This is a genomic window from Xanthomonas sp. NCPPB 2586 (genome assembly GCF_041475775.2).
GTDB lineage: Bacteria > Pseudomonadota > Gammaproteobacteria > Xanthomonadales > Xanthomonadaceae > Xanthomonas > Xanthomonas campestris.
Genome location: NZ_CM192981.1, coordinates 4,874,523 through 4,989,865 on the forward strand (window position 1 = coordinate 4,874,523; position 115,343 = coordinate 4,989,865).

Consider the following 115,343-nt stretch of genomic DNA (forward strand, 5'->3'; position numbering starts at 1 on the left):
GCCCTCGCGCACGAACATGTCGATGGTCTGCTCGATGCGTTCGGCGAAGCGGTCCTCGCTCCACGGCAGGAATAACTCGGCCTGCAGGAACGGGTACACCGTGCGGCCCAGCCGCCACAATCCGGCGCGGCTCATGCGGCGGTTGTTCTGGAAGCAGCACGCCACCCACGAGGAGGCGGTGAACAGGTGCAGCACGTTGTTGCGGAAGTAGCTCAGCAACACCGCGGTATCGCCACTGACGCTCAGCACATCGCCCAGCGGGTGCGAGACGCGGGTGAGCACGTTGATCTCTTCGGCGTGGGTGATGATGCGCGCCGGCGTGTGCGGCGTGACCGTGACACGGTCCGAATACGGCATTTCGGCCAGCAGCTTCTTGCACAGTTCGATCTGCGCGATCAAATCGGCTTCGCCCATCGCATGCTTGGGCGTGGACAGCAGCGCCAGCGCGAGCAGGTTGATTGGATTGACGTCGGCGGCGCAGTTGATGCGGGTCTGGATCTGCGTGGCCAAGGTGTCCACCGCCGGTGCAAGCCAGGTCGGCTTTTCATCGTCGGGCAGTGGTTCGCCATTCCATTCCGGCGCGTGCTTGGCCAGCACGTCATTGAGCGCGATCGGCTCGCCGAAGTTCACCACCACCTGGCCGTAGTTCTGCTTGAGCACCTTGGGGATGGACCACAGCAGGCCCCAGATCGATTCCTTTTCCTTCGGGCGGCCGGTGAGTTCGTCGAGATAGCTGTTGCCTTCCATCAGCTTTTCGTAGCCGATGTACACCGGCTGGAACAGCACCGGTTTGCGCGGCTGGCGCAGATACGCGCGCAACGTCATTGCGATCATGCCGCCCTTGGGCTGCAACAAGCGCCCGGTGCGCGAGCGCCCGCCTTCGACGAAGTACTCGATCGAATAACCGCCAGCCACCAACTGCGCCACGTATTCGCTGAGCACCGCCGAATACAGCGCATTGCCACGGATGCTGCGGCGGATGAAGAACGCACCGCCCTTGCGCAGCAGCGTGCCCACCACCGGCAGGTTGAGATTGATGCCCGCCACGATGTGCGGCGGCACGATGCCGCGCTCATACAACAGATAGCTCAGCAGCAGGTAATCCATGTGGCTGCGGTGGCTGGGCACGTACACCACTTCATGCCCGGGCGCGGCCTGTTTGAGCTTGTCCAGGTGATGCACCAGCACGCCGGCGTAGATGCGGTTCCACACATGGGTGAGCAGGAAGCTGGCCGAACGCACCACCGGGCTGGAATAGTCCGCAGCGATTTCCCAGGCATAGGCGTGCGCCTTGCGCCAGGCATCGACCGGCTTGGAGTTGTCGCGCTTGGCCTGGGTGGCGATGGCTTCGCGCACCGAATCGGCGGCCAGCACCTGGTCTACCAGCAGACGGCGGGTGGACAGATCCGGGCCGATCACCGCCTCGCGGATGCGCCGGAAATGCGTGCGCAACACGCGCTGCAACTTGCGCAGCGTGCGCTCGGGCGGCAGCCCTTCGGCCATGGTCTGGCGCAGCGAGATGGGCGGCGCGAAACGCACGATGGTGGTGCGGCCATTGAGCAGCACCGAGAGCAGGCGGCGGAAGCGGCCGACCAGCGCCCAGTTTTCCGAAAACAGCACCGCAAACCAGCCGCTCTGCTTGTCCGGCGCACGGCCGACGAAGATCGACACCGGCACCAGATGCACGTCCAGGTCGGCGCGCACGCGGTGCGCCTGCAGCAACTTGGCCAGCGAATCGGAATGCGTCTTGCCGCCGCGTTGTTCGGGAATCAGCGAGTTGCTGCTGCTCCGCCGCGACAACGCCAGGTAGGCGCGCTTGCGCTCCAGCGGGTCGCCCGGCAGCGGCACCAGCGGCGACGGCAGGCCGGCCTCGCGGCAGGCCTTGTCCAGGATCAGGGCATTAGAGAGGCCGTAATCCTCGAGCACATACACCACCGGCTTGCCGTCGTCGTAGCGCCCGGGTTGTTCGGGTTCGATGGTCAGGCTCAGCCACGGGTCGGCCAGCCGGCCGAGCAGGCGCGCCCACCACGGGCGTTTGGCCACGCGTGCCGGGGCGAGCACTGGCGCGGCGGGCGCCGGTGCGTCCAGCGCCACGGGTGCGGCAGGCGGCAGCGCAGCGGCCGTTGCGCCGGTCTCGGCGCCGGCAGGGCTGGGCGGGGCGGATTGGCCGTCCGGGAACGGCAGGGGATTCTGTTCTGGCATCGCCGTCATTATCGCCCACCCGGGCCTTTGCCGGTGCTGGCAGGCGGGGCGGGCGTGGCCGCCGGCGTGTCGGGCGCCGCCGCAGCAGCGGGTGGGGACGCCGCCGGCACTGCGCGCAACACGGCCTGCACGTCGTCCTGGGTCTGCTGCTGATACCAGTGGCCCTCGCGCTTGATCAGGCTGACGCTGAGATCGATGTCGCGCGCGGCCAGCGGGTAGCGCAGGCGCACCTGGGCGCTGTCGCCCTGCTGCTTGACCAGGCCGGTGCGCAGCGCATCCAGGCTGCTGTCCAGCGACAGGTCGTAACGCTCCAACACCTTCTTGCAGGCCGCCCAGAACGGCCCGAGCCGGCGCAGGCTCTCTTCCATGCCCAGTTGCTGCAGGTCGGCATCGGACTGGATCCCGGTGGCACGCGCAGCGGCCACCAGCTCGGCGATGCTGGCCTTGGCGCGGGGGCGGTCGGCCAGCGGCGCAGTGGCGGCCCAGGCGCTCAGCGCATCCACCAGTTGCACGTAGTGGGCGCGCTGCTCGGGCTGGTAGTCGGTGCGGCTGCGCAGGTACTGCACGCCGAACTGGCCCAGCGACTGCGCGGCCTGGCGGATGCCCTGCGCCTGCCCGGCCAGTTGCTGGTCGAAGGCCTGCTGCAGGCGGCGTTCGGCATCCGGGGCCGACAGGTTGCCCAGCAAGCTGCCTACCTCGTTGGGCAGCGGCAGCTCGGTCAACGGCCAGCGGCTGGCACCACTGCGCCAGGCCGCTTCCAGTGCGGTGTATTGCGTGGGCGTTACCCGGATGCGCGCATAGGCGACCAGGTCGTTGCGGCGCAACGGCGTGGTCATGGCCTGCATCGCCGCCGCCGGTTCAGCATTGGCGCCTGGCAGCGCGGTGGCGTGGTCGCTGCGCTTGCAGCCGCCCATGCACAACAGCGCAAGCAGCAACCACCCGGCGGACTGGAACCGACCTGGGCGGACGGTGGATAGCGACATGCGCACGATGTTCCCCTGATCGATCGGCGCATCTTGCTGTCTGAATGCAGCCGCGGCAAGGCACCGGCCTTCCGTGCGGGCGCGTACGGTGCGCGGCGTGGTGACGCGCGGCGCGCTGCACGATGGCGCCGGATGTCAGGCGCTGACCGGTATTGTCTTCTCGGACAAAGTTGTCCATGCCCGCGCCCGGAGTCCTTGCCGGAGTAAGGATTCGCCCGATGCTGCAATGCATCATGTAAGCGCTTGCAGTTCCTGCTAGCGTGCGCGCCATCTCGCTCTGAGGTCGCCATCGGATGGGGCCGATGTCATTCATGCGCAAGTTCGTCACGAACGCTCTGCCCGTATGGACCGTCCGCCAGCCCCTGGCGCGCGTCGCCTGGCGCATGCTTTGGGGAAACACGCCATGAGCCGGCCACGTTCGGACAGCGGCAGCGTCACCATCAAGGATGTCGCGCGCGAGGCACAGGTGTCGGTGGCCACGGTGTCGCGCACCATGAACGGGCATCAGCATGTGGCCGAGTCGGTGCGCGAGCGCGTGCTGCAGGTGGCGCGCGCGCTGCACTACATCCCGCATCACGCCGCGCGCAGCCTGAGCAGCCGCCGCACCCACACCATCGGTGTGGTGTTGCCGGACCTGCACGGCGAATTCTTTTCCGAATTGATCCGCGGCATCGACCAGGTGGCGCGCGAGCAGGGCTATCACCTACTGGTCTCCAGCTCGCACGGCGACCCGCAGGCGCAGCGCAAGGCGCTGGAACGCCTGCCCGGCCGCGTCGACGGCGTGGTGGTGATGTCGCCGTCGCTGGGCGATTCGGGCGTGCACGAAGACGCGCTGCCCGGCGGGCTGCCGGCGGTGCTGCTCAATTGCGCCGGCACCGCCAGCCAGCGCCCGGTGCTCAACGTGGACAACTACGGCGGTGCGCGGGTGATGACCCGCCACCTGCGCGACAGCGGCCACCGCCGCATCGCCTTCATCGCCGGGCCGGACGACAACTTCGACGCGCACGAACGCCTGCGCGGCTACCGCGACGAACTGGCGCTGGATGCGCAGGCGCAGCCGTGGGTGCTGCCGGGCAACTTCGACGAAGAATCCGGCTACCGCGCCGGGCAGACGCTGGCGCAGCACGATCGCCCGGACGCGGTCTTCGCCGCCAACGACATGATGGCGCTGGGCTGCCTGTTCGCGCTGGGCCATGCCGGGTTGAAGGTGCCGCACGACATCGCACTGGCCGGTTTCGACGACGTGCCAATGGCCCGCTACGTGCTGCCGGCGCTGACCACCATGCGCGTGGACATCGCCGGCCTGGGCGCACGCGCGCTGCGGCTGTTGCTCGGCCAGCAGCTGGTGGACGCCCCGGCACCACCGGCCGATGCTGCACCGCCGGCGTTGTCGGAGATGGTCCCGGAGCTGATCGTGCGCGCATCCAGCGCGCCGCGGAGCACACCCGGTGGCTGAGGCGCGTGCGCCGCGTCGCATCTTCACGCGATCTTTGCAGTTTCTTATGGTTTTTTAACTTACGCCGTTTGCTTGATTTGGTTGCCGCTGTTCTTGAAACAACGCATTACACGCGCCACGCCAGCGACTGCCGGTAGGCGCCTGACCCCTGGGAGGGGGACGCCATGAAGACCTACCGTACTGTCTCGACCTTGCCGGCGCGCAGCCTGCTGGGCTGCGCGCTCGCCGTTTCGCTGCTGGCCACCACCCCGGCCATGGCGCAGTCCAGCAATGCCACGTTGCGTGGGCAGGTGTTGGCAGGCCAGGCCGGAACCACGGTCACCGCCACCAACGTCGCCAGCGGCGCAGTGCGGCGCGCGACCACCGGTGCCGACGGCAGCTACGCGCTGGTGGGTCTGCCACCGGGCACCTACAAGGTCGACGCCGGCCCCGGCACCGAACAGACCGTCACCTTGTCGGTGGCCTCGTCGGTGAGCCTGGATCTGGGCGGCAGTGGCGCCAGTGCCGCGGCGCCTGCCGGCGATGCCACCACGCTGGACGCGGTGCAGGTCACCGCCACCACGCTGCAGGAGGTCAAGACCTCCGAGGTGGGCACCAACATCTCGCTGAAGCAGATCAACACCGTGCCGCAGCTGACGCGCAACTTCCTGGAGTTTGCCGACACCGTGCCGGGCATGCAGTTCGAGACCGATGCCAACGGCAACAGCCGTATCCGCGGCGGCGCGCAGGCCAGCTCGGCGGTCAACGTCTATATCGACGGCGTGGGCCAGAAGAGCTATCTGTTCGGCGGCGTGTCCGGTCAGCAGCAGAGCGCCGGCAACCCGTTCCCGCAGTTGGCCATCGGCGAATACAAGGTCATTACCTCCAACTACAAGGCCGAGTTCGACCAGGTCGGGTCGGCGGCGATCGTGGCGTCCACCAAGTCCGGTGGCAACGAATTCCACGGCGAGATCTTCGGGCGCACCACCAACACCGATTTCCGCGCGCGCCAGGCCGACGAACGTGCCGGTGCGCCCAATGCCGATGGCAACAAGCGCCAGACCCACCAGGACGAGTACGGCATGGCCTTCAGCGGGCCGATCGTCAAGGACAAGGCGCACTTCTTCCTCAGCTACGAGGGCAAGGGCTTCGAGGTCTCGGCCAATCCGGTGTCGGTGCCCGACAACTTCAGCAGCCTGCGCGACGACTTGCCGGCCGGCGTGCAGAGCCGCCTGGGCTCGGTCACCCGTCCGTTCAACGAAGACCTGTACTTCGGCAAGATCGACTGGGACATCGGCGCCAACGATCGCCTGGAACTCACCGCCAAGTACCGCGATGAAGAAAGCCGCGACAGCGTGGGCGATCGCAACACCGCCATCGCCGCCAAGATCAACCTCAACACCGAAGAACGCTACGACCTGCGCTGGCAGCATTTCGGCGAGAACTACGTCAACGAAGCACGCGTGTCGTACGAAGACGTGCTGTTCAACCCGACGGCCTACACCATCGGCAGCCAGAGCGTGTACACCCGCGCCATTGCCGAAGACGACGTGCTGATCAACGACGACGCCACCAGCGGCCTGGCGATCCAGCGCAAGGGACAAAAAGGCCCGAGCTTCCAGAACGACCTCACCCTCAACAACATCGAGTGGCACGGCAACCACGTGATCAAGATGGGCGTGAAGTACAAGGAAGTGGAGCTGACCCAGAGCGAAAACTCCGCGGCCAACCCGTCGTTCTACTACGCCGTCAATGATGGCGCAGGCACCGCGCCCATTCCCTACCAGGTGCGCTTCAATCTGCCGTTTGCCGGCGCCACGCCGTCGGTGACCACCACCAGCAAGCAGCTGGGCCTGTACCTGCAGGACGATTGGGACGTCAACGACAAGTTGCAGTTGAACATCGGCGTGCGCTGGGACGGCGAAAAGATTCCGTCCTACCTGGACAACGTGACCCCGCCGGAAGTGATCGCCGCATTGAACGGCCCCGGCACCGACCCGGCGGTCAGCGCCACCTATGCCGAACAACTGGCCAAGGGTGGAGTGAACATCAACGACTACATCAGCAACGGCCGTAATCGCAAACAGGACAACAACAACTTCGCGCCGCGCCTGGGCTTCTCCTACGACTTCCGTGGTGACGAATCGCTGGTGCTGTTCGGCGGTGCCGGGCGCAGCTACGACCGCAACCTGTTCGACATCATGGGCCTGGAACAGGTCAAGTCGGCGCTGTCGCAGTACACCATCCGCTTTGTCGAATCCTCCGGCTGCACACCGGCGGCCGGTACCTGCACCAACTTCAATCCGGCCTTTCTCAGCAACCCGGACAGCCTGGGCGGGCTGGTCGATGCGCGCGTGCGCAACGGCGAGATCGACCTGCTCAACAACGATCTGAAAACACCGTATTCGGACCAGTATTCGATCGGCCTGCGCACCCGCGTGGGCGACTGGAGCAACTCGGCCACCGTGTCCTACATCCACAGCAAGGACGGTTTGATCCTCACGTTGGGTAATCGCTATCCCAATGGCGATTTCTTCCAGGCCGGTGCACAGCCGTGGACCCAGCCGCCGCCGGGATTCGGCAACCTGATCATCGGCAACAACGGTGTGGAGACCAAGACCGCGCAGTTGCTGCTGTCCACTGACAAGGCCTACACCAAGGAAAGCGGCTGGGGCCTGACAGCGGCCTATACGTTCTCGCGCGCACGCGGCAACCGCGGCAATGACGATCAATACGGCTTCGATGCCGCCACGATCGCCAACTACCCGTTCCTGGATCTGAATTCGGTGCCGCGCCACCGCCTGGTGGTCACCGGCATCTACGACTTGTTCTGGGGCATCAGTGCCTCGGCCAAGTTGACGCTGGCCACGGTGCCGCCGCGCAACCAGGCGGTGTCGTACGACCTCTACGGCGGCCCGCCATCGGACAACATCCGCATCGTGTCGGTGGACGCACCCGGCGGCAAGTTCCTGGCCGGAGGCGACATTTTCGGCACCCGCCAGCTGGACCTGTCGCTGTCCAAGGACATGCACATCACCGATACGGTGACGGTGCAGGTGCGCGGCGATCTGATCAATGCGCTGAACTTCCGCAACTACGATCAGTACAGCATCGATTGGGGAAACAACGGTGTATACAACCCACGCGCGAGCATCAACCAGTACGGCGCGATGACCACCCCGCCCCGCACCTTGTTCATGAGCGCCCGCATCATCTGGTAACTGCTTGAGCAGCCGTTCGACCACGCTGTCGAACGGCTGCTGCTATCGCTACCGGAGTTCCGCTCTTTATTCCCGTGCATGGTCAGCGCTTCGTTCCGGACTGGTAACGGTTACTGGTCCATCGCTGTCGGTGCACCGACGCGCTCGCTGTGCAGCACGCCTCGATTCCGGCGCTGCGTGCGCAGCCCGTTTTTAAGTGTTTTTGCCTTCTTTTATCTGCAATGCCTGTTGTTTGTTGCTGTTGCCGCTGTTCCCGTGTCACTCACATCAAAGTACCAACCTCGACGCGCCAGTCACTCCACTGGTTCGCGCTTTACCCCTGGGAGGGGGAAAGTCATGAAGACTCACCGCACCGTCTCCACCCTGCCGGCGCGCAGCCTGTTGTGCTGCGCCCTGGCCGCCTCGTTGTTTGCCACCACCCCGGCCATGGCCCAGTCCAGCAACGCCACGTTGCGCGGCCAGGTCGCCTCCGCGCAGAGCGGCAGCGAAGTCGTCGTCACCAATGTCGCCACCGGCTCGGTGCGACGCGCGCCGGTCAATGCGAACGGCAACTACACCATCGTCGGTTTGCAGCCGGGCACCTACAAGGTGGAATCCAACGGCATCAGCCGCACGGTGACCTTGTCGGTGGCCTCCAGTGCCACCGTCGATCTGGGTAACGAGACGGCGGCCGCGCCGGCCGGCGATGCGACCACACTAGACACGGTGACGGTCAGCGCGCCGATGATTCGTGACGTCAAGACCTCGGAAGTGGGTAATACGGTTTCGCTGCGGCAGATTCAGCAGTTGCCGCAGGCCACGCGCAACTTCCTGGAGTTCGCCGACACTGTGCCGGGCATGGTGTTCACCATCGACCAGGACGGCAACACCAAGTTGCGCGGCGGTGCTTCCAACGCCAGTTCCAGCAATTTGTATATCGACGGTGTGAGCCAGAAAAGCTACGTCTCCGGTGGCGGTATTGCCGGCCAGGACGAGACCCAGGGCAATCCGTTCCCGCAGCTCGCCATCGGCGAGTACAAGGTGATCACGTCGAACTACAAGGCCGAGTACGGCCAGATCAGTGGTGCGGCCATCACCGCAGCCACCAAGTCCGGCACCAATGAGTTCCATGGCGAGGCGTTCTATCGCTTCACCAATCAGGATCTACGTGAGAGGCGCCCGGACGAAGAAGACGCCAAGGTCGATTCACAGACCAAGGAATACGGCTTTGCCATCGGCGGCCCGTTGATCCAGGACCGGATGCATTTCTTCTTTGCCTACGAAGGCAAGGACAACGTGGCGCCCAAGAGCGTGCAGCCGAGTGCCGAGGCCTCGCCGTTCATTGGCCTGCTGCCGTCCAATCTTCGCGATCAGTACGGCGCGTCCAACATGCCGTTCACCGAAGACCTGTACTTCGGCAAGATCGACTTCGAGCCGACCGATAACGATCGCATCGAACTGGCAACGCAGTACCGTGACGAAACCCAGGTCAGTAATGTCGGCGGCCAGAACGCGCCGGACCGCGCGGTGGACAAGATCAACAAGGACAAGCGCACCAGCCTGCGCTGGCAGCACAGTGCCGACAGCTGGTTCAACGAAGCCATCCTCACCACCGAGGATTCGCGCAATGTGCCGACGCCGCGCGGTGTCGGCAACGGCTCGATCTACACCTACATTGATCGCACGCAGGCCGATCCGCGTCAGTGGGTATTCCTCAACACCGGTGCTGCCAGTGGCGAAGACTTCAAGCTGCGTAGCCAGAAGGGCTGGTCGTTCCAGAACGACCTAACCTTCAATGCGCTGGAGTGGCATGGCGAGCACACCATCAAGACCGGCGTGACCTATCGCGACATCAAGTTGACCTCGCGCGAGTCCAGTTCGCTCAACCCGCAGTTCAGCTATGAAGTCGGCCAGAACGGTGTTGCGCCGGTTCCCTTCCAAGTGCGCTATATCCGTGCATTCGACAATCCCGGTCAGGTGCCGGTGGTCGAGTCGCCGTCCAAGCAGTACGGCATCTACCTGCAGGACGACTGGGCGGTGAACGACAAGCTGATGCTCAACATCGGCGTGCGTTACGACTACGAAGACACCCCGGCTTACACCGACTTCGTGACCTCGCAGCCGTTCATCAACGCGCTGTATTCGGACGACCCCGACAACCCGGGTCAGCCGTGGGCCAACCGCCTGCTGCCCAGCGGCATCAACGTGGCCGATTACATCAGCACCGGCAACAACCGCAAGAACTTCAAGGACGCCTGGGCACCACGCTTCGGCTTCTCCTATGACTTCTTCGGCGATGAGAGCGCGGTGCTGCATGGCGGCGCCGGTCGCTCTTACGATCGCAACCTGTTCGAGCAGCTCGCACTGGAATCGGTCAAGGCTGCGCTGTCGCCGGTGGTGGTGTACTTCAGCGATGCTGCCAGCGGACAGGGCTGCTTCCGCGACGACCGTGCGTGCACGGCATGGAATCCGGCGTATTTCACCGGTATTGATCAGCTCAATACGATCGATGGCACCAGTGACAGCTCCGAGCTTTTCATGTTCAAGAACAAGCTCAAGACTCCGTACAGCGATCAGTACAGCATCGGTATCAGCAACCAGGTCGGCGACTGGTTGACCGACGTAACCTTCCAGCGCGTGCTGGCCTATGACGGTCTGGTGATGAGCCTGGTCAACCGCTACCCGAATGGTGCGTACTTCGACGCCACCGGCAGCGTGCCCTGGGGCGAGCCGGTGCCGGGCTACCGCAATACGATCCTGGGCTACAACGGCCTGGAGCAGCGCAGCAGCCAGGTGTTGCTGTCGGCCGAAAAGCCCTACACCAAGGAATCGGGTTGGGGCTTGAACCTGTCCTACACCCATACCAGCGCGCGCCAGAACCGCACGATCGACGAGCCATTTGCTTTCGACAAGGCGACCATTCGCGACTACCCGTTCGTGAAGTCGGATGCCGTGTCGGCGCATCGTTTCGTTGCGTCCGGCTCGATCGATGGCCCGTGGGGCGTCACCTTCGGTGCCAAGCTGGTGCTGGCCACGCCAGAACCGATCAACACGATCGCCTGCTATGGCTTTACCGATCCGGATGGCGGCACCTGCCAGGCCGTGGGCGTGACCCCGCCGGGCAATGGCAAGTTCCTGCTGGGTGGCAAGATCTGGGGATATCGCACCGTCGATCTGCAGGCGAACAAGGAGTTCACCGTCGTGGGCGACTTCAAGCTCAACGCACGTATCAACGTGCTGAATGCCTTCAACTTCAAAAACTTCACCCAATACCAGTACAACAGCTTCGGTAGCGACGGACGCTTGCAGCCTGATATCACCGTGGTCGACAACGGCGAGATCAGCTATGTGCCGCGCAGTGTCGTCCTGGAAGTGGGTGCAAAGTTCTGATGCAGTGCACATCCATGTGCACGCTGTCGGCGTGTGCATGATCCGAACGGGGCCGCTTGGCCCCGTTTGCCTATCCGCGGTTTCCTCTTTCGTGCAGGATCGAACGCATCATGATCCCCGCTCCACTGCGCAACATCGTCATCGTCGGCGGCGGAACCGCCGGCTGGATGGCGGCCGCCGCGTTCGCCCGCGTGCTTGGCCCCAGCTTCAATGTGCAGCTGATCGAATCCGAGCAGCTCGGCACCATTGGCGTCGGCGAAGCCACCGTGCCGCACATCAAGGCGTTCAATAATCTGCTCGGCATCGATGAAGCCGAGTTCGTGCGCCAGACCCAGGGCAGCTTCAAGCTCGGCATCGAGTTCGTCGACTGGCAACGGCCAGGCACCTCGTATATCCACGGCTTCGGCACCCAGATCGGCCATCCGCTCGGGCTGCTGCCGTTTCATCAGTACTGGATCAAGCAACAGCTGCGCGGCAAGGCGCAGCCACTGGGCGCCTACACGCTCAATACCGTTGCCGCCACACGCGGCAAGTTCATGACCTCCGCCGGCGATGTGCCAGCCAATTCGCCGCTGGCCAACATCGCCTACGCGTATCACTTCGATGCCAGCCAGTACGCGCGCTTTCTGCGCGGCTACGCCGAGCAGCGCGGGGTCACGCGTCTTGAGGGCTTGATCGAACAGGTGCAGCTGGATGCGCACACCGGCAACGTGCAATCGGTGCAACTGGCCTCCGGGCATGTGGTCAGTGGCGACTTGTTTATCGACTGCTCCGGCTTCCGCGGCCTGTTGATCGAAGAGGCGCTGCACACCGGCTACCACGACTTCACCCATTGGCTGCCGTGTGACCGCGCACTGGCCGTGCCCTGCGAAAAGGTCGGCCCGCCCACGCCCTACACGCGCTCCACCGCGCGCGCCGCCGGCTGGCAATGGCGCATTCCGTTGCAGCACCGCACCGGCAATGGCTACGTGTATTCGAGTGCACACGTCAGCGACGACGAAGCCGCCGCCACGCTGCTGGCCAATCTGGATGGCACACCGCTGGCCGACCCGCGCCCGCTGCGTTTCACCACCGGGCGACGCAAGCAGTTCTGGAACCGCAATGTCGTGGCGTTGGGCTTGGCCAGCGGCTTTCTGGAGCCGCTGGAATCGACCAGCATCCATCTGATCCAGTCCGGCATTTCCAAGCTGCTGGAGCTGTTCCCACGCGAGGGCATCAGCCCGGTGCTGGTGCAGCGCTACAACGACCGGCTGGCCTTCGAGTTCGACCGCATCCGCGATTTTCTGGTGCTGCACTACCACGCCACCGAACGCGACGACAGCGCGTTCTGGCGCCACTGCCGCACGATGCCGATCACCACGGAGCTGCAGACCACGCTGGACCTGTTCCGCGACAGCGGGCGCTTCTACCGCAATGCCGAAGAGATGTTTGCCGAAATCAGCTGGGTGCAGGTGATGGTGGGCCAGGGCATCCTGCCGCAAGGCTATCACCCGCTGGTGGACCAGGTGCCGGACACCGACGCCGAAGGCTTCCTGGCCAGCGTGGCGCAGACCATCAGCCATTGCGTGGACGTCATGCCGACCCACCAGCAGTTCATCGACCGCTATTGCCGCGCTGATCCAATGCGGTGAGTGCGCGGTGGCAAACCTGGCCCAGACAAGGCCAGCGTTGCCGCCGCGAGGGGGTTCACGCTGCGCCCGCCGCGGCGTGGAGCAAGGTAATGGGGATCACCGCGTGGTGCGGCCAACCGGCATGGGGCGGCTGGGCGTTGCCGCCCAGCGGCGCGCGGTGACGGGCGGTGGGCGGTGGGCGGTGGGCGGTGGGTCAGTGCGTGCCTTCCGGGTTGCGATGCCGTTACGCGCGCCGCCGATGTCGATGACACGGCGTGGTGCGCCCACAGCAGCTCCGGTCCGTGCGGGCTTGAGATCATCTCGAAGCTCCCGCGCCCGGCATGGCTTGCCGCCAGCGAGCAGCGCCGGCGTGGACGCGTCCCAAGCGCGATGACTTGGGCGGCAGTTCCCACGTGGCCTGGCTTGATCGCTGGCGGCCGCCCGGCCACCGGTCAAAAAAAAGGATCGGGCACAAGGCCCGATCCCTTCAAAAACCGGGACAAGCCCGGTGGACAATGCGTGGCACAACTTCCGACTGACATCGGACGCCGGCATCGTACGTCGACTTTAACGTTAAAGCAACACTTTAAAGATGGCCGCCTAACTAGTTGATTTTGTTGGGCATCGAATGTGCCGCGCGGCAGCCTCAATCCCGGTGCGGCACCACGGCCGCGTGGATTTCGGCCTGGATGGCGGCGGCGGCAGCGGCGGGGTCGTTGGCCAGGCGGATCGGGCGGCCGACCACGATCGCATCGGCGCCATCGGCGAAGGCCTGCGCCACGCCCACTGTGCGCTGCTGGTCGTCGCCGACCGGGCCGCCGGTGCGGATACCGGGGCAGACGATGGAAAAGGCCGGGCCGGTGGCACGGCGGATCATGCCCGCTTCCTGGCCGGAGGCGATGACGCCGTCGATGCCGGCGGCCTGGGCGGCCAGCGCGCGCTCCACCACCACGTCGACCGGCTCGCGGTCGATGCCCATCGCGGCCAGGTCCGGCCGGCCCATCGAGGTCAGCACGGTCACTGCCAGCAGGCGCATGTCGCCCTGGTTGGCCGCAGCGGCGGCTTCGAGCATGCCGGCGTGCCAGCCGTGCACGGTGCAATAGCTCACCGGCCATTGCGCCAGGCGGCGAATGGTGCCGGCGACGGTGGCGGGAATGTCGAAGAACTTCAGGTCGACGAACACGCGCTTGTTGCGCTTGGCCAGCGCATCGAGCACGTGGAAGTACTCGCCCGACGCCAGCAATTCCATGCCGATCTTGTAGAACGCCACCGACTCGCCCAAACGGTCCACCCAGGCGATGGCCTCGTCATGGCCGGGCACATCCAGCGCAAAAATCAGCCGCTCGTGCGCGGCCAGCGGTAACGGGGGACGGTTCATCGTGCGAGCTCCAGTGCGGCGCGCTTGGCGTCGTGGCGGGTCTGCCAGGGTTGCGAATAATCGTTGTTGAACTGGGCCGGCTCCCAGCCACCGTAGCTGGGGTTGGGCAGCATCCACCAGCGCTCGCCGAACCAGTCGTGGTACTGCTGCAACAGCGCGCCGCGGGCAGTGCCGGTGTTGGCGGTGACCTGCACGAAGTCGCCGAGCTGGTCGCCGAACTGCATCAGCACGCGGTACTTCTCGCCAGCCAGGCGGCGGCGGCAATTCTTCTCGCTGCCATTCTGCTCGCAGCCGGGCACCACCGTGCCCAGGCCCAGGAAGACGCTGTCATCGGCCACCGGCAGCCCGGCGCTGCGCAGGTTGGCCAGGGTGGCGTCCTTGAGGTGCACGGCGCGGTTGGAGATGTAGATCAGGGTGATGCCGCGGGCGTTGGCCGCCTTGGCGAAATCGACCACGCCCGGGATCGGCTTGGCCTTCTTTTCGGCCACCCACTGGTCCCAGCTCAGTTCGTCGTATTCCTTGCCATCGCGCACCAGGCGCGCCTGGTACGGCGAGTTGTCCAGCACGGTCTCGTCCACATCCAGCACCACCGCCGGCTTCAGTCCGGTGGCGGCATTGCCGCGTTCTTCGGGCACCAGCGCGTCCCAGTTGGACTGCTTGAGCGCAGCGTCGAGGGTCTCGGCTGCGGCGCGGTAGGTTTGCTCGGCCACGGCGCGGTATTCCTCCGAACGCTGCATCCACAGCACCGCATTGAGGTTGTCATCGCCGGCGGGCGCGCCGGCTGTTGCCGCCGGCTTGGCCGCAGCAGCGCTGGCGGCGGCATTGGCAGACACGGCAGCGGCTTGCGCGCGCTGCGCCGTCTCTTCATGAGTGGGCTTGCAGGCCGACAGCGCCAGCACGGCGCAGGCAAGCAGGGACATCGGTGCGTGAAGCGAGGGGCGCATGGCATCCACCAGGACAGGAACGGCAATGAAGCGCGCAATTTTAGCCGGTTCGCGTGGTGGCGCCCTGCTCCGCGGCTGCAGCGTGCGCGCCGCCCCTCATGTCTGGTGGGTCTTGCGGCGTGCACGCGGCGAGGCGGTTTCTCGCTTTCAACCACGGTGCGCCTGGTTGGCATGCGGCCCGCAGCGTGCGCAAGCCTTCTGCCGTCTCCTGCCATCCATCTGCACGTAGACGCTGCGGGCCGCACGGACAGCGGCGGCTGACGCAACCACGACGCACCGTACAGCCATGCAAGGCGGCAGCGTCGCGGCGAACGATGCGCAAAACGCCGGCACGGGATCGGCATATCCTTGCGGGCTGATCGCCCAGGAGTCGCCGCATGACAGAGACATTGCCCACGCCCGTTCTCGATACCGCCCAGGCCCGCGTGCTCGGCTGCCTGATCGAGAAGGAAGCGACCACACCGGACGCCTACCCGCTCACCGTCAACGCCGCCCAGGTGGCCGCCAACCAGAAGACCGCGCGCGAGCCGGTGCTCACCCTGCAGACTGGCGTGGTGCATCACGCGCTGCGCCAGCTGGAAACCCTGGGCCTGGTGCGCCAGCAGTTTTCCTCGCGGGCCGAGCGCTACGAACACAGGCTGGGCAGCGCACTGGACCTGACCCGGCAACAGGTCGCGGTCATCGGCCTGCTGCTGTTGCGTGGCCCGCAGACGCTGGGCGAACTGTTTGCGCGCAGCGAGCGGCTGGCCCGCTTCAACGACAGCGACGATGTGCGCCATCACCTGGAACGGCTGATCCAGCGGGGCCTGGCCGTGCAGCTGCCGCGCGCCAGTGGCCAGCGCGAAGACCGCTACGCGCATCTGCTCAGCGGCGAGCTGGACCTTGAGGCGCTGCAGGCCGCCGCCGCACGTGCGGCGCCGAGCGCCCGCAGCGGCGCCGACAGCAGCGAGCTGGAAGCCCGCGTGCTCAGCCTGGAAACCACCGTGGCCGAGCTGCAGGACGCGCTGAGCGCGCTACAGGCACGCCTGGATGCGGCTGGCGCCTGAGGAGAGTGCAGGTCGCGCGTGGCCGGTTTTGTGGCGGCCTCGGAGCGAGACGCCGCTTAGCCGGCAACAGATCGGCTGAAGTGCAGCCCTGGCCGTTTGCAGGCCCGCCTGCCACCTAAGGGTAACTGGCGGCTTTGGGCACATGCGCACCAGCCCGCAGCAGGGCAGCCAAACTGCTTGCCGCACTCCAGCCGGCACGCGCGATGGAGTACCAGCGGGGCGCTATGGCAGCGCCGTCACAAACCGCTACCCGCGGAACACGCCCTCAAGTCGGCGTATCCACCTCGTCCCAGGCTGCATCTTCGAAATGCAGCAGCCAGTTGAGCGCGTAGTGCCGCTCGTAGACCACGCCGGGCACGACGCCGGCCGGCACCGGCTGCTTGGACTGCCCGGCCTGGCGCACTGCCCAGTGCAGGCGCAGGTGCCGGTCCAGCGCATCCAGCAGCTCCGGCAGCGGGCGCAACGCCAGCGCCGGCGGCGTGTGCGCCTCGGCGTGCTCCAGCGCGCGCCGGGCCACGCCCGGCACATCGCACAGATCGGTTGGCAGCGGCAGCGTGTCGGTCATGCCCGCCGCCCATTGCAGCGTCGCCAGGCTTTCGTAGCGCCAGCCGAAGTTGGCCAGCTGCTGCGGATCCGGCTGCGCCTGCTCGAAAAATTCCAGTTCCTGCGGTGACAGCGCGGCCGCCAGGCCCGGCAGCCGCGCGCCCATTTCGGCAAGCGACGGCGGTGGATCGCCTGCGGCCAGGATCTCTGCACGCAGCGCCACCGCAAACAGCGCGCGCATGCGCTCGGCCACGGCTGTGGCATCGCGCACCCGGGCTTCGGCCTCGCCGGGCACCGGTGGCAGGCTGGGCGGCACGCGGATCCCCAGCACGGCCAACTGATCCTGCTGCCGCGCGCGGCGCTCCAGCGCGTCCGGCGGATACGGCACCTGCGCATCGTCATCGAGCGGCGGCTCGCCCTGGCTCAGCAGCACGTGCCCGTGCGGGTCGCGCACGCTGCCATCGGCCAGGAAGCACACCGCGTTGGCCTGCTCGGCCCACGTGGCCAACGCACCGAAGGCAGCATCGTCCACCTCGAAGGTGAACTGCTGGCGCACCCGCTGCACGTGGCGCATCAGGTGATAGCGCGCCTGCGTCATCTGGCCATCGCCGGCCTGGCTCACATAGCCGACAAACCCGTGCAGATGGTTGGTCAACTCCGGGTCGGTGTGGTCGCGGTGCTGCACCGCAGCCTGCGGCAGAAAATCCGGCCACACGGGATCGCGCAGCGTGGAATAGGCATTGACCAACAACGGCATGACGCGTCCTTTTGGCGGCAAGACAGGCCGGCAGCGTGCCGCAGGCCAGCTCAGCTGTCCACGCCAGGGCCAAGATCGATCACGTAATACAGCACTTCATCGGTGCCCAGACTCAGCACCCGCAGCCCCTGCCGCTGCAGCCCGAGTTGTTCCAGCGCACGAATCGAATCGCTGTTGTCGGGCGACACGATCGCGCACAGCTGCGGCAGCCGCAGCACATCGCGCGCATACCGCAGCACGGCATGCCCGGCCTCGCGCACATAGCCCTTGCCGCGATAATCCGGCAGCAGCGCAAAGCCGATATGCGGCACCGGCAAGGTGTCGCGGCACAACAACCCCAGCGTGCCTGCGAAGGCGCCTTCGTCACGCGTTTCAACCGCCCAGTGCGCGAACCCGTGGCGCTCCTGATGCGCCTGCGCCCACTCGCGCAGGTGCGCGCGCGCCTGCTCGCGGGTCCGCACACCACGATCGTTGATGCCGGCGATGAAGGCGGGGTCGTTGACCAACGCCAGCATCGCGTCGGCGTCGCGTTCGGCATCAAGCGTCCGCAAGCGCAGGCGCGGGGTTTCGATCACCACGGTCACGGTGTGCTCCGACATCAGGAACACCCAGCCTGCCGTGCAGATGCCTCACCGGCAAGCCTGTGCGGGCGCAGCGTGGTGGGTGGCAGGCGTTTGCATGCAAGGCAAAACCGGCTGGCGATAAGCATCAACAAATGCCACACGACAATTGCTGCACACCTCGGTCCACTCGTTGCAGTTGGCACGCATAGCACCGCGATCGCGTGCTATGCGCACGACCGAGAGTGCCTGCATCGTTGCCATGGTTGAGAACGCGTACGCCGCAGCACGCATGCGACCACATGCTGCGGGATTCCAGACGCCTGCAGCACGCGCAAACACCGCGCATCAGCTCGCTGATTGAAACCCTAGGGGCTCATCGTGCAAGCGATGCGCATCGGCGCCGACCAGCGCCTTACCGCCCCTCACACGCACGTGTTGTCAGCGTGCGTTAGTCGAACAACGCCTGGATCGCCGCCAGCCCCGCATTGGCGCGCTCCTTCTTGCGTTCGGCATCGGCCACCGGGTCGGCGCCGTCGCGTTGCAGTTCGGCCGCCGGAATCTCGTCGAAGAACCTGCTCGGCTTCAGTCGCACATGCTCGCCGAACTTGCGCGTCAACTTGCTGTAGCTCATCCACAACTGCTGCTTGGCGCGGGTGATGCCCACGTACAACAGGCGCCGCTCTTCCTGCAGGTTGCCTTCTTCCAGGCTGACCTCGTGCGGCAGCACGCCGTCCTCGCAGCCAACGATGAACACGTAGCGGAATTCCAGGCCCTTGGACGCATGCATGGTCATCATGCGCACCTGGTTGCCGCCGTCGTCCTTGTCGTTGCGCGACAGCAACGCCAACTGCGCCGCAAGATCGCTGGCGCTGGCGCCACGCGGGCCGCCTTCGAACCATTCGGCCAGCTCGTCGAGGTTGCGCTTGCGGCGCTGGAACCCGGCTTCGTCCTTGGACTGATTGCGCAGGTCGTTGAGCAGGCCGGACTTGTCGGCCAAGGTGCGCACCAATTCGCCGGCCGGCAGCGTGGCCGAATGCTCGCGCATATCGCGCAGGATGTCGGTAAATGCGCTCAGGCCGTTGGCCGCACGCGGCGGCAAGTGCTGCAGCGCGCCCATCGATTCGGCCGCGCGCGACATCGGCACCGACTTGGCACTGGCCAGTTCTGCCAGGCGCGCGAGCGAGGTCGCCCCCACTTCGCGCTTGGGCGACTGCACCGCACGCAGGAATGCCGCGTCATCGTCCGGGTTGACGATCAACCGCAGCCACGACAGCAGGTCCTTGACCTCCTGCCGCTCCAAGAATGCGGTGCCGCCGGTGAGGTGGTACGGCACACGCAGCAACTGCAGCGCCTTTTCCAGTGGCCGCGACTGGAAGTTGCCACGGAACAGGATGCAGAAATCGCTCCACGGCACCTGCTTGGCCGTGCCCAGGAACGAAATCTCGGCGGCGACCTTTTCTGCTTCGTGCTCGCTGTCGCGGCACTCCCACACGCGGATGCGCTCACCGTCCGCCTGGTCGCTCCACAGGGTCTTCAAATGCTCGTGCGGGTTGTGCGCGATCAAGGCATTGGCCGCACGCAGCACGCGGTTGGAGCAGCGGTAGTTCTGCTCCAGCTTGATGATTTCCAGCGCCGGGTAGTCGCGCCCCATCTGCTGCAGGTTTTCCGGGTTGGCGCCACGCCAGGCGTAGATGCTCTGGTCGTCGTCGCCCACGCAGGTAAAGTTGCCGCGCGGCCCGGCCAGCATCTTCAGGAGCCGGTACTGCGCATCGTTGGTGTCCTGGCACTCGTCGACCAGCAGATAGCCGATGCGTTCGCGCCAGCCCATCACGATCTCTTCGTTGGCCTCCAGGATCTGCACCGGCAGGCGGATCAGGTCGTCGAAGTCCACCGCGTTGAAGGTGGTCAGCCGCGCCTGGTAGCGCTCATACAGGCTGGCTGCTTCCTTCTCGCGGTTGCTGCGCGCCGCGGCCATCGCCTGCTCGGGCGACATGCCGGCGTTCTTGGCCCGCGAAATCAGGTTCTTGGCGTCCTCGATCGCATCGGGCTTGGCGCCATGCATCAGGTCCTTGATCTGCGCGGCCGCATCGTCGGAATCGAAGATCGAAAACCCGCGCTTCAGCCCGGCCACAGCATGCTCGATCTGCAGGAACTTCAACCCCAGCGCGTGGAAGGTGCAGATGGTCAGCCCGTCGGCCCCGTCGCCACGGATACGCTTGGCCACACGCTCTCGCATTTCCTTGGCCGACTTGTTGGTGAAGGTGATCGCGGCGATGCGCTTGGCCGGATAACGGCCGATGGCGATCAAATGCGCGATCTTCTCCACGATCACGCGCGTCTTGCCGCTGCCGGCACCGGCCAGCACCAACAGGGGACCTTCGCAGTGCAGGACGGCAGCGCTTTGCGGGGGATTGAGACCGTGCATAGGGACTTCCAACAGAGCGGGCCATTGTACCGACGCGGCTGCGGGCGGTCCGCCGCGGCCGGTTCATGCACCTGCACGGCGCCCTGCGCACCTGACCCGGCAGCCGCTGGCTTGGCCCGGTAAAATCCCCCGATGGCCAAGCTCTATTTCTACTACTCGGCAATGAATGCCGGGAAGACCACCACCTTGCTGCAGTCGGCGCACAACTACCGCGAGCGGGGCATGCGCACGTCCATCCTCACGCCCAAGCTCGATCACCGCGCCGGCAGCGGCGTGGTCGCCTCGCGCATCGGCTTGCGCGCCGATGGGCAGACCTTCGACCGCCAGACCGAGTTGCTGCAGTTGATCGAGCGCGACATTGCCGCGCACGGCCCGCTGCACTGCGTGCTGGTCGATGAGGCGCAGTTCCTCAGCCGGGCGCAGGTCTGGCAGCTGAGCGAGGTAGTCGACCGCCTGCGCATCCCGGTGCTCTGCTACGGGTTGCGGACCGATTTCCGCGGCGAGCTGTTCGAAGGCAGCCAGTTCCTGCTGGCCTGGGCCGATGAGCTGGAAGAGATCAAGACCATTTGCCACAGCGGCAGCAAGGCCACCATGACCGTGCGCGTGGACGCGCAGGGGCATGCGGTGCAGGACGGCCCGCAGGTGGAGATCGGCGGCAACGAGCGCTATGTCTCGGTCAGCCGCGCCGAGTTCAAGAAGATCATGCGTGGCGAAGGCCGGATCGACCCGCTGCAGATCGCATTGCCGTTGCCGCCGGCGTAAGTCGCGCTTCGCCACGACGCGCACGCCGGCGGGGTGCCGAGAGTCGTGGTGCGTTGTACAGGGACACGAGGTCTGCAACCTTGCTGGCGGCGATCGCCTTTCCACGCTGCCGCTGGCCGATGCAGGCGCGCGTGCAGGCTCCACACCGCAGCATCGGTAGCTGCCAACAGCAGGCGACATACCGCCGTCTCCGCGCGTTATACCAATCGTCAGACCACCACACGCGATTGCGCCGGCAACGCCGCGCCCTCACAACCGGACGCAACCGGGCTCCTGTAAACTGCGTGCATCACGGTCCGGGAAGAAACGCATGGGTCAGCTTCCTCCCGAATTGCACGCCGATGTCGCGCGTGTTGGCCGGCTGTCGTCGGTCCCCGATGTGCTGACCATCCTCACCCGCCTCACCGGCATGCGCTTTGCCGCGGTTGCCCGGGTCACCGATGCGCGCTGGGTCACCTGCCAGGTGCAGGACACGCTCGCCTTCGGTCTGCAGCCCGGCGACGAACTGCCGCTGGCCACCACGTTCTGCGATGGCGTGCGCCTGCGTAACCAGGCGGTGTCGTTTGGCCATGCCTCGCAGCACCCGGTCTACCGCGACCATCCCTCGCCCAAGTTGTATGGCTTCGAGAGCTATGTGTCGGTGCCGATCCGTCTCGACGACGGCAGCGTGTTCGGCACCTTGTGCGCGCTGGATCCGGAGCCGCGCGTGATGGATGCGCCGCTGGTGGAGAAGATCGAACTGCTCGCGCAATTGCTGGGCGCGCAGATCCAGGCCGAACTCCGCGCCGAACAGAGCGCGCTGGAATCGCGGCAAGCCCGCAGCGAACTCGGACGGGTCGGCGCCTCGGCGCGGCTGCGCGAAGAGTTCATCGGCATCCTCGGCCACGACCTGCGCAACCCGCTGCAATCGATGCATGCGGTGGTGGACATGCTGTCCATCGACCAACTCAGCCAGCGCCAGGGCGGCGCCATCCGCTCGCTACAGCGCAGCCTGCGGCGCATGGAAGAGTTGATCGACTTCGCCAGCGATTTCGCCCGCGGCATCGAACGCGACTGGCTGCAGCTGGACTATGGCAACGGCAGCGACCTGCTCGATGCGCTCTCGCAGGTGGTGGACGAAACCCGCGCCGCCTATCCCAACCAGGTGCTTTCCGCGCATGTGGCCATCGACGAACCGGTGCATGGCGATGCCATCCGGCTGGCGCAGATGTTCGGCAGCCTGATGATCAACGCAGTGGTGCAAGGCCAGCAGAGCTCGCTGATCAAGGCCATCGCAGTTACCGAACAGGGCCGGCTGCGCATCGAAGTCTGCAACCTGGACGGCATCGAACCACGCCGGCTGGACGTCCTGCACGCCTCCACGCATGTGCATACCGCCGGGCGTGCCCTGCCCGAGGTCGACCTGGGCCTGCACATGGCCGCACAGATCGCGCAGGCCCATCAGGGCGAGCTGCGCATCACCAGCGGCAAGGACGGCACCTGCTTCCACGTGGAGCTGGCCTGCCAGCGCCCACGTGCACGGATGCAGCTGGTCGACAACCGCTCGACCCCGGCCTAGGCACGGCCAGGTCCGGGCAACGCAGGTCAGTAGATCTTGCGTTCGCTCGCCGGCGGCGGCGTCCACTGGTACAGCCAGGTTTCGGTCAACGGCTTACCGTTGGCGCGCAGGAACAGACGGATGTCGATCTGCTGGGTGCCCTCATCCGGCGGCACCAGGTCGAACATCGCCCGGTAGCCCTTGAGCTCATGCAGCGGCCGCGCCGAGACGATCTCGGTGGTGCCGCGCGACACCTGCAGCACCGCTTCGACCTTGGCCTTGGGGTCCTTTGCAAGCGCAGCCAGTTCACCGCCAGCAAAATCCACCGCAAAGCGCCAGGAGAAATGGCTGCGTTTCTGGCCCACGATGCCGCCCAGCCCGGTGCGCGTGGCCACGCAATGCGCCAGCGGCGAACTGGCCGGCGGGTGCGCACCCCAGTACAAGCGGTACCCCATCAATAGTTCCTGCCCCGGCTGCGGCTTGGCCTGCGGGTTCCAGAACGCCACGATGTTGTCGAAGGTCTCGTCCACGGTGGGGATCTCCACCAACTGCACCGAGCCCTTGCCCCAGCCGCTCTTGGGCTCCACCCACAGGCACGGGCGCTTCTCGTAGAACACGCCGTCGTCCTGGTAATGATCGAAATTGCGATCGCGCTGCAGCAAGCCAAAGCCGCGCGGGTTCTCGTCCACGAACATGTTGAAACGCAGGTGCGGCGGATTGCATAGCGGCCGCCAGATCCACTCGCCGCCGCCGGTCCACATCGCCAGGCCATCGGTATCGTGGATTTCTGGGCGCCAGTCCCAGTCCATGCGGCGGTCGTTCTCGCCGGTCTGGTACATGCTCGTGCACGGGCCGATGCCCAGCCGCTCGATCGCCTTGCGCGGATACAACGCACTGTCGATATCCATCACCAGTACCTCGCCATTGGTGATGGCAAAGCGGTACGCGCCGGACACGCTGGGCGAATCCAGCAAGCCGTAGACCACCACCGTGTCCGAATCGTCGGCCGGCTGTTCCAGGTAATAGGCGATGAAATCGGGAAATTCTTCCGGCCCACCGGTGCCGGTATCGATCGCCAGCCCGCGCGCCGATTGCCCGTACTGGCCTTCCTTGCCTACCGCACGGAAGTAGCTCGCCCCCAGGAACGCGGAGAAATCGCGGTCGGTATCCTTGCGTGTGTTGAGCCGGAAGCCGGCAAACCCCAGGTCCTTGGGCAGCTGTTTGCCACCGAGGCCACTGCGGCCGTAATCGAACGCCGCCGGGTCGTACGCCAGCTGCTGCGCCTTGCCATCGACGATGTCGTAGATGTGCACCGGCGTGTGGAAGTACAGGCCGAGATGGAAGAACTTCGCCTGGAACTTGCCATTGCCGTCGGCCCACAATGCGTGATCTTGGCGGTAGCGGATCGACTGGTACTGATCCCAGTTCAAGGATTCCAGCGGGCCAGGCAGCACCTGCTTGTGGCTTTTGTAGGGCGCCTTGGCCAATGCACGCGCCTGGCCCTTGAGCCACGCATAGTCGAACGGCTGCGGCTGGCCCAGGCGACGCAGCCCCACTGCCTTGGCAGCCAGCGCCCACGGCGGCAGCGCCGGCAAACCGAGCGCAGCCAGGGCGGCGGCGGCATTCTTCAGGAAGTGGCGTCGTTGCATGCGCTGGATCTGATCGGTGGTGTGGGCTACATCATAGCCACACCAACGCCCGGCACAGACGTTATGCGCTACTCAGGGCACCGCAGGCGAACCGGCGCAGGCATTGGTCAACGCAAGCTCCTGCGCCTTGCTGCACAGGAATTGCCGCTGCGCCTGCCGCTCGTTGGGCCCGGTATAGCGCAGCAGCGTCCATTGCTCCTGCGCCTGCATGTCGGCACCGGGCGCGAGCGTGCGATACGGCGCGTGCACCTCCATTTCCAGCAGACCGTGTTCGGGGTGCTGCGGGGGCGCGTCCAGATACAGTTCCACCTGTCCTTGTTCGGGATGGATACGCGCCTTCGGCTGGTGCGCAAAGCGAATCACCAACACCTGCGTGCCGGCAAAACCAGCCATCCAGCCAGCGGACGGCTGCAGCAGCAGCTTGCCGCGCTGGATCAACGTGTCCGCGCGGGTGTCGGCACTCAAGACGAACAGGCCACCTTCAAGCTGATAACGCGGCGCGACGGTACCGGGATCGCTGGGTGGTTGCAGGCGTAGATCGGCCGCGTCCGCCACCGGCACGAACACCCGCGTATCTGCAGCCACACGTGTGTTGAACCACAGATCCCAGCTGAGCGGCTCGGTGCGGATGTTGCGGGCGGTGGCCTGCACGTCGATGGTGTCCGGGCGCGACGGCGACAGGGCCACACGCTTGCGCAGTTGCACGCCGGTCACCGGGCTGGGCACGCCGTCCATCACCAGCTGCGTCGCGTCGTGCGTTGTGGCCCGCGTCGTCGCCAGCGAGAGATACGGGTCCGGTGGCCACACCGCACCTGCTGCCTTGCGCTGCGGATTGACCTGTTGATGCAGCCACCAGTGGCTTTGCGGGCCAACCCAGACGTCATGCCCCAGGTAAGCGATATCGCCTGCAGTGTCCGATACCTGCGGTGCCGGCTGCTGTTCCACCGCCGCACCGAGCTTGAGCACGCTCGGCTGGCCCCGCAGCTGAAACGCCAGGATCCGCCCACCAAACGACGGCGTGGCCGTCACTTCGATCACCTCGTTGCCGAGCGTGAGGCGTTCGATGGCGGGGGGCATCTTACGCGCTGCAGTGTCTGCGCAGCTGCCCGCCGAGGGCAACACGAGCAGTCCCGCCACGACCGCCACCACAGGAAAGCGCACCAGCTTCGCCATGCCCAACTCCGCATCCATCGATCAGCCAATTGTGGCGCGCTGGTGCGCAGCACACCAGCAAGTGCGCTGCAGGAGCGAGTGCTGCCGATGTCTGCAGGTGCAACTGGCAAAGCACCGAATAATGCGAAACGTAGATGCGATGCCGACACGCATTAGATGGAAGCGTCGCTGCACATCTATGCAGCGGCTGACGGTTCTACAAAGTGATGCGATGGAATGCCTTGGCGAATGCCAGCAGGCCTCAGCTGGAGGCCGCTGTGTCTACGCTGCGGCTCGCGACTTACAACGTGCCAGTGGTGGACTTAGAGCAGCTATCAAAACGACTGCGCAGCCGCCAGGCGGGCGCGGCCGGTGCTCGGAATCGGCATGTACCCACGTACATTCCGGTTCCTCCGTGCCGTCCACACCCACCTGACGACTGCTCGCTACGTTTTGTCAGCCGCTCTTGGTCGCGTGATACAGACAGGCGTTAGCTGGAAGCCATGCTGCTCTGTCTATGCCGCAGGTAGCGGCTTACGAAGTGACATGGTGGATGCAGTTGATGATTCGACAGATTTCAGGAAGAGTCGAAGCGGCGATGTTTATGCAGCGATTAGCCGCTTACGAAGTGATGCTTGTCTCCGTCGCGTTACTGCTTGTATTTGAGCGGCAGCTAGCGCTGGCAAGCCGCGCACCACACCGTGGCGCGTTGGCCGATTGTGGCGTGCTTCAATTCGCGACCGCAGTGTTTGCAGGCTTCGCCTTCGCGGCCATACACCATCAGTTCCTGCTCGAAATAACCGGGCGCGCCGTCCGGGCTGATGAAATCGCGCAGCGTGGTTCCACCGCGCTGGATTGCATAGGCCAGGATTTCCTTCACCGCATCCGCCAGCCGCCGATAGCGCTCCCGCGACACCTTGCCAGCTTCCCGCAGCGGGCTGATTCCTGCGCGATGCAGGCTTTCTGCCGCATAGATATTGCCAACGCCAACCACCACCGCCTGGTCCATCAAGAAGGTCTTGACCGCCGCACGGCGACCGCGTGCCAATGCGTGCAGATAATCGCCCGTAAATGCGGGAGATAATGGTTCGGGCCCAAGGCTGGCCAGCAGCTCATGCGTTTCGCAATCGCGCTGCCATAACAGGCAACCGAAGCGGCGTGGGTCATTGAACCGCAGGACACGCCCGTTCTGCAGGCTGATATCCACATGGTCGTGCGCACGTGGTGGCGTATCGCCCGGCAGAACCCGCAGGCTGCCCGACATCCCCAAATGCAGCACGGCACTGCCGCCTGCATCGGTATCGATCAGCAGATACTTCGCCCGCCGACGCACATCGGTAATCGTGGCGCCTGGCAGCAACTGTTCGATCTGCTCTGCAATCGGCCACCGCAGGTCAGGCCGCCGCAGGATCACGCCATGGATGCGTTGCCCCACCAGGTGCGGGGCCAGTCCACGTAGGGTGGTTTCGACTTCGGGAAGCTCAGGCATGCAGATCGACTCGACTCACGGCAATAGACCGGAGCACACCACATGGTGGTGCAGGCAGGCAAACACAAATACTGTGGCCGGTATGAGCGGACCTGGGTCCCCGAATGCAGCAGCAGATTTCAGCCGCCTACCGGCCCTGCCAAGTGATCTAGGCACGTGGCGGCTACTGCAGAAATGTACTTAGACATCGCAGTTGCTAGGCGCACCACTCATCTGTGCAGCAGCGTCAGTAAATGCCTATTACCCCGTGCCGAAGAGGCCAATGTTTCACGCATAGCGCTTACGCATAACGCCAGGCTGAGCAGCAAAGCGGACTAAGAAACGGTCGATCCATGCGGCCTCACCACATGCATTCTGTCGCTGGACGCTGCGCACCAATACCAAGACCAACACCTAAAGCAAACGTGTCCAAGCCGAGTCAGCATTAAAGCGCTAGGACCGAGCGCGTCGCCTACGGCCATCTTCTCGCCCATGGATATGTCTTTGGTCAAATTGCAGGCAAAAAGAAACCCTCAGTCCTGTTGGACTGAGGGTTTCGGGTAAAGCCCCTGGCGATGACCTACTCTCGCATGGCTTGAGCCACACTACCATCGGCGCAGCTGCGTTTCACTTCCGAGTTCGGGATGGGATCGGGTGGTTCCACAGCGCTAATTTCACCAGGGAGACGGTTGGAGCGTCGCCATCCAAGAAACGGATTAAGGCGCCCAGTCTCGCATAGTTAACTTGTGACGTAGCTTGCGTTTGCGGATCTACCAACGTTCGTTGGGACCAAGGCAACTTGAGGTTATATGGTCAAGCCGCACGGATCATTAGTATCAGTTAGCTCAATACATTGCTGTACTTACACACCTGACCTATCAACCACATAGTCTATATGGTTCCTTTAGGGGGCTTGTGCCCCGGGAAGTCTCATCTTGAGGCGCGCTTCCCGCTTAGATGCTTTCAGCGGTTATCGCTTCCGAACATAGCTACCCGGCAATGCCACTGGCGTGACAACCGGAACACCAGAGGTTCGTCCACTCCGGTCCTCTCGTACTAGGAGCAGCCCCTCTCAAACTTCCAACGCCCATGGCAGATAGGGACCGAACTGTCTCACGACGTTCTGAACCCAGCTCGCGTACCACTTTAAATGGCGAACAGCCATACCCTTGGGACCGACTACAGCCCCAGGATGTGATGAGCCGACATCGAGGTGCCAAACACCGCCGTCGATATGAACTCTTGGGCGGTATCAGCCTGTTATCCCCGGAGTACCTTTTATCCGTTGAGCGATGGCCCTTCCATACAGAACCACCGGATCACTAAGACCTACTTTCGTACCTGCTTGATCCGTCGATCTTGCAGTCAAGCACGCTTATGCCTTTGCACACAGTGCGCGATGTCCGACCGCGCTGAGCGTACCTTCGTGCTCCTCCGTTACTCTTTAGGAGGAGACCGCCCCAGTCAAACTACCCACCATACACGGTCCCTGATCCGGATAACGGATCTAGGTTAGAACGTCAAGCACGACAGGGTGGTATTTCAAGGTTGGCTCCACTGCAGCTAGCGCCACAGTTTCATAGCCTCCCACCTATCCTACACAGACGAACTCAACGTTCAGTGTAAAGCTATAGTAAAGGTTCACGGGGTCTTTCCGTCTTGCCACGGGAACGCTGCATCTTCACAGCGATTTCAATTTCACTGAGTCTCGGGTGGAGACAGCGCCGCTGTCGTTACGCCATTCGTGCAGGTCGGAACTTACCCGACAAGGAATTTCGCTACCTTAGGACCGTTATAGTTACGGCCGCCGTTTACTGGGGCTTCGATCAAGAGCTTCGCCTTGCGGCTGACCCCATCAATTAACCTTCCAGCACCGGGCAGGCGTCACACCCTATACGTCCACTTTCGTGTTTGCAGAGTGCTGTGTTTTTGATAAACAGTCGCAGCGGCCTGGTTTCTGCGACCCTCTTCAGCTATAGCTCGCATGAGCCACCAAAAAGGGTGCACCTTCTCCCGAAGTTACGGTGCCATGTTGCCTAGTTCCTTCACCCGAGTTCTCTCAAGCGCCTGAGAATTCTCATCCTACCCACCTGTGTCGGTTTACGGTACGGTCTTCGTGAGCTGAAGCTTAGGAGCTTTTCCTGGAAGCGTGGTATCAGTGACTTCGCCATAAAGGCTCGTCTCGGTGCTCGGTCTTAAAGGATCCCGGATTTGCCAAAGATCCAAACCTACCGCCTTTCCCCGGGACAACCAACGCCCGGTACACCTAACCTTCTCCGTCCCTCCATCGCACTCACGCGAGGTGCAGGAATATTAACCTGCTTCCCATCGACTACGGCTTTCGCCCTCGCCTTAGGGACCGACTAACCCTGCGTCGATTAACGTTGCGCAAGGAAACCTTGGGCTTTCGGCGTGCGGGCTTTTCACCCGCATTATCGTTACTCATGTCAGCATTCGCACTTCCGATACCTCCAGCAGACTTCTCAATCCACCTTCGCAGGCTTACGGAACGCTCCTCTACCGCGCATAAAACCGAAGTTTTACGCACCCCAAGCTTCGGTTCACTGCTTAGCCCCGTTAAATCTTCCGCGCAGACCGACTCGACCAGTGAGCTATTACGCTTTCTTTAAAGGGTGGCTGCTTCTAAGCCAACCTCCTGGCTGTCTATGCCTTTCCACATCGTTTTCCACTTAGCAGTGAATTTGGGACCTTAGCTGTGGGTCTGGGTTGTTTCCCTTTTCACGACGGACGTTAGCACCCGCCGTGTGTCTCCCGGATAGTACTTACTGGTATTCGGAGTTTGCAATGGTTTGGTAAGTCGCGATGACCCCCTAGCCATAACAGTGCTCTACCCCCAGTAGTATTCGTCCGAGGCGCTACCTAAATAGCTTTCGAGGAGAACCAGCTATCTCCGGGTTCGATTAGCTTTTCACTCCTAATCACAGCTCATCCCCGTCTTTTGCAACAGACGTGGGTTCGGGCCTCCAGTACCTGTTACGGCACCTTCACCCTGGCCATGACTAGATCACCCGGTTTCGGGTCTACTGCCCGCGACTATGCGCCCTTATCAGACTCGGTTTCCCTTCGCCTCCCCTATACGGTTAAGCTTGCCACGAACAGTAAGTCGCTGACCCATTATACAAAAGGTACGCAGTCACTCTTGCGAGCTCCTACTGCTTGTACGCACACGGTTTCAGGATCTATTTCACTCCCCTCTCCGGGGTTCTTTTCGCCTTTCCCTCACGGTACTGGTTCACTATCGGTCGGTCAGGAGTATTTAGCCTTGGAGGATGGTCCCCCCATATTCAGACAGGGTTTCACGTGCCCCGCCCTACTCGTCTTCACTGGAGTGGCCCTTTTAAATACAGGGCTATCACCTTCTATGGCCAATCTTTCCAGATTGTTTTTCTAAAGCCATTCCAGCTTAAGGGCTGTTCCCCGTTCGCTCGTCACTACTCAGGGAATCTCGGTTGATTTCTTTTCCTCCGGTTACTTAGATATTTCAGTTCACCGGGTTCGCTTCAAGCAGCTATGAATTCACTGCAAGATACTGCCGAAGCAGTGGGTTTCCCCATTCGGATATTGCCGGATCAAAGCTTGTTGCCAGCTCCCCGACACTTTTCGCAGGCTACCACGTCCTTCATCGCCTCTGACCGCCTAGGCATCCACCGTGTGCGCTTATTCGCTTGACCATATAACCCCAAGTTGCCTCGGAGTTACATGCCGTGTTGTGTGGGGTACAAAGCCACCAACGCGAACATACGACTCAATTATTTAGGGACTCGAAGTCCCCGCCTTAGCCTCAACGACACGTTTAGATAGATATCTCAAACGCTCGCTACGTCACAAGTTATAAAAGAACATGTCTCAGCCTCAACGCTGATCCATATAAATTCTTAAGTGTGCACTACATTCAGAGTGGTGGGTCTGGGTAGACTCGAACTACCGACCTCACCCTTATCAGGGGTGCGCTCTAACCACCTGAGCTACAGACCCGAAGTCTTTTCACTCAATATGGTGGAGCCTGTCGGGATCGAACCGACGACCCCCTGCTTGCAAAGCAGGTGCTCTCCCAGCTGAGCTAAGGCCCCAAAAGGGACTTCGCATACCGACCTGTGCCGGTATGAATCTCTGAATGCAGGTAATTTGTGAGGACGCCCGACAGGACGAATGACGTCATGCTCAAAAGGAGGTGATCCAGCCGCACCTTCCGATACGGCTACCTTGTTACGACTTCACCCCAGTCATCGGCCACACCGTGGCAAGCGCCCTCCCGAAGGTTAAGCTACCTGCTTCTGGTGCAACAAACTCCCATGGTGTGACGGGCGGTGTGTACAAGGCCCGGGAACGTATTCACCGCAGCAATGCTGATCTGCGATTACTAGCGATTCCGACTTCATGGAGTCGAGTTGCAGACTCCAATCCGGACTGAGATAGGGTTTCTGGGATTGGCTTACCCTCGCGGGTTTGCAGCCCTCTGTCCCTACCATTGTAGTACGTGTGTAGCCCTGGTCGTAAGGGCCATGATGACTTGACGTCATCCCCACCTTCCTCCGGTTTGTCACCGGCGGTCTCCTTAGAGTTCCCACCATTACGTGCTGGCAACTAAGGACAAGGGTTGCGCTCGTTGCGGGACTTAACCCAACATCTCACGACACGAACTGACGACAGCCATGCAGCACCTGTCTCACGGTTCCCGAAGGCACCAATCCATCTCTGGAAAGTTCCGTGGATGTCAAGACCAGGTAAGGTTCTTCGCGTTGCATCGAATTAAACCACATACTCCACCGCTTGTGCGGGCCCCCGTCAATTCCTTTGAGTTTCAGTCTTGCGACCGTACTCCCCAGGCGGCGAACTTAACGCGTTAGCTTCGATACTGCGTGCCAAATTGCACCCAACATCCAGTTCGCATCGTTTAGGGCGTGGACTACCAGGGTATCTAATCCTGTTTGCTCCCCACGCTTTCGTGCCTCAGTGTCAGTGTTGGTCCAGGTAGCCGCCTTCGCCACGGATGTTCCTCCCGATCTCTACGCATTTCACTGCTACACCGGGAATTCCGCTACCCTCTACCACACTCTAGTGACCCAGTATCCACTGCAATTCCCAGGTTGAGCCCAGGGCTTTCACAACAGACTTAAACCACCACCTACGCACGCTTTACGCCCAGTAATTCCGAGTAACGCTTGCACCCTTCGTATTACCGCGGCTGCTGGCACGAAGTTAGCCGGTGCTTATTCTTTGGGTACCGTCAGAACAATCGGGTATTAACCGAATGCTTTTCTTTCCCAACAAAAGGGCTTTACAACCCGAAGGCCTTCTTCACCCACGCGGCATGGCTGGATCAGGCTTGCGCCCATTGTCCAATATTCCCCACTGCTGCCTCCCGTAGGAGTCTGGACCGTGTCTCAGTTCCAGTGTGGCTGATCATCCTCTCAGACCAGCTACGGATCGTCGCCTTGGTGGGCCTTTACCCCGCCAACTAGCTAATCCGACATCGGCTCATTCAATCGCGCGAAGCCCGAAGGTCCTCCGCTTTCACCCGTAGGTCGTATGCGGTATTAGCGTAAGTTTCCCTACGTTATCCCCCACGAAAGAGTAGATTCCGATGTATTCCTCACCCGTCCGCCACTCGCCACCCATAAGAGCAAGCTCTTACTGTGCTGCCGTTCGACTTGCATGTGTTAGGCCTGCCGCCAGCGTTCACTCTGAGCCAGGATCAAACTCTTCACTTAAAATTACATGTCCGAAGACAAATACTTTAGCTGCAGAAGTTCAACCACTGACAACTTATCGCTTGCAAAGCAATTAATATGTTGCTTTTTGATTAAACGTCTGCAAGATGGACAATCATCCTTCCTGCAGGCGTCCGCACAAATTACCTGCGCACACTGTCAAAGAACATTGGGAAGTGGCCTCAGCGCCGTTCCCGTCAGCTTCGTCGTTTCCGTCGAAGCGAGCCGCCCATTATAGCGGGCTTTTTCTTGCCGTCAACACCTTGTTTCCGAGGTGGTTGACGCTGCTTCGTTTCGACCCGTAGGTTTTCTGCGAAGCGAGCCGGCCATATTAGCAGGCTTTTCATCCTCGTCAACCCCTCGTGAAGAGGAAGTTGCCGCCGCTGCACCTCAATCCGCCGTAGCGTCTTTCCGTGTAGCGAGCCGCCCATCATAGCCGGCTTTTCCGTTTCGTCAACACCTTGTGGTGTCTCCGATTCGCCTCGTTCGTTGCTGCAGTGCTTCGAGAAGCGCCGCCGTCCTGAGCGAGGTCGCGCAGTTTATCGAGCCTGCGCAGAAGTGCAAGCATTTTTTGACGCCCTCTTGATCTGATAGGCCGCATGGCCGTCGATAGCGTGTTGCCACGCGCTGTACGAACTGGTGACTGCAGCTGGGCAGGTAACTGGCAGCGCCCTTCTGTCGTGCAACATTGTTCTTGGGAGTGCGCGCCATAGAGAGAGATGCACCCTCTAGAGAGATGCAAGACGCCGACGTGCTCGGTAAGAATGCACTGCCCTCCCGCAAGGATGACGATGTCCTCCGCACGCAGCCTGTTCCGCGATCTGTCCCTGCCTGCCATCGCGGCAGGGTTCGTCACTGTATTGGTGGGCTTCGCCAGCTCGGCGGTGATCGTGTTCGAAGCGGCCCGGCATCTGGGGGCCGATCAGGCCGAGATCGCCTCATGGATGTGGGCGCTGGGCATTGGGATGGGCGTGACCTGCATCGGCCTGTCGCTGCGGTACCGGGTGCCGGTGGTCACGGCGTGGTCCACGCCTGGTGCGGCAATGTTGATTGGCACTGCGGCCGGGGTGCCGCTGCGGGAGGCGATCGGTGCATTCGTGGTGGCCGCCGTGCTGGGTGCGGTCGCTGGGTTCACCGGATTGTTCGAAAGGGCAATCCGGCGGATTCCGCTCTCGCTGGCGTCGGGCATGCTGGCTGGGGTGCTGCTGCGCTTCGGGTTGGACCTGTTCGTGGCGATGCAGAGCCAGGCAGCCATGGCGTTGTCGATGCTGGCGACTTATCTGATCGGGCGGCGCTGGTTTGCGCGCTATGCGGTCATCGCGACCTTGTTGGTCGGGATCGCGATTGCCGCCGGTGGCGGGCTGATGCACTGGAACGCGGTGCGGCTGGAACTGGCCCGGCCGGTGCTGATGGTGCCTGGCCTCTCGTGGGCGGCCCTGTTCGGGCTGGCGATTCCACTATTTGTGGTGACGATGGCTTCGCAGAACGTGCCCGGCGTGGCGGTGATGCGGGCCTCCGGCTATACGGTGCCGATCTCGCCCACGATTGGGTGGATCGGTGTGGTCAATACCGTCCTGGCGCCGTTCGGTGGCTACGCCTTGAACCTGGCGGCGATCACCGCAGCGATCTGCATGGGCCGCGAGGCGCACGAGGACCCGGCGCGCCGTTATCCCGCCGCGGTGGCCGCAGGGGTGTTCTACATCGTGATCGGCCTGTTCGGGGCGACGGTGGCGGCGGTGTTTGCGGCCTTCCCGCGCGAACTGGTGATGGCGATCGCCGGCATTGCGCTGCTGGGCACGATCGGCAACAGCCTGGCGGCGGCGTTGCGCGAGGAGCCGGAGCGCGAGGCGGCGCTGATCACCTTCCTGGTGACCGCCTCCGGACTCACGTTGGGCGGGATCGGGGCCTCGTTCTGGGGCTTGCTGGCCGGTGCGATCACCTTGATCGCCTTGCGGCCGCGCCGACCGCAGCGCTGAGACAAGGCACCGGCGCAGCACCATGGACGCTGCGCCTGTGCCGCAAGGCCGCTGCCGCCACCGCATATGGCCGGCGGCGGTCCTGCGGCATCAAGCCGCCATGCTTGACGCCGCAAAGAGTGCGCGCTCATTCGACAGCGCGTTGCCTCGGGGCGCGCCCGCGCACGCTGCGCGATGGCTTAGAGCGGCTGATAACACGTAGCGAGCAGCCGTCAGGTGGGTGCGGACAGCGCGGAGGAACCGGAGTCATGCCGATCCCGAGCACCGGCCGCGCCCGCATGGTGGCTGCGCAGTCATTTTGATCGCTGCTCTTATTCCGGATCGCGCAGCTGTAACAACCAGTGCGCGGTCACCCCGCTGGGGCTGGGGAGAGGTTCAAGGTGGAACTGGCGATAGACCGGTGCGCCGTCGCTCACTTGCAACGGCAAGGTGACGTAGGCGGCCCGGCCGTTGCGCAGCGCATCCTGCAACAGTTCCACGTTGGCGCGTGGTGCATCGCTGGCGTACAGCGTCTGCAGCTCACGTCCGATCAGCTCGGCGACGTCGCTGCCGCAGACATCGGCAAAGGCGGTGTTGACGAACAGCAGGCGGTGCGCGGCATTGGCCGTGCCGCGCTCGATGATGGCCACGCCATCGCGCAGGCGTGAGAGCGAGGCTTCCAGCAGGGTGAAGTCCTGCTGGAAGCGCTTGCGCTCCATCAGTTCGATCAGCACGCGCAGGCTGCGGGCCGATTCCAGGTGCAGCGGCGACCAGCGCCGCGCACGGCCGCGCACCGTCTGCTGCCACAGGTCGAAACTCTTGCGTGGCGACAAGCGCGAGTTGGGGATGTCTTCCAGCTTGGCCAGCTGCGGATTGCCGGCCCATTTGATCTGCTGGATCTGCTCGCGGCGGGTCCATAGCAGGGCGCTGCGCGATTGCGGCATCAGCGGCACGAAGATGAAGCCGGCCGCCAATGGCGCCAGGTCGGCGAGCTCGGGGAAGACCTCGCCGATGGCGTCCACATGCAGCGCGCCGACCGCGTCTTCGCGCAGGGCATCGTGGTGTTCGGATTCGATGTGATCGCGGATGCGCCGCAGCGCCGCCACGTCCGGGGTGGTGCCGTGGCGGCTGATGTCGTTGCCGTGGAAGATCGCCACACCGTCGGCGTCCACCACATCCATCAGGTCCGGGGCCATGTCGTCGAGCAGTTCGACGGTCATGTGCTCGGCATCGTTGAAGTCGGTGATGAGTTTTTCGCGCACGGTGAGCAGCACCGATTCCAGGCGCGCACGGGCCACCGCCTGCAGCGCGCCGATCCGCCCGGCCAGGGTGCGCGCCACCGCATCGGTGACATCGCGCATGGCGTGGTTGGTGAAATGCGGGCTGTAGTGATGGCAGGAGATCAACCCCCACAGCGCATCGTTGACCACGATGGAGGCGACCAGCGTGGCGGTGACGCCCATGTTGGCCAGGTACTCCAGGTGCACCGGCGAGACGCTGCGCAGGCTCACATCGCTCAAATCCACCGGCGTGCCCAACTGCGGATGCACGGTGGGCTGGATCGGCGACGGCTGGTAGCCGACATCGGCAATCTGGCGGACCCGGTTGCGCAGGTACAGTGCGCGCGCCTGCGCCGGGATGTCGCTGGCGGGGTAATGCAGGCCGAGATAGGCCTCCAGTTCCGGCTTGCGCGCCTCGGCGATGATGTCGCCGTTCCACTCCTCATCGAAGCGGTAGATCATCACGCGGTCGAAGCCGATCAGGCTGCGCAGGCCCTTGGCCACGCGCACCGCTGCCTCGGCGATGCCGGGATCGCGTTCGACACTGCGCAGCAGCGGCATCGCCTCGCGCAGGGTGACATCGAGCAGGCGCGCATCGCGCGGCTCCATTTCCACCAGCCACTGCTGCGGATACAGATGCCAGGCCGCGACCCAGGCGCTGTCTGGTGGCGTGGCGCGTTGCGGGAACCGCACCTCGGCATGCATCAGGTGCTGTGGCTGGTCATCGACGGCGAACGGCTGTGCTTCGGGCAGCGTCAGCACCTGGGTGTAGGGCATGCCAAGCAGCGCGGCCATCGGCACGCCGAGCAGATCGGCGGCGGTGGTGCTGGCCTGCACGATGCGGCCGTCGGCGGGGTCGATCACCAGCAGCACGCCGTAAGGCTGGATCAGGCCGGGAATATGGATGGGTTCGCGCGCACAGACGTCCAGGTCCAACGGGTTGGTTGCAGTGCTCAAGGACGTGCCTCCGCTGCCAGGCAGGTGTGGAAATGGGCAAACATGGCCTGCGCGCCGGCGATGGCGTCGGCACGCGCCGCTGCGCTCTGCAGGCGTTGCTCAAGCACCGCCTGAAAGCGCCGCCAGCCGGCCGGGTCTTCGTCGGCCAGTTCGAAATAGTGCAATGCATGCGCCAGGCCCGGCTGACGTTTGCGCAGCATACGTGCGATCACCCGGCCACCGAGCTGAGAGCCTTCGATGACATACAGCATGCCCCAGCGCACCGCCTCGCTGCTGGCCGGCGGCGGCGGCACCGCGGCATCGACGGGTTGGCCGAGCACGCGCAGATCCTCCCGCAACGCCGGCACCCGGCGGCGGTACTGCCATCCGCTGCCCACCAGGGTCACCAGCCAGTCGCTCAGCTGTTCTTCGAAACCGGCCAGCAGCCGGTGATGCCGGCGCAGCACCTGCGCGTAAGTCTCGGCGTCGATGTGGCCCTGCCCCAGCGCCTGCATCAGCGGCACCGCCTCAACCCGGGTGTGCGCCTCCTGCGTGGCATGCCGCAGCGCGAGCGCAGCCGAAAGCGGGGCAACCGGGGTGTCAGAACGCATGCGTAGGAAGACAGTCAAAAGCCAAGCTGCTCAGCCTAGCAGGGCATGCGAGCCAGGCAAAAAGCGGGCGCGTCCGCTGCATGAACCGGTTGGTTTCAGCCCTGCGCCAGTGCCGGGCTGCGCCCTGCCCGCTTCCAGGCCATGAACCAGCCCGCGGCCAGCAGCAGGCCGGCCAGCAACCAGGGGGCGCCGGGCAGGTGCAGCGGCGCGCCACTGCCGATGAACCAGGCAAAGACATTGGCGAACAACAGCGGGCCGGCGATGCCGCCCAGGCTGACCAGGCTGGTGAGCGCGCCCTGCACGCGGCCCTGGGCGTCGGCACCGACTTCGCGGGTGATCAAGGCCTGCGCAGCCGGGGCGGCCACCGCCCAGAAGGCACTGATCGGCACGCCCAGCAGAAAGGTGCGGCCGCTGTCGGCCAGGCCGTAGATCACAAAGCCGATCACGCCGCAGCCCAGCCCGAGCAACAGCGCGCGCCGCTCACCCAGCCAGCGCACGATGCGGCCGACCAGCACGGCGTTGACGATGATGCTGCACACCCCGACACCGGCCAGCACCCAGCTCACCTCGCGCGGGCCCCAGTGGTACTGGTAGCCGGCAAACAGCACGAAGATGCTGGGGTAGACGTAATGGGCCAGGTTGGCCAGGAACACCACCGAGGCCAGGCCGAACACCTGCGGGTAGCGGCGCAGCAGCTTCAACGCACCGAACGGGTTGGCATGCGACCAGTCCAGCCGCGCGGTGCGGCGCTCCGGCGGCAGCGATTCGGGCAGCACGAACCAGCCGTAGAGCACGTTCAACAGCGCCAGACCGGCGGCGAACCAGAACGGCCAGCGCAGGCCGATGCTGCCCAGCCAGCCGCCGATCAACGGGCCGGCGACAAAGCCAATGCCGAATGCGGCGCCGAGCATGCCGAACGCGCCGGCGCGCTTGTCGGCCGGGGTGACATCGGCGATGTAGGCATTGGCGGTGGAAAAGCTGGCCGAGCACACGCCTGAAATCACCCGCGCCAGCAGCAGCATCGGCAGCGTGTGGGCGAGTGCCATCAGGATGAAGTCCAGACCCAGCCCCAGGCACGACAGCAGGATCACCGGGCGGCGGCCGTAGCGGTCGGACAAGGTGCCCTGCAGCGGCGAGCACACGAACTGGATGGCGGCGAACAGAAACCCGAACCAGCCGATCCAGCCAGCTGCGGCTGCATAGTCGCCGCCGGTGAATTGCCTGACCAGATCGGGCAGCACCGGGATGATGACGCCGAAGGACAGCACGTCGATCAGCACGGTGATGAAGATGAAGATCAGTGCGGCGCGGCGCCGGCCCGGAGCGGGAGCGGATGCGGAATCAGGAGAGATGGACATCGCGCGGCACGCAGGGGCGAAGCGGCGAGTGTAGCGGTGGAGTGGGTAGTGGGGTTATGGGGGATGGGCTGTCGCCTGATACGCCCCGTCCCCTCATCCGCCCCTGCGGTGCACCTTCTCCCGAAAGTAAAAGGGAAGCGCCTGGCCTGTGTCTGGCGCAAAATCAGCGTGATGGAGTTAAAGCCCTCTCCCGCCGGGAGAGGGGTTGGGGAGAGGGTACGGGGCGAAGCCAGACGTGCACTCAAACTTCACCAGGCTTCGCACGTCCCCTCATCCGCCCCTTCGAGGCACCTTCTCCCGATGGGAGAAGGGAAGCGCCTGGCCTGTGTCTGGCGCAAGATCAGCGTGATGGAGTTAGAGCCCTCTCCCGCCGGGAAAGGGGTTGGGGTGAGGGTACGGGGCGAAGCCACAGGTCCACTCAAACTTCACCAGGCTTAGCACGTACCCTCATCCGCCCTTCGGGCACCTTCTCCCGATGGGAGAAGGGAAGCGCCTGGCCTGTGCCTGGCACAAGATCAGCGTGATGGAGTTAAAGCCCTCTCCCGCCGGGAAAGGGGTTGGGGTGAGGGTACGGGGCGAAGCCAGACGTGCACTCAAACTTCACCAGGCTTCGCGCGTCCCCTCATCCGCCCCTGCGGGGCACCTTCTCCCGAGGGGAGAAGGGAGTCGTTGCTGCTTCTTTCCTGTCTTGGAAGCGGCGCGGGCGCTGGGCGAGCCTGGGGCAATTCTTGCGCTTACTCGACGCTGATGGTCTGGGTCAGCGTGTGGCTGGCGCCGGGGGCGAGTTCGATGACGTCCGGGCCGGCGTTGGCTGCTTCCAGGCAGACGTAGTCGCGCCAGCCGGTGCCCACGTCGGCCATCTTGCTGGCGGCGTCTTCGCCCGGGTTCCAGGCCACCAGCGAGCGGCTGCCTTCGGTGCGGATGTCGATGCGGCGGCCCAGCACCGGGTCGGTCAGGGTGTAGTGGCCGCCGGCGTTGGTGTAGATGCGGTCGCTGCGGCCGGGGTCGCGCGGATCGCGCAGGCTCCAGTCGCCCTGCTGGCGGTGCGCGGTGGCGTAGTTCTCGTACTTGTCGAGATAGTCCAGCCCATCCAGGCCCTGCACGCTCACCTTGAGCGCGTCGCCGACGCGGAAGTAGTTGTGCAGGGCCTGGGTGAAGCGCACCGGCGCCTTGCTGACGTTTTCGGTGACCAGGCGTTGTTCTAGCTTGCGGCCGATGCGCAGGGTCATGTGCAGGCGCAGCGCCAGGTCATCGAAGGTCGGCGGCGTCAGCGTGAGCACCAGCGTGCCGTCGTCTTCGCGGCGGCTCTCGGTGAGCTGCCACGGCACCGTGCGGACAAAGCCGTGCGCCGGCACGTCGCCGGTCTGATCCTGGCGGCCGAAATACGGCCAGCACACCGGCGCGCCGCCGCGGATGGGCGTGGGCGGCTGCTTGGCGGTGGGCGACAGCCACATCACGTCCTGCCCGCCCTTGGGCACGAACGACAGCAGTTGGCCGCCGAACAGGCTGATGGCCGCGGTGGAATACGGGGTATCGATCAGCAGCGAGGGAAAACCGTGGAAGTCGCCTGTGCGCAGGCCGGTGACGTCGGACATGGGAGATGCCTTCTGGACGATGGGAGATTGGACGAATGCGGGATAGGCCGCCGGCAGCGTGAACGCGGTGCCGCGAACGGCGGCGCCGGTCACCGGCGGGGCGGTGCGCAAGGCGGTGAGGATGCGTTGGCCGGCGCGACCATCGGCCGGCTGCAGGCCCAGGCGGGTCTGCTCGACCTGGATGGCGCGGCGGGTGGCGGTGCCGACCATGCCATCGGCTTCGCCGATCTGGTGGCCGCGCGCCAGCAGCAATTGCTGCAGTTGCCGGCGTTCGGGCCGGCCCAGGCCAGGGTCGTCGGTGGGCCAGGCGGCGACCAGGCCGGGGCCACTGCGCAGGCGATCGGCCAGCAGGGCGATCGAGAGCGCGTAGCTTTCGGCCGCGTTGTAGGCGTAGATCGCGTCGTAGTTGCGGAACACCAGGAACGCGGGGCCGGTGGGGCCGGCCGGCAGCAACAGGGCGGCGGCGGTCTCGGCCGGCAGCCCGGTCGGGGCAAGCGGCTTGCCATCGGTGCCGAGCAGGCCGGCAGCCTGCCAGGCCTGCAGCGGTTGGCGGCGGGTGCGGCCGGCCTTGTTGGCGTAGAAGCCGGCCGGCAGGCGCACTTCCATGCCCCAGGGGCGGGCGCGTTCCCAGCCGGCCTTGACCAGATAGTTGGCGGTGGAGGCCAGCGCGTCGGGAATGCTGGCGACCAGGTCGCGGCGGCCATCGCCATCGCCGTCGACGGCGATGCGCGCATAGGTGGACGGCATGAACTGGGTCTGCCCGAACGCGCCGGCCCAGGAGCCGGTCAACCCCTCGGGCGCCAGGTCGCCCTGCTGCAACAAGCCGAGCAGGGCCAGGAATTCGCCGCGGAAGAACGGTTGGCGGCGGCCGGCGCACGACAGCGTGGCCAGCGACACCAGCAACGGGCGCTTGCCGGTGATGCGGCCGTAATCGCTCTCCACGCCCCACACCGCCACGATGGTGGCCGGGTCCACGCCGGTTTGTTCGGACAGACGGGTGAGCAGCTCGCGGTGAGTCACCAACATGGCCTGGCCATCGCTCACGCGCTGGCTATCGACCAGGCTGGCCAGATAGTCCCAGATCGGGGTGGTGAATTCCGGTTGCGCGTCCAGCAGCGGCAACACGCTGGGATCGGCGGCCAGACCGGCGGTGAAGCGCTGGAAGCTGGCGGCATCCACCCCCTTGGCGGCGGCCTGGGTCTGCAGCCCGGCCAGGCAGCGGTCGAACGCGGGGTCGGCCCAGGCGGCGAACGGCGCCAGGCCCAGCAGCAGCGGCAACGCACGCCGCAGCGGCGTCATGGACTCAGGGCCGGCAGAAAAACGAACGGCATGCGATGAAGGCTCCTGCGCGGCGGGTTGAGCCGGGGAGCATAGCCAACCTGACGGCCGGGCCGCGTGCAGGGGCGCAGCAATCAGGCGGGCGTCTGGCGCGGTGCTGGGCTAGCGATGCTGGCTGCGCCGCCGTGATGGTGCGGCGGCGCTGGCTTAGCTGCCGTCGCCGGTGATGCCCGACAGCAGCGACAGCGCCGGGGTGGCGCCGGTGGCGTCGCCACTGCGACGGACGCTGCGTGGCAGGCGCGGGGTGTCGTGACGGGGGCCGAACCAGATCATCGCCGCGGCCACCAGCGTCGGCAGCACGATCGCGAACACCACCAGTGCCAGCAGCAGCCATTGCCAGAGATTGAAGGTTGCCATGATCCCGTCCCGCCCCGCGGCGCAGTCCGCCGGCGCGGCAAGCTTCCGGGATCGGCTGCGAACGTGGCGTCGACAAACCGGGCGGGATGGCGCCGTTCGTCGGGCGGTTTGGGCTGGCTGGCGCGGCACGTGGGCGCGACTGCCGGAATGACCGGCAACCCGGCGGACCGTGTGGCGCGCCGGCCTTGCACCGTGATCGCTGGTGCGGCGTTGGGCGATGACGTTGGTGCGTCAGCGCGACCTTACCGGGCGTCGAGGTAATACCAGTGGCCGTCCTCGCGCATGAACCGGCTGTGTTCGGTCATGCGTACTGCACTGCCGCCGCCGATGCGGTAACGGGCCAGGAACACCACCTCGGCGGTGTCCGCGCCGGTGGCGATGGCGCGCTGCACGTTCAAGCCCAGCCAGGTGGTGCGGCCGCCTTCGTCCAGCGCCAGCTCGGCCGGCCGCGTGGACGGATGCCAGCTCGCCAGCAGGTAATCGACGTTGCGGCGGACATAAGCGCTGTAGCGCGCGCGCATCAGCGTTTCCGCATCGGGCGCCGCAGCGCCGGCATGGTACTGGCCGCAGCACTGGGCGTAGCCGGCGGCGCGGCCGCAGGGACAGGGATCGGTGGGTGTGGACGGTGACATGGTGGGATTGTGCGGGGTTGGGGCTGCGGTTGGGAATTGGGAATTGGGAATTGGGAATTGGGAATTGGGAATTGGGGATGCGGGATGCGGGATGCGGGATGCGGGCTTCTACTTGGTAGTTGAAGTGTGCGGGAACGTAATTGGGCACTGATATGCACGTCGTAGTGATGCTCCTTGCTTGCGCGTCCTCGTCACTTCGTACGCGCAAAGTTGCGTAGTGGCTTTGGCAGTGGCTCGCAGCTTTGCGCGTGGACGTCAGCGAGGCTGCGCTCCTTACTTTCACCCCGACCCTCTTCCGCAGGCGGGCTTCAGCAAAGCCACCGCTTACGTCTTAATCCGGGCCGCGCTTGCTGCACAGCTGCGCAGGCGCGCAACACCAAAGCGCTGGTCGGCGTGCGCCCCTTGTCGACGGCACCGACGGCGCCGATGCCAACAGCGACGCGCGCTTCGAGATCACTCGCGTGAAGGCCGATGGCTAGCCGCAGCAGGCCAAGGGGCTCAAGGCTGCCCTGGTGCGCGAACACCGCGACTACTGGAACTGCATCGACGACCATTGGGATGAAGACGCAGGCTTGTGCCGAGTACGCCTTGGCCGGCTTAGAGCAGCTATCAAAACGACTGCGCAGCCATCAGGCGGGCGCGGCCGGTGCTCGGAATCGGCATGTACCCACGTACATTCCGGTTCCTCCGCGCCGTGCGCACCCACCTGGCGACTGCTCGCTACGTTTTGTTAGCCGCTCTTACAGCGCGCGTGCGCGCCGCCGCATTCTTGCGGTGGACAGCGGCCTGCGCCGTAATCGCTTCGCGGCAACCTCGCACGGCTTTTTTGAACCGCGACGGGGAGTCGCCAGCGTAGATCGCCGAGCACCGGCGTACGCAGCTGCGCGCCTACCTTGTTGCCACGCAGAACAGCGGCGGCGTTGTCCTTGCGATTGGCCGCGACCAGCGCGCGGAGAACACCGCGACATATCCGTGCAACCCGGCGTGGAGCGCCGTCAGTGCGGCGGCTATGCTGTCGCCCCCGTCGTGCGGAGCACCGCCTTGCTGGAACTGATTCCCACCGAGTTGCCGTGGCTGCTGTGCATCGCCTTCGTGGCCGGGCTGGTGGATGCCGCGGTGGGTGGCGGCGGGTTGATCCAGTTGCCGGGGTTGTTTGCGACGTTGCCGCAGCAGGCGCCGTCGCTGATTCTGGGCACCAACAAGTTCAGCGCGATGTTCGGCACCGGTGCATCGGCGTGGCGCTATGCGCGCAATGTGCGGTTTCCGTGGCGGCCGGTGCTCTACGCCACTGCGGCGGCGTTTACGTTTTCGTTTCTGGGTGCGACGGCGGTGAGCCTGCTGCCCAAGCAGGCAGTGCGGCCGCTGATCCTGGTGTTGCTGATCGCAATGCTGGGCTACACGCTGATCAAGAAGGACTTCGGCGCCCTGCACCGCCCGCGCGCCATCGGCCGCCGCGAGTTGGTCACCGCCTTGGCGATGGGCGCGGCAATCGGCTTCTACGATGGCTTCTTCGGCCCGGGCACGGGCAGCTTTCTGATCTTCCTGTTCATCCGCTTCTTCGGGCTGGATTTTTTGCGCGCCTCGGCTGCGGCCAAGGTGGTGAACCTGGCGACCAACCTCGCGGCACTGTCATTCTTCCTGCCCACCGGCCAGGTGATGCTGGCGGTTGGCGTGCCGATGGCGGCGGCCAACGTGGCCGGTGCGGTGGCCGGCACGCGGCTGGCATTGCGGGGCGGCACGCCGTTGATCCGGCAGTTGTTCCTGGTGCTGGTGGTGGTGTTGATCGGCAAGATGGGCTGGGACCTGCTGCACTGAGACGCACGCCGCGGCAGCGTGGCGCCGTTCGCCAATGCGATGCCTAGAATTCCATGCTCAGCGTTGCCGACAGCGTGCGGGGCGCGCCGGGGTAGTTGGTGGTTTGCGTCACCGGTTGTTCGATGTAGAAAAGCGGTTGCCGAGGTTGCGCAGCAGCAGCGCCAGTTGGTAGCGGCCGCCGAAGCGGTACGCCGCCGACGCATCGAAGCGCGTGTAGCCGGGGATGCGGTAGCTGTTGGTGAGATCGCCTTCGCGCTCGCCCACATGCACGGCGCCCGCGCCTAGCGTCAGCCCGTACAGCGGGCCGCTGGCGACGTGGTAGGTGTTCCACAGGCTGGCGCTGACGCGCGGCACGCCACGCAGGCGGTTGCCGGTGGCGATGACGGTGTCGCGGGTGACCTGCGCGTCCAGATAACCGGCGCCCAGGATCAGGCGCCAGTTCGGGGTGAGTTCGCCGGTGACATCCAGCTCCAGTCCGCGCACGCGCTGCTGGCCGGTGACCAACACGAAGCCGTCGTTGTTTGGGTCGGCGGTGGCGACATTGTCCTTGGTGATCTGGAACGCGGCGACGGTGGCGAGCACGCGGTTGTCGAGCAGCGCACTCTTCATGCCGAGTTCGTACTGGCGGCCGGTTTCCGGCGGCGCGCTGCCACCGGCAAACACGCTGGCGCTGCGCGGGCGAAACGAGGTGGAGGTATTGGCATACAGCGACAACTGCGGTGCGGCCTTCCACACCACGCCCAGGCGCGGTGAGGCGCGCCGGCCGTCTTCGCGGGTGCGGGAACCGTTGTCGAGAGTGGTCTGTTGCACATCGTCCCAGCGCACGCCGGCCAGCACATCCCAGCGCTCGCCCAGGCTGATCTGGTCCTGCACATACAGTGCGGCGTAGCGCGCATCGACTGCGATCTCGCGCGCTGGCACATAGGTGCCCGGCAAGGCGCCCTGCACCGGAGTGCGCACGCTGATGCGCGCCAGCGGCGCACGGGCCTCGTCGGTGTGGCGATGCGCATCGACATATTCGGCACCGGCCAGGACCTGATGGCGCAACGGGCCGGTGTCGAAACGCGCCAGCGCTTCGGTCTGCGAGGTGGTGGCGCGCACCTGCTGGTCCTGGCGCACGGCGCGGCGCTGCAGGAACGCGCGGTCGGCACTGAAGCCAGTGAAGTCGGCCACACCGCGGCCGCTGTCGCCGTCCTGATGATTGACGATCTGGCGCAGCGTGAGCCAATCGGTGGCGTCGACTTCGATACGCCCGCGGGCCGTGCGCGAGATGCCGCGATTGCGCGACCACGGCTCGCCGAAGCTGCGCTGCGCCGGGCCACGCACCACTCCGTCGATGGCCACCAGACCACGATCGCCCGGGCTGGTCTGGCGGGTGTATTCGATATCCAGATCCGCGCGCAGGCGCTCATTCGGCCGCCACGCCAGCGATGGCGACACGAACACGCGGTCGCCATCGGCCTGGGCATCACGGAAACTGCCGGTCTGCTGCACCGCCGCGCTCAGGCGCGCCGACAGCGTGGGGCTCAGCGGCCCGGTGATGCTGGACTGCACGCGGCGCAGACCGTGCTCGGCCACCTGCACCGAGGCGTTGCCGCCGAACACCGCATCCGGCCGCAGCGTGACCAGGTTGATCACCCCGCCCGGTTCGCCACGCCCATACAGCACTGCCGCCGGGCCTTTGAGCACTTCCACCTGCGCGACATTGGCCAGATCGCGCACGGTTTCGGTGAAGTTCTGCGCGGGATTGAGCAGGATGCCGTCGACCGCGTACGAGGACGCTTCGAAGCCACGGATCACGAAAGTCTCCGAGCGATTGCCCTGCGTGCCGCCGGGCTGCACGTTGGAGACATTGGCCACCACATCGACCAGACGGGTGAGCTGCTGCTCGTCGATCACCGAACGCGGCACCATCTGGATGGCCTGCGGAATGCGCTCCACCGGTGTCTGCGTGCGGGTGGCGCCGGCGGCTTTTTCGGGCCGATACAGGGCGCGCTTTTCGCTGACCACGATGGCGTCGAGCAAGCTGGCCTCCTGCGCGGCGGCCGGGAATGCAGCCACCAGGGACACGAACAACAGGTGGCGACGCGTGGGGAGTGGGGTCATCGGGCTCTTCTGCGGGGGCGATACGCCGCAGAGCGGACACATCCAGCCTTTAATGATAACGATTCTTATCCGCGCGTGCGGGGTATGGTTCGGATGGCGCTCGCGAATGACTTGATTCGGTGCGTTGATGTCTTCCGCGTGAGGCATCACGTGTGTGCGTGTCTGCAGCCTTCAAGACAGCATGCAGGTGTCGCTGCGGGCGTGGCCTGCCTGAAGCGGCGGCGGATCCGTGGGCTGGTTTTCGCCTGAAACCGGGGCGGCGAACGACGTGCGACACAGGCGTGCCATCCAGTCAGCGGGCGTCATTGGCAACGCTGCAAAGCCCGCGTGCGCGAGTTCGTCGCCGTTGCGGGCGCGGCGCGACTGCGGGCGTACGGCCGCATCGCGTAGACACCGTACCCCCGCGACCGCCCCGGTGGCGCGGTCGCGGGGGCCGCGCTCAGCGTTTGCTGCGCGCCTTGGGAGCAGAGCCGCGTGTGGACGCAGCGCGGCTCGTGGCGGAAGCCGCCGTCGCGGGCTTGGCCGTGGGCTTGGACCTCGATACCGGCTTGGCCACCTTCTGAGCTGATGCTGGCTTGCTAACGTCTTTCGGCGCTTTGCCCGTGCGCTTGGCCGCGACGGCCGGCGTGGCGTTGGAGGCCTTCGGCACGGCCGCGGCTTTCGCGGTGGTTGTGCGCTTGGCAGCGGGCTTGCCGGAGGACCCAGTTCGCGTGCTCGCCGGCTTGGTTGGCTTCGGTGGCGTGTCAGGGGTTGCAGCCTGTTTGCGCCGTGCGTTCGACGCGTCCGCCGTGCGCGTGGCTGGCGCGGCCGTCGCTGATGTTGCAGCTGCAGACGTGCTGCGCTTGCCAGCGGGCGCAGGCACTGGCGCCGCCGTCGACGCGGTGGCCGCCGCGCGTGTGCGCTTGCTGCCGCGCGACTGCCCGTCCGTGACTGCATCGCCCTGCGCAGGCACTGCCGTGCTCTCCGCTAGGTGCACGCTTGCCGGGTGACCAGACTCCACAGCGATCACCGGAGCACGTTCTGCGCGCTCGCCTGGTGCAACAGCGCCACCCTGTTCGGCCGGCACCGCCGCGTCTTCCCCACGCGAGCGCTCCGGCAGTTTCAAGCGCTGCGCCTGTTCGTCGTACTCGATCAACAACACGCCGGAATTGTGGCGGCCGCTGATTTCCACGAAACACGCACCGCCGATGAAAGGCTCCAGCGTCATCACCGACTTCAGCGGCGTGGCCACCACCATCTGGAAGCCGAAATTCTCGAAGATGTTCATCGCCAGCGCGGTGAATTCGTTGTCGGCCTTGTCAAAGGCTTCGTCCAGCACCACGGCGCAATAGCGCGGCAACTCGCCGTCTTCGCCACCCAGCTGATACCGCAGCGCGGCCGCCAGGCAGGTGGTGGCCAGCTTCTGGCGCTGGCCGCCGGACTTGCCGGCGCCACTGCGGTAGATCTCCACCTGCGCGCGGCTCTGTGCATCCAGCTCCACGCCGATAAATTCCACATGCAGGCGCACATCCAGCACCTGCTCGCGCCAGCGCCGCGCCTCCGGCTCCTGCGCGCCAAGCCGCGCCACCAGCGTGCGCAAGGTGGCGAACTGCGCTTCGGCCAGCGCGCGGTCTTCGGTCTGCTGATGCGACAACACGGCGCGTAGCTGCTGCTGGAATTCCTGCACCTCGGCCAGACGGCGGTCGCTGACCTCGATGGTCAGGATGGTGTCGCGATTGAACGGCACCTGCTCCAGGCTGGCGTTGACCTCGTCCATGCGCTGCTTGATGCCCTTGTGGGCCTCGGCGGTGTGGCGCTGCAAGGCGAGCAGATTGTTCTTGCTCTGGGTCTGCAGCAGGTCGAAGAAGCGGTGCTCGTGACGCGGCAAGCCATCGCTTTCCAGCCGGTCCAGCCGCGCGAGGAAATCGTCGGCGCTGGCCAGGCTCACGGTGAAGTCGCCGCTGTCTTCTGGCCATTGCTGGCAATACCGGCGGAAGCATTCGAGCAGCTGCGCGCTGAGCCGGCTGTCGCGGCCCTGGCTTTCGGCCAGCTGCTCGGCCAAGCCACGTTCGACCACGCGGAAATGCGCTTCCAGATTATCTAGCGACAGCGGTGCCAACGCGGCCAGGCGCTCCTGCAGGCCCTGCATCTGCGTGGGTGTAAGCGCAGCGGTGCCAGCACGGCCGGCGCAGGCGGCCTGCTGCTGTTCCAGCCGCACGCGCTCGCGTGCCAGCTGCGCGCGCTCAAGCCGTACGTCTTCATACGTGCGCTTGGCCTGATCGCGCAGCGTGCGCGCGGTGTCGATCGCCTGGCCCAGTGCACGCAGGCCGCTATCGCCTTCGCGTAGCTGTTGCAGTTGTTCGTCGATGTCGCTCAGGCGTTGCAGCTTGGGGCCGACGTCGATCTCGTCCCAGTCGCGCTCCACTAAGGTGTGCGCGGCCAGCTGTTTTTCCTGGTCCTGCTCGCGTTGCTTGCGCAGCGCGGCCACGTCGGCGTCGCAACTGGCAATGCGCTGGGCCAGCGCCTGCGCTTCGCGTTCGAAGACCTTGAGCTTGTCGCGGTTGTCGTGACCGAGCAGCCAGCGCTTGCGGTCGTTGACGGCGTGGCGGTCGTCCTTTTCGTAGCGGTCGCCGGGATGCTTGACTTGGCCCTCGCGGGTGATGGCGCGGTCGGCATTGCGCAGCGCTGCGGCGTTGTCCACGCAGGCGTAATCGAAGCGACGGGTGAGCTCGTTGCGCAGCCACTCGGTGAAGGCATGCTCGCGCAGTTGCAGCTTGCCGGGCAGCGCGTTGGGATCGACACGGCGCGAATGCAGCTCGTCATTGCGGCGCACGCGGAAGTACACCAGCCGCGTGCCGATGTGGGTGCGGTTGACCCATTCGCTGACCTGCGCGTAATGCCGCTCGTCCACCAGCAGCGACTGCGCAAAGCCGTGCAGCACGCGCTCGATCGCGCCACGCCAGGCCACCTGGTCCTCGCGCACCTGCAACAGCTCGCCGACGAAGGGCAGCGCGGATTCGGCAATGCCGGTGTCGTCGCACAGCCGCGCGCGCAGCGCCTGCATCGGTGCGGGCATGCTCGACGGCGCTTTCTTTAGCGCGTCCAGTTCTGCACGGATCTCGGCAAAGCGGCGCTCATCGTCGCGGCGTTCACCCATGCGCTCGGCGATGGCCTCGTCCAGTGTGCTGGCGTGCTGCTTGCCGCCATCGAGCACTCCCTGCGCATGCGCCACCTGGGCGGCGAACCCACTGGCGCCGGCCGCCAAGGCGGTGCCGAGCTGGCGGCAGGCCTGCTCGATCTGCGCACGGCGACGCAGGCGCTCATCGCGCTCGCGTTCCACCCGCACGCGCTCGCGTTCGAGTTCTTCGATCTGCTCACCGCCGGCGGCGCGCTGTTCGCGCTCCAGCCCGGCCAGTTTCTGTTCGTGGTTGTCCAACGACTCACGGCGCTGGCCTTCTTCGCCGGCCAGGCCGCGGTCCTGGCTGTCGACCTCCTGCAGGCGCGCCTCCAGCAAGGCCAGCCGTTGTTGCTCGCGGTAGCTGTCCACGCCCAGCTGCAATTCACGCAATTCGCCAACGCTGCGGCGCAAGGCCATCAGCGCGGCATGGTGCTCGCGCGCCGGGCTGAGCGTTTCCACCTGCCGTCGCGCGGTGACCACTGCATGGTGCGCACCATCGAGCTCGGCGAAGTCTTCGACCAGCCGGTCTGCCGCTTCGAAGGTGCGCGGCTCATCGAGCATGAAGCCACGCAGGAAGGCGTTGAGATCGCCGAGGTTCTTCGCTGACTGGGTCTTGTGCAGCAGCCGCAGTGCCATGTCGTTGCCGATGCCCAACGCATGCCGGAAGCGCTCTGCATAGCCGGCGAAACCGTCGAAATGCGCCACGTCCTCGCCCAGCCGCGCCTTGAGCTTGCGCAGATCCAGATCGAAACCCTCCAGCTCGCTGGCCACATCGAACGCGCGCGGCACCACCATGTAATGCCGCCGCACATCCGCCGCAGCATTGCCGCTGCCGGCGATCCAGAACAGCCGCACCAGGCTCACCGCCTCGCCTTGCGCGTTGCGGTACTCCAATACCAACGCCGTCCAGGTCGCGCCCTTGCGCAGGTACTGCGTGGCGATCTCACCGGACGCGCTGTCCTGCTGATCGGCCCAGGCACCGCGCACATACGACACCAGGCTACGGTCGCGCCCACTGCGCTCGGCCTCGCGCGCGGCTGCGTTGAAGTCCACGATGCTCGGTGGCGTCAGCAATGCCGACATCGCATCCAGCAACGTCGACTTGCCAGACCCGGACCGCCCCACGAACAGGAAGCCCTTCTCCGCGATCGGCACCTCGGTCAACCCGTTGAACGTGCCCCAGTTGTGTGCCTGCAAACGCCGCATACGAAACTGCTGCGCACGCTGCTCAGCCAGCGTCTCGGCAAACAAGGAAGCACCCGGCGACGCCGGCGACAGGTTGGACTGGGAATTCATTGCTCACTCACCAAAAACGGAACGACAGAGACACCAGGGACAGACCAATACGACCGGTGATGCATTTCTTGTGGTGCGGGGTTGCGTGTTGCGTGTTGCGTGTTGCGTGTTGCGTGTTGCGGGACGAGCGTGGCAGAACGACGGATGGGGTGCGTGGACGGCTTCGCGACCAAGGTCGCTCCTACAAGAGCGGGTGCCCTAGTCTTTCAGGCGACGGTAAGAAGACGCGCGGCAGCAGGTTTTTCTTCGAATGCCTGCACCATCAACACGCTTGGCATGAACCGACCACCACTGCTCCTTCTCGCCCACTGCACCGTCTTTCGTTACTACATCGCTATTTTTCGTTACTACATCGCTCTTTGCGACTGCATCGACGTCTTGCTGCGAACGCCACTGCGTTTCTTACAAAACCTCACGTGTTCTTCTTCTCGCCGCTGTTGCTGTTGTTGGCGTTGTTGCCGCTACTGCTACTGCTGCCGTTGCTGCTGTTCTTGCCATTGCCATTGCCGTTGCCGTTGCCGTTGCCGTTGCCGTTGCTTACGCAGTTTGCTTTCCGGGCCCCCATACCGCAGCGGCAAGGCCGGCAGATACAACCCGCAGGGCGGCGCGCAGGGATGCGCGACGTTTTTGTAAGGGACACGGATGTCCCTTACAAAAATTTCTGCCGGCCTTGCGCACCTGGAGCGCGCAGCGCGGAAGGCGCGAGGACGGGGTGTGCTTTCTTTTGGTTACTTTTCTTTGCACAAGCAAAGAAAAGTGACTCGCGCCCGTAGGGCGTGAAAGCTCTGCTCAACACTCCACCCAACCTCAAGCAAACCCACAACCCACAACAAACCAACCATCGCCCAACGCCGTACCCTCATCCGCCCTACGGGCACCTTCTCCCGGAGGGAGAAGGAAGATGCAGGCCCATGCGCAGAACAAATCCGCACAGCACGGCCCCCCCCCCTGATACCGCACCCTCATCCGCCCTTCGGGCACCTTCTCCCGGAGGGAGAGGGAAGATGCAGGCCCAGGCGCAGAACAAATCCGCACAGCACGGCACTCCCTGACACCGTACCCTCATCCGCCCTCCGGGCACCTTCTCCCGATGGGAGAAGGGAGATGCCGTCCCAGGCGCAGACGACATCAATCCGCAGCAACCTCCCCCTCGCGCAACTCCCGATACGCCTCCACCAACGCCTGCACATCCTCGGCCGAGAACAACAACTTCAACACCGGCGACACCTCGTAACGCTCCTCGCTGCTGCGCAGCCGCGACAGCAACTGGTTCTCGCGCATCTTGCCGATGGCCGTCATCACCCGCCGCGCAAACCCGGCCCTGTCGGTGGACACGTTCTTTTCGTACACCGACAACGCCTCCACCAACTGCGCCTCGTCTACCACCGCGCGCTCGCCGCGCGTATCGGCTTCGGCCAGTTGCTGACGCAGGAACAGCAGCAGCACCGACTCGATGAAGGTCAGCGGCGCGCTGCGCAGCAAGGTGGGCGATTCCAGCTCGGCGGTGTCGGCCTGGCGGGTGAACGCCACTCCGCCTTCGCGGTCCAGCACCAGCTCCAGGAACAGTTCGCACAGCACCTGGCGTACTGCCACCTCGTTGCGTAGCAGCGCAGGCCACAAACCGCCGTGCCGCTGCGCGTCGATGCTGGGGCCGGCCAACAGCTGGCACAGCGCGCGGCGCGCATCGAATGGCAGCGTACCGGTGTCGCCGAGGAACAACGCGCCGCCCTGCGCGGCGCTGGCGGCATCGCTGGCCGGCAGCCTCAGCGCGCTGGCGTGTGCGTCGGCGTCATCGTCGTCGTGCGCATCCAGCGCTGCCTGCTCAGACCAGTTCATTGCGTTTCTCCCGGGTAAACCACACCAAAGGAATGCGTGCGCGCCGCAACGTGCCGTCGCCGCCTTCCCATTGCACCGTTTCCATGTGGCCATCGATCACCAGGCCGTGGCGCGTGCCCAGCGACAGATAGCCGATCACACTGCCCAGCCCCTGCACCGCCGGCCGCTGCTGCAACGCATCGCCGATGGTGAGCCGCGGGCGCTCGCCGAGCAGCGCGTGCAGATCGCGGCGCAGGCTGCGCACGTCGATCTCCGATTGCGCGACCAAATCGCCCACGCTGTCCAGCGAGATCTCTGCCGCGTCGGCCGCGTACACGCGGCCATCGACCTGGGTGAGGCGCGGGTCGTGCAGGCGCCACTGCGACAACGAGCGCAGGCGGCTGCCGCTCAATGCCTGCGTGTAGCCGGTGGCGGTGGTGGCGTGCAGGCTCTCGCGCAGGTGCAAGGCTTCGCCCTGTGCCTGCTTGAGCAATTGGTTGAGCCGGCGCTGTTCCAGATACCCGCGGCTCTGCACGAACCCGCGCAGGCTACGTGCGAAGTGCTGCATCACCGTGTGCACTTCGCCGCCGCGCTCCAGCAGCGTGCCGGTCAACCCGCGCAGGAAGGCGCGTTCGCGGCGGTCGAGCTTGCGGGCGAAACCGCGTGCCAGCAGCGCATCCAGTGCCTGATCGAGCTGGCTGCTCTGCTGGGTGTCGTTGAGCAGGCTCCAGAACGCCTCGAAGGTGCGTCCGGCCTCGCTGTCGGCAATCACGTCCACGCCGTTGAACAACTGCTCCAGCACATCGCCGCGCGCGCCTTCGTCGTCGATGATGCGTTCGCGAAATTGCCGGTTGAGTTGTTCGAAGTCATCGCGCACGCGATGGAAATCTTCGGCCAGTTCATCGGAGAGATGGATCAGGTCGCGGGTGCGTTCCAGCGCGCGCTTGCCGTCCAGCGCACCGACGCGGCCGGCGGCCACCCGCTCGATCTCGGCATCGATGCGCTCGCGCTCTGCGCGTAGTGCTGCCAGGCGCGCGTCAGGGTCGGCTTCGGTCTGGCCGGCCAGTTGCACCAGCTGCTGGATCACCAGCGACAGCCGGCTTTCGGTGGCGCTGCTGCCGCTCTCGCGCAGGCCGGCGATGAAACGGATGGCCTGGGTGGCGGCACGCGAGAGTTCGTATTCTTCTTCGGCTGCGCCTTCGGGCAGCCGGCGTTCCAGCCAGCCCTGCGCCAGCCAGTGCGCCAGGTAGGCCTGCGCGGTGCGCGGCAGCTCGCGGGAAAGTTCGTCGCCGCGCAAGGCATCCAGCTGGCGCTGCAGGCGCGCATGCAGCACCGCCGATGGCAGCCGGCGTTCGCCGTCCATCAACAGGGTCTGCAGCAGGCCGATCAGCTCCGGTGCGTGATCGGCGGCGAGCAATTTCCACGCCGGCTGGTCGCGCAAGTGGCGGTAGCCGGCAATCCGTGCCTGATGCTTCATGACGCCTGCCGGAGCTGCCTCAACGCTTGCCGCCCACTTCGATGAACTGCAGGAATTCGGCGCGGGTGCGCGCGTCCTCGCGGAAGCTGCCGAGCATCTTGGAGGTCACCATGCTGACGCCGCGCTTGTGGATGCCGCGGGTGGTCATGCATTCGTGCGCGCCTTCCACCACCACGCCCACGCCGCGCGGTTGCAGCACGTCCTGGATGCACTGGGCGATCTGTGCGGTCATCTTTTCCTGCACCTGGAAGCGGCGCGCGTAGCTTTCCACCACGCGGGCCAGCTTGCTGATGCCCACCACCTTGCCGCGCGGCAGGTAGCCCACGTGCACCTTGCCGATGATCGGCGCCATGTGGTGCTCGCAATGGCTTTCATAGGAGATGTCGCGCAGCACGATCAATTCGTCGTAGCCGGCCACTTCTTCGAAGGTGCGCTCCAGGTAGGCGCGCGGTTCTTCGCGGTAGCCGCTGAACCAGTCGCCATAGGCTTCGGCCACCCGGCGCGGGGTGTCCAGCAGGCCTTCGCGGGCAGGATCCTCACCGGCCCAGCGCAGCAGGGTGCGCACGGCCTCTTCGGCCTGGGCCTGGGTAACGGATGAATCGGGCTGGTCGGACTGGCTCATGCGCATGCACCCAAAGGGGGCGTGCATGGTACCCGAGGACGGGGCGGCGGCCCCAGCAGTGGCCCGCGCTGCCTGCCGGGGGTTTAGTTGACAGTTGATTCATTGTTGAATTGATAGCATCCTATCTATTGTGATGACTACCTATCTTCCTCCCCGCGCCCAGCTCAGTGCCGGCCTGCTGGTTGCCAGCCGCCAATGGCAGCGCCTGGCCGACCAGGCATTTGGCGAGTTCGGCCTGTCCAGCGCCTGCACCGGGCCGTTGCTGATGATTGGCCGCTCCGGCGGCGGCATCCGCCAGGTGGCCCTGGCCCAGCAGCTGGGCATGGAAGGCCCTTCGCTGGTACGGCTGCTGGACAAGCTGTGCGCGCAGGCGCTGGTGCGCCGCGAAGCCGACAGCAGCGACCGCCGTGCCAACCAGTTGTGGCTGACCGAGGCCGGCCAGGCGTTGGTCGGGCAGATCGAGGCGCGCCTGGTGGCGCTGCGGGCCGAGGTGTTCGGCGCGCTCAGCGATGCCGAGGTGGAGGTGGTGTTGAAGCTGTGGGGCCTGATCGCCGAGGCGAACGCGCGCCTGCCCTAGTTGTGCCGACGACCCGCCGTGGTTGCCGCGTGGCCTGGCCGCGCCGGGCGTCGTTGTTCCCCTTCCCCAGGATATGTGGCCGATGTACGGAGAATTCAGTCTCTACGGTGTGTTCGTACCCACCCTGCTGGCGTTGATGACGCTGGCCTACCTGCTCAACAGCGCGGTTGGCGCGCTGCTGACGCGGGCCGGGGCGTATCGCCACATCTGGCACCCGGCGTTGTTCAACCTGGCGCTGTACATCGCCCTGCTGGGCGGCCTGTTTTCCCTCATGCGTTGGATGCAATCGTGAAGAAGCTGATCAAGACGGCGGGGCCGGCGCTGCTGACCCTGGCAATGGTGGTGGTGGCCGCATTGGTGCTGCAGCACCTGTGGCGGTACTACATGGATGCACCGTGGACGCGCGATGCGCACGTGGGCGCCGATGTGGTGCAGGTGGCGCCGGATGTGTCCGGGCTGGTGGAGCAGGTGGCGGTGGCCGATAACCAGGCGGTCACGCGCGGGCAGTTGCTGTTCGTGGTGGACCGCGCGCGCTATGCGATTGCGCTGGAACAGGCGCGCGCCGCGCTGGCCGAGCGCCAGGCTACCCTGACCCAGCTCCGCCGCGAGATCGCACGCGACCGCAGCCTGCAGGACCTGGTGGCCGCCGAAGATGCCGAAGTGCGCCGCTCCAACGTGCAGAAGGCGCAGGCGGCCGTGGCCACCGCGCAATCGGCGGTGGATCTGGCCCAGCTCAACCTGGACCGTACCGAAGTGCGCAGCCCGGCCGACGGCCATATCAGCGACCGCACCGTGCGCGTGGGCGACTACGTCAGCGCCGGGCGCCCGGTGGTGGCAGTGCTGGACACCGGCTCGTTCCGCGTCGATGGCTATTTCGAGGAAACCCGCCTGCAGGGCGTGCACCCGGGCCAGCGCGTGGACGTGCACCTGATGGGCGAGCCGGTGACGCTGCACGGCCACGTGCAGAGCATCGCCGCCGGCATCGAGGACCGCTACCGCACCGGCAGCGCCGGCGCCCTGCCCAACGTCACCCCCGCCTTCGACTGGGTGCGGCTGGCGCAGCGCATCCCGGTGCGCATTGCGCTGGATGCGGTACCGGCGCAGGTGCAGTTGATCGCCGGGCGCACCGCCACCGTCACCATCCTGCCGGATGCCGCGCGCCCGGCAGCGGCCAGTGCGCCTGCCCGCGTGCAGGCGAAGGCCACGCCATGAGCCGCGCCGCGTTGCGTCACCTGGGTCTGGCAACCGCGCTGACCGCACTGAGTGCCTGCAGCACCGTCGGCCCCGACTACGCGCTGCCGCACGAGGCGGTCTACAACCGGCCGGCCGCCAACGCGCAGTTCCTGGACACCGGCAACGCGCAGGTGCGCCCCGGGGCGCCACTCCCGGCACGCTGGTGGGCGCTGTATCAGGACCCGATGCTCGATGGCCTGGTCGAACAGGCGCTGCGCGACAACGTCGAGCTCAAGGTGGCCAGCGCCAACCTGCGCCGCGCCGCCGCCGTGTACGAGCAGGCGCTGGACGCCGGCGGGTTCGACTATGAAGTGGAAGCGGGCGTCAGCCGCGCGCAGATCTCGGCCGAAGCCTTCCTGCAGGAAGAAAAACTGCCCGTGTTCAACCTGGCCGACGGCAAGTTCGGCGTGTCCTACCAGTTCGATCTGTTCGGCAAGCTGCAACGCGGTGCCGAAGCCGCGCACGCCGACACCCAGGCCGCGCAGGCGGCGATCGACCTGGCCCGCGTCAGCGTGGCCGCACAGGTGGCCGGCAGCTATGTGGAGATCTGCAACGCCAACCACGAGCTGCATGTGGCCGAGCACTCGCTGCAACTGCAACAGCGCAGCCGCACGGTGACCCAGCGCCTGATCAGCGCTGGCCGCGGCACGCCGCCGGATCTAGCCCGCGCCACCGCGCAGGTGGCGATGCTGGAAGCCGCGTTGCCGCCGCTGCGTGCACGCCGCCAGGCCGCCGGCTACGCGCTGGCCGCGCTGCTGGGCAAGACCCCCGGCGAACTGCCGGCCGGGGTGGACAGCTGCGCGCACGCACCGGCGCTGCAACAGCCAATCCCGATCGGCGACGGCCGCACCCTGCTGGCCCGTCGCCCGGACGTCCGCCAGGCCGAACGCCGGCTGGCCGCGGCCACCGCGCGCATCGGCGTGGCCACCGCCGAGCTGTATCCGGACATCCGCTTGGGCGGCTCGATCGGCGCCACCGGCCTGCTGGCCGATATTGGCGAGCCGGCCACCCACGCCTGGTCGATCGGCCCGCTGATTTCCTGGACGCTGCCGTCCAGCGGCGCGCATGCCCGCGTGCGCGCCACCGAGGCGGGCGCCGACGCCGCAGTGGCGCAGTTCGACCACACCGTGCTGCAGGCGCTGCGCGAAGTGCAGACCACGCTCTCGCGCTATGCCCAGGACCTGGACCGGCTGCGCCTGCTCGAACAGGCGCAGCAGCAGGCCGAACTGGCCTCATCGCAGAACCGCCGGCTGTACCAGGGCGGGCGCACGCCCTACCTATCCAGCCTGGATGCCGAGCGCACCCTGGCCACCGCCGACATGACCCTGGCCGATGCGCAGGCGCAGGTGTCCAAGGACCAGATCCAGTTGTTCCTGGCCCTGGGCGGTGGCTGGGAACCGGCCACCGACGCGACCGCTGCGCGATGAACGCCTTGCTGCGCGACCGCCAGGCGTGGCTGTTTTCGGCCAAGACCTTCGCCGCGGCGATCGCGGCGTTGTACGTGGGCCTGGCCGGCAATCTGTCGCGCCCGTACTGGGCGATGGCCACGGTGTACATCGTCTCCCAGCCCCTGCTCGGCCCCACCCGCGCCAAGGGCGTATACCGCGTGCTAGGTACCCTGCTGGCCGGCGCGGCCACGCTGGTCATGCTGCCCAACCTGGTGGAAACGCCGCTGCTGCTCAGCGCGGCGATGGCGCTGTGGTTGTCGGCCTGCCTGTTCCTGGCGCTGCTCAATCGTGGCCCGCGCGGGTATGCCTTCCTGCTGGCCGGCTACACCACCGCCTTTATCGGCTTTCCGGCGGTGACCGCGCCGGAAGGCATTTTCGATACCGTGGTGGCGCGCAGCGAAGAGATCATTCTGGGCACGGTGATGGCGGTGCTGTTCGCCGCGCTGGTGTTCCCGGCCTCGGTGCGGCCGATGCTCACCGCACGCATCGGCAACTGGATGCAGGACGCGGCGCAATGGTGCCGGCAGGTGCTGCAGCGCGGCCCGGCACAGGCGCCGCGCAACCGGCTGGCCGCCGACCTGGTGCAGTTCGAGGCCTTGATCGCCTTCGTGCGGCATGACGACCCGCGCCACGCCGGGGCCGCCCCCGCGCTGGAACACTTGCGCGCGCGCATGTTGCTGCTGCTGCCGGTGCTGTCCTCGATCGCCGACCGGCTGGATGCCTTGCACGCAGCCTCACGCGCGCTGCCGGGCGAGCTGATCGCGCTGCTGGAGGACATCGGCGCCTGGGTGGAGCGCGCTGGGCCCGATGCCGCACAGACCGCGGCTGAGCAGCCCGAAATGATCTCTGCAGGCGACGCCGATGCCGACGCGGCGGTGGCCAGCCTGCGTGCCCGCATCGCTGCACTGCGCCCGGCGGTGGATGACGACCTGCAGCATCTGCTGCTGGCCAGCCTGCTGCTGCGCCTGGAGGAACTGCTGGATCTGTGGCAGGACTGCCGCGCGCTGGAATCCGCCTTGCTGCAGGGCACGGCGTTACCTGCGTTGCCGGCTGCAGCACGTGATCGCGCTGTACCGGAAACCGATGCCGGGGCCGGCGCCGAGGTGCGCCTGCGATCGACCGTGCCGCAACATGTGGGCAAGTCGGGCGGCGAGACATCGCCCGGTGCTCCCGCACACGCGGACACCGCGCCCAGCGCCGCGTCCAGCCAGCCCGCATCGCTGCTACAACGCCTCACCCGCTCTTCCAGCCGCCTTTCCACCGATGCACCGGCCACGGCAGGTGACGCACGGCATATCGACTACGGCATGGCGGCGTTTTCTGCGTTGAGCGCCGGCTTCGCGCTGATGGCGTACTGCGTGCTGTGGATCGGCATCGACTGGGAAGGCGGCGGCAATGGCGCGATGATGGCGGCGGTCACGGCCGCCTTCTTTGCCGCGCAGGACGACCCCGCGCCCAGCATGGTGTCCTTCCTTACCTGGGCGGTGGTCGCCAGCGTGGTGGCGGGCATCTACCTGTTCGGCATCTTCCCGGCCATCCATGATTTCCCGATGCTGGTGCTGGTACTGGCCGCGGTGTTTTTGCCGCTGGGCGCGTTGCTGCATCGGCCCAAGACCATGTTGATCGCGCTGCCGCTGGTGGTGAATCTCACCGCGCTGCTGAGCCTGCAGAACACCTACAACGCCAACATCCAGAGCTTCGTCAACGCTGCGGTAGCGATGGTGCTGGGCATTGGATTTGCCGTGGTGCTGACGCGGCTGTTCCGCTCGGTGGGTGCCGAATGGAGCGCACGCCGGCTGGTGCGGCAGGGCTGGCGCACGCTGGCCGCTGCCGCCGATGGCCGTGGTGCGCAGGACCGCCACCAGTTCGCCGCACGCATGCTCGATTTGCTCGGCCTGCTCGCGCCACGCCTGGCGGTGGCACCGCCCGGTAGCGACCTGGCGTCGGTGGACATGCTCACCGAAATCCGCGTGGGCTTGAACATCCTCCAGCTGCGCCGCGCCCGGCATGGCCTGCCGCCAGCGAGCATCGCCGCGGTGGACGCGATCCTTGCCGATGTGGCCACGCATTACCGGCAGCAGGTGGCGCACAAGCGCCCGCTGCCCGGCCCCGACACCTTGCGCACACGCCTGGACGCCTCGCTGGCGCGCGTTGGCCAGGTGCCGGCCGGCACGCACCGCGATGAAGCCCTGCTCGGCTTGATCGGCTTGCGTTCCAGCCTGTTCGTTGACGCAACCGTGCCGGACAACGCGACAGGGCATCCGCAGTTGGCGTGAGTCGCGCTTCTTTCAAAGCGATCAAGCAGTGTTTGCATGCCACTGGCGCGCGTTGCCTTGTGTGCCGGTGTTGCGACACGGAGCCGCGTGTGGCGAGTCATGAGTACGCAAGAGACAGCACCGACACGTGCGGTGCAGATCGTCATCAACCACCGCGCGGCTCGTGGACCGAGACAGCGCGCTCACCACCATCTCAAGACGCCATCTGACGCAGCAGGTGCCTCATCTTCAAAGACGTGTGGCGGCAAGGGAGTCCTCGCCGCCACCTGGCAGTGCGCTGAGCCGCACCCTCATCCGCCCTTCGAGCACCTTCTCCCGATGGGAGAAGGATCCCTAAAGCACGCCAGCGCACCTCAGCGCTTGCGCGTATGCATCACGTCTTCGTGGTCCAGCCAATTGCTGCCCTTGTTGGTCAGGAAGAAGATGTAGACCACCAAAGACACCGCGATCACCGCCGTGGCGTAGATCACGAACTCGCTCACGTGGCCGGTCTTCAACGAGGCCTGGTACAGCAGCGGCGCGGTGCCACCAAACGCGGAATTGGCCAGCGCATAGCCCAGGCCGACGCCCAGCGCGCGCACATGGGTGGGGAACAGCTCGGCCTTCACCACCGCGTTGATCGAGGTGTAGCCGGTCAGGATCACAAAGCCCACGGTGAGGATCGCGAACGCGGTCAGCCAGTCGGTCTGCTTGGGCAGTTCCATCACCAGGAACCAGGTGTAGAGCACGCCGCCGATGCCGAAGAACACCAACAGGCTCTTGCGGCCCACGATGTCCGACAACCAGCCACCCACCGGCTGCATCAGCATCAGCACCGTCAGCGCAACCAGATTGATGATGGTGCCGGCCATCACGTCGCCACCGGCGAACGCGGTCTGGATCATCTTCGGGCCGGTCACCGAGTAGGTGTAGAACGCGATCGTGCCGCCGGCGGTGATCAAGAAGCACAGCAGCAGCGGGCGCCACTGGTTGACGAACAACTCACGCATCGAACCGGAGGCCTTGGCCTTGCCGGTGCGCGAATCGGCAATCGATTCGGAGCTCAGCGACTCGTCCATGGTCTGGCGCAGCCAGAACACCACCAACGCGCCGATACCGCCCAGGCCGAACGCCACGCGCCAGCCCCACTCCGACACCTGCGGTGCATCGAAGAAATGCAGCATCACCAGCAACGTGGTCTGCGCCAGCACGTGGCCGCCCACCAGGGTGACGTAATGGAACGACGACAAAAATCCGCGTCGGCCGGGAATGGCCGCTTCGGACATGTAGGTGGCGCTGGTGCCGTATTCGCCACCGGTCGCAAAGCCCTGCAACAGGCGCGCCAGCAACAGGATGATCGGTGCGGCAATGCCAATGGTGGACACCGTCGGCGTGATCGCGATGACGAACGAGCACAGCGCCATCATCGACACCGAAATGGTCAGCGCCAACCGGCGGCCATAGCGGTCGGCGAAGCGGCCGAAGTACCACGCGCCGATCGGCCGCATCAGGAAGGTCATCGCGAAGATCGCCCACACGAACATGGTGGCGTTCTTGTCTTCCTTGGAGAAGAACTGCGATTCGAAATAGGTCGCGAACACCGAGTAGACGTAGACGTCATACCACTCGACGAGATTGCCGGCCGATCCCTTGAGCGTGTTGGACACCGAGCGGCGAAGGCTGCCGGGTGCTGCGCCAGAACCGGCGGCAATCGGAGACGATGGGGGTGCGCTCATGCGGTCAGAACCTCTTGGTGGGACAGCCCCGGAGTATAGGTGCGCGCTTGTGTGACGCATGTAAGCATTTCGGCGCATAGGCAGGCGCCGCGCAAGCGGCTAGTCCGCCGGTGTCTGTGGCTGGAAACCACTACGTTGCAGGCGCGCTGCGTGTGTTCCATCGCCAAATGCAGCTGCGTAAGGCGTGACGCTTCAGCTCGCTTTCGGCGTCGGCGCGCTCAGCGATTTGCTGTACATGCCCGAGCGATCGAAGCAACACGCGCGCCGCTTGCCGGAGCCCAGCATGTCGCAGGCGGTGGCAATGCGCTTGCTTCGCGTCTCGGCCTTTTTCCCCGAGGTGACCCAGAAAATCCAGTCGCGCCGCGCCACCGCAGTGATGTCGTTCCAGGTCGCCTGCGCGGCGGGGTGCGCGGCAAGTGCGGCGTGCAGATCGTCGGGCACCACCGGCTCGGGCTCCACTTCCACCGGTGCGATCTCCAGCGTCACCGTGTCGCCGGCGGCCACCCCGGCGGCGCGCTGCAGCGCGGCGTCCAGCTTCAGCCAATGCCCGCCCTGCCCGTCCGGTTGCAGCGTGGCCTGCAATGGATGCCCGGCCAGGCTGCCGCGCACGCTGACCATGCTGCGCGTCGGCAATGCGCCGCTTGCGTTGGCAGGCAGCACTAGAAACACCCACGTGGCATCGGCCGGCGTTGCCGGTTGCAGCAAGGTGGTGGTGAAGCGGATGGCGGCGGTGCCCATGGCGCGGACGATAGCACCGCAAATGGCTGGCATCTGCTGCCTGCGCGGTGCGGTGCTGGCGCGTGCGCAGGCATGCAAACCGCCACACGCTCGAGGCCGCATGCGCGCGCTCACGCCTCCTGCGGCAGCAGTTCCTTAAGCGTATCGATCAACGCGCGCAAGCCCGGCGGCAACTGGCGTCGCCCCGGGTAATACAGCACCAGCCCCGGAAACGCCGGGCACCACGCCTCCAACACCTGCACCAGCGTGCCGCGCTGCAGTGCTGCGCGCACCGCGTATTCGGGCACATAGGCAATGCCCAGCCCGCCTTCGGCGGCTTCGCACATCAGCGGGATCTGGTCCAGGGTGAGCCGCCCGGGCACATCGATCACCACGTCCTCGCCCCGCCGTTCGAACTCCCAGCGATACAGCTTGCCGCTGGGCATGCGGTGGCGGATGCAGGCGTGCCGCTGCAAGGCATCGGGCGTGTCGGGCGTCCCGGCGCGTGCGAGATAGTCCGGTGCGGCAACCGCCACGAAACGTGCCGGCCCACCGAACGGCACCGCCACCATGTCCTGCGGCACCGACTCGCTGAAGCGGATGCCGGCATCGAACCCGGCCGCCACGATATCCACCAGCCGGCCTTCGCTCACCAGATCCACCGACAGCGCCGGGTAGCGCGCCAGCACGTGCGGCACCACCTGCTGCAGCAGCAACTGCACCACCACTTCGGGCGCGTTGATCCGCACGGTGCCGGTGGGCCCGCCGCGGAAATCGTCCAGCTCCAGCAACGCCTGGTCCACGTCCTGCAGCGCCGGGACCAACTTTGCGTACAGGCGCGCGCCGGCTTCGGTGAGCGACACGCTGCGCGTGGTCCGGTGCAGCAGGCGCACGCCGAGGTTGCGCTCCAGCGCGCTGATCACATGGCTGAGCGACGACGGTGCCAACCCGACCTCGCTGGCCGCACGCCGGAAGCTGCGGTGCGTGGCCACGGCAGTGAACGCGGCAAGGTCGTTGAACGAGGGCTTGGGCATTGGTGGCAAAACCGCATCAACTCATTCGAACTCTATGCCATAGACCCAGCAATCCGCGGTTCCTAGAGTGGGGCTCCTCTCCGAACCACAGGCCACTCCCATGTCCACGACCTGGCTCATCACTGGCGCCTCTTCCGGCTTCGGCCGCGGCCTGACCCAGACCCTGCTGGCGCGCGGCGATCGCGTCGCCGCCACCGTGCGGCGGGCGGACGCCCTGGCCGACCTGCAGGCAGCGCACGGCAACGCATTGACCGTACTGCAGCTGGACGTGCGCGACACCGCCGCGGTGCAGGCGGTCGTGGCACAGGCATTCGCGGCGCTGGGCCGCATCGATGTGGTGATCAGCAACGCCGGCTACGGCACGCTGGGCGCGGCCGAGGCCGCCACCGACGCGCAGGTGCGCGCGCTGATCGACACCAACCTCATCGGCTCCATCAGCGTGATCCAGGCCGCGCTGCCGCACCTGCGCCGGCAAGGTGGCGGGCACGTGGTGCAGGTGTCCTCCGAGGGCGGGCAGATCGCCTACCCCGGCTTCAGCCTGTACCACGCCAGCAAGTGGGGGATCGAAGGCTATGTCGAAGCGGTGCGCCAGGAAGTGGCCGGCTTCGGCATCCAGTTCACCCTGGCCGAACCCGGCCCGGCGCGCACCAACTTCGGCGCCGCACTGGAACGCACCGCACTGCCGCCCGACTACGCCAACACCCCGGTCGACGCACTGCTCCGCGCGCTGGACGACGGCAGCTGGGTCATCACCGGCGACCCGCAGCGCATGGTGGACGCGATGATCGCCTGCACCGAACAGACCCCACCGCCGCTGCGCCTGGTCATGGGCACCGCGGCGTATCACGCCATCCACGCCGCCCTCAGCACGCGCCTGGCTGCGCTCGAAGCCCAACGCGCGATCGCGTTTTCCACTGATGCACCGGCGACGGCGCACTAGCGCAAGCCGCGGCGCTGATAACGGCCGCTCGCATCTCTCCGCCAGCGCGCAGTTGCCGCTCCCCTTCACAACCTCCACCGCGCCGGCTTGCCAGAATGCCGGCCGCTTGAGGCCGCGACGGCGCGGGAAACGGGAGTGGATGCATGACATGGATCATCGTGGCTTCGGTCATTGCCACGCTGGTGGGTGGGTTGCTGGCGCTGAACTTCGCCACGCCGGAAAAGAAGCTCCAGCACATTCCCAAGCATCTGTACGACGTGGCCGACCCGCAGTTCAAGCGCGAGATGTCGGTGTTGCTGGGCCCGGCGATCCTGCCCGGCAACAAGGTCGACGTGCTGCAGAACGGCCAGGAGATTTTCCCGGCGATGCTGGCCGCCATTCGCGCAGCAAAGCGCACCATCACCTTTGAAACCTACATCTATTGGTCGGGCGAGATCGGCCGCGAGTTCAGCGAAGCGCTGTCCGAGCGCGCGCGTGCCGGGGTGGAGGTGCGCGTCACCATCGACTGGGGCGGCAGCCTGAAGATGGATCACGCGCTGGTGGACACCATGACCGAGGCCGGCGTGGAAGTGCACCGCTACCGCCCGCTGGCCTGGTACAACCTGCACCGCATCAACAACCGCACCCATCGCAAGTTGCTGGTGATCGACGGCCGCATCGGCTTCACCGGCGGCGTGGGCGTGGCCGATCAGTGGATGGGCGATGCGCAGGACCCGGAGCACTGGCGCGATACGCATTACCGCATCGAAGGGCCGGTGGTGGCGCAGGTGCAGACCGCCTTCAACGACAACTGGATCAAGAGCACCGGCCGCGTGGTCAACGGCGCGGACTACTACCCGGCGCTCACACCTGCCGGCGACAGCGACGCGCAGCTGTTCGTGGCCTCGCCCTCCGGTGGCAGCGAGAGCATGCACCTGATGTACCTGGTGGCCATCGCCGCGGCGTCCACCTCCATCGACCTGGCGGCGGCGTATTTCGTGCCCGATGCCTTGATCACCCGCGCGCTGCTGGAAGCGCGCATGCGTGGCGTGCGCATCCGTGTGCTGCTGCCCGGCCCGCACATCGATGCGATTTCGGTGCGGCTGGCGTCCAAGGCCAGTTGGGAACCGCTGCTGCAGGCCGGTATCGAGATCCACGAGTACCAGACCACCATGCTGCACACCAAGTTGCTGATCGTGGACGGGCTGCTGGTGTCGGTGGGCTCGACCAACTTCGACATCCGCTCGTTCCGGCTCAACGACGAAGCCAGCCTCAACGTGTACGACCGCACGCTGGCCGCGCGCATGACCACGGTGTTCGAACGCGACCTGCAGCAGGCGCAGGCCTACAGCCTGGAACGCTGGCGTGCGCGCCCGCTGCGCGAGAAGCTGGCCGAGAAACTGGTGATTCCGATCCGCTCGCAGGTGTGAGCTGGCAGCGCGCCGACCAACGCCGGCTTTTTCAGTACGCCGAGGCCTGCAGCCGCAGCTGACGCAAGCGCCACCACACCCCGCCCACGTGCACCAGCGAGTACAGCACCAGCGCCGCGGCGATGCCGAGCGTGAGCGGGCTGGCCTGCGACCCGGCCACCGCCGCGCCGCCGCTGAAGGCGCCATCGGCCCAACGCCAGGCCAGGCGGCCAAGCAACACCAGCATCAGCGCGCCGCCAATCCACGGATTGGGCGTGTACCAGCCGCGGCCGTCCACCCATTCGGCATGCGTGTAACGCAACGACACCGCACCCAACCCGGCGCCGACCACCGCGCCCAACGCCACACCCGGCGCCGCCCCAGGCAACCCGTAGGCGGCGTAGCCCAACGCCGCGGTGGCCACTAGCAACAGGGCGGTGCGCAAGGTCGCGGCCACCGGCTTCCAGGGTTGGCGCCCGAAGCTGCGGCGGATGCGGCGGTAGTAGAAGAAGGCAACCGCAGCCATCGACAGATAGGGCGTCAGCGGGGCAATGGCGAAGGCGGGCATGCAACATCCTTTGCAGGTGAGGTGGTGAAGCGACAGCTGCAGGATGAAACCCGGCCCGGGCACGAACAAGGTGCCAAGTGTCACTTTTTGCAGCCATCCGCGCCGCTGTACCCCAGCTACCCGGCAACGCGCGGGGCGACTTCGCACACGCCGCGGCCGGCCGGTGAACGCAACGCCCGCCTGCGGCAGCCGTTGCCACACGCGGATCCAGGCGGCGGCGGTAGACTTGCCGCCAGTGTTCCCCCACCGCAGTGCCATGTCCCCCATCAAGCAACACGCGCACCAGCTGATCGACGCGCTGCCCGAGGCCGCCGGGTGGGACGACCTTGCGCGCGCGGTGGACGGCGCCCGCTTCGAGGCCGCGGTGCATGCAGGCATGGCCGCTGCCGACCAGGGCCAGATCGCCAGCCCGGCACAGGTGACGGCGATGTTCGCCAGATGGGGTGTTGATGTTGCGGCGTGACTGGACCGTCCCGGCCGCCACGCAGCTCGCCCACGCCCAGGATCACTACCACGCGCTCAACCCCACCGCGGCCGCGGCGATGGCCCGGCAGGTGCGCGAAGCCACCCGCACCCTGGCCGAGCAACCCGGCCGTGGCCGTGCCGGCCGGGTTGCAGGTACCCGCGAATGGACGGTGAAGCACACCCCGTACGTGCTGGTGTACCGCGTGCGCGACGACGCCCTGCAGCTGCTGCATGTGCGCCTGGAGACCCAGGACTGGCTGCCGCGCACCGAGCCGGTGATCGAGCGCATCGAACCGTGGATTGCCGCGCTGATCAGCGCGCTGCTGCATGTGCTGATGCTGCTGATCCTGTTGTCGGCCTCCACGCCCAGCATGACCCCGCCGCAGGGCTCGGCCAGCGGTGGCCGCACCAAGGTGGACTTCGTCGGCGACACCTCCCAGCCCGATCAACCGGTGCCCTCGCCCACCCCGGTGCCGCCATCGCCCACACCCACGCCCGTGCAACCGCCGCCGGCTGCCTCGCCGGTGCAGTCCACGCTGGTGCAGCAGGCCAAGAACCCGGTACCGCCGCAGGGCGACACCGCGCCCGGCAGCCTGGCCGAACGCCGCCGACAAACCCGGCGCCAGACCCGTCCCACTCCGCCGCAACCGCCGGCGCCGCCGGCCGCCTCCACCCAGCGCCGCCCGGAAACCTGGACCGGCCGCCCGCCCGGCATGCTGGAAGAAGAGGCCGACGGCGCCGAAGACGGCACCGCCAACACCTCCACCATCAGCCAGGGCCGCCGCAACGACCGCAACAACGCCCAGCCCAGCATGGATGTGGGCGGCTTCCAGGTGTATTACGAAGTGCGCAGCGAAACCCAGCTGCGCGCCTGGAAGGAGCAAGGCATGCAGGAGATCGCCATCATCCTGCCCGGCACCCAGCAACGCATGGTCTGCCCGCTGGACGTCGCGCTCAAACGCGGCTCCAGCAAATGCCGCCTGCTGCCGCCGGATTCGCCCGAGCTCAAGAGCATTGGCGACGCCCGCGAAGTCATCAACATGATGGAGGTCTACCGCCAGGGCGAACCGGTGTGGCGCGGGCCTGGACCGTATCGGTAAACGGTTGGACTAGGTGGGCCCGGATTCCCCTTACCTGCACGTGCCGGAATGGCTGCATCGATACCGGGCAGGTTGACGCTGCCTAGTGCTTGCACTTTTCTAAAGTGCAAGCAACCTGCCCGAGGGCCGCAAGCGGTCCACATTGCATTCGCGGTTGGAAAGCGAGGTGTTGCCCTTGTTCAAGGGGGCGCCTGCTGTCGTTCGATTTGCACGCCTCGCACGCATTTGCATCGCTTGCGTCGAACGCCCGAAACACCGCGCTGACCCTCGGCTACGCAGATGCTTACTTCGCTGCAACCGCAGCCTCGCAAGACGTGGCGGTGGCAACACGTGACACGGCGCCGTTCGCAGCGATGGGATTGGACGTGATCAACCCTTGGGGTTGATCGCCATTGCAGACCACGCGAGCAGCGCAGCGTTGCGCAGGTGCGTTCCGCCCGCGTGCCGGGTTCGCCCACGCGACGGCATCTCGCTGGAGGCAGGCCATGCCAGCGCAGGTCCGCACGAACGGCAAGTCGCCCCGAGCGACGTCCTCTCGCCCCGAGAGCACGTAAGCGGCAGGAAACTGGCTACAGTCTTGCGCAGGGCGGTGTCGCCCACGCCATCCACCCGCTACCAAAGGATCTCCATGCTCCTGCATCGTCTTGCCCCGCGTGTGGGCCTGGCCATTGGCTTGTTGTGTGCCTGTTGCGCGCACGCCGCCACGCCGGTGGCGGCCCATCGCTTGCTGCGCGTCACCCTGGGCGGCGCCAGCGACCAGGCCGCGTCTGGCCGCTTGCTGGTGTTCGCCACCCTGGCCAAGGACGCGCAGGCGGCGGCCAAGGAGCGCAACAAGGACGGCAAGGTGGAACAGGTGGACGCAAGCCCGTTCCGCCCCAGCGCGGTGGCAGTGGCGGCGCAGGAAGTCACCGGCCTGGCGCCCGGCGGCAGTGTCCAGATCGACCTGGATAACCTCGCCTTCCCCAGCGCGTTTTCCGCGCTGCCGGCTGGCGAGTACCTGCTGCAGGCGGTGCTGGATGCGGACCACAACTACGGCTACGGCGGCCGCAGTGGCGGTGACCTGCTGAGCGCGGTCACGCAGGCCACGCTGGGCAAGAACGCCGCTCTGCCCACGCTGACCCTGAGCACGCAGGTGCCGGTCTCCGACGACCCGTGGCAGGTATCGCCACGGGCGCCGCAGGCAGTGCGCGATGCCGTGCCCGAGGCCAAGTTGCACAGTGCCGATGCATCGATGGTGAGCCCGGCCCTGAGTGCGTTCTGGGGCCGGCCCACGTCCATCCGTGCGCGCGTGCTGACACCGCCCGGCTACGACGCCAAGGCCGCCACGCGCTATCCCACGGTGTATGTCACCCACGGCTTCGGCGGCGGCTATAACAGCTTTGCCGGCAGCATCGCCTCCACCTGGAGCGCGATGGCGGCCAAGCAGATGCCGCCGATGATCTGGGTGTTCCTGGACCAGGCCACGCCCACCGGCACCGACGAGTTCGCCGATTCGGTCAACAACGGGCCCTGGGGCACCGCGCTCACCGAGGAGCTGATTCCGGCGTTGGAAAAGCAGTACAAGATGGATGGCAAGGCCAGCGGCCGGTTCTTGAACGGGCATTCGTCCGGCGGCTGGGCCACGCTGTGGTTGCAGACGCGCTACCCCAAGCTATTTGGCGGCACCTGGTCCACCTCACCGGATTCCAGCGACTTCCACGACTTCACCGGCCCGGATCTGTACGCACCCAACGCCAACGTTTACCGGCGCGCTGATGGGAGCCAGTTCCCGCTGGTGCGCGACCAGGGCAAGGTGCTGGCCGACCTGGAAACCTTCGCCAAGCTCGAACGCGTGCTCGGCCCCTACGGCGGCCAGCTCACCTCGTTCGAGTGGGTGTTTTCACCGCGCGGCGCCGACGGGCGCCCGGTGCCGATGTTCGACCGCGACACCGGCAAAGTCGACCCGGCCGTGGTGGCCTACTGGCGCACCCACTACGACATTTCCGCGCGCGTGGCCGCGCAGTGGCCCATGCTCAAGCCCGACCTGGACGGCAAGATTCACCTGATCGTGGGCACCGCCGATACGTTCTACCTGGACGGCGCGGCGCGTAAATTCCAGGCAGTGCTGGACGGCCTGGGCGCCAAGAGCGACTTCCGCTATCTGGAAGGCCGCACCCACTTCGATCTGTACAAGGAAGGCGAGGACAGCAACGCCTTGATGAAAAAGATCGCCTGGGAGATGTACGCAGTGGCGCGACCGAAGCGCTGAGCGTGCCGCTGAATGGATGCCTGAGCGGTTGGGTGTACCGGCCGTGCGTGCGACATGCGGCCGGCGTGTCAGGGCATGGCGATGGCGATGGCGATCGCGGTGGCAGCGCACGTAGCAGATCGCCCGATCGCTGCACGCGCTGGCATCGGCAATGACAGCACGTAGCGCAGCCACACGCGGGACGATGCGTCATTGCGGCTTGCTGCACTGCGCACGGCCAAGCATCAACACCACTCACGGTGCAGCGCAGTTCTTCGTTAGCCAACACTCACTCGCGTGCAGGGGTGACAACGCGCCACGCGCATCAACCCAGCAATAACAGCACGCTGCGCAGCCACACGCGCAACGAACGCGGCATTGCAGCTTGCTGCACTGCGTACGGCCAAGCATCAGTAGCAATTAGCAGTGCCAGCGCAGTTCTTCGTTAGCCAACACTCACTCGCGTGCAGGGGTGACAACGCACAACACGCATCAACCCAGCACCGAGTGACATCGGCCGCGCGCAGCAGCGCGTCGTGACGCGCACCATCCAGGCGCCGGCCCTGCAGCGGCGCTGTTACACCTCAGCGACTCACGCCGAGCGCCTCGGCAACTCCCACTGCGCCTGTTGCCGTAGCACCAGCAGCAAGACCTGCAGACGCCCGGCGCGCACCATGGATGCGGGTGTCTGGCCATCCAGTGCGTTCATCGGCTCACGGAACCAGCGAATCAGCGCCTCGTTGTTGCCGCCGTTCAAGGCCCAGGCGTGGCAGACGATCTCGCCCAGGGCCTCGATGCCGGCGCTGCCCAGCAGCTTGAGGTGGTCGGGCGTGAACGCGAACAGCGACAGCACCAGCTCGGCATCGGCGGCCTTGCCGTGGTCGTGCTCCATCTGCTCGCTGTGCGCGGTGCGGTACGCCGCCGCCTGCGCGCGAAAATCTTCGGCACGCCGCATGCCGGTGAGCAGTGCTGCAATGAGGTCGGCGCGTTCCATGGGGCAGTCCACCAGTGTGATAGGGCGCACGCTATCTGCCGCACCGCCGCCGCTCAATCAGGAGTCTCCCGACAGCCGGTGAAGGCGTCAGCTTGCGTTGTCATTCGCGCCGGCCGGCCACGGCCATGGGCGCCACGCGGCGGCGGCGCTGCCCAGGTGCGGCGTGCGCTGCATGGCGGCCACTGCATCGCTGGCGCGGCTCCGCGCGTTCCCGGTGCTTAACGAACGGATTGCTAGGATCCGGGCGCGTTACTGGCAGCAGCCCGCGCTTGCAGGGCTGCAGGATTGGAGTGTCACCTCATGAGGAGTTGTCAGATGCCCTGGAAGCCCGCGCTCACCGCACTTGCCCTGTCCGCCGCCGCCCTGCCGGCGTTTGCCCAGCCCGACCGCGAGGTGGTCGAAGACATGCTCACCCGCTCGGCCAATGTCTGCCCCGGCCACAGCACCGACCGCACCTCGCCCACCGTCAAGGCCGTGCCCGTCGGCGCGCTGCGCGTGATGCTCGAACGCGGCCTGGTGATGTGCCCGGACCGCCGCCTCGATGCCGCCGCGCCGGCGGTGTTCTATGGCCGCCTGGGCGTGTTCGCCTGGAACCCGGAAGTGCCCGCCGCCAAGACGGTGATCGTCAAACAGATCGGCACAATGACCCGCAGCGAGGACTACCCCGTCGAGACCCTGGTGTGGGACGCCAAGGGTACCGCGCTCAAGCAGCAGACCGTGCCGATGTTCGAGCCCAGGCCGGGTGCGGCGGTGTTGTACAAGGTGCGTTGAGCTGACGCGCGATAGCAGTGCCGATTCGCCCGGCTGCACGCAATGTAGTTGCGTCGCTTGCAGTCCGGGCTCTGCCTATACTCAACTCCAGCATGCTGCGCAGGAGGATGCATGAGACACCCACTGGCCTTGGCCGGGCTTGCATGCATGGCACTGGGCTTCTCCGTTCCGGGGGGCAGCGCAACACAAACAGGCGCCAACACCATGACCAACGAACAAGGATGCGTCCGGCAACGTGGCGGCCCGCAAGACCCCGGCACCAGCCCGCCACCGGTGATGGAGGCGTGCCTGGGTCCGTACAAGTTGCAGATTCCTGCCAACTATTTCGACGACCAGATGGGGCCGAACTTCGATGGCAGCTTCGGGCTGTATCTGGAATACCCGGAGTTGAACGCGTTCGCTCCTGGCGAGCGTGCCCACCTGAAGCTGGATGTGGCCACCCGCACCGTCAATATCGGCTATCGCTATCTTGACCGCGTGGACCCCGATGCATTTCTTCGGCGGCAGTACACGCCGGACGGCGCAACGCAGGACACCCCAGAAGCGGATATCAACACGCGCATCAAGGGCGAAGAAAAGGATGGGCTCACGCCTTACTACGCCAACGTCGCTGCGTACCGCGAGCACTATCGAGCGCAAGGGCTGAAACCGTCCAATTCCATCATGGAGGCAAGCTACTACAAGGATTGGTATGTCAGCCGCGACGCAAAAGGGAACATCGACACCATCATCAAGTGCACGTCCCGCGCGGTCGAACCGTCCGGCGTGGAGTTCCGTGAGGGCAAGCTTGTCCGCAGCAAAGAGCGGGAACTTCCCAGCTGCGAGCACGTGTTCGTCATTCCGGAGATGAAGGTCGCAGTGGAGATCGACTATGTGCGCGTTGCATTGAAGGACTGGAAGAAGATCCAGGACCGCGCGCGCAGTGCATTGAAAGACTTCATGCCGGCGCCCACCGGCACCTGAGCGCTTGCCAGCGACAAGGAGGTGATGCATGCCAGAACTGACGCAAGACGATCTTCGGATTCTTTCTGCCTATGCGCGGGAGGAGAATCGCGAGCTGTATTGGAACTACCTCGCCCACAAGGCTTGATCACCCGAAATGGATGGTCCACCTTCGCCCGCAGGCTGCCCTTGGTGTGCTCCCAGCGCTTGGTCCACTGCAACTGGCGCGCGTTCTTGATCTGCTTGAGCTTGGACGGCTTCTCTGCAATCAGGTAGCGCAACTTGCGCTTGCGCGCCATCTCCGCACACTTCTCCAGACCCGTGTAACGGCTATCTCCGCTGAGCGTGTCTTCCTTGCCATGCAGCAGCTTGTGCGCCTGCGCGATATCGGCGACGTTTGCAGAAAGTGGATGCGCAGCATCGTCTCCAGCCGATACGGCTGTCGCCCCGGCTGCCCCGACTTGGGATACTGCGGTTCGATCAGTGCCAGCAGGTCCTTCCACGGCACCACCTGATCCATCTCGGCCAGAAACACCTTGCGCCGCGTCTGCTTGCGCTTGCCGTTGTACTCCGCGTCGCCGAAGGTCAGCTGCATCGAAATCGTCCGCTCGGTTCGTTGATCGATTGTCGCAGATCAGACTGCTTTGTTCAGACCTTCCCTAAACGCTCGAGGATGCAAGCCATTGGCAACAAACGTGAGCGTGCTCGAGAAGCGCGTTGGGAACACTTCAAAGCCAGCGTACGCGCCAAGGTGGACCATCTGTTCCGGTGATCAAGCGGCAGTTTGGTTACACCAAGGTCCGCTATCGCGGCCTGGCCAAGAACATGGCGCAGGTGTTGACGTTGTTTGCGCTGTCAACCCTGTGCATGGCGCGCCGGCAGTTGCTGCCTGCCAGGGGGGAATACTGCCTGGCGGCAGCCAAAGCCGCCAGAACGTTGCAGCAATCGCATCGTACGCAGCATTTTGCGCGTCAGTGACATGCGTGAAACTGGAATTTGGGAGGTCTGATCTGTTGTTCAGACCTTCCCTAACTCTCAGAAGCGTCAGTCGCTTGTTCCGGGAGGGAGTACGTTGGAATAGGCGGGAGGAAATCGCGGTTTGTTGGATCGTTGTGGACGAGCAGTTCGCGGGTCTTCCACATCTGAGCCGCTTTGTAGAGACTGACTCCGTTGATCGGAGAATGCTCGTTGAAGGTGCCAAGATGCGAATTAACAAATGCTTTATGTTCGGCTGTGTCAAGCCGGTCAGACGCCTTCCAAGGATGCGGGATGCGACGTTGTTGCAGACTATTTGCTAAACCGATGAGCTTGTTCTTAAACACCTCGCGGCTGCTTTCTTTGAGCATTTGTTGGATCCCATCCACTTCGCCAAGGACGATGGGAGTTCCCTCCTCACGCTTTTCTGGAATGAAATACGGAGCGTTCTGGACGAAAGGATTCCTGTCTTCGTCGATCGCTGCGAACAGAGCGTAAACGGTATCTTCGATCTTCTGACGCGCTTGCGTGATTGCCGGATCGTCGTCACTGGGCCTGGCCGCGGAGGACGAGGCGCCGGCAACCTGGGGAGTGGAAGGGCCCGCAACGTCCCAGGGACGGGCAAGCGGGGGCCTGCGCGGTCGGAGCTGGTCAAGTGAAGCTTGCAAATGTGCTGGCGCACGGATCGTGCAATGGTCAGGTAACCCGGAAATACTGGGCGGGAGTGCGCGCAGGTTGTTGCAGCCGCGCAGGTCGAGCTCTTGCAGATTCCGCAGTGCGTCAATATTCGATGGCAGCGTTTGCAGAGAGCTGCAGTCCTGCAGGCTGAGTTTCCTAAGCGACCACTGCTGTCCCGAAATCGAAGGGTAATGGCGTAAACGCGTGCAGCCGCGCAGATCAACCTCTTCCAGCAGGGGGAGGCGATGAATGCTTGTGTTGAGTTCGGTAAGTGGCGAGGAGTTGATTTTTAGGTGGGTCAGATCTTTCAGGTATTCAAGCGATGACGGGAGCGAGCGGATTCCTGTGCGCGACAGTGTCAGCGTCCGCAGCTTGACCAATCCTTCGCGCTGGCCAGCAGTGTTGCGAATTGCAAGATGTTCAGGGAGTTCGGTCAGGTTGGGGCAGCTGAAGATGGTGAGCTCTTGCAATTCCCCCAGCCTGGAAATGGACGCAGGCAACGCGCCGATCGGATTTTGACTCAACGTCAAGGTCCGCAAGTTGGCCAGGTCACTGATGGATTCGGGAAGTTCCAACAAGCCCGCGCCGGCGATGCTCATGTCTTGAAGATGCCCAAAGCGGAAAGTCTGCTCCGGGAATCGTGGCAGTGGAAGGTATGAGAGATCCAACGATGCAACGTTGTGCGACGCTGCACGCGCTAGATGTGCCGCGCTTATTCGCAGTGCGACTTCAAGATTTAACTCCGCGCCGGTCACGCTTTCGTTGGCGGAAATCCAGGCCTCGCGCCATTGGTCGGCGTTTGCCGCGCATTGGTCGCGCCACTCCAAGAGCACACTTTCGTAAGAGCGAAGCTGCGTACTGCGTTGCAGGACCCGGCCGCCCGCTGACACAAGCTGCGCAGACGCTGTCGTATCAATATTGAACCGCCTGCGTTCGCTGGGATCCAGCTGCGGTATTTCGGACGACTCCAACGCTGCACCAAGCTCATCAAATTCAAGCACATCCGCAGCGAGTCGCGGCCTGGATGTCTCGCTTCGTGCCCCCGCGTTAGGCTGGCGTCGAGACAGGCCGCTGAGCGGGCCAGGCGCGCGCTGCGTTTGGTCTGCCGGCGGTGTCCGCTCGTTCCTGACTGCGCCGACAGGCGATTGGGCACGTTGCGGATTGTCCACTGGCGTTTGTCGCGTGAAAAAGCTTGTGATCCGAGGCATGCCAGTCCTGATTAGATGCAGTGATGACACTTACCATTATCGAGCCAGGGCGCATTGCATCACAGGCGTAGCGCGAAGACTTCATCGGTATGGCGAAGTCCCGGCACGCACGACAGGTGTTTAGGAAAGCTCTGAACAACGCACCACAGATACGCGACACTATCACCTCTGTTTGATCCCAGGTTTTGATGGTGCATTATTTTCCCTCGAATGGAAGGAAGCACGATCGGCCAGGTTCTGCATGGAGCGCCACCACGACCGTGTTGTCCGTTGCGGATGAGGCGGCGATTGTCGCTTTCCGCAAGCACACATTGCTGCCGCTGGAAGACTGTCTCTACGCACTGCAGCCGAGCATCCCGCGTGGACCAACGGGCAGGTTGAGCGGATGAATCGGACGATCAAGGAAGCCTCTGTCAAAGGCTTCCATTACGACGATCACGCACAACTGCAACAGCATTTGGCCAACTTCATCGACGCCTACAACTACGGTCGCAGGCTCAAAGCATTGAAGGGTCTGACGCCGTACGAATTCATCTGCAAGCAGTGGACATCCGAACCCGATCTGTTCAAGGTGGATCCGATCCATCTAATGCCGGGACTGAACACCTAGGCACGCCCAACCCGACGGTGCACCCATGCGTGCCTGCGCCAGCGTTGCGTGACGACCTGCAACGTGGCCGGTGCACTGCCGGCGCCGCTACCACCCAGGTGGCACCATAGCCAGCCGCGCCGGATGACGAACACGGCGTATGCAGGCGACTCCAGCGCGGCCTACTTCAGGTACACGTAGTGCCCAAACTTGGCCGTGAACGCGGCCAGCGCAAGCCACAACAACGCCCACGCGACTCGGGCAAACGGCCTGCTACCCGCTAGCTCGACACCTTCGCGCATCGGATCGACCCGCATGCCCCGCTCCTTCGGCCAGCCTGCTCTAGCCAGCGGAACGCTAGCATGGACATGCAGCAGGAGCGTGGGCGCGATCATAGGTGCGGCGCGGAGGGAAGACTTACGCCTGGCGCTGCATTGCGTGCGACACCGGGGCAACACCGTCACCGCCCAGCCGCTGCTCGTAAATCTCGTCGACCACACCGCGTACCGCGCGGGCGGCATTGAAGATGCTCTCGCCCAGAACCGACAGACTGGTGGCGTCCAGCGGCTTGCCGCTGCACACCGCCACCATGTCGCTCTGCGCAGTGATCGTGCGCAGCAGCGTATGGAACTGGTCGATCTGCTCGATGGTTACGCCGATGGTGAAGGGCTCTTCGTGCATTTGCAGCTTGGCCGCTGGCGTGGCGCGTCGCCGAGCGGTAGTCGAAAGGGCTTTCGAAGCAGTCATGGCGTGCGTCCTCGACGTAAGCGGACGAGATATCCGCCACCTAAATTTATCCCTTTTTCAGATATTTGAAAAGGGGATATAGCTTTAGTGCGGCCTATCAACGTTACCGCCATGCCAATCAAGTCAATCCATAAAGATCATTACGACATCTTGCTGCAGCAACTGCGCGAGCTTCGCCTCTCCGCCGGGCTAACGCAGGTGGCCCTGAGCACTGCGCTGGAGCGCCCGCAGTCGTATGTAAGTGACGTTGAGCGCGGCAGTCGCCGGATGGATCTTCTTCAGTTGCGGGACTTCTGCAATGCCTGCGGAACCTCACTGACCAAGTTCGTTACCGAGTTCGAGAAGGAACTAAAGTAATCCGCCATAGCATCGCGTATTGCTTCACTTCTGTCTGTTCGGCCCGACCGTCGCCGTAAAGCGCCTAGGCTCACCCGTGATCGGGTCATCGAACGCCAACATGTGTGCGAACAACTGCAGTGGCCGTTCCGGATCATCGGGCCGCTGATCTTCCAGCTCTGGATAGAAACGGTCATGCAGGATCGGCGCGCCCAGGGCGGCCATATGCACGCGCAACTGGTGCTTGCGCCCGGTGACCGGCTCCAATCGATACGTCCACGTGTCTGCGCCGCGTGCGACCACATCGATCACCGTCTCGCTGTTCGGCTCGCCCACGCCCTCGCGCATGCGGAAGAACGGCTCGCCCGGCTCCAGCCGGCTGCGATGCACATACGGAAACCTCAGCCCCGGTAGCGGCGGCGCCACTGCCAGGTAGTGCTTGCAAATGCGTCGCTCGCGAAACAGTGCCTGGTAGATCCCGCGCGTTGCCGGGTTGGCAGAAAACAACACCAGCCCCGCAGTGTCGCGATCGATGCGGTGCAATGGCACCAACGCGGGGTTATCGAAACGCCGCACCAGCCGCGTGAGCAACGTCTCGCGCACATACACGCCTGCGGGCACCACCGGCAGAAAGTGCGGCTTGCACGCCACCACCACGTGCGCGTCGGCATGCACCACGGCTTCCGCCGCCGCGATGACGGGCTCATCGGCCACCTCGCGGAAATAATAGATCTCCGCACCCAATCGATACGGCGCCGACACATCCAGCACCTGCGCAGCCGCATCCAGCACTCGCCCACGTGCGAAGCGGTCACGCCAGGTGGCCGCATCCACGCTCGGGAAGCACGTGCAGAGCGCCTCCAGCACCGTGGCCCAGGGTCCCATCGGGAGCTGGAACTGGCTGGCGGCCATGCCATCGAGGATCGGGCGTGTTGAAACCATGGCAGCAGCGATGCGCGCTCAAACAGATGGGGTTGGATCGTACCGTGCCTACGTTTGGCTGTTGCGCACTCTGCGCAGAGACAGACGCACCTGATCGGCGAAAAATGACTTTCGGGCGATACGCGCGACGCCGCGTTAGGCAATGCTGCGGCTCTTTGCCGAGAGATGGAACTCGATGCGCCGTCCTAAGATCTATGCCGCCGTTGCCTGCCTTGCTGTACTCCTTGCACCGGTTGCCGCCGCGGCGCAGACGCAACCGCCATCATTCACCGCATGTACCGACGCCGCCGCACACGCACCATTGGTCGGTAGCGAATGCCTGCTCACTCACGTGCAGCTGCGTCACGAAGCTCCGGATGCCGGCACCATCGAATTGTTCGTTCGCCGCTTGCCGACACCGGACCAGCGCAAGCGACGCGGCGAGGTGTGGCTGATCGCGGGCGGACCGGGCGAAGCCGGCGCCTCGCTCTATCCGATGATCAGCACCTACCGGCGCGCCTTTCCCGGCTATGACCTGATCATTCCGGACCATCGCGGCACCGGGCGCTCCACCCGCCTGTGCACGGTGCAGGAGGCGCCGCAAAGTGCAGACGGCGTAGGCCTGGCCGGCGCCGAATGGGGCCCGTGCATCGGCGCGCTGTATGCAGATGCGCAAAGAACCAAGGCCTTCACCATCACCGAAGCGGCGCAAGATCTTGCACTGCTGATCCGCCAGCAACGACGCAAGGGCAAGGTGCTGCTATACGGCGTGTCCTATGGCACGCAGTTGGCGTTGCGCACCCTGCAAGTGGCGCCCGTCCCGTTGGACGGGCTGGTGCTGGATGGCCTGGTGCCACCGGAGACTGCCACACAGTGGGACTTGAGCCACCGCACTGCCGTGGTCGATGCCGTTGGGCGCGCGCTGCTGGATGACGCACACATCGCCAGCTATCGCAGCGTGCTCGATCGCAGCGACAGCGCCGCATGGCGCACGCACATCCCCGGCAAAGACCTCAAGCGCTTTTTCGGCATGCTGCTCAACTTCCCCAGCCTGCGCGACCGTATTCCCGCCATCATCGACGGCTTGGCCCGCGACGATGCCAGCTTGCTCACCGCCGCCATCGCCGACCTGCAGACATCACTTGCAGCCACGACGTCCCCCCGCCCTGAGTAGCGGCCTGGTTTAGAGTCCGGGGTTGATGATATCGGTGTTTGCCAGATGTTGGGCATAAGCAGCCGGGGTCATGCCGCCGATTGCTTTCTTGGGTCGGTCCTCGTTGTATTCGCGTCGCCAGCGTTCGATTTCGGTGCGCGCGTGCAGTAACGTCGGGAACCAGTGCTCGTTGAGGCATTCGTCGCGCAGTCGGCCGTTGAAGGATTCGACGTAGGCGTTCTGGTTCGGTTTGCCTGGCTGGATGAGCCGTAGTTGCACATTACGGGCATGCGCCCAAGCGACCATCGCCTTACCGCAAAACTCCTTGCCGTTGTCAGTGCGGATCACCTTCGGCAAACCGCGACTGTGCGCCAGTCGGTCCAGCACGCGCGTCACGCCGTGGCCCGAGATCGCGCGCTCCACTTCGATGGCGACCGCCTCGTGGGTTGCATCGTCCACGATCACCAGACACTTGATCACCCGGCCTTCGGCAGTGCGGTCGAACACAAAGTCCATCGACCACACCTGGTTGGCCTGCGATGGCCGCAGCAGCGGTTGACGCTCGCCTATTGGGACCTTCTTGCGCTTGCGGCGGCGCACTTGCAGCTGCTGCTCGCGGTACAACCGCTCCACACGCTTGTAGTTCACGATGCGCCCTTCTTGCCGCAATTTGAGATAGATCATCCCCACGCCATAGCGGCGATGGCGATGCGCCAACGCACAGATGCGTTCGCGCAGTTCGCCATTGCGATCTTCGCGCGGGCAATACCGCAGTGCACTGGCGCTCATGCCTATCACTGCCAACGCACGACGCTCGCTGGCACCACGCCCGATCCATTCGCGCACCAGCGTACGACGCGCCGGTGCGCTTACCACTTTTTTCGCAGTGCATCCTTGATCAGGTCGTTCTCGAACAACTGCTCGGCCAGCAACTTCTTCAGCCGCGCGTTCTCGGACTCCAGGTCCTTGAGCCGCTTGGCATCGGGCACGCTCATCCCACCGAACTTGCTGCGCCACAGGTAGTACGAGGCCTCGCTGAAGCCATGCCGCCGGCACAGGTCCTTGATGGCGACGCCGCTTTCGGCTTCGCGCAGAAAGCCGATGACCTGCTCGTCAGTAAAACGTTTCTTCACGTCCAATCTCCTCGGGGTAGGGAATTGGACTCCAAACTGAGGCGCTACTCAAAATTGGGGGGACGTCGGCCATGGGCCAAGGCGGCGATAACCAGCCCGCATTGCCGCTGGTCATGCTGATTGCCGCGTCCGAAAACAATGCGCGGCCAACCCTCACCCGCGAAACCGTCGCGGCCGAAGCCAAGGACGCCCTGTTCGTGAGCCCCATCCCCGGCCTGCTGGTGGACGCCAGCCTGCCCACCTACCCACGCGACGCCTGGTTCGGCCGCAGCCCCACCACCCTGCCACGCACCCTTGTCATCCACGGCACGCTAGACCCCAACACCCCGTACGCCGGCGCGCAGGCGCACGCCGCACTGCTGAAAACGGCAGGCCCGATGACCCTCAGCACCGTTGAGCGTGGCGCGCATCTGCTCGCGTTTGCAGCCCCTACGTGTTTTGCGAGTGCGGTTGCTGATTTTGTGGCGGACCGGAAAGTTGCTGGGCGCTGTCGTGAGCCTGGGGAATGATGATGGGACCGGGCAATAAATGACTCTGACCCCATTCCTTCCGCACGCGCAAGAGCGCGGCTGGATGTACAAGCGGACTCAAGCTTGCGAGCGTACATCACGCCTCTTTCCGCACGATGCATCGCGCCGATCGTTTGATGGGACGTTGTTTGCATCGGCAGGAGCGGTCTGCTGACAAAACGGATTTCAGCGGCTATGGTCGAACCTGGAACGGGGGTTCTTGCATGGGACGCAGAAAGAAGCAGAGCGGGTTCGAAGCGTTGGCCGCATTGCCGTGGCCGGTTGGCTTCGTGATGGGAATCGCTGCATATCTGGTGGTGCGCTATGGCATCGCCTGGTGGTTCTCCTACCAGAGCGGAATGCTGTCGCGTGGCTTCGCCCAGCAATCGAGTGGAATGTTCGCGCCATTGGCGTGGACGCTGCTCGGCGTCTGCTGGCTTGCTGCGCTGTTCTCCTATCTGCGCACACGCAGCCGGCGACGCTTTCTGGAAACACGCACAAGCCTGGAGAGCCTGGCCGCCGGCGGCTGGCGCCAGTTCGAACAATTGGTGGGCGAAGCGTTTCGCCGCCAGGGCTACAGTGTCGAAGAAACCGGCCTGGGCGGCGCCGACGGCGGCATCGACCTGATCCTGCGCAAAGACGGTCGCCGCACGCTAGTGCAATGCAGACAGTGGAAGCGCCAGCAGGTTGGCGTCAGCATCGTGCGAGAAATGTTCGGCTTGCTCGCCCATCACCACGCGCACGCAGTGAAGATCGCCTGCATCGGAACCTACACTAAGGACGCCGAGCGCTTCGCTGAAGGCAAGCCGATTGAATTGATCGGTGGCGAACAGTTGTTGGACATGATCCGAGCAGTGCAACAGCAAGCCACAGCGCAGTCGACGTCGGCACCAGTACGCATCGACCCTGTCTTTGCTTCAACTGAGTCGACTGCCTCCGCAACAATCGCCACACCAAGTTGCCCGCGTTGCGGAAGCAAGCTTGTACAGAGAAGGAACCGGCGCACGCGCGAGAACTTTCTTGGCTGCAGCCAGTTCCCGAAATGCAGAGGAACTGCGTAAGTGAACCTGACCCTGTCTCTAGTCTTTGCCTCAGCTGAGTCCACTGCCTCCGCAACAGTCGCTACCCCAAGCTGCGCATGCTGCCGCAGCGCACTTGTGCAGAGAAGGAACCGACGCACCGGCGAGAACTTCCTAGGTTGCAGCCAGTTCCCGAAGTGCAGAGGAACTGCGTGAGTGAAACTGACCCCGTTTTTAAAAAAATCAGCCGCGTGTCGAGTTGGTCGTGTTACCAGCCTGTTGCTTCCGCCGCGCCATGTCACCGCGCTAAAGTACACCGCCTCCTTCCTTTATCCTTACTGATCCACTATATTTTTTATGCTTCGGGGCATAAAGTCCCCACCTAGGAAAAACAAAGAATGCGAACCATCTGTGTTTTCAACAACAAGGGCGGAGTGGGGAAGACAACGCTTTTGTGTAACCTCGCAGCTTATTTCTCAATCAAGCGAGGCAAAAAAGTTCTAGTTGTTGATGCGGACCCTCAGTGTAATGCGACTGCATACATGATTAAGGAAAAGGTCTTAGACAAGCTTTACGCATCCTCCTCCTCCGATAGCGCGACAATAAATTCGCTTATAGCCAGCCTTAAGAAGTCGAAGGGCTACGGCATACCACCGGTTCTACGAAGCGATGGTTTTAACGTAGACATAGTTCCCGGCGACCCTAAGTTTTCTCTAGCGGAAGATTTTCTAGCAAAGGACTGGCTTGACGCAATTGCTGGAGATGAACGGGGACTTAGAACTACCTTTTTCTTCAGAAACCTTATTTCATGGGCAAGATCAGACGGATACGATTTGGTTTTTTTCGACATGGGTCCTTCGTTGGGAGCGATCAATAGAACGGTTCTTTTATCAAGCGACCACTTCATCCTCCCCATGTCATCTGACATCTTTAGCCTGAGAGGTCTTCAAAATATTGAAGTAGCTCTAAAAAACTGGACCAAGGGGATAGAAAGAGGACTGGTAAGCTTCAAAGAGGATCAGGGGACGTCTTTCAAAGTGGAGTCTGGCGATGCGCTGAGCGAACTTGGAGTAAGCTTTTTAGGCTACGTAACTCAGCAGTACACTGCGAAAACTGTCGATGGAAAGAAACAGCCGGTTTCAGCATATGAAAAAATAATTAAGAAAATAGATCCACTTGTTAGCAAACACCTGATATTACCTCTTAACAAAGGTCAGAAGCTAAATTACAAACTCGGAGAAATTCCTTACTTTCAAAGCCTAGTCCCTATGGCACAAACTGCGACCGTGCCGATATTTGCGCTCAAGAAAGCAGATGGGGTGGTCGGAGCTCATTTCGACAAAGTGAGGCAGTTTGACAGCGTAATATCCGGAATAGTTGACAAATTCAAGGCCAACATGAATTCCAAAGGAAATTGATGTGAAAGTGATAGATTGGCCAAGGGATTTGGTTGAGGAGATATCACTTCGTCGGGTAGTAATTTTTTTTGGATCAGGGGTATCTGCCAATTCCCTTGGAACCGATAATAAAACTCGCCCTCCTACTGGGAAATTTTTCTTAGAAAAAGCAATAAAGAAAATTCCCAAAAGGCTGCAACCTAGCCTAAAGGAGCTTGTTCAACAGAGCAATCTTCTATTAGCTTGCGATGTGATTCGCGAAGAGATGGGTAGGGATAAATTTAAACAGTTGCTACGCGAAAGCTTCCACGACCCAGGGTTTTCTGCGTCAGAAGTACACAAGCACCTTCTTCAGCTAGACGCTAGATTTACAATTACTCCAAATTTTGACGCAATTTATGATACTTATGTAAAAAAAGAAACTGGAAACACTATTCTAGTTAAAGAATATTACGATGACGACGTTGCAGAAGCTTTAAGGTCCAAATATCCTGTGGTTGTAAAGCTACACGGAAGCATAACTACCCCAGATAAGCTTATTTTTACGGCAAGCGATTATGCAAAGGCTCGCTCTCAGTCCAGCGCCGTCTATGATTTAGTTAGAGCGCTCCTTTGTACCCATACATTTCTTTTTTTAGGCTGCGGACTGGACGATCCTGACATTAGGCTACTTCTCGAAGACTATCGATATAAGCACGCCATTGGTGGGAGTCATTACTTCATGATTAGCAAAGGATCCCTGCACCCTGATGTTTTAAAGGTAGTTGGATCAAGCTTGAATTTAAATTTTATTCAGTACGAGAACAGCGCGGGTGATCATAAAAACTTCGGTGTTGCGTTGAATGATTTGGTCACTAAGGTGAATCTGGCAAGAAATTAAGACGTTGTGGGCTTGGTCAACTTTTTGACTGCGTGAGCGACTCTTGTTATTCGAGTCCGCGTCGCAAAGAAACCTTGACCTCCCAGACATCCCCCACCCGCCATCCTCAGCGCAGCCTCAACTGGAGAACACACGATAATGAAGTAGATGGGCACCGCGCTGGCCGCCGCACTGCTGGTGAGCGATTGCTCCAAGGTGGCGGTCGAGAAGTTCGTCGGCCACTGAGTCAAGCTGCCAGACGAAAGTTTCAGTTGCTCAGACCATTCGATGTTGGGGCGCACTCAGCTGCTGTTGTTGATCCTGCAGCTGGCTTTGCTGCTGGGCCTGTTGCTGCCGCTGCGTTTCGCTCAGCGTCTGTAGCTGCGAAAGAGATTGCCCCACCGGCTGTGCGATAGCGTCGCTGGTCTTCATGTGCGCCATCTGATGCGCGGGGTTATCCAATGTACCCTGGACCACAAACACGTTCTCACCGCGTCCGACGGACGCTGTCTGATTGCTCAGCACGACATGGTCGATCTGCGTCAGTCCGTTTGCTTTGGCCAGGTGGGCGCTGCTGGCCGCCAGCCGCGCGCTGTTGTCGTCATAGTCGCGGCCAAGGTTCTGCTCCAGGCGGCGCACGGCCTCTTCGGCCTGACGATGTAGTGGGTCTTGCGAGGGCACGGCGCCCTGGAGATTGCGATAGGTTGGCGTGGCATTGTGATCTTCCCGATTCAGCTCGGGCGGGAAAGTACGCGGAGCAATCTGCTGCAATGTCGCAGGGTCGATGTCCCCCGTTTGGGAGAGGCCGTGCGCCTGCTGGTAGTTGATCACTGCTGCCTGCATCGACAGGCGGTAGACGCCATCTTCCTGAAGTGGCTGATTGTCTGCGCCGCGATAGCCTTCGGCATTCAAGGTTTGCTGCACCTTGCGAACCATCTCGGACGATTCACCGATACGGATAGTTCCGTCATCCACGAATGGCCTGGGTTCAATGCCACGATCCCGCCTTTCTGCATCGATCGACAGGCGACCGCTGACCAAATCGCCTACGTAATTCTCGTAGTGTTGGTAGTAGCGAGTATCAACTTCCATGTGTACGTGGATCTTTGCAGTTGATTGCTTGCTCTGGACGCCTAGTGCCTGACCGTACTCGACCTGATCACCAACCTTTACGTGAAGTGGAGACATGTGCCGGACACGCAGGATGACGTCACCACCTTGTCTGTCCCGAACCTCCACCAAACCCCCGGTCGCATCGACGGCACCTACTACTCCCGCAACGGGTGATGGGACATCGAGCGCTCTTGAAGCCGGTCCGGTGGGGGACCTGGAATCTTCAAGTATGAAATCCTTCTTCAACAACACCTGGTCAGAACGAAGGCCATAGGACTTGCCCGGTTTGGCGACCTCAATTTCCTGCATTTCGCCGCCAATCAGCCCCATCGTGCGACCTGGCTCACCGCCCACAGCGCTGCCGTTGACCAGGCGAGCGAATCTGTTGCTATTTGGGTGGTGAGTGACTAAGCCGTCGAAGTTTTCGACAGGCTCGTTGGTGTATCCCTTCTTAGCTTCCCATTCGAGCTGGATGACGCGATACGGGACCTGCCGGGTAGCATCTGATGTTGCCATGGACTAACTCCTTGTCAGTCTCTGAGGTTGATTACGCGAGTCAAGTACCAGCAGCCCCTGCTTCGCTTGAAGACATAAGTATCCATCTCATACTCCATACCAAAGTCCACCCTGCGCCCGTCGCCTGCGGTCACCTCAATTGACATTGGATATCCAACCTCACTTTGTCGCTCGGGCCCCTTTGCCCCTGGAATAGTTTGATCAAAGACTTTTGCATCCTTGAAATAACGAAAAGGGAATAGGTCGAGGCGAGAAGGTCCTTTCCGCTTAGAGATGTGCGTGGCCGGTGATGACGGCGTTACGTCTTGGACAGTGTAAGTCGGGACCTCATACTCCAGCGGATCATTCGTGAAGCGGCGACGGACGTCATCGTTTGCAACATCGGCATAGCGCTGAAGAAATGTGGCGAACTCCTGCGAGGGACAAGCGACCGACGCTTGCTCGTTGTGCTGCCTCGGATGCTCGCGCTGTGGGGCGACTGCCTGGGCGGGCGAAGTGCATCCCGCCATAGAGAGACAAAGCACCGCAGCAAAGGCGCTATATGGATTCAAGTGACAGGCACGCATGCGCATCATTCTTCCCTTATTCATGGCGGTGGCATCTGAACGCCCGTCTCGGCGTCTGCTTCAAGACCACCTCAGCTTACCCATAGCTCAAGCCGTTTGGTGATCTTCCATCCTTTCTCGGTGCGCACGAGCAGATAGAGCATGCCGGTGCCACACCGTCCATGACCACGGGTAACGGGGTCAGGTTGACTTTCTCTACCCCCGCTAGCGCTCACGTGAGAAGGCCTGGTCGGGTCCACCTTGGCCTCCCGCGCATCCCCTCCGCCATGCTCACCCCTAGCCTCACCGCGAGAACGCACGATCATGAAGTGGATGGGAACCGCACTGGCGCGGCACGGCCGGTGACCGCCTGCGCCGAGCTGGAGTCGAGAAACTCGTCGGCCGCTGAGTCAAACTGCCGGACGAAAATTTCAGCTGCTCAGACCATTCGATGCTGGGGCGCGCTCAGCTGCTGTTGTTGATCCTGCTGCTGACTTTGCTGCTGGGCCTGTTGCTGCCGCTGCGTTTCGCGCAGTGTCTGCAGCTGCGAAAGCGACTGATCCACAGGCTGAGCGATAGCATCGCTGGTCTTCATATGAGCCATCAGATGGGCGGGATTATCCAATGCGCCCTGGACCACAAACACGTTCTCGCCTTTCCCCACGGCCGCTGTTTGATTGCTCAACACAACGTGGTCGATCTGCGTCAGTCCGTTCGCTTTGGCCAGGTGGGCGCTGCTGGCCGCCAGCCGCGCGCTGTTGTCGTCATAGTCGCGGCCAAGGTTCTGCTCCAGGCGGCGCACGTCCTCTTCGGCCTGACGATGTAGTGGGTCTTGCGAGGGCACGGCGCCCTGGAGATTGCGATAGGTTGGCGTGGCGTTGTGATCTTCCCGATTCAGCTCGGGCGGGAAGGTACGCGGAGCAATCTGCTGCAATGTCGCGGGGTCGATGTCACCTGTTTGAGAGAGGCCGTGCGCCTGCTGGTAGTTGATCACTGCTGCCTGCATCGACAGGCGGTAGACACCATCCTCCTGAAGTGGCTGATTGTCTGCGCCGCGATAGCCTTCCGCATTCAAGGTTTGCTGCACCTTTTGAACCATCTCGGACGATCCACCGATGCGGATTGTTCCGTCATCCACGAACGGCCTGGGTTCAATGCCACGATCGCGCCTTTCTGCATCGATGGACAGGCGACCGCTGACCAGATCGCCTACATAGTTCTCGTAGTGTTGGTAGTAGCGACTGTCCACCTCCATATGCACGTGAATTGCTCCTGTTGCCTGCTTGCCTTGCACGCCTAACGCCTGGCCGTACTCGACCTGATCGCCAGCCTTTACGTGGAGTGGCGACATATGCCGGACACGGAGGATGACATCACCACCTTCCCGATCCAGCACATCTACCAACCCCTTTGACGTATTGACCGTACCAACAACGCCGGCAACGGGCGACGGAACATCCAGCGACCTTGAAGAAGGCCCAGAAGGCAACCTGGAATCCTCAAGCATGAAGTCCTTCTTCAACAATACCTGATCAGGACGAAGGCCATAGTCCTTACCTGCCTTGGAGACTTCGATCTCCTGGATTTCGCCACCAACCACTCCCAGCGTCCGACCTGCTTGACCGCCCACGACTTTGCCGTCGACCAGATGAGCATCACTGTTGCTTTTGGGATGGTGCGTAACTAACTCGTCGAAGTTTCCGACAGCCTCGTTGCGCTCACCTTTTTCCGCATCCCACTCAAGTTGAATGACGCGATAGGGGGTCTGCTGTTTAACATCCTGTGCTGCCATCTCCCAACTCCTTGTCAGTCCCTGAGATTAATCGCCCGTGTCAGGTACCAACAGCCCTGACGCTTCTCGAATACGTATGTATCTACTTCGTATTCCATACCGAAATTTACTTTACGACCTTCGTTAGCCGTCAGCTCTACGGAGACATGAGAGCCAACCTCACTTTTTGGCTCAGGCTTGCTTCTTCCTGCGGCTAGTTGATCGAATACTTTCGCATCCTTGAAGTACCGGTAGGGGAATAATTCAAGGCGAGAGGGGCCGGTTCGCTTGGAGATATGCGTATCTGGTGATGACTCAGTTTCTTCTTCAACCGTATGAGTCGGAACCTCGTACTCCAACGGGTCGTTAGTGAAACGGCGACGTGCGTCGTCATTGGCAACATCGGCATATCGCTGAAGAAACGTGTTGAAATCCTTCGAGGGACAAGCGACCGGAGCTTGCTCCTTGTGCTGACTCGGATGCTCGCGCTGCGACGCAACTGCCTGCGCAGGCGAAGTACATCCCGCCGTCGAGACACAAATCACTGCAGCAAAGGCGAGATATGGATTCAGGTGATAGGCGCCCATACTCATTATTTCTCCTTACTTCATGGCGGAGGCATCTGAAAGCCCCCCTTGGCGGGGCCGCAAGACGACCTCAGCTTACCCATAGCTCAAGCTGTTTGGTGATCTTCCAGCCTTTTTCTGTGCGCGCAAGGAAGTAGCGGGTAACGCGGTGAGGTTGTGTTTTTTCAGGGTATGAGGGGCGCTCATATTCGGCCTACCATTGTGCGGCCTTGACCTCCCGTACATCCCCAACCCGCCATCCTCGCCCCAGCCTCAACGGGAGAACACACGATGATGAAGTGGATGGGCACCGCGCTGGCCGCGGCATTGCTGGTGAGCGGTTGCGCCAAGGTGGAGGGCGAGAAGTTCGTCGGCCACTGGGTCAACGTGCAGACGCAGGAAGAGACGATGGACATCGAGCGCAATGGCGAGACCTTCATGGTCCGCAGCACCACGCCGAAGTTCTTCAGCCGCACCCCCAAGACCGAGAGCTACCCGGCGGTCTACAAGGACGGGGCGCTGCAGGTCAGCAACGATGGCGAAACGGTGAACTTCGCCATCGATGAGGCCAACGGCCACCTCAATACCGGCGGCGAGCAGTACCAGCGCGTGCCGACCAAGTAAGGCCGCCGCTGTCGCCAGCGCCCGCGTGCAGACCTTGACCGTCGCACGCGGGCGTTTTTGCGTTCGTGGGGTTGCCGGCCGCGCCGATCGGCCGGCGCCTGCCCCTTGAGGAAACGCCAAGCATGGCCCACCGCCCGTCGCTCCGCCTGCTCTCCCCTGCCATCCAGCGCGCGCAAGCCTTACAGTGCGCAGGCACGCCAGGGTCATGGCGCTGCCCGACCGATCAATCCAGCAACTACGAGGGTGTCATGAGCAAGGGGATGGACCAGAAAAAGAGCCAGAAGAAAGAGCCGGCCAAGACGCTGAAGGAAAAGCGCGCGGCCAAGCAGGAAAAGAAGGGCAAGTAAGCCGCCCGGCCTGCTACCTGGCAGACGAGGTCAGGTGGATCGCCTGACCTCGCGTTTAGGGTGACACCAGGCATCAGTGTGCGCGTTCCTGCCTGTGCACGCTCACGCGCTGCTACGCCATCGACAGGCCTTACAGGTCACTGGGCGTGCTCCGTTGTCAGCGTGACGTGCGAGACCCCCTCCCCTCAAGCCGCCAGCCGCTTGATCCGTGACGGCAGATCGCCCAGCGCGCGGTGCGCCTCTTCGAGCTCGTAATCGGCTTGCAGGCCCAGCCAGCAGCGCTCGGTCGTGCCGAACGCTGCAGCCAGACGCACGGCGGTGTCGGCGGTGATGCCACGCTTGCCCAGCACGATCTCGTTGATGCGGCGCGGCGGTACATCGGTGGCCCGCGCCAGTGCGTTCTGGCTGATGCCCATCGGCTCGAGGAACTCCTCAAGCAGGATTTCGCCGGGGTGGATGTTGGGTAGGACTGTCATGGACAGATGCCTCTTGCTCAGTGGCAATGATCGCCGCGATTTTAATGATTGGTGTCGCAGCTATTGCTGTCGGCGGCAGTTATTCGAAAGTTTCGAATAACTGCCTTTTGCTACAGCTCTTTGCCTGAGAACACTTTTCCCTGCCGCCATTGCGCCGGCTCGCGTCCATCAGAACAACGACCCCTGCACAGGCGTGACAGTGGGTGGTTCTGCTGTTTGCTCAACGGGTGCCGGCTGCATCTGCTCCCCACCCAACCGCCACGCCAGGCCGGAGATACGCGCGGCGTGCCGTGCGAGCGCTGCGCGCAGCGCTGCCTCGCTGCCGGCCAGGTGCAGGGCGCGGCGGGCGCGGGTGATGCCGGTGTAGAGCAGTTCGCGGCTGAGCACGCGGGCGTCGCGGGTGGGCAGTTGCAGCCAGACGGTGTCGAACTCGCTGCCCTGGGCCTTGTGCACGGTCATGGCGAAGGCGCTTTCGTGGGCGGGCAAGGCGGCCGGGTGGAAGCCGCGCACCTGGCCGTCGCCGTCGCCTTCGAACCAGGCGACCAACGGGCCTTGGGCACGGCTGTCTGTGCCTGGGTCGTGGCGGTTGGCGGTGCCGCCGGACTGGCTTGGTCCTGAAGACGGGCTTTCGTCACTGTGACCGGAGAAGGGACTTGCTTCGCTGCGCAGGCAGATGCCGACGTCGCCGTTGAACAGGCCGTGGCGGTAGCTGTTTTCGGTGATCAGCAGCAGGCGGCCCTGGAACCAGGGCGAGGCGCTGCCGAGGCGGCGGGCGCCGGAGCCGGATTCGGCCAGCAGTTGTTCGATGCGGGCGTTGAGGCCGCGCGCACCTTGCGGGCCGGCGCGTACGGCGGTGAGCAGGCGCAGGCGCGCGGCATCGCGCAGGGCGGCGGCGGGGTCGCGTGCATCAGCCAGCGCGCGCCAGTGCGCGAGCAGTGCGTCGCGGCCCAGGGCCAGCGGGTCCTCGCCGTCTTCGTGGAAGTGCACGCCGGCCAGTTCGCCGCTGCGTAGCAGGGCCAGGGCGGTGTCGGCGTCGCTGGTGCGAATGGCGTCGGCCAACGGGGTGAGTGCAAAGTTGTCTGCTTGGCGGTAGCCGCGTAGCAGGTGGACGCGGTGGCCTGCGAGGCCGCCGGTGTGGGTGTGGCTGATGGTGTGGCCGCCGGTCTGGATGCTGGCAGGCGTGCTGCCAGGGGGGGCGCTGCCGAGCAGCGGTTGCAGCGCGTCGGCGTCTTGCGGCTGCAGGGTATCGCCGGGGCCGGCGGCCTGCAGGATGGCGGCGAGCACGTCGCCGGCTTCCACCGAGGGTAGCTGGTCGGCGTCGCCGAGCAGGATCAGCTGGGTGCCGTCGGCCACGGCTTCGACCAGCTTGCACATCAGCGGCAGGTCGACCATGGAAGCCTCGTCGACGACGATCAGGTCGAATGGCAACGGGTTGTCGGCGGTGTGGCGGAACTGCGGGGAGTCCGGGATGACGCCGAGCAGGCGATGCAGGGTGCTGGCACCGGTGGGCAGGGCGTCGGCCAGGGCCGGGTCGATGCCGTTGGCGATGGCGCGCGCGACGGCGGCGCGCAGGCTTTCGGCCATGCGCTCGGCGGCGCGGCCGGTGGGTGCGGCCAGGGCGATGCGCGGGGCCGGGGTGTTGGATGCGTGTGCTTGGGCGATGCGCAGCAACAGCAGGCGGGCGATGGTGGTGGTCTTGCCGGTGCCGGGGCCGCCGGTGACCAGCAGCAGGGTGCGGCGTAGGGCGAGGGCGGCGGCTTGGGCTTGGCGGTCTTGGTGGTGGGATGGCTCGGGTGGGTTCGTGCCGTCTTGGTAGATGGATGGCTCGGGCAGGCCCGTACCCTCACCCGCCCTTCGGGCACCCTCTCCCGGGGGGAGAGGGGAAGCCTGGGGGAATAACTGCTCGAACAGCGGGGCTAGCGTGGCGGCGGCGAAGGGCGGCGGCGAATGGGCGGCGATGCGTTGCAGACCTAGTGCCAAGCGGCGTTCGTACTCGCGGTAGCGGCGCAGGTAGAGCAGGCCGTGTTCGAGGACTAGCGGGCAGTCGGCGGCGGCCGGCTCTTGCGGATTCGGTTGGTCGACCCAGCGCGAGGCGGCCAGGGTGCGTTGCCAGTCGGTTGGGTCCGGGAGCGCGGGCGATGGCCCCTCGCGCGCATCCAGCAGCATGGCGGCGCGGGTGGGATCCAGCCCTGCGTGGCCGCTGGTGACGGCCAGTGAGGCGAGTGCGGCGCCGGCCAACACCTGGGGGTCGGTGTCCGGGGCCAGGCGTTGCAGGCTCTGGGCGAAGGCCAGATCTAGCGTGCGTAGGGCGCCGGCCTGGTTGAGGGCGGTTAGGAGGTTTGGGTGGTTCATGGGGTGGGCGTTCCCGTGGTGGACGTACCCTCACCCCAACCCCTCTCCCGAGGGGAGAGGGGCTTTAAGGCGTCACTGGAAAGAGGCTCGGTGGGATTGCCGGCGAACAGGGCGTCCAGGGCTTGGACCAGCGCCGGATCGAAGCGCCAGGCGTAAATGCCAGGCACAGGCGTATTGGGTGCAGGCGTATCGGACATGGCGTCGCTGGCGGGGTCGGAACCGGAGACGGAGCTGGCGCCGTTGACGGAGTCGGAGTCGGAGTCGGAACCGGAACCGGAACCGAGGATGGAGCTGGAGTCGGCGGCGGGGTTACGGGCCGCGTCCAGGCCGCGGCAGAACAGGTAGCGCACGCCGCCGAAGTCGCGGGCGTAGTCGTAGCTGGCACCCAGGCGGAAGCGCAGCCAACGGTGCAAGGCGATGGTGTAGATCAGCGCCTGCAGTTCGTACTCGCTGTGCGCCATGGCCCGCGCCAGGGCGTCGGGGTCGTAGGCCGGCAGGCGGTTGGATTTGTAGTCGAGCACGTACCAGCGCCCGTCCGCGCAGTAGGTGAGGTCGATCAGGCCGGTCATCAGGCCTTCCAGGCGTTGGCGCGCGCCGAAGGCCTGGCGCTCGGTGACCACGCCAAAGCGGTGCAGCAGCGCCAGCAGGGCGTCCACGCGGGTGGGCCGCATGGCGAAGTGGAATTCCATCTCGTTGCGGCGCTGCGGCTCGGGCACCGCGGCCAGGCAGGTGCCCTCGGGCAGGGTCACGGTGAGGGTGTGGCCGACCAGGCGGGTGAGCATGGCCAGGCCGTCGTCCAGTTCGTCCTGGGCGTAGCCGCCGCGTTGCAGCGCTTCGAGAATGGCGGCGGCCTGGCCCTCGGGCGCGGGCTGGCCGGGGCACCAGTTGCGCCAGGCGGCGAAGTCGCAGCGTTCGAACACATCGTGCATGGCCACGCCGAAGCGGTTGCCGGCAAAGCGGGGGTCGAACGCCTCCGCTTCGGCGGGCGCGCTCACCGGCTCGCTGGCCGGCGGTTCGTCGCTGCCGCCACTGCTGGCGAGCGTGGCGCTGGCCATCGGGTCGCTGCCGGCGTCGGCATTGGCCAGCTGGGTGAAGCTGTAGACCCACCAGTCCGGCACCACGTGGCGCTGCGCCAGCCGCGCGGCGGGCACCTGCACCGCGTCGTCGGCGGGCAGGCGCGGCAGCGTGGCCGGCGGCGCGGTGTCGTCGAGGGCGATCACCCCTGCACCGGCGCTGGCCTGCAGTGCGGCCGGGTCGCGCAGCATCGGCGCCAGCGCGGTGCGCTCGTGCTGGTGGAAAGCACCGGTGGCGATCCACAGCGCGTGCTCGGCGCGGGTCAGGCCGACGTAGAGCAGGCGCGCGTCTTCGGCGCGCTGTTCCTGCTTCCACGCCGTCTCGGCGGTGCTCCAGCTGGCGGTGTCGTCGGTGCTCCACTTGGAGGTGTTCCAGTGCAGCTGGCGGCCATGCGGCGGCGCGTGCACCACGCAATGGCGGCCCGGGCTTTTATCGGCACGGCCAATGCCGATGTACGGCAGGAACACCAGGGGGTATTCCAGGCCCTTGCTCTTGTGCAGGGTGACGATCTGCACGCGGCGCGCGTCCGATTCCAGCCGCAGCTGCTGGGTCTCGTCGTTGTCGTCGGCATTGGCGATGCGGCGTGCCAGCCAGTCGACCAGGCCGTGCGGGCCGAGCGCGCGGGTGTCGGCTTCCTGCAGCAGCTCGGCCAGTTGCAGGTAGTTGGTGAGACGGCGTTCGCCATCGACCAGGGCCAGCAGGCGTTGCCCATGCGTGGCCCCCAGATCGCCGACCAGGGCCAACGGGCCGCCGCGCTGCCAGCGTTCGTGCCAGTCCAGCGCCTGCTGCTGCCAGCGGCGATGACGCTCGCCGTCGTGTTCGAGGGCGGCAATGGCGGCGGCGTCTTCGCCGATCAGCACGGTGGCCAGCGCGGCACGCAGGCGGCTGTCGTCGCCCGGGTCGAGCAAGGCCTGCAGCAAGGCGAGCAGTTCCAGTGCTTCGTCGGTGGCGAACAGGCTCTGCTTGCCGGCCGCCACCGCAGGAATGCCCACCGCGCCCAGCGCTTGCTGGATGCGCGTGGCCTCGCCATGACTACGCACCAGCACCGCGATGTCGCCGGCCTGCACCGGGCGGCCGTTGATGCTGGCGCTGCCGTCGCGGCCACCGGCCAGCCAACCGCGGATGGCCGCCACGCAGGCAGCGGTGCACAGCTCGCGCGCGCGGCCGGCGCTCCAGGGTTTGGGTTTGCCTTTCGCCGGCGGCGGCGGCGCAGGCGCGCGCCACAGCGTGAGCGCCGGGGCAGCGGCGCCATCGCGCAGCAGATCGGCGTCGCTGCGTTTGGTGCCCGGCTGCACCGGATGAAACGCGATGCCCTCGGTGAGGAAGGCCTCGGCATAGCCGGCCTGCGCGTACAGCGCGTCGATGGCCGCCAGCACGCCGGGGCGCGAGCGGAAGTTGTGCTCCAGCGGCGGGGCGCGTTGTGCGGTGGTGGCTGCGGCCAGATAGGTCTGCACGTCGCCGCCGCGGAAACCGTAGATGGCCTGCTTGGGGTCGCCGATCAAGGCGAGCAGGCGCGGCGGCGGGACGCCGGCAGCGTTGTCGAAATCCGCGTCATCGTCTGGCGCGAATGCCTCGCCCGCTGCGGCCTGCTCGGGCCCGAACACACGCGAGAAGATCTGCCACTGGCGGTCGTCGGTGTCCTGGAATTCGTCCACCAGCGCAATGGCGTATTGCGCGCGCAGCCGCTGCACCAGCGCTTCGGCCTGCGGGCCCTGCAATGCGCGAGCGACGCCATCGACCAGGTCGTCGTAGGTTTGCACGCGGCGCTGGCGCTTGCGCTGCGCCAGCTGCAGCACGGCATCGTCGCGCAGCGCATGCAGCAGGCGGATGCGGCGCTGCCCTTCCCACTGGCGCACCACTGCATCGGCCTGTTGCCACACGGCGAGCGCGTCGAACAGCGGCGAGCACGGCACGCGGTCGTGCGCGCCGTCCTTGCAGAATTCGCGCAGGCGCTGCGGCAGCAATTTGTCCAGATGGCCGCCGTCGTCCAGCACCCAATGCGCCTCGGCACTGCCCTGCCACAGTTGCTCGAAGGCCTTGTCGAAACTGGGGCGGCGCGCGCGGCGGCCATCGAAGATCTTGTGCTCGAACGCGGCGGCCACCGCGTCGTAGGCGGTATCGCCATGCGCACGCAACGCGGCCACCACGGCCTGCGCGGCGGCCTGGCGCGCGGGCTGCGGGTCCGGCGTTGGTGCGGCGACAGCGGGCAGCAATTCGGGCTGCTGCACCAGCGCGCGCAGGTCGCTGGCCAGGGCGGTGGGGCCGGCCGGCCACAGCGCCACCAGATCGTCGGCCATGGCGGCATCGGCGGCGCGCTGCCGCCACAGGTCGGCGGCCACCTCGCCGAGCAGTTCGCGGTCGTTGGCCAGCAGTTGCGGCGCGGCAAAGGCCTGGCCGCTTTCCAGCGCGTGTTCGCGCAGCACGCGCGCGCAAAAGCCGTGGATGGTGAAGATGGCCGCCAGGTCGATTTCTTCCACCGCCTGCTGCAAGCGGCGGCGTAGCGCGGAGGGAGTCTCCGTGCCGGTGGCCAGGTGTGCGGTGAGGATGGCGCGGGTGAGGACGGCGTCGGGTGCGGCCGGGGCGTGTGGTTGCGGGGGTGTCTGCGCTGGCGGGTGCGACAGGTGATCGCTAGGTGCGGTCGCGGGCAGGACCATGTTGATCGCAGACGATGGCGCATCGCTCGCCTGCGTCTGGGTGGGTTCGGTCGCGGCCAAGGCCGCTCCTACACCAGCCGATGAGGCGTCGGGCAGCAGCGTTGTCTGCGCTTCGGTTGCGGCCGCGCCTGCGCGGGCGTCGGGGACCAGGGTGGCGGCCAGGGCCAGGCGCTCGCGGATACGACGGCGCAATTCCTGCGTGGCCGCTTCGGTAAAGGTCACCGCCAGGATCTGGCCGATGCGCAGCTGCCGCTCCACCACCAGCCGCGTAAACAGCGTGGCCAGGGTGAAGGTCTTGCCGGTGCCGGCGCTGGCCTCGATCAGGCGCACGCCGTGCAGTGGCAGGTGCAGGTACGGGTCGGTCACGGGGCTGTTGCTCATTCGGCGTCGTCCTGCGCGCCACGCCACTGGCGCCAACTCTCGATCACGCGCGCGGGATCCAGCGGTTCCGGCGCGCTGCCGTGTTCGAGCAGCGCGAACAGCTGATGGCTGGTGCGGGCGAAGTCAACGAACTGCTGCGCATCGCCGAACGGGTCGCGGCCACGGGTGACCAGGCGCAGCTCCGGGCTGTGCGATTCGCTCCAGCCGAAACTCGATTGCCACTGGCCGTGCGCGTCCTTGATGGCCTTGTCCAGTTCGTCGTTGCGGGCGGCCTGGTGGTATTTCCAGCTGCTGTACGGCGCGAACGCCAGCGGCGTCTGCAGGCCGTGCCGGTACAGCTGCAGCAACTCGGCCAGGGCCGCGCGTGCCTGCGTCTGCGACAGCGGCTCGGGGTCGATCGGATGCGGGCCCAGGCTGTCGTTGTGCTCGAAAAAGCGCACGAACGGCACGCGCTCGCCGGCCGCGCGCAGCAGCAGCCATTCCAGGCCGTCGCGAATCGCGCTGCGGCCGCTGAGCGCGCCCACCTGCACACGCCCTACCCCGTTCGCATACCACCCGGGCACGCGGCCGTGCACGTTGGTACCGTCGATCTCCACCTGCAGCCGGTGCGACTGCGCCGGTTCATCGCCACGCCACTGCCGAAATACGTCGGCATACGGGCGCAACTGGCGCAGGCGCTCATCGAGCTGGCGCCGCCCCAATGGGCCCGATGGCAGCAGTGCGCGCGCACGTAGGCGCTCGTACAGGCCATCGGCATCGCCGGCCAAGGCGGCGTCGAACACCTGCTGCTGCAGGCCGTACTGCTCCAGCCCGCGGGTGGGCGCCAGCAGCGGCTCCAGGTCGCTGTCTTCGCCGGCCGGGTCCGGCAACCGCATGCCCAGGCGGTGGCGCAGGAACTGCCCGGCCGGGTCGGCGAACAGGCGGCGCAGGTCGTCGATCGAGACACTGGCCGGCAACGCGCTGGCGTCGGCCGGCAACGCACCGGCCACCCACGGCGCCAGCGGCTGGCGTTGCCCGGCCAGGCTGTCTACCGCCGGCCGCCATTGCCGGCGGTAGCTGAAACGGCGCGGGTCGGCACCGTCTTCGCCCACCGCACCAAACGCGGCGGCAGCGAACGGCTGCAACGGGTGGCGCACCACCAGCGCATCGATCGCCTTTGGATCGGCGTGGTACTGCGCGGCGCTGCCCAACAGCTCGCTCACCAGCACCGAGGGTTCGCGCACCGTGCCATCGCGCGCATCGGCACCGAGATAGCTGAGATAGAACACCTCCTGCGCGGAGGCGAACAATTGCAGGAACAAAAAGCGATCGTCCTCGCGGGTGGAGCGGTCGCCATGGCGGCGGCGCTCGGTGCCCAGCTCGGCGGTGAGGCGATTGAGCCCGGCAGCCGGGTCGCGGCGCGGGAAGTCGCCATCGTTCATGCCCAGCAGGCAGATGGCGCGGAACGGCAGCAGGCGCATCGGCACCATGCGGCCGAAGCTGATGCCGCCGGTGAGCAGCGGCGCGCGCGTGTCCGACTCGCCCAGCACCGCGGCAAAGTGCGCACGCACTACCTCGGCTGGCACGTTGCCGGCGTACTCGGCGCGCACCGCGTCGCGGGCGAACTGGTCGATCAAGGTGCGCAACCGCTCCAGCGCGCGCTGCGCCCGCGGCGCCGAGGGGGCTTTTGGAATCAGCGCCTCCAGCAGGCCGAGCAGGCATTCGCGCCACTGCACCGGCGTCATCGCCTCGGCCAGCGCGGCCTGGTGGCGATCGAGCACGCGCAGCAGCCGCAGCAAGGTGTCCAGTGCGGCCAGCGCGCTGCCTTCCAGCTGCGGCCAGGGCGCCACGCCGTCGATGTCGTCCTCGGCACCGCTGGCGTGGCCGAGCAGCAGGCGGTCCAGCGCAAAGCGCCAGGTGTAGGCGTCATCCCCAGGCGCCTGGTGCTGGCGCCGATGCACCGCATCCAGCCCCCAGCGCGCGCCGGCGCCGTGCAGCCAGCCGCGCAGGCGCTCCAGCCCGGCTTCGTCCAGCCCGGCGGCCTCGGCGATCGGCGCACTGGCCAGCAGGTCCAGGATCTCGTGCAGGCCAAAGCGCGAAATCGGCAGGCCCAGCAAGGTGAGGAACACATCGGCCAACGGCTCGCTGGCCAGCGGGCTGGCGTCGGCCAGTGCGTACGGCAGGCCGTCGTCGCTGCCATGGCCACCGAACACCGCGTCCAGATACGGCACGTACGGGTCGATGTCCGGCGACAGCACCGCGATCTCGCGCGGCTGCAGCGGCGGGTCGAAGCGCGCATCGTCCAGCAAGGCGCGCAGTTGGTCGTGCAGCACCTGCAGCTCGCGCAATCGCGTGTGGCAGGCGTGCACCTGCAGGCTGGGGTCGTGCAGGTTCACCGCCGGCAATACGGGCGGCACGGCCGGGGCGTGGCGATGGAACAGGTCGCTCTGCATACGCCGCAGCAGGCTGTCGCCCAGGCCACCCTCGGCCAGCGTGCGACGGCCGGCGTCCAGCGGGTCGGCGTAGGCGGCGATCTCGGCCAGCGGGTGCACCACTTCGTAATCGCCGACCAATGCCATGAAATCGCGCCCGGCCGCGCCCCAGGCCTGCAGCAACGGGTTTTCCTGCACCTGCTCGGCGAACAACGCCACCGCCCCGCCCTCGCGGCGGCGCTGCCACAGCGTCTGCAGATCGCCCCAATAGCCTTGCGTGGGCGTGGGCAGATAGAAATGCAGCGTACCCACCCGCGCCTGCGTGGCCAGCACGCGCAGCACGTCCGGGGACACATTGAGGATGGCGAAGGCAAACAACCGCTTCGGCAAACCCTGCGGCAGCGGGCCGTCCGGGCGCGCATAACGGTCCAGATACTGGCCGATGCGGCGCGCACGGTACTGCCGCCCGCCGGCGATGCTGCGCCACAGCCGCGCCTGCGGGTCGTCCGCATCGGCACCGCTTTCCCAGCGCAGCAACCAGTCGCGCCGCCAGGCCTGGTATTTCTCGAACACGCTGCCCAGCTCGCCGGCCAGCGCCCACGGCTTGAGCGCATCGCCATCGGCCAGATACCCGGCCAACGGCGCCAACGCCGCATCGCTGCCCAGCTCGCCCTGCAGGGTCTGGTACAGGCGCCACTGCGTGGTAGCCATGTCCAGGTCGTCGTCGGCCGGGCCGAGATTGCGTTCCAGCGCGCGCGCGACGAATTCGCCGGGCGTGAGGAATTCCAGATTCGCCGCCACCCCGTGCTCGGCCGCCAGCGTGGACTGCAGCCAGCGCCGCATCGCCACCTGCGGAATCAGCACCACCTCCGGCTGCAACACCGGTTGTTCCGGCACCGGCCGGCGCAGTTCTTCGGCGAGCAAGGCGGCCAGGGTATCCAGCGCGTTGGACGGGTACAGACGGAAATCGGGCGCGGACGTGGCATGCATGCGTGCGGCATTGTGCCGGATGCAGGCGAGATGCGCAGTCTGGGGAGGCGTATGCGTGCATTGCGCACTGCGCCCCGCAGAGCGCAATGCACGTTGCCTGGTGCGGTCGCTACATCGCCACTGCAATGATCGCTGTCATGCCCTCTGTATGGACCTACAGCGCTGCACCACTAGTCCCGGCGACGGGCATACCCACTCGCCGGCTGCACGCTCCTAAGCGACGCACCCGACAAACGCGAAGGGCCGTACATCTGCACGGCCCTTCGCATTGCTCACTGCCCGTCGACAGACGCGATCAGTATTTCTTTTCCAGGTTGATCATCCAGGTCTGATCGTTGCCGCTGTCGCCGTCGGTGATGCCGCGGTATTCCAGCCGCGTCGACAAGCCTTGTTCGGTCAGCAAGGCCGCACCGATACCGACCATCAGGCGGTTGCGATCGAACGCGTTCTGACCGGTGCGATACACCGGGCCACCGATGATGTCGGCATAGCCCAGCGTTGCGTCGCCGCGGCCCTGGAAGTCGCGCTGATACTCCACGCGGACCTGCGGGGTCAGGCGTCCCCAGGCCACATCGCGGCGCCATTCCAGGCGCAGGCCCAGGTTGCCGGTGGTGGTGGCCACATCCATGTCGTCATAGCGCAGCGCGAACGGCGCGATGCCATCTTCGACGTAGCCATCCAGGGTTGCCCGCGCCACATCCACCCGCGCATACGGGGTGATCTGCAGATTGCCGCGTTGCAGGTCTGCACCGCTGGACAGCGAGGCGATCCACTGCTTGCCGTCGCGGCTGCCTTCGGCCATCGAAGCGTCGTCGGTGACGAAACGACGCAGGTCGTAAGACAGCAACTGATAACCCACCAGGGTGTCGAAGAAAAACGCCTTGCCCGGATGGAAGCTGGCATACAGCGCCATGGTGTAGGCGGTGGCCTTGGAGTGGCTGCCGTTCCTGCCTACATCGCTGTCGTCGCGGCCCCAACCCAGGCCCGCACCCACTGCCAGCGACGGCGCCAGCCGGTAGTCCGCACCCACGCTCAAGCCATCGGTCTGGAAGTCCACGCCGTTGGTGTTGGCCTGCCTGTTCAGGCTGCCGGAGCGGATCGCACCGCCCACCCACAGGGCCAGGTCGCCCTGGCCCTGCGCACGGCCGGTGCCGCTCGCCATCGCCGGCGCATCGCGGAACTCGTTGTCGGCATCCTGGGTGTCCGGGCTGCACGGCTGCGCGCTGATGCCGCGATCGGCCTGGCGGCAATGCGAGGTCGGCTGGAAGGTCACCGCATTGCTCAGCGTGCTGCCGCCACGGTGGGTGGCTTCCAGACGGCGCTGGAAGTTGTCGATCTGCGCCTTGGCGAAGCGCCGCGTCGACTCGGACTGCGCATCGATCAGGCCACGCACTTCCGCATCCACACTCGGGTCGCGCCGCGGCGCCACGGTGAAGGTCACGCTTGCCGCCGCCGAGGTGGCGAACGCGTTGGACAAGGTGAACTGCACGGTGGCCTGACCGACGAAGGCCGGGTTCGCCACGAAGGTCAGCATGAAGCTGGGTGAAGAAGCCTGCGCAGTGGCCGCAGGCACAAAGCCGGAAGTGCGCGCCGCTGCCGCCGCTGCACCACCCACCTGGGTGATGGTGGCGGTCCCGGCCGAGGCCGGCAGCACTGCGACCACCGCGGCGGCCACGAACGGCCCGCCGGTGGCATTACGGGTCAGATCGACCTGAGAGGCCGCACCCGGCACCGCCTCGGCGGTGACCGACACGGCGATCGGGCGCGCATTGACGGCGATGGTCACCGTTGCTGCGGCCGAGGTTCCACCGCTGCCGGTGACCGTGTAGCTCACCACATCGGTGCCGACAAACCCGGCCGCCGGCGTGTACACCAGCTCCAGCCCATTGACCGCGGCGGTGCCGTTGGTCGGCGCGGTCGCAATGGCGATCGCAGTGATGTTGCCGGTGTCGTTGGCGGTCACTGGCACCGTCACCGCCGCATCGCTCATGGTGGCCGCGGCATCGGCCACGGCAACCGGGGCCGCATCGCTCACCGTGAAGCTGTAGGCCTGCGTGGCGCTGGCATTGCCGGCATCGGCCACCGCGATGGTGAAGGACGAGGTGCCCTCCGCGGTGGGCGTGCCTGACAACACGCCGTTGCTGGCCAGCGTCAGACCGGCCGGCAAGGTGCCGCTGGCAACGCTGTAGGTGTACGGCGCAACGCCACCGGTGGCAGTCAACACCTGGCTGTACGGCGTACCACGCACCGCTGGCGGCAGCGTGGGTTGACCCGGCACCAACGTGGCGCCGGCAATGCTCAGCGTGTAGCTCTGGCTCGCCTGCGCGGCCGGGCTGGGCGTGCTGTCGGTGGCAGTCAGGGTGAAGTTGAACGTGCCAGACACCGTTGGCGTGCCGCTGAGCGCGCCGGTTGCGGCGTCCAGCACCACACCGCTCGGCAATGCGCCCGCGGTCAGTGCATAGCTGTACGGCGCGGTGCCGCCGGTCGCCGGCGAAATCGCCGCCGCGTACGCCTGCCCCGCCGTACCGGCCGGCAAATTGCTGGCCGGCAAGGCCAGGTTCGGCGCCGCCACTGTATAAGGTATACGCCTGCGTGGCACTGGCGTTGCCGGCATCGGCCACCGCGATGGTGAAGGACGTGCTGCCCTCGGCGGTGGGCGTGCCTGACAACACGCCGTTGCTGGCCAGCGTCAGACCGGCCGGCAAGGTGCCGCTGGCAACGCTGTAGGTGTACGGCGCAACGCCACCGGTGGCGGTCAACACCTGGCTGTACGGCGTACCGCGCACCGCTGGCGGCAGCGTGGGTTGACCCGGCACCAACGTGGCGCCGGCAATGCTCAGCGTGTAGCTCTGGCTCGCCTGCGCGGCCGGGCTGGGCGTGCTGTCGGTGACAGTCAGGGTGAAGTTGAACGTACCAGACACCGTTGGCGTGCCGCTGAGCGCGCCGGTCGCGGCGTCCAGCACCACGCCGCTCGGCAATGCGCCCGCGGTCAGTGCATAGCTGTAAGAACCTGTTCACGATCTTTCCTGAGCAGTGCAGACTATGCGGATGCGCCAAAAGACCTATCCGAGTGACATGAGCCGGGAGCAGTTCGAACACGTGCTGCCGATCCTGGAACAAGCGCGTAAGCGCACCAAGCCACGCCGTGTGGATGTGTATGAGGTGTGGTGCGCAGTGTTGTACTTGCTGCGAACCGGTTGCCAATGGCGAGCGCTACCCAGCGACTTTCCAAAGTGGCGGACCGTGCACTCGTACTTTGCCAAGTGGAGCGAGTGCAACGATGAGGGAGTGAGCCTGCTGGAGCAGGCACTTAAAAAATCAGGTTGGCGTGGTCCGCGCCAGACAGGAGCGCAACGCTTGCACCAGGTTCTTGATCGTGGACGCGCAGAGCGTAAAGAACACGGACACAGCAGGGCAAAAGGGATATGACGCGGGCAAGAAGGTGTCGGGCATCAAGCGGCATATCGCTGTTGATACTCAGGGATTGCCCCATGCAATCGCGGTGACGACGGCGGAGGTGACCGACCGCAAAGGTGCGCTGCAAGCGTTGGAGCGCTGCCAGTCAAACTTGACGCATGTACAAAGCTTACTGTGCGACAGCGGTTACACCGGAGTACGGTTTGCCGACGGCGTGCGAGAGATTTTAGGCGAACAGCTCACGGTGCAGATTGCCAAGCGCAGCGAACTGCATACCTTCAAGGTCATGCCCAAGCGATGGATCGTCGAGCGTAGTTTTGCTTGGCTGGAGAAGAACCGAAGGCTATGGAAGAACTGCGAGCGCAAACTCAACACCAGCCTGCAGTTCATCCATTTGGCCTTCTTGGCACTATTACTCAGAAGATCGTGAACAGGTTCTAAGGCGCAGTGCCGCCGGTCGCTGGCGAAATCGCCGCCGTGTACGCCTGCCCCGCCGTGCCGGCCGGCAAATTGCGGGCCGGCCACCGTCTCTGCATAGGCCTGCGAAGCGGTGAAGGTGTTTGCATCGGTCGCAGTCACGGTGAAGTTGAAGCTGCCTTCCACCGTCGCGGTGCCGGACAGCGTGCCGTTGCTGGCCAGGGTGAGGCCAGCCGGCACGTTGCCCGCGCTGACGGCATACGTGTATGGCGCGGTTCCGCCGCTGGCGCTGAGCGTCTGGCTGTAGACCGTGCCGCGCGTGGCCGCCGGCAGCGCAGTGGGCGCGACCACGATGACAGGTGCTGCGATGGTCAGCGTGTAGCTGCGGCTGGCCTGCGCCGCCGGGCTGGGCGTGCTGTCGGACACGGTCAGGGTGAAGTTGAACGTGCCCGCCACGGTCGGCGTGCCGCTGAGTCCACCGGTCGCCACGTCCACGACCACACCCGTCGGCAACGCACCGGCGGTCAGTGCATAGCTGTAAGGCGCGGTGCCGCCCGTGGCGGGCGTGATCGACGCGGAGTACGCCTGCCCGGCGGTACCTGCCGGCAAGCTGCTTGCCGGCAACACCAGGTTCGGGCCAGCCACGGTCAGGCTGTAGGCCTGATTGGCGGTGAAGCTCCCCGCATCGGTGGCGGTCACGGTGAAGTTGAAGCTGCCTTCCACCGTTGCGGTACCCGACAGCGTGCCGTTGCTGGCCAGGGTGAGGCCGGCCGGCAATGCGCCACTGGCGAGTGCGTAGGTGTACGGCGCGGTGCCGCCACTGGCGCTCAGCGTCTGGCTGTAGGCAGTGCCACGCGTGGCGGCCGGCAGCGTGGACGGCGCAACCACAATCGGCGGCGCGGCGATGTTCAAGGTGTAACCTCGTGTGCCCTGCGAGGGCGTGCCGCTGGTGCTGTCGGTGGCGGTCACGCTGAAGGCAAAGCTGCCCACGCTGCCGGGGGTGCCGGTCAAGGCGCCGCTGCTGCCATTGAGCGTGATGCCCGCCGGCAGGGCGCCGGCAGTGACGGCGTAGGTATACGGCGGAATGCCGCCGGTCGCTGGGTTGAGCGCCCCCGAATAAGCCTGGCCTGCAGTGCCGGCCGGCAAGCTGGTCGCCGGCAAGGTCACCGTCGCGCCGGCCACGGTCAACGTGTAGGCACGGTTGCCGCTGGTGGGACTGCCGCCGCTATCGGTAGCGGTGGCGGTGAAGTTGAAGCTGCCGGTGGCCGTGGGCGTGCCGGACAGCACGCCGGCAGCGCTCAGGGTCAGCCCGGCCGGCAACGCACCGGCAGTGACGGCGAAGCTGTACGGCGCGGTGCCGCCGCTGGCGCTCAGGTTCTGGCTGTAGGCGCTGCCCGCGGTCGCCGCCGGCAGCGATGCCGGCCCGACCGTCACCACCACGTCGTCGTTGAGGATGGTGCCGGCGCCGGTGGCGCGCGCGATGCTTGCGTTGCTGGCACCGGACAGGCCGACGCTGAAGGTCTCGTTGGGTTCGAGCGCGGTATCGCCGTTGACGGTGATGGCCACGCCTTGCGCGGTGGTGCCGGGCGCGAACGTCAGGGTGCCGGAACGCGCGACATAGTCGCTGCCGGCGGTGGCAGTACCGTCGGCGCTGGCGTAATTGACCGACACGGTCTGGCCGCTGGCCGCGCTCAGGGTCACCGTGAAGGTGGCCGTGGTGGTGCCGCTGTTGCCTTCGTTGACGCTGACGTCGTCGATCGACAGCGAAGGCAGCGCATCGTCGTTGACGATGGTGCCCTGGCCTTGGGCGTCGCTGACCCCGGCGCCGCTGACGTTGCTGACGTTGACGAAGAAGGTCTCGTTGGGTTCGCTGAGCGTGTCGCCGTTGACCAGCACGGTGAAAGTCGCGCTGCTACTACCAGCGGGGATGGTCTGCCCGGTGAGGCTGGAGGCGACGTAGTCCACGCCTGCGATGGCGGAGCCATCGGCGGTGGCGATATCGAAGCTGGCGCCGCCGGCACCGGCCGGCTGGCTGAGCGAGACGGTGAAGGTGGCATTGCTCGTGCCGGCATTGCCTTCATTCACCGAGACGTCGTTGATCGACAGCGTCGGCTGGCTCGGGGTGATGGTGATGTTGACAGTGATGATGTCGCTCCGGCCATCTTCTAGCGGGAACGTATCGCTGGTGGCGTTGTCACCGTTATGGGTGTAGGTGACGATCTGCGTGCCCTGGGCGCCGCTTGGGTTGGGAACGACGATCGTGCCGTGCGCAGGTTGCACACCGTTCCAGCCAACGCCGATATCGTCTACCCCCGTGCCATCGCAGGTCGTTACGTCGATCTGTACCGAACCGCCCTGCACCACAGTGGCGTTCAAGGTCGGGCAGTAGGTCGAGGCTTGCGCCATCGCCCAGCCTGGTGCCAAGAGCGTCATCGCGAACAGGACAAACATCACGACCAAACGTGCGCGGCCGCCGGTGGCGTCCGCTAGAAACCTACGCTGCTTGTTCACTGTCCACACCCCTGGAGCGCGCCATCCCCGGCGCCGGCAACGATCCTCGTGCCTGAAGGCAACGCCGCCCTAGAGATTTTCCCCTTCGGCATTGCGAGCGTATTTGAACAGGAACTGACTGACGAATAAACAATGAAAACTTAATACTTCATTCCAGTTCCAGATATTCCAGGCTTGCTCAATCAGAACTGGACAAGTATCTGTACGAATGACCCCGACACGCGGTCGGTGTTGCACTTACGGGAAGGAAATCCGCATGAGCGAGTTTTTCATGGGTCAGATCATGATGACCGGCTTCGTTTTCGCGCCAAAATATTTCGCGCAGTGCAATGGGCAGTTGCTGCCGGTCAACCAGAACCAGGCGCTCTTCAGCTTGCTTGGTACGCGTTTCGGCGGCAATGGAAGTACCACCTTCGCGCTGCCGGACATGCGCGGGCGCACCCCGGTCGGCTTTGCGCCATCTGCAGATCCGGCCTGGCAACCGTCGCCGCTACCGATGGGCCAGAACTCCGGCGCCGAGAACGTTTCGCTGCTGCCCGACAACCTGCCAGCGCACAACCATTCGCTGGAGGGTTCCAGCGCTGCGGGCAACAACCGTAGTCCCAGCGGCCGCTCTTTCGGCACCAATGCCAGCACGACCGGTCCGGCCACCGCGCTGTATGCGGCGCCGGGACCCCTGGTGGCAATGAATCCAGCAACCGTGGCTCAGGCCGGTGGCAGCCAGCCGCATCCGAACCTGCAGCCGTACACCACGCTCAATTTCTGCATCGCGCTGTCCGGCATCTTTCCCTCGCGCAGCTAGCGCGGCGCCTGCATTTCATAAACGCAGCGTGCCACCGCCGCGGGGCAGCGCGCCCATCGACCAGAAAGGACACCATGGCCACTCCATTCATCGGCGAGATCCGCATGTTCGGCTTCGGGCGTACTCCGCAAGGCTGGCAGGCCTGCGACGGCAGCCTGTTATCGATCTCCGACTACGAGGTGCTGTTCATTCTGATCGGCAACACCTACGGCGGCGATGGGCAGAACACCTTCGCGGTACCGGATCTGCGCGGGCGCGTGCCGCTGCATCAGGGCCAGGGCCCGGGCCTGAGCAACTACGTGATCGCCCAGACGGCTGGCACCGAGTCAGTTGCACTGACCGGACTGCAGTTGCCGGCGCACACACATACGTTGGTGGCCACAACCGCTGCCGCGACGGCCACCGCGCCGTCCGGCCTATTGCCTGGCACAGTCACCGGCGACGTGTTCTACGCGACCGACACCACCGGTGCCACGGCAGCGCCGATGGCCACGCAGTCGACCACGATCACCGGCGGTGGCCTGGCGCACGAGAACACCATGCCGACCTTGACGGTGCAGTACTGCATTTCCACTGTCGGCATTTTCCCGCAGCAGAGCTGAGCCCATTCACCGCGCCGCGCTCGGTGCGGTGCCTGCACGTTCTACAGAAGGACCGCGTTCATGACCGAACCCTATATCGGCGAAATCCAGCTGTTCGGCTTCGATTTCAATCCCGTCGGCTGGGCGTTGTGCAACGGCGCCACGCTGCCGCTGCAGCAGAACACCACGCTGTACTCGCTGCTGGGCATCGTCTATGGCGGTAACGGCACGACCACGTTTCAACTGCCTAACTTCTGTGGACGCGCCGGCTGCGAGCAGGGGCAGGGCCCGGGACTGAGCAGCCGGCAGTTGGGCAATAGCTTCGGCACGGCCGCCGTGAGCCTGTTGCCCACGCAGATCCCGCCGCACCAGCATGGCGTCAGCGCGTTCACGCAACCGGATTCGACCAAGAAAAGCGGCACGCCCGCCAATGGCGCAGCGCTTTCAGCGCTGGGCGGCAGCACAGCACGCCCGTTCGTGACGGTGACACAACCCGACACCCAGTTTTCGCCGGCGGCGCTGCTGCCAACCGGCAACGGCCTGGCCCACCAGAACCAGCAACCGTATCTGGCGGTGAATTTCTGCATTGCGTTGTCTGGCACCTATCCACAGTTCGATTGACGCCATGCAGGGCGAAGCTTCCGCGACTCCAGCGAGCGTGCATCCGCAAGCAGAATGCGAGCGCATGCCTGCACTGCTTGCGCACCGCATCGCACTGCGCGCCGAACACGACACCGATGTGCCTTGGCTACGCGATCTCTATGCCAGCACACGCAGCGACGAACTGGCGCACGTCCCCTGGCCGGAGACGACCAAGCGCGCGTTTGTGGATCAGCAGTTCGCGCTGCAGCGCACGCATTATCGGCAGCATTATCGCGACGCCGACTTTCTGATCGTACAGACGCCGGACGAACGCATCGGCCGGCTGTATCTTCAACGCGCAGCCGTGCAGCACGTGCTGGTCGATATCAGTTTGTTACCGCATTGGCGCGGCAGGGGCGTGGGCACCGCATTGATCATGCATGCGCAGGCGTTGGCGCAGGCCGCAGGCTGTGGCGTGGCATTGCACGTCTTTCATGCCAATCCTGCGGCGCGCCGGCTTTATACGCGCCTGGGCTTTCTCGCAGGCGACGCCAGCAGTACCCACCTTGCGATGCACTGGCAGCCCGCCGAGAGGGCGGCCACGCCGCTCAGTTGAATATCGCCTGATACAAAAAGCCGTCGCGCTCGCGTGCTACCGGCACAAGAAATACCCCGACCTCGCCCAGCCGGCTGTGCCGCAGCTGATAGATCTGCTGCGGAAACAGAAACGCCGAACTGTTGCGGAACAGCAGCGAGAACGGCGCCCGGTGCACCGCCTGCGTGGTCGGAAGCGGGCGTGCCTCGACCAGCACGAAGGGAATCTCGCCGTCGTTCAAGGCAGCAGAGAAGGTGTCGTTGACGCTTCCTGCGAAGTGTTCCAGGGTCAGCAAATCCATCTGCACGCTCGGGCTGGCTAAGGCGGCTCCATCATCTACGTGCAGGCATACCTCACACAACGTAGCCATGTACGAACCCCGTGCTGCGTCACGCTCGTGAGACGGGGCGTTGCAGTCGTGGGGGCGTTGGCCATCTGCCTGCGGTACAGGCGCATGCGACAATACTGCACGCACCGGTTCGGTTATGTTCAGCCGTGTGACGGTTACTCTATCGCGTTGGAATTCTGTTAAAGGCTGCAATGACGGCGTCCGAATCCCCTGTCGTGCAATTGTCCGGTGTCCGCATCGATCGCGGCGGACGCGCGATCCTGCGCGACGTGTCGCTGGATGTCCCGCGCGGCAGCATCACGGCCGTGCTCGGTCCCTCCGGCAGCGGCAAGTCCACCTTGCTGGCGGCACTGACTGGCGAATTGCGCCCGGTGGCCGGCCGCGTGACCTTGTTCGGCCAGGAAATTCCGCGCGGTAGCCGGGCGCTGCTGGAGATGCGCCGCAATGTTGGCGTGCTGCTGCAGGGCAATGGCTTGTTGACCGACCTGAGCGTGGCCGACAACGTCGCGCTGCCGCTGCGCACGCATACCCGCCTGCCGGCGCCGGTGCTGCAGCGCCTGGTGCAGATGAAGCTGCATGCGGTGGGCCTGCTGGCCGCGGCCGATGCCTGGCCGCGCGAGTTGTCCGGCGGCATGGCGCGGCGTGTGGCACTGGCGCGCGCGCTGGCGCTGGACCCGCCGCTGATGATCTACGACGAGCCGCTGACCGGGCTGGACCCGATCGCCTCGGGCGTGATCATGAGCCTGATCCAGCGCCTCAACGACAGCCTGGGCCTGACCAGCATCATCGTCAGCCACCACGTGCACGAGACGCTGCCGATCGGCGACCAGGCGGTGGTGATCGCCAATGGCGGCATCGTGTTCGCCGGCACGCCCGCGCAATTGCAGGACAGCACCGACCCGCTCGTGCAGCAGTTCCTGCACGGCCAGCCGGACGGCCCGATCCCGTTCGATGCGGCGCCGCGCCGCGACCGGAGTGCTGCCTGATGGCCATTGCCGAATCGATCCGTGCCTTCGGCCGCGCCGGGCTGTTCTCGCTGACCGTGCTGCGCGGCTCGCTGCCCACACGCGACTTCATTGCCGAGCTGGTGCGCGAGATCTACAAGGTCGGCGCGCGCTCGCTGCCGATCATCGCCGTGGGTGGCGCCTTCGTCGGCTTGGTGCTGACGCTGCAGGGCTACCGCACGCTCACCACCTATGGCGCCTCCGATGCGCTGTCCACCTTGCTCGGCCTGTCGCTGTACCGCGAGCTGGCGCCGGTGCTGACCGCGCTGCTGTTCATTGGCCGCGCCGGCAGTTCGATCGCCGCCGAGCTCGGCCTGATGCGCGCTACCGACCAGATCAAGGCGCTGGAGCTGATGGCCATCGACCCGATTGCCAAGGCGGTGGCGCCGCGGTTCTGGGCCGCGGTGCTGACGGTGCCGTTGTTGACCGGCGTGTTCTGCTCGCTGGCCATTACCGGCGGCTATTTCGAAGCCGTCCACGTGCTGGGCATCGACAATGGCACCTTCTGGTCGGGGCTGAGCAACAGCGTGGATTTCTGGGACGACTTCGGCGTGGCGATGCTCAAGTCGGCGATCTTCGGCGGCACTGCTGCGCTGGTGGCCGCCTACGTGGGCTTCCATGCCGAGCCCACCATCGAAGGCACCTCGATCGCCACCACGCGCGCGGCGGTCAACGCCTCGCTGCTGGTGCTGATGTTCAATTTCGTGCTGTCGGCCATGTTGTTCCGATGATCCGCCGCTCTTCTCGCACCCGCCCGCAACCTGCGGTGTGTGGACCCACCGAACCATCCGCTCCGATCCGCGTCGGGGCACCTGCACCACCAGGAGTGAGATAACCCCATGGCCATGCGTGGACCACGACTCGAATTTGCCGTCGGCGCGTTTCTGCTGCTGACCCTGGCCTCGCTGCTGGTACTGGCGGTGGCCTCGACCAACCAGCGCTGGGGCTTTGGCTCCAGCCAGTACACCCTGATTGCGCGCTTCAGCCAGATCGGCCAGCTGCGCCCGCAGGCGCCGGTGAAGATCGGCGGCGTCACCATTGGCAAGGTCTCCGACATCAGCCTGGATCCGACCAAGTTCGATTCGGTGGTGACCCTGTCGCTGGACACCAAATACAAGGATCTGCCCGCCGACACCTCGGCCGGCATCTTCACCAGCGGCCTGCTGGGCGAGAGCTATATCGGGCTGCAGCCGGGCGGCGACCCGGAGACGCTCAAGCCGGGCGAAGAAATCGGCTTCACCCAACCGGCGGTGGATCTGCTGCAGCTGGTCGGCAAATACATGTTCAGTGGTGGCGGCGGCAGCAGTAATGCCCCCGCTGCCAACGGCCAGGCGCCCTCGCCTGCGCAGCCCGCCTCCCCCTCTACGGAACCAACCCCATGAAGACCACCCTGCTCTCCGCTGTCCTGGCCTCGACCCTGCTGGTGTGCGCACCGGCCACGGTGCTCGCACAGCCGGCCACCTCCAGCGCGCCTGCTGCCCAGGGCGCGGCCACCAAGACCGTCATCGACAGCAGCACCCGCATCCTGTCCACGCTGGATCAGCGCCGCGCCGAATTCCGCGGCAACCCGGCCGCCCTGCGCCAGTACATCAATGGCGAATTGAACAAGGCCTTCGATCGTGATTACTCGGCCCGCCTGGTGCTGGGCGTGCACGGCCGCGGTGCCTCCGATGCGGACGTCAAGCTGTTTGCCGATGCGCTGGCCGAGAACCTGATGCAGCGTTACGGCACTGCCCTGTTGAACTTCGAAGGCAAGCCGACCTTCCGCGCCAAGTCTGAAAGCGCGCTGCCGGGCAACCGCGGCGTCAAGGTTTCCACCGACCTGCTGCGCGCCGGCAACGACCCGACCCCGGTCGACTACCTGATGCGCAACAGCGGCGGCCAATGGAAGATCTTCGACGTGATGATCGAAGGCATTTCCTACGTGCAGACCTTCAAGACCCAGTTCGACGGCCCGCTGCGCGAAAAGGGCATCGCCAAGGTCGCGGCCGACCTGCGCAGCGGCAACCTGCAGGTGGGTGCGACACCGGCCAATGGCCAGTAACGACCAACTGCAGCGCAACGGCGACACGCTGGCGGTAAGCGGCGTGCTCGACCGGGCCGCGGTCACGGATCTGTGGCCGCGCGCGCTCGCGCAACTCGCTGGCGCCCGCACGCTGGATCTTTCCGGTGTACAACGCCTGGACAGCGCCGGCGTGGCGATGCTGGCCGAACTGGCCGCGCGCCTGCGCAGCAATGGCAATGGCACGGTGGTGGGCAAGGCGTCCGGTCTGGACGAATTGTGCGCCGCCTACCGTTTGTCGCCCTCTCTCGATTTTCAGGCCTGAGTGCCACCCCCATGAATCAGTTCCGCTCCCTTTCCCTGTTGGCCTGCCTGCTGCTGGGCGCCTGCGCGAGCCAGACGCCCAAGTCTGCCCCGCCCGCCGCCGATGCTGCTGCCAGCGCCTCCGACACCGCCGTGCGTGACGATGCCGGGGTGACCGCGCAGCCGGCCGCGGCCGGTTTCGCCGCGCCCGACGCCCTGCCGGCCACTGCGGCCACTGCGGCGACTGCGGCGACTGCACCGGCCGAACCGGCCAGCAGCGCAGCTGACAGCGGCACGCCTGGCGCGCCGACCACGGCCGAAGATGATTTCGACGCCTTGTACGGCTCCACCACGCCGCAAGCCGGCGGCGCAGCCGCAGGCCCGGCCCTGCCTGGCGGTGCCCCGGCCTACGACCCGTGGGAGCGCTACAACCGCGGCATGCACCGCTTCAACCTGGCGGTGGACCGCGGCGTGGCCCGGCCGCTGGCGACCGGCTACACCAAGGTGGTGCCGCGCCCGGCGCGCCTGGGCGTGACCAACTTCTTCGACAACCTGGGTTCGCCGCTGACCATGGTCAACCAGCTGCTGCAGGGCCATCCGGTCTACGCGGTGCAGACCCTGGGCCGCTTCGTGATGAACTCCACGCTGGGCGTGGCCGGCCTGTTCGACCCGGCCAGCGCCGCCGGCATCCCGCGCCGCAGCGAAGACTTCGGCCAGACGCTGGGCGTGTGGGGCTGGCGCAACTCGCGCTACTTCGAGCTGCCGCTGTTCGGCCCACGCACGGTGCGCGATACCTTGGGCCTGGGCGGCGACATTCCGCTGTCGTGGGTACGCCAGGTCAACGATGGCGGCGCACGCTTCGCCCTGCAGGGCCTGCAGCTGGTGGACACCCGCGCGCAGCTGATGTCGCTGGATTCGCTGCGCGACCAGGCCCCGGACGAATACGCCCTGACCCGCGATGCCTGGATGCAGCGCCGCAACTACCAGATCACCCGCGACCTGCGCAGCCAGCGCAAGGAAGACGGCGAGCTGCCGGAATACCTGCGCGAAGACAAGGACAGCACGGTCCCGGTGGACGCCATGCCGATCCCGCAGTGGATTCGCTGATGGGTGGGTGAGTGGTTTGCTGGAAAATATAAAAAAGCCCGGGAGCGATCCCGGGCTTTTTTTGTTGTGGCGCATGCCGCCCTGATCCGCGTGGTACATGCGGCGTGTTGGTACCGATGCCTTCTGCGTTTAAGCAGGCGTTCGTTCCACGGCGCCGCTATTTACCGGACCGCAGCGCCGGTTCGGGCATGACGGAAGGAGTGCGATCGGCGTAGGTGAGGTAGCTCTTCCATAGATCATGGGAGCGCTGATCGTTGAGATCGACGCGACAGCTCGCCGCTTTCGCCAGCGCGACTGATGCGGTGCCCCACAACACACGCACATTACCGCATTGCCTTTCGCTGTAAGTCCGCCAGGCAGCTTGCGCTGCATCGAACGCATCGGCTGACAGACCAAAATCTGTCAGCGCCCTTGTGCGTGCCGCCTGCAGATAGTCGTCGAGGTGTGCCTGCGACTGCGCAACCTCTTTGGTCCAGCAAGCATTGCTCTGCGCAGTCGTCGCCAGGTCCACACATAGATCAGATGCATGTGCTGAAACGCAGTAAAGAAGGCTCAGGAGTGGAAGTAGGTGCATCACGGTGTCTCTTTGGCTTTCACGCATTGCTCTTCTCTACGTCTGCACGGTCAGTCAACGTGGAATGCAACTGCTGAGACCGCCCGCGTAGCAGCGCCCTGTTGGACCGAAATCGAACAGGTGGCTGACTGGATGACGAGTCGCAATATGTCTTTGTCCAAGCAGCGCCGGTTAGTGCGCCAACGCCGCATCGACGGCCTGGCGCAGGCGGACGTCATCGGCGGCGACGTCGGG

At 65.1% G+C, this 115,343-nt stretch carries 81 protein-coding genes, 2 tRNA genes, 3 rRNA genes, 3 other RNA genes and 7 pseudogenes (2 of these 96 cut by a window edge); 44 read left to right on the top strand and 52 right to left on the bottom strand.

The window, feature by feature from the left end; translation table 11 throughout:
• A protein-coding gene (plsB, locus tag ACCQ09_RS21400; RefSeq protein ID WP_040942117.1) for a glycerol-3-phosphate 1-O-acyltransferase PlsB crosses the window boundary here: on the bottom strand, positions 1-2,211 show its 5' portion. Its footprint begins 459 nt before the window's first position; the window shows 2,211 of its 2,670 coding nt (coding positions 1-2,211); it begins with the start codon at positions 2,209-2,211; its stop codon lies beyond the left edge, outside the window.
• A complete protein-coding gene (locus ACCQ09_RS21405) occupies positions 2,211-3,185 on the bottom strand; it encodes a hypothetical protein (protein WP_040942118.1) in 975 nt (324 codons plus the stop codon). Before ACCQ09_RS21405 ends, plsB begins: the two co-directional genes overlap by 1 nt.
• A gap of 403 nt (positions 3,186-3,588) precedes the next feature.
• Here ACCQ09_RS21405 and ACCQ09_RS21410 point away from each other — a divergent pair, with 403 nt between their 5' ends.
• The 4 genes from ACCQ09_RS21410 (at position 3,589) to ACCQ09_RS21425 (ending at position 12,841) form a co-directional block, all read left to right on the top strand.
• Positions 3,589-4,641, top strand: coding sequence for a LacI family DNA-binding transcriptional regulator (locus ACCQ09_RS21410; RefSeq protein ID WP_040942119.1), 1,053 nt, complete (start codon positions 3,589-3,591; stop codon positions 4,639-4,641).
• A 164-nt stretch (positions 4,642-4,805) separates the two neighbouring features.
• Positions 4,806-7,841 carry a TonB-dependent receptor gene (locus ACCQ09_RS21415; RefSeq protein ID WP_040942120.1) on the top strand — a complete coding sequence of 1,012 codons (3,036 nt, stop codon included), beginning with the start codon at positions 4,806-4,808 and terminating at the stop codon, positions 7,839-7,841.
• Between the two features lie 336 nt (positions 7,842-8,177).
• Positions 8,178-11,210 (top strand): TonB-dependent receptor, encoded by a 3,033-nt coding sequence (locus ACCQ09_RS21420; RefSeq protein WP_040942121.1) that lies wholly within the window; start codon positions 8,178-8,180, stop codon positions 11,208-11,210.
• A 110-nt stretch (positions 11,211-11,320) separates the two neighbouring features.
• Complete coding sequence (locus ACCQ09_RS21425) at positions 11,321-12,841, top strand: tryptophan halogenase family protein (protein WP_040942122.1); 1,521 nt, start codon at positions 11,321-11,323, stop codon at positions 12,839-12,841.
• Between the two features lie 625 nt (positions 12,842-13,466).
• Here the strand turns inward: ACCQ09_RS21425 and pyrF are convergent.
• On the bottom strand, positions 13,467-14,198 hold the full coding sequence (gene pyrF, locus ACCQ09_RS21430) for an orotidine-5'-phosphate decarboxylase (RefSeq protein ID WP_040942123.1): 732 nt from the start codon (positions 14,196-14,198) through the stop codon (positions 13,467-13,469).
• Positions 14,195-15,151 carry a 5'-nucleotidase, lipoprotein e(P4) family gene (locus ACCQ09_RS21435; protein ID WP_040942124.1) on the bottom strand — a complete coding sequence of 319 codons (957 nt, stop codon included), beginning with the start codon at positions 15,149-15,151 and terminating at the stop codon, positions 14,195-14,197. Before ACCQ09_RS21435 ends, pyrF begins: the two co-directional genes overlap by 4 nt.
• A gap of 368 nt (positions 15,152-15,519) precedes the next feature.
• On the opposite strand from ACCQ09_RS21435, the gene ACCQ09_RS21440 reads away from it, so the two are divergent.
• The gene (locus ACCQ09_RS21440) at positions 15,520-16,188 is read left to right on the top strand and encodes a YceH family protein (RefSeq protein ID WP_040942125.1); all 669 of its coding nucleotides are present in this window, start codon (positions 15,520-15,522) and stop codon (positions 16,186-16,188) included.
• A gap of 265 nt (positions 16,189-16,453) precedes the next feature.
• Here ACCQ09_RS21440 and ACCQ09_RS21445 read toward each other — a convergent pair whose 3' ends face one another.
• The 3 genes from ACCQ09_RS21445 to rep form a co-directional block, all read right to left on the bottom strand.
• Entirely contained in the window at positions 16,454-17,488 is a 1,035-nt protein-coding gene (locus tag ACCQ09_RS21445) for a DUF4272 domain-containing protein (protein ID WP_040942126.1), read from the bottom strand.
• 50 nt (positions 17,489-17,538) lie between these two features.
• Complete coding sequence (locus tag ACCQ09_RS21450; protein WP_040942421.1) at positions 17,539-18,087, bottom strand: GNAT family N-acetyltransferase; 549 nt, start codon at positions 18,085-18,087, stop codon at positions 17,539-17,541.
• Between the two features lie 412 nt (positions 18,088-18,499).
• The gene (gene rep / locus ACCQ09_RS21455) at positions 18,500-20,476 is read right to left on the bottom strand and encodes a DNA helicase Rep (protein WP_040942127.1); all 1,977 of its coding nucleotides are present in this window, start codon (positions 20,474-20,476) and stop codon (positions 18,500-18,502) included.
• Between the two features lie 132 nt (positions 20,477-20,608).
• Between rep and ACCQ09_RS21460 the strand changes: the two genes are divergently transcribed.
• Both ACCQ09_RS21460 and ACCQ09_RS21465 read left to right on the top strand, forming a co-directional pair.
• Positions 20,609-21,238, top strand: a complete 630-nt coding sequence (locus ACCQ09_RS21460) for a thymidine kinase (protein WP_012439677.1) — start codon at positions 20,609-20,611, stop codon at positions 21,236-21,238.
• A 310-nt stretch (positions 21,239-21,548) separates the two neighbouring features.
• On the top strand, positions 21,549-22,796 hold the full coding sequence (locus tag ACCQ09_RS21465) for a GAF domain-containing sensor histidine kinase (RefSeq protein WP_011270100.1): 1,248 nt from the start codon (positions 21,549-21,551) through the stop codon (positions 22,794-22,796).
• Between the two features lie 26 nt (positions 22,797-22,822).
• Here ACCQ09_RS21465 and ACCQ09_RS21470 read toward each other — a convergent pair whose 3' ends face one another.
• Positions 22,823-24,424, bottom strand: coding sequence for an OpgD/OpgG family glucan biosynthesis protein (locus ACCQ09_RS21470; protein WP_011039214.1), 1,602 nt, complete (start codon positions 24,422-24,424; stop codon positions 22,823-22,825).
• 72 nt (positions 24,425-24,496) lie between these two features.
• Positions 24,497-25,615, bottom strand: a complete 1,119-nt coding sequence (locus ACCQ09_RS21475) for a DUF4380 domain-containing protein (RefSeq protein ID WP_040942129.1) — start codon at positions 25,613-25,615, stop codon at positions 24,497-24,499.
• Between the two features lie 348 nt (positions 25,616-25,963).
• On the opposite strand from ACCQ09_RS21475, the gene ACCQ09_RS21480 reads away from it, so the two are divergent.
• A non-coding RNA gene (locus ACCQ09_RS21480) (sX9 sRNA) lies at positions 25,964-26,038 on the top strand.
• A 211-nt stretch (positions 26,039-26,249) separates the two neighbouring features.
• On the opposite strand, the gene mutM is transcribed toward ACCQ09_RS21480, so the two are convergent.
• The 6 genes from mutM to ACCQ09_RS21510 all read right to left on the bottom strand — a co-directional run bounded on the left by mutM (position 26,250) and on the right by ACCQ09_RS21510 (position 32,776).
• Positions 26,250-27,065, bottom strand: coding sequence for a bifunctional DNA-formamidopyrimidine glycosylase/DNA-(apurinic or apyrimidinic site) lyase (mutM, locus tag ACCQ09_RS21485; protein ID WP_040942130.1), 816 nt, complete (start codon positions 27,063-27,065; stop codon positions 26,250-26,252).
• A gap of 546 nt (positions 27,066-27,611) precedes the next feature.
• Positions 27,612-27,726: ribosomal RNA gene (gene rrf / locus ACCQ09_RS21490) — 5S ribosomal RNA — on the bottom strand.
• 127 nt (positions 27,727-27,853) lie between these two features.
• Positions 27,854-30,736: ribosomal RNA gene (locus ACCQ09_RS21495) — 23S ribosomal RNA — on the bottom strand.
• Between the two features lie 227 nt (positions 30,737-30,963).
• Positions 30,964-31,040: transfer RNA gene (locus tag ACCQ09_RS21500), tRNA-Ile, on the bottom strand.
• A gap of 19 nt (positions 31,041-31,059) precedes the next feature.
• Positions 31,060-31,135 (bottom strand) — tRNA-Ala (locus ACCQ09_RS21505).
• Between the two features lie 94 nt (positions 31,136-31,229).
• Positions 31,230-32,776 (bottom strand): 16S ribosomal RNA (locus ACCQ09_RS21510).
• The 16S, 23S and 5S rRNA genes sit together here with 2 tRNA genes alongside, the layout of an rRNA operon.
• 791 nt (positions 32,777-33,567) lie before the next feature.
• On the opposite strand from ACCQ09_RS21510, the gene ACCQ09_RS21515 reads away from it, so the two are divergent.
• Positions 33,568-34,752 (top strand): benzoate/H(+) symporter BenE family transporter, encoded by a 1,185-nt coding sequence (locus tag ACCQ09_RS21515; protein ID WP_228428393.1) that lies wholly within the window; start codon positions 33,568-33,570, stop codon positions 34,750-34,752.
• 186 nt (positions 34,753-34,938) lie between these two features.
• Here ACCQ09_RS21515 and ACCQ09_RS21520 read toward each other — a convergent pair.
• From ACCQ09_RS21520 to ACCQ09_RS21550, 7 genes are all read right to left on the bottom strand, one after another.
• A non-coding RNA gene (locus ACCQ09_RS21520) (sX9 sRNA) lies at positions 34,939-35,008 on the bottom strand.
• Positions 35,009-35,063: 55 nt separating this feature from the next.
• A complete protein-coding gene (gene bphP / locus ACCQ09_RS21525; protein WP_011039218.1) occupies positions 35,064-36,968 on the bottom strand; it encodes a bacteriophytochrome BphP in 1,905 nt (634 codons plus the stop codon).
• Positions 36,965-37,558: a biliverdin-producing heme oxygenase gene (locus ACCQ09_RS21530; protein WP_012439682.1), complete on the bottom strand. Its 594-nt coding sequence runs from the start codon at positions 37,556-37,558 to the stop codon at positions 36,965-36,967. Before ACCQ09_RS21530 ends, bphP begins: the two co-directional genes overlap by 4 nt.
• A gap of 95 nt (positions 37,559-37,653) precedes the next feature.
• Positions 37,654-38,916 (bottom strand): TCR/Tet family MFS transporter, encoded by a 1,263-nt coding sequence (locus ACCQ09_RS21535; protein ID WP_040942131.1) that lies wholly within the window; start codon positions 38,914-38,916, stop codon positions 37,654-37,656.
• Between the two features lie 734 nt (positions 38,917-39,650).
• On the bottom strand, positions 39,651-41,810 hold the full coding sequence (locus ACCQ09_RS21540; protein ID WP_040942132.1) for a lytic murein transglycosylase: 2,160 nt from the start codon (positions 41,808-41,810) through the stop codon (positions 39,651-39,653).
• Between the two features lie 186 nt (positions 41,811-41,996).
• On the bottom strand, positions 41,997-42,206 hold the full coding sequence (locus ACCQ09_RS21545) for a hypothetical protein (RefSeq protein WP_011039222.1): 210 nt from the start codon (positions 42,204-42,206) through the stop codon (positions 41,997-41,999).
• Between the two features lie 242 nt (positions 42,207-42,448).
• Positions 42,449-42,838 carry a YchJ family protein gene (locus ACCQ09_RS21550; protein ID WP_040942133.1) on the bottom strand — a complete coding sequence of 130 codons (390 nt, stop codon included), beginning with the start codon at positions 42,836-42,838 and terminating at the stop codon, positions 42,449-42,451.
• Positions 42,839-43,216: 378 nt separating this feature from the next.
• Here ACCQ09_RS21550 and ACCQ09_RS21555 point away from each other — a divergent pair.
• The 3 genes and pseudogenes from ACCQ09_RS21555 to ACCQ09_RS21565 all read left to right on the top strand — a co-directional run.
• A pseudogene (locus ACCQ09_RS21555) lies at positions 43,217-43,404 on the top strand (hypothetical protein); the annotation flags it as partial.
• A gap of 95 nt (positions 43,405-43,499) precedes the next feature.
• A non-coding RNA gene (locus tag ACCQ09_RS21560) (sX9 sRNA) lies at positions 43,500-43,574 on the top strand.
• Positions 43,575-43,879: 305 nt separating this feature from the next.
• On the top strand, positions 43,880-44,653 hold the full coding sequence (locus tag ACCQ09_RS21565; RefSeq protein WP_014509595.1) for a sulfite exporter TauE/SafE family protein: 774 nt from the start codon (positions 43,880-43,882) through the stop codon (positions 44,651-44,653).
• 108 nt (positions 44,654-44,761) lie between these two features.
• On the opposite strand, the gene ACCQ09_RS21570 is transcribed toward ACCQ09_RS21565, so the two are convergent.
• The 6 genes from ACCQ09_RS21570 to folE all read right to left on the bottom strand — a co-directional run bounded on the left by ACCQ09_RS21570 (position 44,762) and on the right by folE (position 55,126).
• Positions 44,762-46,759 (bottom strand): TonB-dependent siderophore receptor, encoded by a 1,998-nt coding sequence (locus ACCQ09_RS21570; protein WP_228428394.1) that lies wholly within the window; start codon positions 46,757-46,759, stop codon positions 44,762-44,764.
• A 439-nt stretch (positions 46,760-47,198) separates the two neighbouring features.
• A complete protein-coding gene (locus ACCQ09_RS21575; protein WP_040942134.1) occupies positions 47,199-51,212 on the bottom strand; it encodes an SbcC/MukB-like Walker B domain-containing protein in 4,014 nt (1,337 codons plus the stop codon).
• 412 nt (positions 51,213-51,624) lie between these two features.
• On the bottom strand, positions 51,625-51,777 hold the full coding sequence (locus ACCQ09_RS21580) for a hypothetical protein (RefSeq protein ID WP_162490366.1): 153 nt from the start codon (positions 51,775-51,777) through the stop codon (positions 51,625-51,627).
• 563 nt (positions 51,778-52,340) lie between these two features.
• On the bottom strand, positions 52,341-53,048 hold the full coding sequence (locus ACCQ09_RS21585; RefSeq protein ID WP_040942135.1) for a DUF4194 domain-containing protein: 708 nt from the start codon (positions 53,046-53,048) through the stop codon (positions 52,341-52,343).
• The gene (locus tag ACCQ09_RS21590; protein WP_011039229.1) at positions 53,035-54,504 is read right to left on the bottom strand and encodes a DUF3375 domain-containing protein; all 1,470 of its coding nucleotides are present in this window, start codon (positions 54,502-54,504) and stop codon (positions 53,035-53,037) included. Before ACCQ09_RS21590 ends, ACCQ09_RS21585 begins: the two co-directional genes overlap by 14 nt.
• Before the next feature lie 19 nt (positions 54,505-54,523).
• On the bottom strand, positions 54,524-55,126 hold the full coding sequence (folE, locus tag ACCQ09_RS21595) for a GTP cyclohydrolase I FolE (protein WP_016945065.1): 603 nt from the start codon (positions 55,124-55,126) through the stop codon (positions 54,524-54,526).
• A 133-nt stretch (positions 55,127-55,259) separates the two neighbouring features.
• On the opposite strand from folE, the gene ACCQ09_RS21600 reads away from it, so the two are divergent.
• The 5 genes from ACCQ09_RS21600 to ACCQ09_RS21620 all read left to right on the top strand — a co-directional run bounded on the left by ACCQ09_RS21600 (position 55,260) and on the right by ACCQ09_RS21620 (position 60,660).
• Positions 55,260-55,703 carry a MarR family winged helix-turn-helix transcriptional regulator gene (locus tag ACCQ09_RS21600; RefSeq protein WP_011039231.1) on the top strand — a complete coding sequence of 148 codons (444 nt, stop codon included), beginning with the start codon at positions 55,260-55,262 and terminating at the stop codon, positions 55,701-55,703.
• A 73-nt stretch (positions 55,704-55,776) separates the two neighbouring features.
• Positions 55,777-55,995: a DUF1656 domain-containing protein gene (locus ACCQ09_RS21605; protein WP_011039232.1), complete on the top strand. Its 219-nt coding sequence runs from the start codon at positions 55,777-55,779 to the stop codon at positions 55,993-55,995.
• Positions 55,992-56,915 carry an efflux RND transporter periplasmic adaptor subunit gene (locus tag ACCQ09_RS21610; protein WP_228428395.1) on the top strand — a complete coding sequence of 308 codons (924 nt, stop codon included), beginning with the start codon at positions 55,992-55,994 and terminating at the stop codon, positions 56,913-56,915. Before ACCQ09_RS21605 ends, ACCQ09_RS21610 begins: the two co-directional genes overlap by 4 nt.
• Positions 56,912-58,363, top strand: a complete 1,452-nt coding sequence (locus ACCQ09_RS21615; protein ID WP_040942137.1) for an efflux transporter outer membrane subunit — start codon at positions 56,912-56,914, stop codon at positions 58,361-58,363. The genes ACCQ09_RS21610 and ACCQ09_RS21615 overlap by 4 nt, the downstream gene beginning before the upstream one ends.
• Positions 58,360-60,660: an FUSC family protein gene (locus ACCQ09_RS21620; protein WP_011039235.1), complete on the top strand. Its 2,301-nt coding sequence runs from the start codon at positions 58,360-58,362 to the stop codon at positions 60,658-60,660. Before ACCQ09_RS21615 ends, ACCQ09_RS21620 begins: the two co-directional genes overlap by 4 nt.
• Positions 60,661-61,013: 353 nt before the next feature.
• Here the strand turns inward: ACCQ09_RS21620 and ACCQ09_RS21625 are convergent, their stop codons facing one another.
• The 3 genes from ACCQ09_RS21625 to ACCQ09_RS21635 form a co-directional block, all read right to left on the bottom strand.
• Positions 61,014-62,375 (bottom strand): MFS transporter, encoded by a 1,362-nt coding sequence (locus ACCQ09_RS21625; RefSeq protein WP_011039236.1) that lies wholly within the window; start codon positions 62,373-62,375, stop codon positions 61,014-61,016.
• 192 nt (positions 62,376-62,567) lie between these two features.
• On the bottom strand, positions 62,568-63,113 hold the full coding sequence (locus ACCQ09_RS21630; RefSeq protein WP_011039237.1) for a YdeI/OmpD-associated family protein: 546 nt from the start codon (positions 63,111-63,113) through the stop codon (positions 62,568-62,570).
• A gap of 110 nt (positions 63,114-63,223) precedes the next feature.
• Positions 63,224-64,126 carry a LysR family transcriptional regulator gene (locus ACCQ09_RS21635; RefSeq protein ID WP_019238146.1) on the bottom strand — a complete coding sequence of 301 codons (903 nt, stop codon included), beginning with the start codon at positions 64,124-64,126 and terminating at the stop codon, positions 63,224-63,226.
• Between the two features lie 100 nt (positions 64,127-64,226).
• Here ACCQ09_RS21635 and ACCQ09_RS21640 point away from each other — a divergent pair, with 100 nt between their 5' ends.
• Positions 64,227-65,066 carry an SDR family oxidoreductase gene (locus ACCQ09_RS21640; protein WP_014509612.1) on the top strand — a complete coding sequence of 280 codons (840 nt, stop codon included), beginning with the start codon at positions 64,227-64,229 and terminating at the stop codon, positions 65,064-65,066.
• Between the two features lie 143 nt (positions 65,067-65,209).
• Positions 65,210-66,475, top strand: a complete 1,266-nt coding sequence (locus ACCQ09_RS21645; RefSeq protein WP_040942139.1) for a phospholipase D-like domain-containing protein — start codon at positions 65,210-65,212, stop codon at positions 66,473-66,475.
• Positions 66,476-66,506: 31 nt separating this feature from the next.
• Here ACCQ09_RS21645 and ACCQ09_RS21650 read toward each other — a convergent pair whose 3' ends face one another.
• Complete coding sequence (locus ACCQ09_RS21650) at positions 66,507-67,022, bottom strand: CcdC protein domain-containing protein (RefSeq protein WP_040942140.1); 516 nt, start codon at positions 67,020-67,022, stop codon at positions 66,507-66,509.
• Between the two features lie 256 nt (positions 67,023-67,278).
• Between ACCQ09_RS21650 and ACCQ09_RS21655 the strand changes: the two genes are divergently transcribed.
• From ACCQ09_RS21655 to ACCQ09_RS21665, 3 genes are all read left to right on the top strand, one after another.
• Positions 67,279-67,485, top strand: a complete 207-nt coding sequence (locus tag ACCQ09_RS21655; protein WP_014509615.1) for a hypothetical protein — start codon at positions 67,279-67,281, stop codon at positions 67,483-67,485.
• Positions 67,472-68,587 carry a type II toxin-antitoxin system RelE/ParE family toxin gene (locus ACCQ09_RS21660; RefSeq protein ID WP_012439694.1) on the top strand — a complete coding sequence of 372 codons (1,116 nt, stop codon included), beginning with the start codon at positions 67,472-67,474 and terminating at the stop codon, positions 68,585-68,587. The genes ACCQ09_RS21655 and ACCQ09_RS21660 overlap by 14 nt, the downstream gene beginning before the upstream one ends.
• A 628-nt stretch (positions 68,588-69,215) precedes the next feature.
• The gene (locus tag ACCQ09_RS21665) at positions 69,216-70,835 is read left to right on the top strand and encodes an alpha/beta hydrolase (RefSeq protein ID WP_228422820.1); all 1,620 of its coding nucleotides are present in this window, start codon (positions 69,216-69,218) and stop codon (positions 70,833-70,835) included.
• Between the two features lie 571 nt (positions 70,836-71,406).
• Here the strand turns inward: ACCQ09_RS21665 and ACCQ09_RS21670 are convergent.
• Positions 71,407-71,808: an antitoxin Xre/MbcA/ParS toxin-binding domain-containing protein gene (locus ACCQ09_RS21670; RefSeq protein WP_016945062.1), complete on the bottom strand. Its 402-nt coding sequence runs from the start codon at positions 71,806-71,808 to the stop codon at positions 71,407-71,409.
• Positions 71,809-72,123: 315 nt separating this feature from the next.
• Between ACCQ09_RS21670 and ACCQ09_RS21675 the strand changes: the two genes are divergently transcribed.
• Together ACCQ09_RS21675 and ACCQ09_RS21680 are read left to right on the top strand one after the other, a co-directional pair.
• Complete coding sequence (locus ACCQ09_RS21675; protein WP_050911843.1) at positions 72,124-72,579, top strand: hypothetical protein; 456 nt, start codon at positions 72,124-72,126, stop codon at positions 72,577-72,579.
• A gap of 204 nt (positions 72,580-72,783) precedes the next feature.
• A complete protein-coding gene (locus ACCQ09_RS21680) occupies positions 72,784-73,542 on the top strand; it encodes a hypothetical protein (protein WP_050912613.1) in 759 nt (252 codons plus the stop codon).
• Between the two features lie 158 nt (positions 73,543-73,700).
• Here the strand turns inward: ACCQ09_RS21680 and ACCQ09_RS21685 are convergent.
• Both ACCQ09_RS21685 and ACCQ09_RS21690 read right to left on the bottom strand, forming a co-directional pair.
• Positions 73,701-73,907, bottom strand: a pseudogene (locus ACCQ09_RS21685) (IS5/IS1182 family transposase); the annotation flags it as partial.
• An 11-nt stretch (positions 73,908-73,918) separates the two neighbouring features.
• Positions 73,919-74,116: pseudogene (locus ACCQ09_RS21690) on the bottom strand (transposase); the annotation flags it as partial.
• 72 nt (positions 74,117-74,188) lie between these two features.
• Between ACCQ09_RS21690 and ACCQ09_RS21695 the strand changes: the two are divergent.
• A pseudogene (locus ACCQ09_RS21695) lies at positions 74,189-74,424 on the top strand (transposase); the annotation flags it as partial.
• A gap of 125 nt (positions 74,425-74,549) precedes the next feature.
• Here ACCQ09_RS21695 and xopL read toward each other — a convergent pair.
• Positions 74,550-76,175, bottom strand: coding sequence for a type III secretion system leucine-rich repeat domain-containing effector XopL (gene xopL / locus ACCQ09_RS21700; protein WP_019238141.1), 1,626 nt, complete (start codon positions 76,173-76,175; stop codon positions 74,550-74,552).
• A gap of 547 nt (positions 76,176-76,722) precedes the next feature.
• Here xopL and ACCQ09_RS21705 point away from each other — a divergent pair.
• A pseudogene (locus tag ACCQ09_RS21705) lies at positions 76,723-76,992 on the top strand (integrase core domain-containing protein); the annotation flags it as partial.
• Positions 76,993-77,153: 161 nt separating this feature from the next.
• On the opposite strand, the gene ACCQ09_RS21710 reads toward ACCQ09_RS21705, so the two are convergent.
• The gene (locus ACCQ09_RS21710; protein ID WP_256328400.1) at positions 77,154-77,288 is read right to left on the bottom strand and encodes a hypothetical protein; all 135 of its coding nucleotides are present in this window, start codon (positions 77,286-77,288) and stop codon (positions 77,154-77,156) included.
• 100 nt (positions 77,289-77,388) lie between these two features.
• Entirely contained in the window at positions 77,389-77,718 is a 330-nt protein-coding gene (locus tag ACCQ09_RS21715) for a hypothetical protein (protein WP_012439699.1), read from the bottom strand.
• Between the two features lie 111 nt (positions 77,719-77,829).
• Between ACCQ09_RS21715 and ACCQ09_RS21720 the strand changes: the two genes are divergently transcribed.
• Positions 77,830-78,075 (top strand): helix-turn-helix domain-containing protein, encoded by a 246-nt coding sequence (locus ACCQ09_RS21720; protein ID WP_016945057.1) that lies wholly within the window; start codon positions 77,830-77,832, stop codon positions 78,073-78,075.
• A 24-nt stretch (positions 78,076-78,099) separates the two neighbouring features.
• Here ACCQ09_RS21720 and ACCQ09_RS21725 read toward each other — a convergent pair whose 3' ends face one another.
• Entirely contained in the window at positions 78,100-78,996 is an 897-nt protein-coding gene (locus ACCQ09_RS21725; protein WP_040942144.1) for a pseudouridine synthase, read from the bottom strand.
• A 175-nt stretch (positions 78,997-79,171) separates the two neighbouring features.
• Between ACCQ09_RS21725 and ACCQ09_RS21730 the strand changes: the two genes are divergently transcribed.
• Positions 79,172-80,149: an alpha/beta fold hydrolase gene (locus ACCQ09_RS21730; protein ID WP_108133933.1), complete on the top strand. Its 978-nt coding sequence runs from the start codon at positions 79,172-79,174 to the stop codon at positions 80,147-80,149.
• Between the two features lie 9 nt (positions 80,150-80,158).
• Here ACCQ09_RS21730 and ACCQ09_RS21735 read toward each other — a convergent pair.
• A protein-coding gene (locus ACCQ09_RS21735; RefSeq protein WP_100101058.1) for an IS3-like element IS1404 family transposase occupies positions 80,159-81,261 on the bottom strand; the annotation gives its coding sequence in 2 pieces (ribosomal slippage) (positions 80,159-81,003 and positions 81,003-81,261; 1,104 coding nt in all).
• A gap of 71 nt (positions 81,262-81,332) precedes the next feature.
• Between ACCQ09_RS21735 and ACCQ09_RS21740 the strand changes: the two genes are divergently transcribed.
• From ACCQ09_RS21740 to ACCQ09_RS21755, 4 genes are all read left to right on the top strand, one after another.
• Complete coding sequence (locus ACCQ09_RS21740; RefSeq protein WP_052844720.1) at positions 81,333-81,770, top strand: alpha/beta fold hydrolase; 438 nt, start codon at positions 81,333-81,335, stop codon at positions 81,768-81,770.
• 224 nt (positions 81,771-81,994) lie between these two features.
• Complete coding sequence (locus ACCQ09_RS21745) at positions 81,995-82,831, top strand: restriction endonuclease (RefSeq protein ID WP_040942145.1); 837 nt, start codon at positions 81,995-81,997, stop codon at positions 82,829-82,831.
• 356 nt (positions 82,832-83,187) lie between these two features.
• Positions 83,188-84,207, top strand: coding sequence for a ParA family protein (locus ACCQ09_RS21750; RefSeq protein WP_228428450.1), 1,020 nt, complete (start codon positions 83,188-83,190; stop codon positions 84,205-84,207).
• Position 84,208: 1 nt separating this feature from the next.
• Positions 84,209-85,066, top strand: coding sequence for an SIR2 family protein (locus ACCQ09_RS21755; RefSeq protein WP_162866398.1), 858 nt, complete (start codon positions 84,209-84,211; stop codon positions 85,064-85,066).
• Positions 85,067-85,321: 255 nt separating this feature from the next.
• Here ACCQ09_RS21755 and ACCQ09_RS21760 read toward each other — a convergent pair whose 3' ends face one another.
• The 3 genes from ACCQ09_RS21760 to ACCQ09_RS21770 form a co-directional block, all read right to left on the bottom strand.
• Positions 85,322-86,137 carry an XVIPCD domain-containing protein gene (locus ACCQ09_RS21760; protein ID WP_323370265.1) on the bottom strand — a complete coding sequence of 272 codons (816 nt, stop codon included), beginning with the start codon at positions 86,135-86,137 and terminating at the stop codon, positions 85,322-85,324.
• Between the two features lie 1,521 nt (positions 86,138-87,658).
• Positions 87,659-88,474, bottom strand: coding sequence for an XVIPCD domain-containing protein (locus ACCQ09_RS21765; RefSeq protein WP_323370264.1), 816 nt, complete (start codon positions 88,472-88,474; stop codon positions 87,659-87,661).
• A gap of 551 nt (positions 88,475-89,025) precedes the next feature.
• Complete coding sequence (locus tag ACCQ09_RS21770) at positions 89,026-89,583, bottom strand: hypothetical protein (RefSeq protein ID WP_011039256.1); 558 nt, start codon at positions 89,581-89,583, stop codon at positions 89,026-89,028.
• Positions 89,584-89,847: 264 nt separating this feature from the next.
• Here ACCQ09_RS21770 and ACCQ09_RS21775 point away from each other — a divergent pair, with 264 nt between their 5' ends.
• Positions 89,848-90,180 carry a hypothetical protein gene (locus tag ACCQ09_RS21775; RefSeq protein WP_011039257.1) on the top strand — a complete coding sequence of 111 codons (333 nt, stop codon included), beginning with the start codon at positions 89,848-89,850 and terminating at the stop codon, positions 90,178-90,180.
• Positions 90,181-90,712: 532 nt separating this feature from the next.
• Here ACCQ09_RS21775 and ACCQ09_RS21780 read toward each other — a convergent pair.
• From ACCQ09_RS21780 to ACCQ09_RS21800, 5 genes and pseudogenes are all read right to left on the bottom strand, one after another.
• Entirely contained in the window at positions 90,713-91,003 is a 291-nt protein-coding gene (locus ACCQ09_RS21780) for a HigA family addiction module antitoxin (protein ID WP_011039258.1), read from the bottom strand.
• 168 nt (positions 91,004-91,171) lie between these two features.
• On the bottom strand, positions 91,172-93,355 hold the full coding sequence (gene recD, locus ACCQ09_RS21785; protein ID WP_228428448.1) for an exodeoxyribonuclease V subunit alpha: 2,184 nt from the start codon (positions 93,353-93,355) through the stop codon (positions 91,172-91,174).
• Positions 93,352-97,464 carry an exodeoxyribonuclease V subunit beta gene (recB, locus tag ACCQ09_RS21790; RefSeq protein ID WP_228428447.1) on the bottom strand — a complete coding sequence of 1,371 codons (4,113 nt, stop codon included), beginning with the start codon at positions 97,462-97,464 and terminating at the stop codon, positions 93,352-93,354. The genes recD and recB overlap by 4 nt, the downstream gene beginning before the upstream one ends.
• Complete coding sequence (recC, locus tag ACCQ09_RS21795; RefSeq protein WP_228428446.1) at positions 97,461-100,865, bottom strand: exodeoxyribonuclease V subunit gamma; 3,405 nt, start codon at positions 100,863-100,865, stop codon at positions 97,461-97,463. Before recC ends, recB begins: the two co-directional genes overlap by 4 nt.
• A 295-nt stretch (positions 100,866-101,160) precedes the next feature.
• Positions 101,161-103,870, bottom strand: a pseudogene (locus tag ACCQ09_RS21800) (autotransporter family protein); the annotation flags it as partial.
• Positions 103,871-103,913: 43 nt separating this feature from the next.
• Here ACCQ09_RS21800 and ACCQ09_RS21805 point away from each other — a divergent pair.
• Positions 103,914-104,712, top strand: a protein-coding gene (locus ACCQ09_RS21805) for an IS5 family transposase (RefSeq protein WP_100097398.1) whose coding sequence is annotated in 2 segments (ribosomal slippage) — positions 103,914-104,185 and positions 104,184-104,712 — 801 coding nt in all. Because the reading frame shifts where the segments join, the coding sequence is not laid out codon by codon here.
• 92 nt (positions 104,713-104,804) lie between these two features.
• Here ACCQ09_RS21805 and ACCQ09_RS21810 read toward each other — a convergent pair.
• Positions 104,805-107,210: pseudogene (locus tag ACCQ09_RS21810) on the bottom strand (beta strand repeat-containing protein); the annotation flags it as partial.
• Between the two features lie 256 nt (positions 107,211-107,466).
• Between ACCQ09_RS21810 and ACCQ09_RS21815 the strand changes: the two are divergent.
• The 4 genes from ACCQ09_RS21815 (at position 107,467) to ACCQ09_RS21830 (ending at position 109,791) form a co-directional block, all read left to right on the top strand.
• The gene (locus ACCQ09_RS21815) at positions 107,467-108,012 is read left to right on the top strand and encodes a phage tail protein (RefSeq protein WP_011039263.1); all 546 of its coding nucleotides are present in this window, start codon (positions 107,467-107,469) and stop codon (positions 108,010-108,012) included.
• 74 nt (positions 108,013-108,086) lie between these two features.
• Positions 108,087-108,614, top strand: a complete 528-nt coding sequence (locus ACCQ09_RS21820) for a phage tail protein (protein WP_040942154.1) — start codon at positions 108,087-108,089, stop codon at positions 108,612-108,614.
• A 60-nt stretch (positions 108,615-108,674) separates the two neighbouring features.
• Complete coding sequence (locus ACCQ09_RS21825) at positions 108,675-109,214, top strand: phage tail protein (protein ID WP_011039265.1); 540 nt, start codon at positions 108,675-108,677, stop codon at positions 109,212-109,214.
• 64 nt (positions 109,215-109,278) lie between these two features.
• Entirely contained in the window at positions 109,279-109,791 is a 513-nt protein-coding gene (locus ACCQ09_RS21830; RefSeq protein WP_187305910.1) for a GNAT family N-acetyltransferase, read from the top strand.
• Here ACCQ09_RS21830 and ACCQ09_RS21835 read toward each other — a convergent pair.
• A complete protein-coding gene (locus ACCQ09_RS21835; RefSeq protein ID WP_040942156.1) occupies positions 109,784-110,071 on the bottom strand; it encodes a DUF6916 family protein in 288 nt (95 codons plus the stop codon). The two genes, ACCQ09_RS21830 and ACCQ09_RS21835, sit on opposite strands and share 8 nt — an antisense overlap.
• 239 nt (positions 110,072-110,310) lie before the next feature.
• Here ACCQ09_RS21835 and ACCQ09_RS21840 point away from each other — a divergent pair, with 239 nt between their 5' ends.
• The 6 genes from ACCQ09_RS21840 (at position 110,311) to ACCQ09_RS21865 (ending at position 114,535) form a co-directional block, all read left to right on the top strand.
• Entirely contained in the window at positions 110,311-111,105 is a 795-nt protein-coding gene (locus ACCQ09_RS21840) for an ABC transporter ATP-binding protein (protein WP_040942157.1), read from the top strand.
• A complete protein-coding gene (locus tag ACCQ09_RS21845) occupies positions 111,105-111,854 on the top strand; it encodes an MlaE family lipid ABC transporter permease subunit (protein WP_228428161.1) in 750 nt (249 codons plus the stop codon). Before ACCQ09_RS21840 ends, ACCQ09_RS21845 begins: the two co-directional genes overlap by 1 nt.
• Before the next feature lie 108 nt (positions 111,855-111,962).
• Entirely contained in the window at positions 111,963-112,505 is a 543-nt protein-coding gene (gene mlaD / locus ACCQ09_RS21850) for an outer membrane lipid asymmetry maintenance protein MlaD (protein ID WP_040942158.1), read from the top strand.
• Positions 112,502-113,167, top strand: a complete 666-nt coding sequence (locus ACCQ09_RS21855; RefSeq protein ID WP_011039271.1) for an MlaC/ttg2D family ABC transporter substrate-binding protein — start codon at positions 112,502-112,504, stop codon at positions 113,165-113,167. The genes mlaD and ACCQ09_RS21855 overlap by 4 nt, the downstream gene beginning before the upstream one ends.
• Entirely contained in the window at positions 113,157-113,450 is a 294-nt protein-coding gene (locus ACCQ09_RS21860; RefSeq protein ID WP_012439719.1) for an STAS domain-containing protein, read from the top strand. Before ACCQ09_RS21855 ends, ACCQ09_RS21860 begins: the two co-directional genes overlap by 11 nt.
• A gap of 11 nt (positions 113,451-113,461) precedes the next feature.
• On the top strand, positions 113,462-114,535 hold the full coding sequence (locus tag ACCQ09_RS21865; protein ID WP_040942159.1) for an MlaA family lipoprotein: 1,074 nt from the start codon (positions 113,462-113,464) through the stop codon (positions 114,533-114,535).
• A 157-nt stretch (positions 114,536-114,692) separates the two neighbouring features.
• Here the strand turns inward: ACCQ09_RS21865 and ACCQ09_RS21870 are convergent, their stop codons facing one another.
• Both ACCQ09_RS21870 and ACCQ09_RS21875 read right to left on the bottom strand, forming a co-directional pair.
• A complete protein-coding gene (locus ACCQ09_RS21870) occupies positions 114,693-115,136 on the bottom strand; it encodes a lysozyme inhibitor LprI family protein (RefSeq protein WP_080640199.1) in 444 nt (147 codons plus the stop codon).
• A 144-nt stretch (positions 115,137-115,280) separates the two neighbouring features.
• Positions 115,281-115,343, bottom strand: partial view of a glutathione peroxidase gene (locus tag ACCQ09_RS21875; RefSeq protein WP_011039274.1) — the 3' portion only. It continues 483 nt past the right edge of the window; 63 of the gene's 546 nt are visible here — the last part of the coding sequence; the start codon falls outside the window, past its right edge; its stop codon occupies positions 115,281-115,283.

Excerpts from the sequence above, each read along its gene's own strand:
- ACCQ09_RS21405 (WP_040942118.1), bottom strand. The coding sequence starts at position 3,185 with ATGTCGCTATCCACCGTCCGCCCAGGTCGGTTCCAGTCCGCCGGGTGG.
- ACCQ09_RS21410 (WP_040942119.1), top strand. The coding sequence starts at position 3,589 with ATGAGCCGGCCACGTTCGGACAGCGGCAGCGTCACCATCAAGGATGTC.
- ACCQ09_RS21415 (WP_040942120.1), top strand. The coding sequence starts at position 4,806 with ATGAAGACCTACCGTACTGTCTCGACCTTGCCGGCGCGCAGCCTGCTG.
- ACCQ09_RS21420 (WP_040942121.1), top strand. The coding sequence starts at position 8,178 with ATGAAGACTCACCGCACCGTCTCCACCCTGCCGGCGCGCAGCCTGTTG.
- ACCQ09_RS21425 (WP_040942122.1), top strand. The coding sequence starts at position 11,321 with ATGATCCCCGCTCCACTGCGCAACATCGTCATCGTCGGCGGCGGAACC.
- pyrF (WP_040942123.1), bottom strand. The coding sequence starts at position 14,198 with ATGAACCGTCCCCCGTTACCGCTGGCCGCGCACGAGCGGCTGATTTTT.
- ACCQ09_RS21440 (WP_040942125.1), top strand. The coding sequence starts at position 15,520 with ATGACAGAGACATTGCCCACGCCCGTTCTCGATACCGCCCAGGCCCGC.
- ACCQ09_RS21445 (WP_040942126.1), bottom strand. The coding sequence starts at position 17,488 with ATGCCGTTGTTGGTCAATGCCTATTCCACGCTGCGCGATCCCGTGTGG.
- ACCQ09_RS21450 (WP_040942421.1), bottom strand. The coding sequence starts at position 18,087 with ATGTCGGAGCACACCGTGACCGTGGTGATCGAAACCCCGCGCCTGCGC.
- rep (WP_040942127.1), bottom strand. The coding sequence starts at position 20,476 with ATGCACGGTCTCAATCCCCCGCAAAGCGCTGCCGTCCTGCACTGCGAA.
- ACCQ09_RS21460 (WP_012439677.1), top strand. The coding sequence starts at position 20,609 with ATGGCCAAGCTCTATTTCTACTACTCGGCAATGAATGCCGGGAAGACC.
- ACCQ09_RS21465 (WP_011270100.1), top strand. The coding sequence starts at position 21,549 with ATGGGTCAGCTTCCTCCCGAATTGCACGCCGATGTCGCGCGTGTTGGC.
- ACCQ09_RS21470 (WP_011039214.1), bottom strand. The coding sequence starts at position 24,424 with ATGCAACGACGCCACTTCCTGAAGAATGCCGCCGCCGCCCTGGCTGCG.
- ACCQ09_RS21475 (WP_040942129.1), bottom strand. The coding sequence starts at position 25,615 with ATGGATGCGGAGTTGGGCATGGCGAAGCTGGTGCGCTTTCCTGTGGTG.
- mutM (WP_040942130.1), bottom strand. The coding sequence starts at position 27,065 with ATGCCTGAGCTTCCCGAAGTCGAAACCACCCTACGTGGACTGGCCCCG.
- ACCQ09_RS21515 (WP_228428393.1), top strand. The coding sequence starts at position 33,568 with ATGTCCTCCGCACGCAGCCTGTTCCGCGATCTGTCCCTGCCTGCCATC.
- ACCQ09_RS21530 (WP_012439682.1), bottom strand. The coding sequence starts at position 37,558 with ATGCGTTCTGACACCCCGGTTGCCCCGCTTTCGGCTGCGCTCGCGCTG.
- ACCQ09_RS21535 (WP_040942131.1), bottom strand. The coding sequence starts at position 38,916 with ATGTCCATCTCTCCTGATTCCGCATCCGCTCCCGCTCCGGGCCGGCGC.
- ACCQ09_RS21540 (WP_040942132.1), bottom strand. The coding sequence starts at position 41,810 with ATGACGCCGCTGCGGCGTGCGTTGCCGCTGCTGCTGGGCCTGGCGCCG.
- ACCQ09_RS21545 (WP_011039222.1), bottom strand. The coding sequence starts at position 42,206 with ATGGCAACCTTCAATCTCTGGCAATGGCTGCTGCTGGCACTGGTGGTG.
- ACCQ09_RS21550 (WP_040942133.1), bottom strand. The coding sequence starts at position 42,838 with ATGTCACCGTCCACACCCACCGATCCCTGTCCCTGCGGCCGCGCCGCC.
- ACCQ09_RS21570 (WP_228428394.1), bottom strand. The coding sequence starts at position 46,759 with ATGACCCCACTCCCCACGCGTCGCCACCTGTTGTTCGTGTCCCTGGTG.
- ACCQ09_RS21575 (WP_040942134.1), bottom strand. The coding sequence starts at position 51,212 with ATGAATTCCCAGTCCAACCTGTCGCCGGCGTCGCCGGGTGCTTCCTTG.
- ACCQ09_RS21580 (WP_162490366.1), bottom strand. The coding sequence starts at position 51,777 with ATGGGGGCCCGGAAAGCAAACTGCGTAAGCAACGGCAACGGCAACGGC.
- ACCQ09_RS21585 (WP_040942135.1), bottom strand. The coding sequence starts at position 53,048 with ATGAACTGGTCTGAGCAGGCAGCGCTGGATGCGCACGACGACGATGAC.
- ACCQ09_RS21590 (WP_011039229.1), bottom strand. The coding sequence starts at position 54,504 with ATGAAGCATCAGGCACGGATTGCCGGCTACCGCCACTTGCGCGACCAG.
- folE (WP_016945065.1), bottom strand. The coding sequence starts at position 55,126 with ATGAGCCAGTCCGACCAGCCCGATTCATCCGTTACCCAGGCCCAGGCC.
- ACCQ09_RS21600 (WP_011039231.1), top strand. The coding sequence starts at position 55,260 with ATGACTACCTATCTTCCTCCCCGCGCCCAGCTCAGTGCCGGCCTGCTG.
- ACCQ09_RS21605 (WP_011039232.1), top strand. The coding sequence starts at position 55,777 with ATGTGGCCGATGTACGGAGAATTCAGTCTCTACGGTGTGTTCGTACCC.
- ACCQ09_RS21615 (WP_040942137.1), top strand. The coding sequence starts at position 56,912 with ATGAGCCGCGCCGCGTTGCGTCACCTGGGTCTGGCAACCGCGCTGACC.
- ACCQ09_RS21620 (WP_011039235.1), top strand. The coding sequence starts at position 58,360 with ATGAACGCCTTGCTGCGCGACCGCCAGGCGTGGCTGTTTTCGGCCAAG.
- ACCQ09_RS21625 (WP_011039236.1), bottom strand. The coding sequence starts at position 62,375 with ATGAGCGCACCCCCATCGTCTCCGATTGCCGCCGGTTCTGGCGCAGCA.
- ACCQ09_RS21630 (WP_011039237.1), bottom strand. The coding sequence starts at position 63,113 with ATGGGCACCGCCGCCATCCGCTTCACCACCACCTTGCTGCAACCGGCA.
- ACCQ09_RS21635 (WP_019238146.1), bottom strand. The coding sequence starts at position 64,126 with ATGCCCAAGCCCTCGTTCAACGACCTTGCCGCGTTCACTGCCGTGGCC.
- ACCQ09_RS21640 (WP_014509612.1), top strand. The coding sequence starts at position 64,227 with ATGTCCACGACCTGGCTCATCACTGGCGCCTCTTCCGGCTTCGGCCGC.
- ACCQ09_RS21645 (WP_040942139.1), top strand. The coding sequence starts at position 65,210 with ATGACATGGATCATCGTGGCTTCGGTCATTGCCACGCTGGTGGGTGGG.
- ACCQ09_RS21650 (WP_040942140.1), bottom strand. The coding sequence starts at position 67,022 with ATGCCCGCCTTCGCCATTGCCCCGCTGACGCCCTATCTGTCGATGGCT.
- ACCQ09_RS21655 (WP_014509615.1), top strand. The coding sequence starts at position 67,279 with ATGTCCCCCATCAAGCAACACGCGCACCAGCTGATCGACGCGCTGCCC.
- ACCQ09_RS21660 (WP_012439694.1), top strand. The coding sequence starts at position 67,472 with ATGTTGCGGCGTGACTGGACCGTCCCGGCCGCCACGCAGCTCGCCCAC.
- ACCQ09_RS21665 (WP_228422820.1), top strand. The coding sequence starts at position 69,216 with ATGCTCCTGCATCGTCTTGCCCCGCGTGTGGGCCTGGCCATTGGCTTG.
- ACCQ09_RS21670 (WP_016945062.1), bottom strand. The coding sequence starts at position 71,808 with ATGGAACGCGCCGACCTCATTGCAGCACTGCTCACCGGCATGCGGCGT.
- ACCQ09_RS21675 (WP_050911843.1), top strand. The coding sequence starts at position 72,124 with ATGCCCTGGAAGCCCGCGCTCACCGCACTTGCCCTGTCCGCCGCCGCC.
- ACCQ09_RS21680 (WP_050912613.1), top strand. The coding sequence starts at position 72,784 with ATGACCAACGAACAAGGATGCGTCCGGCAACGTGGCGGCCCGCAAGAC.
- ACCQ09_RS21710 (WP_256328400.1), bottom strand. The coding sequence starts at position 77,288 with ATGCGGGTCGATCCGATGCGCGAAGGTGTCGAGCTAGCGGGTAGCAGG.
- ACCQ09_RS21715 (WP_012439699.1), bottom strand. The coding sequence starts at position 77,718 with ATGACTGCTTCGAAAGCCCTTTCGACTACCGCTCGGCGACGCGCCACG.
- ACCQ09_RS21720 (WP_016945057.1), top strand. The coding sequence starts at position 77,830 with ATGCCAATCAAGTCAATCCATAAAGATCATTACGACATCTTGCTGCAG.
- ACCQ09_RS21725 (WP_040942144.1), bottom strand. The coding sequence starts at position 78,996 with ATGGTTTCAACACGCCCGATCCTCGATGGCATGGCCGCCAGCCAGTTC.
- ACCQ09_RS21730 (WP_108133933.1), top strand. The coding sequence starts at position 79,172 with ATGCGCCGTCCTAAGATCTATGCCGCCGTTGCCTGCCTTGCTGTACTC.
- ACCQ09_RS21740 (WP_052844720.1), top strand. The coding sequence starts at position 81,333 with ATGGGCCAAGGCGGCGATAACCAGCCCGCATTGCCGCTGGTCATGCTG.
- ACCQ09_RS21745 (WP_040942145.1), top strand. The coding sequence starts at position 81,995 with ATGGGACGCAGAAAGAAGCAGAGCGGGTTCGAAGCGTTGGCCGCATTG.
- ACCQ09_RS21750 (WP_228428450.1), top strand. The coding sequence starts at position 83,188 with ATGCGAACCATCTGTGTTTTCAACAACAAGGGCGGAGTGGGGAAGACA.
- ACCQ09_RS21760 (WP_323370265.1), bottom strand. The coding sequence starts at position 86,137 with ATGGAAGTTGATACTCGCTACTACCAACACTACGAGAATTACGTAGGC.
- ACCQ09_RS21765 (WP_323370264.1), bottom strand. The coding sequence starts at position 88,474 with ATGGAGGTGGACAGTCGCTACTACCAACACTACGAGAACTATGTAGGC.
- ACCQ09_RS21770 (WP_011039256.1), bottom strand. The coding sequence starts at position 89,583 with ATGAGTATGGGCGCCTATCACCTGAATCCATATCTCGCCTTTGCTGCA.
- ACCQ09_RS21775 (WP_011039257.1), top strand. The coding sequence starts at position 89,848 with ATGATGAAGTGGATGGGCACCGCGCTGGCCGCGGCATTGCTGGTGAGC.
- ACCQ09_RS21780 (WP_011039258.1), bottom strand. The coding sequence starts at position 91,003 with ATGACAGTCCTACCCAACATCCACCCCGGCGAAATCCTGCTTGAGGAG.
- recD (WP_228428448.1), bottom strand. The coding sequence starts at position 93,355 with ATGAACCACCCAAACCTCCTAACCGCCCTCAACCAGGCCGGCGCCCTA.
- recB (WP_228428447.1), bottom strand. The coding sequence starts at position 97,464 with ATGAGCAACAGCCCCGTGACCGACCCGTACCTGCACCTGCCACTGCAC.
- recC (WP_228428446.1), bottom strand. The coding sequence starts at position 100,865 with ATGCATGCCACGTCCGCGCCCGATTTCCGTCTGTACCCGTCCAACGCG.
- ACCQ09_RS21815 (WP_011039263.1), top strand. The coding sequence starts at position 107,467 with ATGAGCGAGTTTTTCATGGGTCAGATCATGATGACCGGCTTCGTTTTC.
- ACCQ09_RS21820 (WP_040942154.1), top strand. The coding sequence starts at position 108,087 with ATGGCCACTCCATTCATCGGCGAGATCCGCATGTTCGGCTTCGGGCGT.
- ACCQ09_RS21825 (WP_011039265.1), top strand. The coding sequence starts at position 108,675 with ATGACCGAACCCTATATCGGCGAAATCCAGCTGTTCGGCTTCGATTTC.
- ACCQ09_RS21830 (WP_187305910.1), top strand. The coding sequence starts at position 109,279 with ATGCCTGCACTGCTTGCGCACCGCATCGCACTGCGCGCCGAACACGAC.
- ACCQ09_RS21835 (WP_040942156.1), bottom strand. The coding sequence starts at position 110,071 with ATGGATTTGCTGACCCTGGAACACTTCGCAGGAAGCGTCAACGACACC.
- ACCQ09_RS21840 (WP_040942157.1), top strand. The coding sequence starts at position 110,311 with ATGACGGCGTCCGAATCCCCTGTCGTGCAATTGTCCGGTGTCCGCATC.
- ACCQ09_RS21845 (WP_228428161.1), top strand. The coding sequence starts at position 111,105 with ATGGCCATTGCCGAATCGATCCGTGCCTTCGGCCGCGCCGGGCTGTTC.
- mlaD (WP_040942158.1), top strand. The coding sequence starts at position 111,963 with ATGGCCATGCGTGGACCACGACTCGAATTTGCCGTCGGCGCGTTTCTG.
- ACCQ09_RS21855 (WP_011039271.1), top strand. The coding sequence starts at position 112,502 with ATGAAGACCACCCTGCTCTCCGCTGTCCTGGCCTCGACCCTGCTGGTG.
- ACCQ09_RS21860 (WP_012439719.1), top strand. The coding sequence starts at position 113,157 with ATGGCCAGTAACGACCAACTGCAGCGCAACGGCGACACGCTGGCGGTA.
- ACCQ09_RS21865 (WP_040942159.1), top strand. The coding sequence starts at position 113,462 with ATGAATCAGTTCCGCTCCCTTTCCCTGTTGGCCTGCCTGCTGCTGGGC.
- ACCQ09_RS21870 (WP_080640199.1), bottom strand. The coding sequence starts at position 115,136 with ATGCGTGAAAGCCAAAGAGACACCGTGATGCACCTACTTCCACTCCTG.